Annotated in this window: 105 protein-coding genes and 7 pseudogenes (2 of these 112 running past the window's edge); 57 read left to right on the top strand and 55 right to left on the bottom strand. The window is 72.5% G+C overall.

Annotation, left to right across the window (positions count from 1 at the left end):
• On the top strand, positions 1-809 hold the 3' portion of the coding sequence (locus ACF1DX_RS25865; RefSeq protein WP_391793511.1) for a LacI family DNA-binding transcriptional regulator. 232 nt of this gene lie to the left of the window's left edge; 809 of the gene's 1,041 nt are visible here — the last part of the coding sequence; the start codon falls outside the window, past its left edge; it ends in the stop codon at positions 807-809.
• 10 nt (positions 810-819) lie between these two features.
• Here the strand turns inward: ACF1DX_RS25865 and ACF1DX_RS25860 are convergent, their stop codons facing one another.
• Both ACF1DX_RS25860 and ACF1DX_RS25855 read right to left on the bottom strand, forming a co-directional pair.
• Positions 820-2,064, bottom strand: a complete 1,245-nt coding sequence (locus tag ACF1DX_RS25860) for an MFS transporter (RefSeq protein WP_391793510.1) — start codon at positions 2,062-2,064, stop codon at positions 820-822.
• A gap of 241 nt (positions 2,065-2,305) precedes the next feature.
• Positions 2,306-3,223 (bottom strand): LysR family transcriptional regulator, encoded by a 918-nt coding sequence (locus ACF1DX_RS25855; protein WP_391793509.1) that lies wholly within the window; start codon positions 3,221-3,223, stop codon positions 2,306-2,308.
• A gap of 127 nt (positions 3,224-3,350) precedes the next feature.
• On the opposite strand from ACF1DX_RS25855, the gene ACF1DX_RS25850 reads away from it, so the two are divergent.
• The 11 genes and pseudogenes from ACF1DX_RS25850 to ACF1DX_RS25800 all read left to right on the top strand — a co-directional run bounded on the left by ACF1DX_RS25850 (position 3,351) and on the right by ACF1DX_RS25800 (position 11,625).
• On the top strand, positions 3,351-4,352 hold the full coding sequence (locus ACF1DX_RS25850; RefSeq protein ID WP_391793508.1) for a fumarylacetoacetate hydrolase family protein: 1,002 nt from the start codon (positions 3,351-3,353) through the stop codon (positions 4,350-4,352).
• Positions 4,349-5,311: a cyclase family protein gene (locus ACF1DX_RS25845; protein ID WP_391793507.1), complete on the top strand. Its 963-nt coding sequence runs from the start codon at positions 4,349-4,351 to the stop codon at positions 5,309-5,311. Before ACF1DX_RS25850 ends, ACF1DX_RS25845 begins: the two co-directional genes overlap by 4 nt.
• Before the next feature lie 24 nt (positions 5,312-5,335).
• Positions 5,336-6,466 carry an FAD-dependent oxidoreductase gene (locus ACF1DX_RS25840; protein ID WP_391793506.1) on the top strand — a complete coding sequence of 377 codons (1,131 nt, stop codon included), beginning with the start codon at positions 5,336-5,338 and terminating at the stop codon, positions 6,464-6,466.
• Complete coding sequence (locus ACF1DX_RS25835) at positions 6,463-7,461, top strand: amidohydrolase family protein (protein WP_391793505.1); 999 nt, start codon at positions 6,463-6,465, stop codon at positions 7,459-7,461. The genes ACF1DX_RS25840 and ACF1DX_RS25835 overlap by 4 nt, the downstream gene beginning before the upstream one ends.
• Positions 7,462-7,465: 4 nt before the next feature.
• Entirely contained in the window at positions 7,466-8,398 is a 933-nt protein-coding gene (locus tag ACF1DX_RS25830; RefSeq protein WP_391793504.1) for a VOC family protein, read from the top strand.
• A 226-nt stretch (positions 8,399-8,624) separates the two neighbouring features.
• A complete protein-coding gene (locus tag ACF1DX_RS25825) occupies positions 8,625-8,837 on the top strand; it encodes a hypothetical protein (RefSeq protein WP_391793503.1) in 213 nt (70 codons plus the stop codon).
• A 24-nt stretch (positions 8,838-8,861) separates the two neighbouring features.
• Positions 8,862-9,833 (top strand): fumarylacetoacetate hydrolase family protein, encoded by a 972-nt coding sequence (locus ACF1DX_RS25820; protein ID WP_391793502.1) that lies wholly within the window; start codon positions 8,862-8,864, stop codon positions 9,831-9,833.
• Positions 9,830-10,588: an SDR family NAD(P)-dependent oxidoreductase gene (locus tag ACF1DX_RS25815; RefSeq protein WP_391793501.1), complete on the top strand. Its 759-nt coding sequence runs from the start codon at positions 9,830-9,832 to the stop codon at positions 10,586-10,588. Before ACF1DX_RS25820 ends, ACF1DX_RS25815 begins: the two co-directional genes overlap by 4 nt.
• On the top strand, positions 10,585-11,211 hold the full coding sequence (locus ACF1DX_RS25810) for an SDR family NAD(P)-dependent oxidoreductase (RefSeq protein ID WP_391793500.1): 627 nt from the start codon (positions 10,585-10,587) through the stop codon (positions 11,209-11,211). Before ACF1DX_RS25815 ends, ACF1DX_RS25810 begins: the two co-directional genes overlap by 4 nt.
• Positions 11,157-11,321: pseudogene (locus tag ACF1DX_RS25805) on the top strand (IS256 family transposase); the annotation flags it as partial. The gene ACF1DX_RS25810 and the pseudogene ACF1DX_RS25805, both read left to right, overlap by 55 nt.
• A gap of 55 nt (positions 11,322-11,376) precedes the next feature.
• The gene (locus tag ACF1DX_RS25800; RefSeq protein ID WP_391793499.1) at positions 11,377-11,625 is read left to right on the top strand and encodes a hypothetical protein; all 249 of its coding nucleotides are present in this window, start codon (positions 11,377-11,379) and stop codon (positions 11,623-11,625) included.
• A gap of 93 nt (positions 11,626-11,718) precedes the next feature.
• On the opposite strand, the gene ACF1DX_RS25795 is transcribed toward ACF1DX_RS25800, so the two are convergent.
• The gene (locus tag ACF1DX_RS25795; RefSeq protein ID WP_391793498.1) at positions 11,719-12,573 is read right to left on the bottom strand and encodes an MBL fold metallo-hydrolase; all 855 of its coding nucleotides are present in this window, start codon (positions 12,571-12,573) and stop codon (positions 11,719-11,721) included.
• Positions 12,574-12,731: 158 nt separating this feature from the next.
• Between ACF1DX_RS25795 and ACF1DX_RS25790 the strand changes: the two genes are divergently transcribed.
• Positions 12,732-13,628, top strand: coding sequence for a helix-turn-helix domain-containing protein (locus ACF1DX_RS25790; protein WP_391793497.1), 897 nt, complete (start codon positions 12,732-12,734; stop codon positions 13,626-13,628).
• A 314-nt stretch (positions 13,629-13,942) separates the two neighbouring features.
• Here the strand turns inward: ACF1DX_RS25790 and ACF1DX_RS25785 are convergent, their stop codons facing one another.
• The gene (locus tag ACF1DX_RS25785) at positions 13,943-14,263 is read right to left on the bottom strand and encodes a hypothetical protein (protein WP_391793496.1); all 321 of its coding nucleotides are present in this window, start codon (positions 14,261-14,263) and stop codon (positions 13,943-13,945) included.
• On the opposite strand from ACF1DX_RS25785, the gene ACF1DX_RS25780 reads away from it, so the two are divergent.
• On the top strand, positions 14,262-15,095 hold the full coding sequence (locus ACF1DX_RS25780) for a hypothetical protein (protein ID WP_391793495.1): 834 nt from the start codon (positions 14,262-14,264) through the stop codon (positions 15,093-15,095). The two genes, ACF1DX_RS25785 and ACF1DX_RS25780, sit on opposite strands and share 2 nt — an antisense overlap.
• A gap of 63 nt (positions 15,096-15,158) precedes the next feature.
• Here ACF1DX_RS25780 and ACF1DX_RS25775 read toward each other — a convergent pair whose 3' ends face one another.
• Positions 15,159-17,162 carry a BTAD domain-containing putative transcriptional regulator gene (locus ACF1DX_RS25775; RefSeq protein WP_391793494.1) on the bottom strand — a complete coding sequence of 668 codons (2,004 nt, stop codon included), beginning with the start codon at positions 17,160-17,162 and terminating at the stop codon, positions 15,159-15,161.
• A 258-nt stretch (positions 17,163-17,420) separates the two neighbouring features.
• Here ACF1DX_RS25775 and ACF1DX_RS25770 point away from each other — a divergent pair, with 258 nt between their 5' ends.
• Positions 17,421-18,809 (top strand): dihydrolipoyl dehydrogenase family protein, encoded by a 1,389-nt coding sequence (locus ACF1DX_RS25770; RefSeq protein WP_391793493.1) that lies wholly within the window; start codon positions 17,421-17,423, stop codon positions 18,807-18,809.
• Positions 18,810-18,865: 56 nt separating this feature from the next.
• On the opposite strand, the gene ACF1DX_RS25765 is transcribed toward ACF1DX_RS25770, so the two are convergent.
• From ACF1DX_RS25765 to ACF1DX_RS25735, 7 genes are all read right to left on the bottom strand, one after another.
• Positions 18,866-19,486 carry a histidine phosphatase family protein gene (locus ACF1DX_RS25765; RefSeq protein ID WP_391793492.1) on the bottom strand — a complete coding sequence of 207 codons (621 nt, stop codon included), beginning with the start codon at positions 19,484-19,486 and terminating at the stop codon, positions 18,866-18,868.
• A 5-nt stretch (positions 19,487-19,491) separates the two neighbouring features.
• Positions 19,492-20,370, bottom strand: a complete 879-nt coding sequence (gene gnd / locus ACF1DX_RS25760) for a phosphogluconate dehydrogenase (NAD(+)-dependent, decarboxylating) (protein WP_391793491.1) — start codon at positions 20,368-20,370, stop codon at positions 19,492-19,494.
• A gap of 28 nt (positions 20,371-20,398) precedes the next feature.
• Positions 20,399-21,325 (bottom strand): glucose-6-phosphate dehydrogenase assembly protein OpcA, encoded by a 927-nt coding sequence (gene opcA, locus ACF1DX_RS25755; RefSeq protein ID WP_391793490.1) that lies wholly within the window; start codon positions 21,323-21,325, stop codon positions 20,399-20,401.
• Complete coding sequence (gene zwf, locus ACF1DX_RS25750) at positions 21,322-22,899, bottom strand: glucose-6-phosphate dehydrogenase (RefSeq protein ID WP_391793528.1); 1,578 nt, start codon at positions 22,897-22,899, stop codon at positions 21,322-21,324. The genes opcA and zwf overlap by 4 nt, the downstream gene beginning before the upstream one ends.
• Before the next feature lie 56 nt (positions 22,900-22,955).
• A complete protein-coding gene (locus ACF1DX_RS25745; RefSeq protein WP_391793489.1) occupies positions 22,956-23,192 on the bottom strand; it encodes a DUF2630 family protein in 237 nt (78 codons plus the stop codon).
• A gap of 41 nt (positions 23,193-23,233) precedes the next feature.
• Positions 23,234-23,707 carry a DNA starvation/stationary phase protection protein gene (locus ACF1DX_RS25740; RefSeq protein WP_391793488.1) on the bottom strand — a complete coding sequence of 158 codons (474 nt, stop codon included), beginning with the start codon at positions 23,705-23,707 and terminating at the stop codon, positions 23,234-23,236.
• A 444-nt stretch (positions 23,708-24,151) separates the two neighbouring features.
• Positions 24,152-24,940, bottom strand: a complete 789-nt coding sequence (locus tag ACF1DX_RS25735; RefSeq protein ID WP_391793487.1) for a glycine betaine ABC transporter substrate-binding protein — start codon at positions 24,938-24,940, stop codon at positions 24,152-24,154.
• A gap of 112 nt (positions 24,941-25,052) precedes the next feature.
• On the opposite strand from ACF1DX_RS25735, the gene ACF1DX_RS25730 reads away from it, so the two are divergent.
• Positions 25,053-25,982: a LysR substrate-binding domain-containing protein gene (locus ACF1DX_RS25730; RefSeq protein ID WP_391793486.1), complete on the top strand. Its 930-nt coding sequence runs from the start codon at positions 25,053-25,055 to the stop codon at positions 25,980-25,982.
• Between the two features lie 48 nt (positions 25,983-26,030).
• Here ACF1DX_RS25730 and ACF1DX_RS25725 read toward each other — a convergent pair whose 3' ends face one another.
• The 7 genes and pseudogenes from ACF1DX_RS25725 to ACF1DX_RS25695 all read right to left on the bottom strand — a co-directional run bounded on the left by ACF1DX_RS25725 (position 26,031) and on the right by ACF1DX_RS25695 (position 30,479).
• Entirely contained in the window at positions 26,031-26,558 is a 528-nt protein-coding gene (locus tag ACF1DX_RS25725; RefSeq protein WP_391793527.1) for a YbhB/YbcL family Raf kinase inhibitor-like protein, read from the bottom strand.
• Positions 26,559-26,714: 156 nt separating this feature from the next.
• Positions 26,715-26,933 (bottom strand): annotated as a pseudogene (locus ACF1DX_RS25720) (alcohol dehydrogenase catalytic domain-containing protein); the annotation flags it as partial.
• 480 nt (positions 26,934-27,413) lie between these two features.
• Positions 27,414-27,809, bottom strand: coding sequence for a heme-binding protein (locus tag ACF1DX_RS25715; RefSeq protein ID WP_391793485.1), 396 nt, complete (start codon positions 27,807-27,809; stop codon positions 27,414-27,416).
• Between the two features lie 154 nt (positions 27,810-27,963).
• Positions 27,964-28,626, bottom strand: coding sequence for an NAD(P)H-binding protein (locus ACF1DX_RS25710; protein WP_391793484.1), 663 nt, complete (start codon positions 28,624-28,626; stop codon positions 27,964-27,966).
• A gap of 44 nt (positions 28,627-28,670) precedes the next feature.
• Complete coding sequence (locus ACF1DX_RS25705) at positions 28,671-29,510, bottom strand: alpha/beta fold hydrolase (RefSeq protein ID WP_391793483.1); 840 nt, start codon at positions 29,508-29,510, stop codon at positions 28,671-28,673.
• A gap of 110 nt (positions 29,511-29,620) precedes the next feature.
• Positions 29,621-30,064, bottom strand: coding sequence for an SsgA family sporulation/cell division regulator (locus tag ACF1DX_RS25700; RefSeq protein ID WP_391793482.1), 444 nt, complete (start codon positions 30,062-30,064; stop codon positions 29,621-29,623).
• Positions 30,065-30,197: 133 nt separating this feature from the next.
• A complete protein-coding gene (locus ACF1DX_RS25695) occupies positions 30,198-30,479 on the bottom strand; it encodes a WhiB family transcriptional regulator (protein WP_391793481.1) in 282 nt (93 codons plus the stop codon).
• Positions 30,480-30,774: 295 nt separating this feature from the next.
• Between ACF1DX_RS25695 and ACF1DX_RS25690 the strand changes: the two genes are divergently transcribed.
• The 3 genes from ACF1DX_RS25690 to ACF1DX_RS25680 all read left to right on the top strand — a co-directional run bounded on the left by ACF1DX_RS25690 (position 30,775) and on the right by ACF1DX_RS25680 (position 39,159).
• Positions 30,775-33,498, top strand: a complete 2,724-nt coding sequence (locus tag ACF1DX_RS25690; RefSeq protein WP_391793480.1) for an AAA family ATPase — start codon at positions 30,775-30,777, stop codon at positions 33,496-33,498.
• 214 nt (positions 33,499-33,712) lie between these two features.
• Positions 33,713-36,553, top strand: a complete 2,841-nt coding sequence (locus tag ACF1DX_RS25685; RefSeq protein ID WP_391793479.1) for an AAA family ATPase — start codon at positions 33,713-33,715, stop codon at positions 36,551-36,553.
• Complete coding sequence (locus ACF1DX_RS25680; protein WP_391793478.1) at positions 36,550-39,159, top strand: AAA family ATPase; 2,610 nt, start codon at positions 36,550-36,552, stop codon at positions 39,157-39,159. Before ACF1DX_RS25685 ends, ACF1DX_RS25680 begins: the two co-directional genes overlap by 4 nt.
• A 210-nt stretch (positions 39,160-39,369) precedes the next feature.
• Here the strand turns inward: ACF1DX_RS25680 and ACF1DX_RS25675 are convergent, their stop codons facing one another.
• Entirely contained in the window at positions 39,370-40,179 is an 810-nt protein-coding gene (locus ACF1DX_RS25675) for a class I SAM-dependent methyltransferase (protein ID WP_391793477.1), read from the bottom strand.
• 345 nt (positions 40,180-40,524) lie between these two features.
• Entirely contained in the window at positions 40,525-41,199 is a 675-nt protein-coding gene (locus tag ACF1DX_RS25670) for a TetR family transcriptional regulator (protein WP_391793476.1), read from the bottom strand.
• 64 nt (positions 41,200-41,263) lie between these two features.
• On the opposite strand from ACF1DX_RS25670, the gene ACF1DX_RS25665 reads away from it, so the two are divergent.
• Positions 41,264-42,703, top strand: coding sequence for an aldehyde dehydrogenase (locus ACF1DX_RS25665; protein ID WP_391793475.1), 1,440 nt, complete (start codon positions 41,264-41,266; stop codon positions 42,701-42,703).
• A gap of 87 nt (positions 42,704-42,790) precedes the next feature.
• A complete protein-coding gene (locus tag ACF1DX_RS25660; RefSeq protein ID WP_391793474.1) occupies positions 42,791-43,804 on the top strand; it encodes an aldo/keto reductase in 1,014 nt (337 codons plus the stop codon).
• A 21-nt stretch (positions 43,805-43,825) separates the two neighbouring features.
• On the opposite strand, the gene ACF1DX_RS25655 is transcribed toward ACF1DX_RS25660, so the two are convergent.
• The 6 genes from ACF1DX_RS25655 to ACF1DX_RS25630 are packed head-to-tail and all read right to left on the bottom strand — an operon-like array spanning position 43,826 to position 47,526.
• Positions 43,826-44,914 (bottom strand): HoxN/HupN/NixA family nickel/cobalt transporter, encoded by a 1,089-nt coding sequence (locus ACF1DX_RS25655; protein ID WP_391793473.1) that lies wholly within the window; start codon positions 44,912-44,914, stop codon positions 43,826-43,828.
• Positions 44,901-45,326, bottom strand: coding sequence for a hypothetical protein (locus ACF1DX_RS25650; protein WP_391793472.1), 426 nt, complete (start codon positions 45,324-45,326; stop codon positions 44,901-44,903). The genes ACF1DX_RS25655 and ACF1DX_RS25650 overlap by 14 nt, the downstream gene beginning before the upstream one ends.
• Before the next feature lie 4 nt (positions 45,327-45,330).
• Positions 45,331-46,206, bottom strand: coding sequence for an aquaporin (locus ACF1DX_RS25645; protein ID WP_391793471.1), 876 nt, complete (start codon positions 46,204-46,206; stop codon positions 45,331-45,333).
• A complete protein-coding gene (nthA, locus tag ACF1DX_RS25640; RefSeq protein WP_391793470.1) occupies positions 46,203-46,877 on the bottom strand; it encodes a nitrile hydratase subunit alpha in 675 nt (224 codons plus the stop codon). Before nthA ends, ACF1DX_RS25645 begins: the two co-directional genes overlap by 4 nt.
• Positions 46,878-46,882: 5 nt before the next feature.
• Complete coding sequence (locus tag ACF1DX_RS25635) at positions 46,883-47,194, bottom strand: SH3-like domain-containing protein (RefSeq protein WP_391793469.1); 312 nt, start codon at positions 47,192-47,194, stop codon at positions 46,883-46,885.
• Entirely contained in the window at positions 47,191-47,526 is a 336-nt protein-coding gene (locus ACF1DX_RS25630; RefSeq protein ID WP_359338844.1) for a nitrile hydratase, read from the bottom strand. The genes ACF1DX_RS25635 and ACF1DX_RS25630 overlap by 4 nt, the downstream gene beginning before the upstream one ends.
• Before the next feature lie 469 nt (positions 47,527-47,995).
• Between ACF1DX_RS25630 and ACF1DX_RS25625 the strand changes: the two genes are divergently transcribed.
• A complete protein-coding gene (locus ACF1DX_RS25625; protein ID WP_391793468.1) occupies positions 47,996-49,015 on the top strand; it encodes an alcohol dehydrogenase catalytic domain-containing protein in 1,020 nt (339 codons plus the stop codon).
• 77 nt (positions 49,016-49,092) lie between these two features.
• On the opposite strand, the gene ACF1DX_RS25620 is transcribed toward ACF1DX_RS25625, so the two are convergent.
• The 4 genes from ACF1DX_RS25620 to ACF1DX_RS25605 form a co-directional block, all read right to left on the bottom strand.
• A complete protein-coding gene (locus ACF1DX_RS25620) occupies positions 49,093-50,286 on the bottom strand; it encodes an L-dopachrome tautomerase-related protein (RefSeq protein ID WP_391793467.1) in 1,194 nt (397 codons plus the stop codon).
• 165 nt (positions 50,287-50,451) lie between these two features.
• Positions 50,452-50,763: a putative quinol monooxygenase gene (locus ACF1DX_RS25615; protein WP_391793466.1), complete on the bottom strand. Its 312-nt coding sequence runs from the start codon at positions 50,761-50,763 to the stop codon at positions 50,452-50,454.
• Positions 50,764-50,807: 44 nt separating this feature from the next.
• Positions 50,808-51,557, bottom strand: a complete 750-nt coding sequence (locus ACF1DX_RS25610) for an SDR family oxidoreductase (RefSeq protein WP_391793465.1) — start codon at positions 51,555-51,557, stop codon at positions 50,808-50,810.
• 168 nt (positions 51,558-51,725) lie between these two features.
• Entirely contained in the window at positions 51,726-52,040 is a 315-nt protein-coding gene (locus ACF1DX_RS25605) for a hypothetical protein (RefSeq protein ID WP_391793464.1), read from the bottom strand.
• A gap of 287 nt (positions 52,041-52,327) precedes the next feature.
• On the opposite strand from ACF1DX_RS25605, the gene ACF1DX_RS25600 reads away from it, so the two are divergent.
• Positions 52,328-53,164, top strand: a complete 837-nt coding sequence (locus ACF1DX_RS25600) for an alpha/beta fold hydrolase (RefSeq protein WP_391793463.1) — start codon at positions 52,328-52,330, stop codon at positions 53,162-53,164.
• 227 nt (positions 53,165-53,391) lie between these two features.
• Here ACF1DX_RS25600 and ACF1DX_RS25595 read toward each other — a convergent pair.
• A pseudogene (locus ACF1DX_RS25595) lies at positions 53,392-53,661 on the bottom strand (Na+/H+ antiporter NhaA); the annotation flags it as partial.
• Positions 53,662-54,097: 436 nt separating this feature from the next.
• Here ACF1DX_RS25595 and ACF1DX_RS25590 point away from each other — a divergent pair.
• Positions 54,098-54,577 carry an SsgA family sporulation/cell division regulator gene (locus ACF1DX_RS25590; RefSeq protein ID WP_391793462.1) on the top strand — a complete coding sequence of 160 codons (480 nt, stop codon included), beginning with the start codon at positions 54,098-54,100 and terminating at the stop codon, positions 54,575-54,577.
• Here the strand turns inward: ACF1DX_RS25590 and ACF1DX_RS25585 are convergent.
• A complete protein-coding gene (locus ACF1DX_RS25585) occupies positions 54,574-54,945 on the bottom strand; it encodes a hypothetical protein (RefSeq protein WP_391793461.1) in 372 nt (123 codons plus the stop codon). The genes ACF1DX_RS25590 and ACF1DX_RS25585 overlap by 4 nt on opposite strands.
• Positions 54,946-55,213: 268 nt before the next feature.
• Between ACF1DX_RS25585 and ACF1DX_RS25580 the strand changes: the two genes are divergently transcribed.
• The 3 genes from ACF1DX_RS25580 to ACF1DX_RS25570 all read left to right on the top strand — a co-directional run bounded on the left by ACF1DX_RS25580 (position 55,214) and on the right by ACF1DX_RS25570 (position 57,952).
• Positions 55,214-55,492 carry a hypothetical protein gene (locus tag ACF1DX_RS25580; protein ID WP_391793460.1) on the top strand — a complete coding sequence of 93 codons (279 nt, stop codon included), beginning with the start codon at positions 55,214-55,216 and terminating at the stop codon, positions 55,490-55,492.
• A gap of 76 nt (positions 55,493-55,568) precedes the next feature.
• Positions 55,569-56,180: a cysteine hydrolase family protein gene (locus tag ACF1DX_RS25575; protein WP_391793459.1), complete on the top strand. Its 612-nt coding sequence runs from the start codon at positions 55,569-55,571 to the stop codon at positions 56,178-56,180.
• Between the two features lie 86 nt (positions 56,181-56,266).
• Positions 56,267-57,952: an FAD-dependent oxidoreductase gene (locus tag ACF1DX_RS25570; protein ID WP_391793458.1), complete on the top strand. Its 1,686-nt coding sequence runs from the start codon at positions 56,267-56,269 to the stop codon at positions 57,950-57,952.
• Positions 57,953-57,955: 3 nt separating this feature from the next.
• On the opposite strand, the gene ACF1DX_RS25565 is transcribed toward ACF1DX_RS25570, so the two are convergent.
• Positions 57,956-58,132, bottom strand: coding sequence for a hypothetical protein (locus ACF1DX_RS25565; RefSeq protein WP_391793457.1), 177 nt, complete (start codon positions 58,130-58,132; stop codon positions 57,956-57,958).
• Between the two features lie 216 nt (positions 58,133-58,348).
• On the opposite strand from ACF1DX_RS25565, the pseudogene ACF1DX_RS25560 reads away from it, so the two are divergent.
• Positions 58,349-59,087, top strand: a pseudogene (locus ACF1DX_RS25560) (MBL fold metallo-hydrolase).
• A gap of 168 nt (positions 59,088-59,255) precedes the next feature.
• A complete protein-coding gene (locus ACF1DX_RS25555) occupies positions 59,256-60,092 on the top strand; it encodes an alpha/beta fold hydrolase (RefSeq protein ID WP_391793456.1) in 837 nt (278 codons plus the stop codon).
• 26 nt (positions 60,093-60,118) lie between these two features.
• On the opposite strand, the gene ACF1DX_RS25550 is transcribed toward ACF1DX_RS25555, so the two are convergent.
• On the bottom strand, positions 60,119-60,475 hold the full coding sequence (locus tag ACF1DX_RS25550) for a winged helix-turn-helix transcriptional regulator (RefSeq protein ID WP_391793455.1): 357 nt from the start codon (positions 60,473-60,475) through the stop codon (positions 60,119-60,121).
• A gap of 140 nt (positions 60,476-60,615) precedes the next feature.
• On the opposite strand from ACF1DX_RS25550, the gene ACF1DX_RS25545 reads away from it, so the two are divergent.
• Positions 60,616-61,647: a zinc-binding alcohol dehydrogenase family protein gene (locus tag ACF1DX_RS25545; protein ID WP_391793454.1), complete on the top strand. Its 1,032-nt coding sequence runs from the start codon at positions 60,616-60,618 to the stop codon at positions 61,645-61,647.
• A gap of 218 nt (positions 61,648-61,865) precedes the next feature.
• Entirely contained in the window at positions 61,866-62,717 is an 852-nt protein-coding gene (locus ACF1DX_RS25540) for an MBL fold metallo-hydrolase (RefSeq protein WP_391793453.1), read from the top strand.
• A 14-nt stretch (positions 62,718-62,731) separates the two neighbouring features.
• Here the strand turns inward: ACF1DX_RS25540 and ACF1DX_RS25535 are convergent, their stop codons facing one another.
• From ACF1DX_RS25535 to ACF1DX_RS25525, 3 genes are all read right to left on the bottom strand, one after another.
• Positions 62,732-63,016, bottom strand: a complete 285-nt coding sequence (locus ACF1DX_RS25535) for a helix-turn-helix transcriptional regulator (protein ID WP_391793452.1) — start codon at positions 63,014-63,016, stop codon at positions 62,732-62,734.
• Entirely contained in the window at positions 63,013-64,779 is a 1,767-nt protein-coding gene (locus ACF1DX_RS25530) for a tetratricopeptide repeat protein (RefSeq protein ID WP_391793451.1), read from the bottom strand. Before ACF1DX_RS25530 ends, ACF1DX_RS25535 begins: the two co-directional genes overlap by 4 nt.
• Before the next feature lie 100 nt (positions 64,780-64,879).
• A complete protein-coding gene (locus ACF1DX_RS25525) occupies positions 64,880-66,301 on the bottom strand; it encodes a sugar porter family MFS transporter (RefSeq protein WP_391793450.1) in 1,422 nt (473 codons plus the stop codon).
• 284 nt (positions 66,302-66,585) lie between these two features.
• Between ACF1DX_RS25525 and ACF1DX_RS25520 the strand changes: the two genes are divergently transcribed.
• The 5 genes and pseudogenes from ACF1DX_RS25520 (at position 66,586) to ACF1DX_RS25500 (ending at position 69,264) form a co-directional block, all read left to right on the top strand.
• Positions 66,586-67,050 (top strand): SsgA family sporulation/cell division regulator, encoded by a 465-nt coding sequence (locus ACF1DX_RS25520; protein ID WP_391793449.1) that lies wholly within the window; start codon positions 66,586-66,588, stop codon positions 67,048-67,050.
• A gap of 259 nt (positions 67,051-67,309) precedes the next feature.
• Positions 67,310-67,729: a hypothetical protein gene (locus ACF1DX_RS25515; protein WP_391793448.1), complete on the top strand. Its 420-nt coding sequence runs from the start codon at positions 67,310-67,312 to the stop codon at positions 67,727-67,729.
• Between the two features lie 11 nt (positions 67,730-67,740).
• Positions 67,741-68,130 (top strand): helix-turn-helix transcriptional regulator, encoded by a 390-nt coding sequence (locus ACF1DX_RS25510; protein WP_391793526.1) that lies wholly within the window; start codon positions 67,741-67,743, stop codon positions 68,128-68,130.
• 64 nt (positions 68,131-68,194) lie between these two features.
• Positions 68,195-68,473: pseudogene (locus ACF1DX_RS25505) on the top strand (transposase); the annotation flags it as partial.
• A 149-nt stretch (positions 68,474-68,622) separates the two neighbouring features.
• The gene (locus ACF1DX_RS25500) at positions 68,623-69,264 is read left to right on the top strand and encodes a GNAT family N-acetyltransferase (protein WP_391793447.1); all 642 of its coding nucleotides are present in this window, start codon (positions 68,623-68,625) and stop codon (positions 69,262-69,264) included.
• A 21-nt stretch (positions 69,265-69,285) separates the two neighbouring features.
• Here ACF1DX_RS25500 and ACF1DX_RS25495 read toward each other — a convergent pair whose 3' ends face one another.
• Positions 69,286-70,233, bottom strand: a complete 948-nt coding sequence (locus ACF1DX_RS25495; RefSeq protein ID WP_391793446.1) for a helix-turn-helix domain-containing protein — start codon at positions 70,231-70,233, stop codon at positions 69,286-69,288.
• 169 nt (positions 70,234-70,402) lie between these two features.
• Between ACF1DX_RS25495 and ACF1DX_RS25490 the strand changes: the two genes are divergently transcribed.
• Complete coding sequence (locus tag ACF1DX_RS25490; RefSeq protein WP_391793445.1) at positions 70,403-71,272, top strand: oxidoreductase; 870 nt, start codon at positions 70,403-70,405, stop codon at positions 71,270-71,272.
• A gap of 232 nt (positions 71,273-71,504) precedes the next feature.
• Here ACF1DX_RS25490 and ACF1DX_RS25485 read toward each other — a convergent pair.
• Positions 71,505-72,397: pseudogene (locus tag ACF1DX_RS25485) on the bottom strand (transposase family protein); the annotation flags it as partial.
• A 9-nt stretch (positions 72,398-72,406) separates the two neighbouring features.
• On the opposite strand from ACF1DX_RS25485, the gene ACF1DX_RS25480 reads away from it, so the two are divergent.
• A complete protein-coding gene (locus ACF1DX_RS25480) occupies positions 72,407-72,820 on the top strand; it encodes a hypothetical protein (RefSeq protein ID WP_391793444.1) in 414 nt (137 codons plus the stop codon).
• Positions 72,821-73,007: 187 nt separating this feature from the next.
• On the opposite strand, the gene ACF1DX_RS25475 is transcribed toward ACF1DX_RS25480, so the two are convergent.
• Complete coding sequence (locus ACF1DX_RS25475; RefSeq protein WP_391793443.1) at positions 73,008-75,743, bottom strand: AAA family ATPase; 2,736 nt, start codon at positions 75,741-75,743, stop codon at positions 73,008-73,010.
• A gap of 107 nt (positions 75,744-75,850) precedes the next feature.
• A complete protein-coding gene (locus ACF1DX_RS25470) occupies positions 75,851-76,684 on the bottom strand; it encodes an alpha/beta fold hydrolase (protein WP_391793442.1) in 834 nt (277 codons plus the stop codon).
• A gap of 592 nt (positions 76,685-77,276) precedes the next feature.
• Here ACF1DX_RS25470 and ACF1DX_RS25465 point away from each other — a divergent pair.
• Positions 77,277-78,128 carry an alpha/beta fold hydrolase gene (locus ACF1DX_RS25465; RefSeq protein ID WP_391793441.1) on the top strand — a complete coding sequence of 284 codons (852 nt, stop codon included), beginning with the start codon at positions 77,277-77,279 and terminating at the stop codon, positions 78,126-78,128.
• A gap of 75 nt (positions 78,129-78,203) precedes the next feature.
• Here ACF1DX_RS25465 and ACF1DX_RS25460 read toward each other — a convergent pair whose 3' ends face one another.
• Positions 78,204-78,650 carry an acyl-CoA thioesterase gene (locus tag ACF1DX_RS25460; RefSeq protein WP_391793440.1) on the bottom strand — a complete coding sequence of 149 codons (447 nt, stop codon included), beginning with the start codon at positions 78,648-78,650 and terminating at the stop codon, positions 78,204-78,206.
• Positions 78,651-79,394: 744 nt separating this feature from the next.
• On the opposite strand from ACF1DX_RS25460, the gene ACF1DX_RS25455 reads away from it, so the two are divergent.
• From ACF1DX_RS25455 to ACF1DX_RS25435, 5 genes are all read left to right on the top strand, one after another.
• The gene (locus ACF1DX_RS25455) at positions 79,395-80,159 is read left to right on the top strand and encodes an MBL fold metallo-hydrolase (protein WP_391793439.1); all 765 of its coding nucleotides are present in this window, start codon (positions 79,395-79,397) and stop codon (positions 80,157-80,159) included.
• A 97-nt stretch (positions 80,160-80,256) separates the two neighbouring features.
• Positions 80,257-80,505, top strand: coding sequence for a DUF2630 family protein (locus tag ACF1DX_RS25450; protein ID WP_391793438.1), 249 nt, complete (start codon positions 80,257-80,259; stop codon positions 80,503-80,505).
• Between the two features lie 223 nt (positions 80,506-80,728).
• Entirely contained in the window at positions 80,729-81,748 is a 1,020-nt protein-coding gene (locus ACF1DX_RS25445; RefSeq protein WP_391793437.1) for an alcohol dehydrogenase catalytic domain-containing protein, read from the top strand.
• 521 nt (positions 81,749-82,269) lie between these two features.
• Entirely contained in the window at positions 82,270-82,725 is a 456-nt protein-coding gene (locus ACF1DX_RS25440; protein ID WP_391793436.1) for an alpha/beta fold hydrolase, read from the top strand.
• A gap of 131 nt (positions 82,726-82,856) precedes the next feature.
• Positions 82,857-83,855: a LysR family transcriptional regulator gene (locus ACF1DX_RS25435; RefSeq protein ID WP_391793435.1), complete on the top strand. Its 999-nt coding sequence runs from the start codon at positions 82,857-82,859 to the stop codon at positions 83,853-83,855.
• Positions 83,856-83,907: 52 nt separating this feature from the next.
• On the opposite strand, the gene ACF1DX_RS25430 is transcribed toward ACF1DX_RS25435, so the two are convergent.
• The 4 genes from ACF1DX_RS25430 to ACF1DX_RS25415 form a co-directional block, all read right to left on the bottom strand.
• Positions 83,908-85,416, bottom strand: a complete 1,509-nt coding sequence (locus ACF1DX_RS25430) for a GMC family oxidoreductase (protein ID WP_391793434.1) — start codon at positions 85,414-85,416, stop codon at positions 83,908-83,910.
• 196 nt (positions 85,417-85,612) lie between these two features.
• The gene (locus ACF1DX_RS25425) at positions 85,613-86,194 is read right to left on the bottom strand and encodes a TetR/AcrR family transcriptional regulator (protein WP_391793433.1); all 582 of its coding nucleotides are present in this window, start codon (positions 86,192-86,194) and stop codon (positions 85,613-85,615) included.
• A gap of 282 nt (positions 86,195-86,476) precedes the next feature.
• Positions 86,477-87,022, bottom strand: a complete 546-nt coding sequence (locus ACF1DX_RS25420) for a sigma-70 family RNA polymerase sigma factor (protein ID WP_391793432.1) — start codon at positions 87,020-87,022, stop codon at positions 86,477-86,479.
• Between the two features lie 469 nt (positions 87,023-87,491).
• Positions 87,492-87,668 (bottom strand): hypothetical protein, encoded by a 177-nt coding sequence (locus ACF1DX_RS25415; protein ID WP_391793431.1) that lies wholly within the window; start codon positions 87,666-87,668, stop codon positions 87,492-87,494.
• Positions 87,669-87,772: 104 nt separating this feature from the next.
• Between ACF1DX_RS25415 and ACF1DX_RS25410 the strand changes: the two genes are divergently transcribed.
• From ACF1DX_RS25410 to ACF1DX_RS25375, 8 genes are all read left to right on the top strand, one after another.
• Entirely contained in the window at positions 87,773-87,940 is a 168-nt protein-coding gene (locus ACF1DX_RS25410) for a hypothetical protein (RefSeq protein WP_391793430.1), read from the top strand.
• 146 nt (positions 87,941-88,086) lie between these two features.
• Positions 88,087-88,929, top strand: a complete 843-nt coding sequence (locus tag ACF1DX_RS25405; RefSeq protein ID WP_391793429.1) for an alpha/beta fold hydrolase — start codon at positions 88,087-88,089, stop codon at positions 88,927-88,929.
• A 60-nt stretch (positions 88,930-88,989) separates the two neighbouring features.
• Positions 88,990-89,709, top strand: coding sequence for a hypothetical protein (locus ACF1DX_RS25400; RefSeq protein ID WP_391793428.1), 720 nt, complete (start codon positions 88,990-88,992; stop codon positions 89,707-89,709).
• A gap of 96 nt (positions 89,710-89,805) precedes the next feature.
• Entirely contained in the window at positions 89,806-90,639 is an 834-nt protein-coding gene (locus tag ACF1DX_RS25395) for an alpha/beta fold hydrolase (protein WP_391793427.1), read from the top strand.
• A gap of 104 nt (positions 90,640-90,743) precedes the next feature.
• Positions 90,744-91,616 (top strand): aldo/keto reductase, encoded by an 873-nt coding sequence (locus ACF1DX_RS25390; RefSeq protein ID WP_391793426.1) that lies wholly within the window; start codon positions 90,744-90,746, stop codon positions 91,614-91,616.
• A 164-nt stretch (positions 91,617-91,780) separates the two neighbouring features.
• Complete coding sequence (locus tag ACF1DX_RS25385) at positions 91,781-92,392, top strand: flavodoxin family protein (protein ID WP_391793425.1); 612 nt, start codon at positions 91,781-91,783, stop codon at positions 92,390-92,392.
• A gap of 148 nt (positions 92,393-92,540) precedes the next feature.
• Complete coding sequence (locus tag ACF1DX_RS25380; RefSeq protein ID WP_391793424.1) at positions 92,541-93,821, top strand: MFS transporter; 1,281 nt, start codon at positions 92,541-92,543, stop codon at positions 93,819-93,821.
• A gap of 5 nt (positions 93,822-93,826) precedes the next feature.
• Positions 93,827-94,396 (top strand): TetR/AcrR family transcriptional regulator, encoded by a 570-nt coding sequence (locus ACF1DX_RS25375; protein WP_391793423.1) that lies wholly within the window; start codon positions 93,827-93,829, stop codon positions 94,394-94,396.
• 231 nt (positions 94,397-94,627) lie between these two features.
• Here ACF1DX_RS25375 and ACF1DX_RS25370 read toward each other — a convergent pair whose 3' ends face one another.
• Complete coding sequence (locus tag ACF1DX_RS25370) at positions 94,628-95,686, bottom strand: LysR family transcriptional regulator (RefSeq protein ID WP_391793422.1); 1,059 nt, start codon at positions 95,684-95,686, stop codon at positions 94,628-94,630.
• 440 nt (positions 95,687-96,126) lie between these two features.
• Positions 96,127-99,051, bottom strand: a complete 2,925-nt coding sequence (locus tag ACF1DX_RS25365) for a BTAD domain-containing putative transcriptional regulator (protein WP_391793421.1) — start codon at positions 99,049-99,051, stop codon at positions 96,127-96,129.
• Between the two features lie 569 nt (positions 99,052-99,620).
• Here ACF1DX_RS25365 and ACF1DX_RS25360 point away from each other — a divergent pair.
• Positions 99,621-99,854 (top strand): hypothetical protein, encoded by a 234-nt coding sequence (locus ACF1DX_RS25360; RefSeq protein ID WP_391793420.1) that lies wholly within the window; start codon positions 99,621-99,623, stop codon positions 99,852-99,854.
• Between the two features lie 664 nt (positions 99,855-100,518).
• Here ACF1DX_RS25360 and ACF1DX_RS25355 read toward each other — a convergent pair.
• From ACF1DX_RS25355 to ACF1DX_RS25340, 4 genes are all read right to left on the bottom strand, one after another.
• On the bottom strand, positions 100,519-100,749 hold the full coding sequence (locus ACF1DX_RS25355) for a DUF6009 family protein (protein ID WP_391793419.1): 231 nt from the start codon (positions 100,747-100,749) through the stop codon (positions 100,519-100,521).
• Between the two features lie 171 nt (positions 100,750-100,920).
• The gene (locus ACF1DX_RS25350) at positions 100,921-101,271 is read right to left on the bottom strand and encodes a bifunctional DNA primase/polymerase (RefSeq protein WP_391793418.1); all 351 of its coding nucleotides are present in this window, start codon (positions 101,269-101,271) and stop codon (positions 100,921-100,923) included.
• Between the two features lie 73 nt (positions 101,272-101,344).
• Positions 101,345-101,599 (bottom strand): bifunctional DNA primase/polymerase, encoded by a 255-nt coding sequence (locus ACF1DX_RS25345; RefSeq protein WP_391793417.1) that lies wholly within the window; start codon positions 101,597-101,599, stop codon positions 101,345-101,347.
• 630 nt (positions 101,600-102,229) lie between these two features.
• The gene (locus tag ACF1DX_RS25340) at positions 102,230-102,838 is read right to left on the bottom strand and encodes a hypothetical protein (protein WP_391793416.1); all 609 of its coding nucleotides are present in this window, start codon (positions 102,836-102,838) and stop codon (positions 102,230-102,232) included.
• A gap of 185 nt (positions 102,839-103,023) precedes the next feature.
• Here ACF1DX_RS25340 and ACF1DX_RS25335 point away from each other — a divergent pair, with 185 nt between their 5' ends.
• Positions 103,024-103,344 (top strand): hypothetical protein, encoded by a 321-nt coding sequence (locus tag ACF1DX_RS25335; protein WP_391793415.1) that lies wholly within the window; start codon positions 103,024-103,026, stop codon positions 103,342-103,344.
• Between the two features lie 22 nt (positions 103,345-103,366).
• Here ACF1DX_RS25335 and ACF1DX_RS25330 read toward each other — a convergent pair whose 3' ends face one another.
• Complete coding sequence (locus ACF1DX_RS25330; protein WP_391793414.1) at positions 103,367-103,789, bottom strand: glycine betaine ABC transporter substrate-binding protein; 423 nt, start codon at positions 103,787-103,789, stop codon at positions 103,367-103,369.
• A gap of 30 nt (positions 103,790-103,819) precedes the next feature.
• Here ACF1DX_RS25330 and ACF1DX_RS25325 point away from each other — a divergent pair.
• From ACF1DX_RS25325 to ACF1DX_RS25315, 3 genes and pseudogenes are all read left to right on the top strand, one after another.
• Positions 103,820-104,239 (top strand): annotated as a pseudogene (locus ACF1DX_RS25325) (LysR family transcriptional regulator substrate-binding protein); the annotation flags it as partial.
• Positions 104,240-104,414: 175 nt separating this feature from the next.
• A complete protein-coding gene (locus ACF1DX_RS25320) occupies positions 104,415-104,741 on the top strand; it encodes a hypothetical protein (RefSeq protein WP_391793531.1) in 327 nt (108 codons plus the stop codon).
• 261 nt (positions 104,742-105,002) lie between these two features.
• The gene (locus ACF1DX_RS25315; protein ID WP_391793413.1) at positions 105,003-105,986 is read left to right on the top strand and encodes a LysR family transcriptional regulator; all 984 of its coding nucleotides are present in this window, start codon (positions 105,003-105,005) and stop codon (positions 105,984-105,986) included.
• Positions 105,987-106,049: 63 nt separating this feature from the next.
• Here ACF1DX_RS25315 and ACF1DX_RS25310 read toward each other — a convergent pair whose 3' ends face one another.
• Positions 106,050-112,305, bottom strand: the 3' portion of a protein-coding gene (locus tag ACF1DX_RS25310; protein WP_391793412.1) for a hypothetical protein. It continues 55,751 nt past the right edge of the window; only the last 6,256 of its 62,007 coding nucleotides appear in the window; the start codon falls outside the window, past its right edge — the gene reads right to left on this strand; it ends in the stop codon at positions 106,050-106,052.

Below are 112,305 nucleotides of genomic sequence, written 5' to 3'. Positions count from 1 at the left end.
TGGCCAACCCGTTCTTCACCGCCCTGGCCACCGGCGTGGAACAGGCCGCGCGCGAAGCCGACCTCGGCGTGATGGTCTGCACCGGCGCCCGCGACCCCGCGGAAGCCGCACGCCACCTGGCGCTGATCACCTCCCATCAGGTCCGCGGCGCCGTGCTGACCTCGGGTGAGGGGGTCGGTCGCACCGTGGCCGCCTTCCGCCGCAACGCGGTCCCCTTCGTCGTGGCCGACCAGAACGCGTCCCAGCCCGGCGCCTGCTCCGTCGGGATCGACGACGTCGCGGGAGGCCACGCGGCGATCCGCCACCTGATCGAGCGAGGACACCGCTCCATCGCCCACGTCAGCGGCCCCGACCGTCTCCAGCAGGTACGGGACCGGCGCCGGGGTGCCTTCGTCGCCGTCGCTGCGGCCGGCCTTCCGGCGGCCTCGCTGCGGGACGTGCCGTGCCCGGCCCTCACCGTGAACGCCGGCAGGGACGCCGGACACCGCATCCTCGGCCTGCCCACCCGGCCGACCGCCGTCTTCTGCGCCAACGACCTGCTCGCCCTGGGGGTGATGCAGGCCCTGTACGAGGCCGGGCTGCGGGTGCCGGACGACATCGTGGTCGTCGGCTACGACGACATCGAGTTCGCGGCGTCCGCCGTCGTCCCGCTCACCTCGGTGCGGCGGCCCGCCGCCGCCATGGGCCGGCAGGCCGGCCGCCTGCTCGTTGAGGACACCGGCCGCGGCGCCGTTCACGAGCACGTCCACGTCGTGCTGCAACCGGAACTGGTCGTGCGCCGGTCGTCCATGGGGACGCCGGCGCGGTGACGCGAGCCGGTCAGAGCCGTTCGGGAACACGGTGGGGCAGGGCTCGCGAAGCGCGGCGGGTGAGGAGTACCAGCAGAGCCGAGACCAGCAGAGCGGCCAGGCCGAGCAGTCCGACGGCCGAGGCCAACGAGCCCAGGGCTCCCTTGCCGCCGAGCAGGACCAGCGGGCAGACGAACTCGCCGAGGAAGAAGGCCGCCATCCACAGGCCGGTACCGCGCCCCCGGTCGGCGAAGTCGAGGCGGGACATGGCCAGCGTCAGCAGCGACGGCAGAAGCAGCCCCGTGCCCACGCAGCTGACCACAGCCCCCGCGATCAGCAGGGGCAGGCTGTTGGCGACGCCCATGACGAGGAAGCCGACAGCACACAGCAGGAGGAGAGCCGGCAGTCGGCGGCGTGGCCGGTCGGTGAGCCGGGTGAAAAGAACGGAACCGAGCACGGTGGCGGCGCCGGCGGCCGCCGTGACCGCGCCGATCACACCGGTGGAGTCCACGCCCAGGTCGTCGAGGAGATACGACATCTCCACCGGCACGGTATAAAAGACGACCGCGCCGAACACGGTCAGCAGACAGATGCCGGCCATGCGCCGCACCGGGAAGGGCCCCCGTTCGCTTGCGGCGTCCTCCTCGCTCGCCGGGCGCCCGGCTGCGGGTACTGGGACCGGCAGAACCCGTGCCATGGCAGGGGCGAGCAGCAGACCCACCGCGTACAGCCAGAAGGGCGCACGCCAGTCGGCTGCCCCGAGGGCACCGCCGAGCATGAAGAAGACCGTGGCGGACACCGATGCGCACATCGTCTGCAGAGCGAGGTACCGGTCACGGAGCCTGCCGGTGTAGTAGTCACCGATCAGAGTGGTGCAACAGGTCATGATCGCCGCTTCGGCAACGCCCACCAGTACGCGACTCGCCAGGATGCCGTACAACGAGTCCAGCCACAGCGGCACCGTACCGAACAGCGCGTACAGGACCGTGGCCGCGACCAGCAGCCGCTTGCGGCCGAGCCGGTCGACGACGACACCCGCGAAGGGCGCGAGCAGGGCCAGTGACAGCGCCGGGACGGTCAGCACCAGGGGGACCAGCGCCACGTGACCGGGCACGGTCTCGAAATGCTCCTGCATGCGCGGCAGGACCGGAGCGAGCAGCACCGCGCCGAGGACGGGTAGACAGCTGCCGGCCATCAGCAGGACGGCGGGTAGACCGCCCCGCGCGGTGGGGGCCTCACCGCGGTCGAGGGAGGGCGAGACGGCGGAAACAGGCATGGCGGCACTCCGGGGCAGACGGTGGGAAGGCGGCACCTCGACGCGGACGGGTCCCGCTTTCAGGGAACTCGACGCAAGGGCGCGTGACGTGCCACGACTATGCGGGCCTGGCACCGACCTGCCCACCCCTGCGGCGATCCGCGTTTTGGATGACGCCGATCCAGGCTGTGGATAGCGGCGGTGACGACCTGCCGCGAGGCCGCCGAGTGGGCTCCCGGACACTGCGCCCGCCGGGCCGTAGTCACCTCCCGGGGGCCTCACCCAGTCGTCTGCCGACTCGGGCGGCCGTCTCCCGCAGCCAGATGTGGGCCGCGTCATGGGTGTGCACGGGGTGCCACCACAGCGCCTCCCGCAGTGGCACCGCCTCGTACGGCGGCTCCAGCACGCGCACGGCGGCGAGCGGTGCGAGGAGCCGGGCGAGGCGGGCCTGGACCAGGGCGATGCGCCGGGTGCCGGCCACCAGCAGCGGCATGATCTGGAAGCTGTCGACGGACACCTCGACCCGGGGTTCGATGCCGAGCATGCCCAGCTGGCGCACCGCCGGGGCGTCGTAGGTGCGCTGGTAGGTGATCCACGGCAGCCGGGCAAGGTCCTGACGGGTGAGGCGGTCGTCGACGCTGGGGTGGCCGTCGGCGACAAGGAAGACCCAGCGGTCGTCGTAGAGGTCGGTGGCGGGGAAGTCGCTGATGACGCCGTGCGGCATGAGCAGTCCGTCGGTGGTGCTCAGCAGCGTGTCCGTGGCGTCCACCACCGTGGTCGGAGTCTGTGCGAACCGCAGGCGGATGCCGGGGGCCTCCTCGTGGACGACGCGGGCGAGTTCGGCTCCGAAGACGGCCACAGCGTAATCGGAGGCAATCAGCTTGAACTCGCGGCTCTCCTTGGCGGGGTCGAAGGCGGCCTGACTGGCGAAGAGGCGTTCCAGCAGGTCGTAGGCGGTAGCGGTGCGGTCGAGGAGGACCTGGCCAAGAGCGGTGAGCTCGTAGTGGCCGCCGACGCGGGCGAGCAGTTCGTCGTCGAAGTGACGGCGGAGCCTGGCCAGGGCGGCACTCATGGCGGGCTGGCTGAGGCCGACGCGCTGCCCGGCGCGGGTGACGTTGCGCTCTTCCAGCAGCGCGCGCAGGGCGACGACGAGGTTGAGGTCGAGGCGGGCCAGATTCACGGGTCTTCCCTTTGCGGTACGGCGCTGACCAGTACTAATCGACGCCATGGATGACAGCCATCCATAGAAGCAATTTCCCTGATCTTGGGTGGCGGGTCCAGATTAGTCGCACCGCAATCAGGAGGACATGTCCGTGAAACCTGCACCCTCGTCCGCGCTGTTCGCAGGACCCTTCGCCCTTGGCACCCTGTCGGCCCCGGACGGGCCGGCCTTCCCTGCCCTCGTCACGCCTGACGCCCAGGTACTCGACCTGCGCGTCGCCTTCGGCGACGACCGGTTGACCACCCGGAGTCTCCTGGAGAGCTGGGAGTCGGCGCTGCCGCGGCTGTGGACGCTGGCCGCCGACGGCGGGCCGGGGCGCAGGCCGCTGGCGGAGTTCCGGGTGCACGCGCCGGTCGAGCCGCGTCAGGTGCTGCAGTCCGGCGCCAACTACCGGCAGCACGTGATCGATCTGCATGTCGCGCACCGGGCTCCGGGTGACGACCGCCCGGAGGAGGAGCGGCGGGCCGAGGCGGCGGAGATCATGGACCGGCGGGCGGCCGAGGACCTGCCGTACGTGTTCATCGGCCTGCCGAGCGCGATCACCGGTCCCTACGACGACGTCGTGCTGCCCGGCTGGGCCCAGAAGCCCGACTGGGAGCTGGAGCTGGCGGCCGTGATCGGCCGGCCCGCCCACCGGGTCTCCGTGGAGGAGGCGCTGGACTGCGTGGCGGGGTACACGATCGCCAACGACCTCACCGACCGCGCCACCGTCTTCCGCCGGGACATGCCGCCGATCGGCACCGACTGGCTGCGCAGCAAGAACGCCCCCGGTTTCACTCCGCTCGGCCCCTGGATCGTGCCCGCCGGGTCGATCGCGGACCCCGGCGACCTGCGCCTCACGCTGAAGCTGAACGGCGAGACCATGCAGGACGAGTCCACCAAGGACATGATCTTCGATGTGGCGCGGATGGTGTCCTACGCGTCGCAGACCGCCCGGCTCCTCCCCGGCGACCTGGTGCTCACCGGCTCCCCGGCCGGCAACGGCATGCACTGGGGACGGCTGCTGCGCGACGGCGACGTCATGGACGCCTCGATCACCGGACTCGGTGCCCAGCGCACCCGGTGCGTGGCGGAGGCGGCCCGGTGACCCTGGACCGCACCGACCCGGAGGGCGCTGTCGCCGAGGCCGCCGAGTCGTTTTCCAACTGGGGCCGTTGGGGCGAGGACGACCGGCTCGGCACCCTGAACTTCCTGGACGAGGCCAAGCGCCGTGAGGGCGCGGCGCTGGTGCGGCGGGGCGTCAGCTTCTCGCTGTCCCAGCGGTTCGACATGAACGGCCCGCAGAAGGGCTGGCGGCGGCGCACCAACCCGGTGCACACCATGCTGGACACCGGCACCGACGCGGCCCTCGGCCACCAGGGGTTCCCGCACGGGCTGGGCGGCGCCGACGACGTGATCGCGATGCCGCTGCAGTGCTCCACGCAGTGGGACGGGCTCGGGCACATCTTCGACCACGGCAAGGCGTGGAACGGCCGTCCCGCCGAGAGGGTCGTCACCTCCGACGGCGACCTGGTCACCGGCATCGAGCACATGGCCCCGCACGTCGCCGGGCGCGGGGTGCTGCTCGACGTCGGGCGGGTGGTCGGCGAGGACGGTGAGCTGCCCGACGGGTTCGCGATCACCGAGGACCACCTGACCGCCACCGCCGAGGCGCACGGGGTGGGTGTCGGGCGCGGGGACATCGTCGTCGTGCGGACCGGGCAGCTCGCCCGGGTCCGCCGCGACGGGTGGGGCGAGTACGCCGGTGGTCCGGCACCCGGGCTGTCGTTCACCACGGCCGGCTGGCTGCACCGTACGGAGATCGCCGCGATCGCCACCGACACCTGGGGCTTCGAGGTCCGGCCGAACGAGTTCGAGCACGCCTTCCAGCCGCTGCACCAGGTGGCCATTCCGAACATCGGCCTGCTGATCGGTGAGATGTGGGACCTGGAGGCGCTCGCCGAGGACTGCGCCGAGGACGGCGGGTACGACTTCTGGCTCACCGCCGCTCCCCTGCCCATCACCGGCGCGGTCGGCTCCCCCGTCAACCCGATCGCCGTCAAGTAACCAGCGGAACGAAGGAGTTCCCCTATGAGCACACCCCGTACGGTCCTCGTCGTCGGCGGCGGCGCGGCCGGCAACGCCGTCACCGTCCTGCTGCGCCGAGCCGGTCTGACCGTGGACCTGATCGAGGCCAAGACGGACTGGAACGCCACCGCCGGCTCGGGCATCACCCTCCAGGGCAACGCCCTGCGCGTCCTGCGCGAACTCGGCGTGTGGGAACAGGTGAAGGAATCCGGCTACGGCTTCGGCTCCGTCGGCATCACCGCCCCCGACGGCACCGTCCTGCACGCGCAGGACGACCTGCGCACCGGCGGCGACGACCTCCCCGCCACCGTGGGCATGCAGCGCCCACAACTTCAGCAGATCCTCATCGAGGCCGTGCGGGCCAGTGGCGCGTCGGTCCGCCTGGGCACCACCGCCGAGATCCTGGACCAGGACGGCGAGGGCGTCCCCGTCCGCCTCAGCGACGGCACCGAGGGCCGCTACGACCTGGTGATCGCCGCCGACGGCCTGGGCTCCACCACACGGGCGGCGATCGGCATCACGGCGAAGCCCGAGCCCACCGGCATGGCCATCTGGCGCGTCGCCGCACCGCGGCCCGCCGGCGTGACCCGCACGGACCTGGCCTACGGCGGCCCGGCCTACATCGCCGGCTACTGCCCGACCAGCGAGACCACCCTGTACGCGTACGTCGTCGAGGCGAACCGTGACCGCGCGTCGATCCCTCCGGAGTCGTACGCCGACGAGATGCGCCGGCTGGCCTCCTCCTACGGCGGCTTCTGGCCGGAGATCACCGAGCACATCACCGACCCGGCGAAGGTCAACTACACCTGGTTCGACCGGATGCTGGTCGAGGGCTCCTGGCACCGCGGCCGAGTCGTGCTCATCGGCGACGCCGCCCACTGCTGCCCACCCACCCTCGCGCAGGGCGCCGCTCTGTCGATGGAGGACGCCTGGGTGCTGGCGCAGATGCTGACCACCGCGGACGCCTGGGACGACGCGCTGCTCCAGGCCTACTACGAGCGGCGGATCGCCCGCGTCCGGCCGGTCGTGGAGGCGTCCGTGCGGATCGGGCAGTGGCAGCTCGACGGCGTCCGTGACGCCGACGTGCCCGGCCTGATGGGCCGCACCATGACCATGCTCAGGGAGCTGCCGTGACCACGCCCACCATCGACGTGCACGCCCACATCCTGCTCCCCGAGATCGAGGCGCTCGTGTCCGGCCTGCCGGGCCACGACGCGGCCAAGGAGCTGGACGCCCGGCGCAACGGCCCCGAAGCCCTCGCCGTCAACGGCCCCATGGTCCGCGAGCGCATCCTGAAGCTGACCGACGTCACCGTGCGCCTGGAGTCGATGGACGCGCAGGACGTGGACGTGCAGTTGGTCAGTCCCTCGCCCTCGCACTACCACTACTGGGCGGACGAGGAGACGGCCGAGAAGGTGTACCGGACCGCCAACGAGGCGACGGCGGCGCACTGTTCGGCCGCCCAGGACCGGCTGCGCGGGCTCGGCCTGGTGCCGCTCCAGCACCCGGACCTGGCGGTCCGTGCCCTGGACCACGCCTTGGAGCAGGGGCTGGCCGGGGCGGAGATCTCCAGCCACGCCCCCGGGCGCGAACTCTCCGACCCGGCCTACGAACCCCTGTGGAGCCGGGCCGAGGAGACCGGCGCGATCCTCTTCCTGCACCCCTTCGGCTGCACCCTGGACGGACGGCTGGACCGGTGGTACCTGTCCAACACGGCCGGCCAGCCGGTGGAGAACGCCGTCGCGCTGTCCCACCTGATCTTCTCCGGGGTCCTCGACCGGCATCCGGGGCTGAAGGTGATCGCCGCGCACGGCGGCGGTTACCTGCCCACCCACATCGGCCGCAGCGACCACGCCTGGTCGGCCCGCTCCGACGCGGGCGCGGGCTGCGCCCACCTGCCCAGCAGCTACCTGAAGCGCCTGTACTTCGACTCCCTCGTCCACGACCCGCACGTGCTGCGGGAGTTGGTCCGGGCCGCCGGGGCGGACCGCGTCCTGCTCGGCTCCGACTTCCCCTTCGACATGGGGACCGAGGACCCGGTCGCCGCTCTGCGCGCCGCACGACTGCCCGAGGCCGACTTCGACGCCGTCCGCGGCGCGAACGCCGCCGCACTCCTGAGGAAGGACTGACACCATGCGTCTGCTCACCCACCTGCGCCACGTCGACCTGGCCGTGCCCGACTACGACAAACAGCTCGACTTCTACTCCGGCGTCTGGGGCCTGACCAAGGTCGCCGAGGACTCCGGCATCTCCTTCCTGGCCGCCGAGGGCTCCCCGGAGCAGTACGTCGTACGGCTGCGCAAGGCCGGCGAGAAGCGACTCGACCTCGTCTCCTACGGGGCCGCGAGCGCGGCCGACGTCGACACCCTCGCCGAGCGGCTCCTCGCGGGCGGCGTGCAGCTGATCTCCCGGCCGGGCCAGGTCGACACCCCCGGCGGCGGCTACGGCTTCCGCTTCTTCGACGTCGACGGCCGCACCATCGAGGTCTCCGCCGACGTCGCGGTCAGGCAGCACCGCAAGATCGAGGAGAAGGAGTCCATCCCGGTCAAGCTCTCCCACGTCGTCCTCAACTCCCCCGACCTGAACCGCACCCGCGCGTGGTACGAGCGCCACCTCGGCTTCGCGCTCTCCGACACGCTCAGCTCGCCCCACATGGGCGAGGTCATGCACTTCATGCGGATCAGCAACCAGCACCACTCCATGGCGCTCGCGAAGGGACCGCACACCGCGCTGCACCACATCTCCTTCGAGATGCGCGGCCTCGACGAGTACATGCGCGGCTCCGGACGCGTCATCCGCGCGGGCTTCAAGAAGATCTGGGGTCCGGGACGGCACATGGCAGGCGACAACACCTTCACCTACTTCCTCGACCCCCACGGCAACACCGTCGAATACACCACCGAACTGGAGTGCCTGGACGAGGACACCTGGCACCCCCACGTCTACGACTTCTCCCAGCCCGAAGTCACCGACCAGTGGGGCACCGCCAACCCCATGAACGAACTCGTCGCCAAGGAGTCCTTCAACGACCCCGACCACGGCGTCTTCGTCGCCCCGCCCGTCTGAACCGTCCCCCTCGCATCGGGGCCGCGGCGGCGGTGCCCACGCCCTGACCCATACCGCCGCGTCCCCGGCCCCTCCCTCTCCCACGGCTCCGCATCAACGACGATCGAAGGAACCGTCCGATGCCCCTCGTACGACCCCGCTGTCCCGCCGCGGTCTGCTGGTCCACGAGGCCGTCGACGCCGCGTGGTTCGAGGAGCAGGGTCTGCCCACCGCCGCCGTCGAGCACATGGGCGAGGTCCACACCGACGTTGCCGAGGTGGGCGGGATCGCCGCCGCCGCGGGGGCGCGCCAGCTGGTCCTCAGCCACCTCGCGCCGGCCGATCCGCCCCAGTTCCCCGCACGTGAGTGGGCCGCGGCGGCCCGCGCCTCCGCCCGGGCGGCCGGCTACCGGGGCCGCGTCACCGTGGGGCACGACCTCATGCGCATTCCCCTCGACTGACCACCCTCCACCAGGAGCCGCACCATGCGTTTCGCCGCTTACGAACACCGACACCGCCACCGGGTGGCCGTCGTGGAGGACGACGGCACTCTCTTCCCGCTGCCGGGCGTCATCTCGCTCACCGCGCTGCTCGCCGAGACCGACGGCCTGCCCGGGCTGCTCGCCGCCGGCCGGGCGGCGCTCGACGTCCCGCCCGGTCCACGCGTCTCCGAGGTGCGGCTGCTGCCTCCGATCCGACCCGCGTCGGTACGGGATTTCGTCACCTTCGAGGAGCACGTCGAAGGAGTGCGCCGCTCCGTGGAGGGAACCGGCGGCGTACCGGAGCAGTGGTACGCGGCACCGACCTTCTACTTCACCAATCCGCACGCGGTCCACGGCCACGGGGACGACATCCCGGTGCCGCCCGGTTCGGATGTTCTGGACTTCGAGCTGGAGGTGGGTGCGGTGATCGGCCGTGAGGGCCGCGACCTCACTCCCGAGCAGGCCCGCGACCACATCGTCGGCTACACCGTGTTCAACGACTGGTCCGCGCGCGACCTGCAGGGCGCGGAGATGAAGGTCGGCCTCGGCCCCTGTAAGGGCAAGGACACCGCCACCACCCTCGGCCCCTACCTCGTCACCGCGGATGAGCTGGAGCCGTACCGGGATGACGAGGGTTTCCTGCGCTTGGCGCTGGCCGCCGAGGTCAACGGCGAGAAGGTCGGCGAGGACCTGCTGTCCAACATGAGCTGGACCTTCGAGGAGATGACCGCCTACGCCTCCCGCGGCACCCGTGTCGTCCCCGGAGATGTCCTCGGCTCGGGCACCTGCGGCAACGGCGGCTGCCTCGCCGAACTGTGGGGCCGACGCGGCGAGCAGACACCGCCCCCGCTGAAGTCCGGTGACACCGTCTCCCTCACGGTGGAGGGCATCGGCACCCTCACCAACACCGTCGTCCCCGGCGTCGAGCCCGTCCCCCTGCCGGCCGGCCGACGTCGCAGCCGGGAGCGGCCGTGAGCGACCTGCACCTCAAGAGGCTGCTCGGCAAGGTCGTCGTCGTGACCGGGGCGGCTCGTGGGCAGGGCGCCGCCGAGGCGGAAGCCCTCACCCGCGAGGGCGCCCGGGTCATCGCCACCGACGTGACCCCCGGCGGGGGTTGCCGCCGCCTCGACGTCAGCAGCCGCGCGGAGTGGGCGGAACTGGCCGCCGAGCTGCGGGAGTCGTACGGGCAGGTGCACGGCCTGGTCAACAACGCGGGCATCACCTGGCGCGCCCGGATCGGTGACGTGCGGGCCGAGGACTTCGAGCGGGTGCACTCGGTCAACGTGACCGGCCCGCTGCTCGGCATCCAGCACCTGAGCCCGCTCATGCCGCCGGGCTCCTCGATCGTGAACGTCGGGTCCTCGGCCGCGCTCACCGCCCACTACCCGGTGGCCTACACCGCGAGCAAGTGGGGCCTGCGGGGCCTGTCGAAGACCGCAGCGCTCGAACTCGGGCCCCGTGGTATCCGCGTGAACACCGTCCACCCCGGATACATCGAGACGGAGATGACGGCCTCCGCCGCGCCCGCGTTCCGTGCGGCCAACCTCCGGGAGACTCCGCTCGGGCACACCGGCACCGTCGACGAGGTGGCGCCACTGGTCGTCTTCCTGCTGTCGGACGAGTCCTCGTTCATCACCGGCGCGGAGATCCCCGTGGACGGCGGTCTGACCGCGCACGGCGGGGTCAAGTCGGTGTCCGACGCCCTGCTCGCCGCCGAGGCCGACGGATGAGGCGGCTCGACGGAAAGGTGGCCCTGATCTCCGGCACCGCCCGCGGCCAGGGCCGGGCGGCGGCCCTGCGCTTCGCCGCCGAGGGCGCGCTGGTCGTCGGCGGCGACCTGCTGCACGAGGAGGCCGTGGAGACCCAGCGGCTGATCGCTCGTGAGGGCGGCACCGCTCTGACTCCCGGCCCTCTCGACGTCACCGACGAGGAGTCCGTGCGCTCCTGGGTGGCGGAGGCCGTCGACGCCTTCAGTGGCGTCGACATCGTCTACGCCAACGCCGGTGCCGTCCGCTTCGGCGCGATCGGTTCCCAGACCTACGAGGACTTCGCCTTCACGGTGCGCGCCGAACTGGACTCGGTGTGGCTGACCGTCCGGGCGGCCTGGCCGCACCTGATCGCCAGTGGCGGCTGCGTACTGACCGTCGGCTCGACCGCCGGCCTGACCGGCTCCCTCACCAACCCGCGCACCGCGCACCCGGCGACCAAGGGCGCGGTGATCGCGCTGACCAGGCAGCTCGCCGCGGAAGGCGCCCCGTACGGTGTCCGCGCCAACTGCGTCAGCCCCGGGGGCCCGGGGGGCATTTCCCCACCGACCAGGCCGCCCTCAAGTGCGTCTACCTGGCCGTCATGAGCCTGGACCCGACCGGCACCGGACGCAAACGCTGGACCGTGCGCTGGAAGGCCGCGCTCCAAGCCTTCGACATCACCTTCGACGGCCGGCTCACCGCCGGACGCCGCTGAACAAAACCGACCGAGTTCCACCGTTCGCTACACAGACCCCACCGAGGTGCACAGTGTGGGTGCGGGCGCTCTGGCCCTGCTGCCCAGGGGCCTGGCCCATGGTTTCGTGGTCACCTCCCCGCAGGCACGGTTCCTGACGTTGCACACGCCCGGCGGTGGCTTCGACGAGTTCGTCGCCGAGATGGGTGTGCCCCTCACGGGGAGCGATCCGGCGCAAGCCGGTCCCGGTCCCGACCCCGAGGAGCTGACCCGGATCGCGGCCTCTCACGGCATCCGGATCGTGGGCCCCCCGCTGCTTCCCTGACCGCTTTCCCACAGGTTTGCCAGTCAGACGGCAGACGGTCACCCTTGCGGCCCGGTGGACAGCCGGGCCGCGAGGGCAACGCCGTGTCGACGGTCAGACGTCGGTCCAGGTCCGTCCCGCACCTTCCACACGGACGCGCTGGAAACCCCGGCCGGGGAAATGGGCCGTACCGACGGCGGCGTCGGTACGGCCTGCGATCCGGGTGAGGAGTTCCTGACGCGTTCTCATGGTGTGTTCGGGATCGACGTCGGTCAGGAAGGAGATGGCGGTGCTGTCGAGTTGGAGCGGGTGGTGCACGGCGTCTCCGGTCAGGTACACCTCCTGGTCCCCGCCGGTGATCCGCACGACGTAGTGTCCGGGGGTGTGGCCGGGAGTGTGATGGGCGACGACGCCGGGGGCGATCTCCACCACGGCGGCGTCGACCGGGCGCAGGACACCGGCCTTCCTGGCTCCCTCCATCACTATCCGCGCAGGATCCTCCGGCGGCGCGGTGGCGATCAGGGCGTCCCAGTCCGCGGCACCGTAGACGACCTCCGCATGGGGAAAGAACGGCTTCCCGCCAGGGGCGGCCCAGCCGACATGGTCGGCGTGCAGGTGAGTGAGGAAAACGGTGGTCACGTCCTGGGGTGCCACACCGACCGCTGCCAGGGCTTCCGGCAGCGCTCCTCCGGCCGCGATGAACTCCGGGGCCGGATCCAGACCGGCGGCGGCCGCCAGTTCGGCCGGGAAGGGTATGTTCTGCGGTCCGATGCCGGCGTCGACCAGAACGGTGAAGCCGTTGCCTTGGACCAGGAAACACCTGGCGGGGATGTGGTAGGTGTGGTCGGCCTCCAGCAGGCCGGGGTGGGCCTCGAAGTCCAGCCCCGGGTAGAACAACGGAGGCAAGTGACTCACTCCGTCGTCGAGCGCGGTGACGGTGATGTGCCCCATCCGTAGGGACGTCGCCATGGTGTACTCCTTCGACCGTTCGGGACGGCGCGGAGCGGAAGCCCCGCCGTTCTCCCAGACAACCACGCCCACCACGTCGGACACTCCCGCCAGAGGGGCACCAACGAACCCCCTCGGGCCACCGGCCGGTTCTGGGCCGCCGCTGTAAGCTCACACGTATGAACAGCGGAACACCCGGCGACCGGAGCGACAACCGCGAACTGCGGGACTTCCTGCGTGCGCGGCGCGCCCGGCTGTCCCCGCAGGACGCGGGCCTGCCACCGACCCCGGGCATCCGGCGGGTACCGGGCCTGCGTCGCGAGGAAGTCGCCCGGCTCGCCGGCATCAGCGCCGACTACTACATCCGCCTGGAACGCGGCCGTGACCTGAACGCCTCCGACAGTGTCCTGGATGCCGTCGCCCGCGCACTGCGTCTCACCCCCGCCGAACACACCCACCTGCGCACTCTCTCCAGGTCCCGGCCCTCCCGCCGCGGCACCGCGACAGCACCGCAACGGCTGCGTCCGTCGCTGCGGCTCATGCTGGACCGGCTCGGTGATGTCCCCGCCCTCGTCCTGGGCCGCCGCGCTGATGTCCTGGCCGTGAACCACCTGGCCCGCGTGCTGTTCACCGACTTCGAGGCCCTTCCGGCCCGCGAGCGCAACATGGCCCGCTACGTCTTCCTCGACCCTGAGGCCCGCACCCGGCTGTCCGACTGGGAGCAGGCCGCGCGCGACACCGTCGCCTCGCTGCACCTCTACAGCGGCCGTCACCGCAGCGATCCCGCCCTGCACACGCTCGTCGGCGAACTGTCCGTCCGGAGCGACGACTTCCGGCGCTGGTGGGGGCGGCACGAGGTGGCTGCCTGTGTCCACGGCACCACCCGGTTCCGGCACCCCCTCGTCGGCGACCTCACACTGAGCAACGAATCGTTCGTTCCCTCCGGCGACCCGGACCTTCGCCTGCACCTGCTCACTGCCGAGCCCGGCAGCCCTGATCAGCAGGCACTCGGCCTCTTGGCCAGCTGGACCGCTTCCGCGTCCGAGGAGCCTCCGCACGCCAAGACCCCGCGTTGAGGGCACCCGGCACCGGCCTGCGTCCGTACACAGGGCGCATCGGGTCGGCATGCCGACGACGCGGGTCTTCTTGACCTTCGGCAGGCGAGCTGCAGCCTCCCCTTGATCGCCTGGGCCTGACGGCGCACGCGGAGCGGGCCGGGCCCGGCGAGGTGGGAGACGAAGGAGAGGAGCACGACGCTCACGGCCGCTCCGGCCCCGAGGCCGGCGGTGGCCGGCATCACGATGTGACGCGACGGTGGCCCACCCATACGGGACGGGGCCCGCACAGCCGGTCGAACACCATCGCGGCCCGTCGGAGCGGGCCGCAGCCGTCAGTCCAGTGGCTTGATGGTGCCGTTGAGGGCCAGCGGGGTACCGTCCCGAAGGGTGATGCGCGAATGGACCTCGCCGCGCTCGGAGTCCTCCAGGTGTGTGATGCCGGCCTCGGATTCCTCCTCCCAGGAGGTGCGGAACACGTCGGGCCGGATCTCCACAGCCGTGGTGGCGACCATCGGTACGTAACCGTCCGGCATCATGCCCCCGCCGGTGACGACGGTGAAGGTCATCCGCTCGGCGGGCTCGTGATTCTCTTCCATGGTCAATCGGCCCAGGTCGACGAAGTAGCGGCTGTTGGTCAGTCGTTCCTGAGACATGGCATGCCTTCCGGAGGTTGGCTCATATGTGCTTCCTCAGGATCTCCGGGTCCGGTGCCCGGCCATCAATCATCCGACCTGCGACTACGTGCGGACGGATCACATGTGTGTCCGGCGTCCGATCGACCCGGTACCGGCAGCCGTCGGCACCCGGTCCGGGGACTGCGCCCTTCTGGGCACCGGCAAGGCGGGCGTCCCGGTGGCGCGGGGCGGGAGCGCCTCGCTGCGCGACTGCACGGCGACCGGCAGCGCCGGCTCGGGCGTCGCCGTGGACGACGGCGGTGACGTCTCCCTCGGTCCGGGTACGGGACGACGGCACCCGGGCGCACGGCGTGCTCATCTCAGCCGGCGGCAAGGGCTCGCTCACCGACTGCGTCCTCACCCGCGACACCGGTGCCGGGATATGCCTGGACGGGACCGCCCCCGTGTCCGTCACCGGCTGCACGGTCCACACCAACCAGGGCGCCGGACTGCGGTACACCCGGCCCGGCCCCGCCCTGACCGTGGACCGGCTGGAAAGCTCCGACAACAGCCCGCCGGACGACCGACGGACGCCGGAGCCGGCCGCCGGAGCCCCTCGCGTCCGGGCAGGGCGCACACTCCTCCGGGGCGGGACCGGCCGCCGCACGGGAACTGCACGACCGAGGAGCCGCTGGCCCTTGTCGGGGAACAGGCCCGCGCGGCCGGATACGTGTGCGCTCCCTCGGCCCGGGAGGCGCTGCGCCACCACCTGGACGCCCTGCCCCGGTCGCGGACCTCCGGCAACGCGCGGCCGGCCCGTCGGATCGTCGAGCAGACGATGACGCGGCGGTCGGGCCGACTGGGCGCGTGACCGACGCCGATGTGGAGGCGCTCACCCTGCTGCCGCAGGACCTTCCCTTCGCTGCCACGGCGGTCAGTGAAGCGCCGGCCTGCCCCGGGGCGGAACCCCCGCGCGGGTGGCTCGCGTTCGCCGTCCGGCCAGCGGGACGACGACGCGCCCCGCACCGGTCCGCGCGACCCTGGGGACACTCGTCCGCCGCCGTGCCTCGCGCGCCAGCTCCGCCGCGTACGCAAGCACCAGGGGATGTACGTCGTACAGGTCCGGCCGTACGGGTGTCAGCAGCCGGGCACGCACCAGTTCGACGACGGCTCCGGCGACCGTGCGGGCCGGCACCGGGGCGAGTCCGGCCAGTTCCGCGGTGCTCAGCTCGCCCCGCCCCCGCCGCGGCAGGGCCCGGAACAGACGTGCCGCGTCGGGGCCCAGGGTGCGGTAGGACCAGGAGAACACGGCGCGCACCGCGTTGCCCCGGTCGTCGTCGCTGAACGCCTCCAGGCCCTCCCCGGCCGCCGCCAGTTCGTCGGCCGTCCGCCGCAGCGGCACGTCCGGGAAGGCCGTCACCCGGGCGGCCACGATGCCCAGAGCGAGCGGCAGCCGCCCGCAGTGCTCGACGATGTCGGCGACCGCGGCGGCCTCCGTGTCGGGGCGTCCGGCGCCCACCCGCTGGACGAAGCACCGGGCCGCCTCCGCCGCGGAGGGGACGTCGAGCGACAGGAGCCGGGCCCCGTTCATGGTCGCGAGGTCGGTGAGCCGTCGCCGGCCGGTGATCAGTACCGTGCACCGGGACGAGCCCGGCAGCAACGGCCGTACCTGCGCGGCGTCGTGGGCGTTGTCCAGCACCACCAGAACCCGCCGCGTGGCCAGCACGCTGCGGAACAGCGCCGCTCTGGCGTCCGTCCGGGCGGGGACGCGGGCGGCGTCGATCCCCAGTGCGGCGAGGAAGCCGGCCAGTACCTCGCCGGCGTCGGCCGGGCCGCCCGCCGGGCTGAAACCGCCGAGGTCGGCGAAGAGCCGGCCGTCGGGGAAGCGGGCGGCGATCCGGTGGGCCACGTGGACGGCCAGGGCGGTCTTGCCGACGCCGGCGATGCCGTCCACCGCCAGCACGCGCAGCGTCCCGTCGCCGTCCGCCGCGAAGCGCGCCGCCTGTTCCAGGACGTCGGCGCGCCCCGTGAAGCAGGGCAGATCCGCGGGGAGCTGGGCCGGGACGAGGTGCGGTGCAGGCCCGTCCGGGGCCGGGCGTGCGGGGGCGGGTCCCGCCGGGCCCGGGCCGGATTCCCGGGGACCGCGCAGGATGCGGTCGTGGGCGGCGCGCAGTTCCTTGCCCGGTGACATACCCAGCGTGTCCTTCAGGTCCGCCCGGAAGCGGTGGTAGAGCGTGAGGGCCTCGGCCTGTTTGCCGTCCGCGGTGAGCAGCAGCATCGTCTGGGCCAGCAACCGCTCGTTGAACGGGTGCCGTTCCGCCGCCTGGCGTGCGGCCAGCAGGACCGCGCCGGGCCGGTCGCAGCGCAGCGCGGCGGTCGCGGCCGCCGACACGGCGGCGACGTACTCGTGGTCCACCGCGGCGAAGACCCGGGCGGCCGGGTCCTCGGATACCACGTCCGCCGCGCACCGCCCCTGCCACTGGTCCAGCGCGGCGACGAACCGGTCCACGGCCTCGTTCGCGTCCCGAGCCGCGCGGGCCTGCCGGACCAGCCGCCGGAAGACGAGCAGGTCGAGTTCGTCCGGGCCGACCCGCAGCAGATAGCCGCCGGGCCCGCGGACCAGCCACCGGCCCGGCGCACGGGCCGGAAGTCCCGGTTCCAGCAGGCGTCGCAGCCCTCCCACGTACCGGTGCACGGCGTTGGCCGCGCTGCGGGGCGGGTCCTGCTCCCACAGCAGGCCGACCAGTTCCTCGAGGGAGACGGGACGTCCGGCCCGTGCCAGCAGCGCCGCCAGGACGAGCCGCTGCTGCCGGGGTCCGGTGGGCAGTTCGGCACCGGCCGCCCACACGCGCACCGGGCCGAGGACGCGGAAGCGGACGCCGGTCGCCGTCTCCCGGTCCGGTCCGTCGGGGGTGGTGTCCCTCGGGTCCATGGTCATGACGGCCTCCGCTCATCGCTCCCGTGCCGCCCGCCGCACCGGGTCTCCGGCGGCCGGGTCCACCGTATGGCCGCCGTCGCGGGAGGCGCATCGGTCGGATGACTCACCGCCGCCGCTCCCCGCGCGCCGCGCGGAGACGAGTCATGTGACCGATGCGCGGTGACTCGGCCGGGACGACGCTGGACCCGACGGTGTCGGCCGGACCGCCGGGCGACCCATCACGTCCCCACTCGTAACACCTTGAGGAGTGCACGCCTGATGATCGGTTCCGAGGACGTCGTGGAGGACGTCGACCTGCTGGTGGTAGGTGGCGGCAAGGCCGGCAAGACCCTGGCCATGGACACCGCGCGGGCCGGCCGCAGGGTGGTCATGGTCGAACGCGGCATGATCGGCGGCACGTGCATCAACGTGGCGTGCATCCCGACCAAGGCCCTGGTCACCAGCGCCCGGCTGGCCCGCCGCGTGGCGACGGCGGAGTCGCTGGGGCTGAGCCTGGGCAAGCTGGAGGTCGACCTGCGGCTCCTGCGCTCGCACAAGGAGGGCGTGGTCTCGGAGATGGTCGATCTCAATCACCGCCAGTTCCTCGACAGCGGCATGGACCTCGTCCTGGGCGAAGCGCGCTTCGTCGCGGAGCGCACGGTCGAGATCCGCCTGAACGACGGCGGGCGCCGCGTCGTCCGAGGCGGCGACGTGGTGATCAATACCGGGACCGTGCCGCACCTGCCGGCGGTTCCCGGCCTCGCCGAGGCCGGGGCCCTGAGCAGCGAGACGATCCAGCAGCTCGACCGTATCCCGGAGCGCCTGGTGGTGCTCGGCGGTGGCTACGTCGGCCTGGAGTTCGCGCAGATGTTCGCCGCTTTCGGCAGCCGGGTGACCGTGCTCGACCGCAACCTCACGCTGCTGCCCCAGGAGGACCCGGACATCACCGAGGTCCTCGCCGAGTACCTGCGCGAGGACGGCGTGGAGATGCTCGGGGGGGTCTCGGTGAAAGAGGTCGTCCGTGAGACGGACGGGGTGCGGGTGTTCCTGGAGGACGGCCGTTCCCTGGTCGCCGACGACATCCTGGCCGCGACCGGCCGGGACCCGGTCACCGCCGGGCTGGGGCTGGACGCGGCGGGCGTGCGCACCGACGAGCGCGGCTTCATCCGGGTGGACGACCGGCTGGCCACCGACGCGCCGCACACCTGGGCGGTGGGCGACGTGGCGGGCAGCCCGCAGTTCACCCATGTCTCCCTCGACGACTACCGCGTCGTGAAGGAGAACATCGCGGGCGGCACCCGCAGCACCGCCGACCGGCTGGTCCCCTGGAACCTGTTCACCGACCCGGAGCTGGCCCGCGTGGGCCTCACGGAGGCGCAGGCCCGCGCCACCGGCCGGAACGTCCGCGTCGCCAAGCTCCCGGTCAAGGCCATTCCCCGGTCCCGTACGCTGCGGGACACCCGGGGCGTGTGGAAGGCGGTCGTGGACCGCGACACGGAGGAGATCCTGGGGGTGGCGCTGCTCGGTCCGGAGTCCTCCGAGGTCCTGACCGTGGTGCAGACGGCGATGTGGGCGGGTCTGCCCTTCACCGCGCTGCGCGACGGCCTCATCGCGCACCCGACCATGGCCGAGGGATTGAACGCCCTCTTCACCGCCTGGACGGACTGACCCTGGAGGGGTGGCCACGGGCCCCGTGGCCACCCCTCCGGTCCTGCTCCGGCCGGTCAGCCCACGGCTTCGAGTCCGGCCGCGCCCGTGGTGTTCCACGCCATGAGCGCGGCCCTGCCGTGTTCCCTGCCCAGCCGGGACAGTGAGCCGGTGCCCAGGACGAACAGCCCTCCCGCGGTGGCCGGAAGACCGAGGTAGCGGGCGGTGAGGACGCGCAGGACGTGGGCGTGGGCGACGAGCACCGTGTCCGCCGCGTCCGGGGCCGCCAGCCGTGTCTCCACCCGGGCGAGCACCCGGTCGGCCCGCGCGGCGACCAGGTCCGGGCTCTCCCCGTGGCGGCCGTCCGCGGACCTCGGCACACCGTCGGTCCACAGGTTCCAGTCGGGGCGAGTGCGGTATATCTCGGCGGTGGTGACGCCTTCGTAGCCGCCGTAGTCCCATTCCCGCAGGTCGTGCTCCTCCCGCAGCCCGGTGAGACCCGCCAGCGACGCGGTGCGCACGGCCCGCCGCGCCGGACTCACCAGCACTTCACCGATGCGGCGGCCGGCCAGCAGCGGCTTCAGCGCACGCGCCTGCGCCTCCCCGGCCGGGGTGAGGGGCACGTCGGTGAAACTGGTGTGTCTGCGCGAGCGGGTCCACTCCGTCTCGCCGTGCCTGATCAGCAGCAGCTCGCCCACCGTGCTCACCTCGCCCGTTCGACGGCGTGGCCGCCGAACTGGTTGCGCAGCGCGGCGATCATCTTCATCTGCGGGGGGTCGTCCTGCCGGGAGGAGAACCGTGCGAAGAGGGACGCGGTGATCGCGGGCAGCGGCACGGCGTTGTCGATGGCGGCCTCGACGGTCCAGCGGCCCTCGCCGGAGTCGGCGGCCCGGCCGCGCAGCTTCTCCAGGTGCGGGTCGTCGTCGAGGGCGTCGACGGCGAGGTCGAGCAGCCAGGACCGGATGACGGTGCCTTCCTGCCAGGAGCGGAAGACCTCGCGGACGTTGTCGACGGAGTCGACCTTCTCCAGCAGTTCCCAGCCCTCGGCGTAGGCCTGCATCATGGCGTACTCGATGCCGTTGTGGACCATCTTGGCGAAGTGCCCGGCGCCGACCTTGCCGGCGTGGACGTAGCCGTAGGGGCCCTCGGGCTTGAGCGCGTCGAAGATCGGCTGGAGGCGGTCGACGTACTCCTTCTCGCCGCCGACCATGAGGGCGTAGCCGTTCTTCAGGCCCCAGACGCCGCCGGAGACGCCGGCGTCGACGAAGCCGATGCCGCGCCCGGCGAGTTCCTCTGCGTGCTTCTCGTCGTCGGTCCAGCGGGAGTTGCCGCCGTCGACGACGATGTCGCGGGGCTTGAGGAGGGAGGCGAGCTGGTCGATGACGGCCTGGGTGGGGCCGCCGGCCGGGACCATCACCCAGACCGCGCGGGGTCCTTCGAGGCGGTCCACGAGGTCGACGAGGCTGTCCACGTCGGAGAGTTCGGGGTTGGTGTCGTAGCCGACGACGTCATGGCCGGCGTTGCGCAGACGCTCGCGCATGTTGCCGCCCATCTTGCCGAGACCGATGAGACCGATCCGCATGGTTGCTTCCTTTTTCCGAGGTCGTGTCTCAGTGGGTCCGGTGAGTGCCGTGGCCGCGCAGGGCGACGGCGTACATCTCGTCCGCGTCGAGGCGCCGCAGCTCCTCGGCGATGAGTTCCGCGGTGGACCGCACCTTCAGCGCCAGGGTGCGCGGCGGCTGGTCGGGCAGGGTCAGGGTGGCCACCGGGCCCTCGGGCCGGTCGATGACGATCTCACCGGCGGCGGTGTTCAGCCGGACGGTGGTGACGGCGGGGCCGTCGCTGACCCGGCGGTCGGCGCTGACGCCGAGGCGGGTCTCCAGCCAGCGGGCCAGCAGTTCGGCGGCCGGGTTGTCGGCCTCGGCCTCCACGACCGCCGAGGTGACCTTCATCCGGGCCTCGTCCAGGGCGGCGGCCAGCATGGAGCGCCACAGCGTCAGCCGGGTCCAGGCGAGGTCGGTGTCGCCGGGGGCGTAGCTGCGCACCCGCTTGCCCAGGGTCTCCATCGGGTTCTCGACCGCGTACAGGTCGGTGATCCGGCGCTGGGCGAGCGCGCCCAGCGGGTCCTTGGCGGGGTTGTCCGGGGTGTCCACCGGCCACCACACGACCACCGGCGCGTCGGGGAGCAGCAGCGGCAGCACCACCGAGTCGGCGTGCTGCGAGACCTCGCCGTACATACGCAGCACGACCGTCTCACCGGTGCCGGCCTCCGCCCCCAGGCGGACTTCCGCGTCCAGACGGGGACGTGGGTGGTCATGGGTCCCCCGGCCCTGCCGCCTGATGACCACCAGGGTCCGCGAGGGGTGTTCCCGCGAGGCGTCCTCGGCGGCCTTGATCGCGTCGTAGGCGTTCTCCTCGTCCGTGACGATGACCATCGTCAGGACCATGCCCACGGCCGGGGTGCCGATGGCCCGGCGACCCTGCACGAGGGCGCGTTCGACGGCGCCCGCCGTCGTGTCGGTCAGCTCGATCTTCATGGCCGGCGCCAGCTCCGTCCGTCTCGCTCCAGCATCTCGTCCGCCTCGACCGGGCCCCAGGTACCCGACGGGTACCGGGCCGGGGTGCCGTGGGTGTCCCAGTACTCCTCGATCGGGTCGAGGATCTTCCAGGACAGCTCGACCTCCTCCGTGCGCGGAAAGAGGTTGGAGTCGCCGAGCAGGACGTCCAGGATCAGCCGCTCGTACGCCTCCGGGCTGGACTCGGTGAAGGACTCGCCGTAGGCGAAGTCCATCGACACGTCCCGGATCTCCATCGACGTGCCCGGTACCTTGGAGCCGAAGCGGACGGTGACGCCCTCGTCGGGCTGGACTCGGATGACGATCGCGTTCGACCCGAGTTCCTCGGTGGCCGTGGAGTCGAAGGGGGAGTGCGGGGCGCGCTGGAAGACCACCGCGATCTCGGTGACCCGGCGGCCCAGGCGCTTGCCGGTGCGCAGGTAGAAGGGAACGCCCGCCCAGCGGCGGTTGTCGATCCCGACCTTGATCGCGGCATAGGTGTCGGTCTTCGACTTCGGGTCGATGCCGTCCTCTTCGAGGTAGCCGACCGCCGCCGCGCCGCCCTGCCAGCCCGCCGCGTACTGGGCGCGGACGGTGTCCCGGCCCAGGTCGGCGGGGAGGCGGACCGCGCCGAGGACCTTGGTCTTCTCCGCGGCCAGCGCGTCCGCGTCGAAGGAGGCCGGCTCCTCCATCGCGGTCAGCGCCAGCAGTTGGAGGAGGTGGTTCTGGATGACGTCACGGGCGGCGCCGATGCCGTCGTAGTAGCCGGCCCGGCCGCCGATGCCGATGTCCTCGGCCATCGTGATCTGTACGTGGTCGACATAGGACCGGTTCCATATCGGCTCGAACATCGTGTTGGCGAAGCGCAGCGCCAGGATGTTCTGGACCGTCTCCTTGCCCAGGTAGTGGTCGATGCGGAAGACCTGGTCCGGGGCGAAGACCTCGTGGACGATGGAGTTGAGTTCCTCGGCCGACCTCAGGTCGTGGCCGAAGGGCTTCTCGATGACCGCGCGCCGCCACGAGCCGCCCGACTGGTCGGCCAGCCCGTGTTTCTTGAGTTGCTGGATGACCACGGGGAAGGACTTCGGCGGCACGGACAGGTAGAAGGCGAAGTTGCCGCCGGTGCCCTGGGCCTTGTCCAGTTCCTCGATGATGCCGCGCAGCCGCTCGAACGCGTCGTCGTCGTCGAAGGTGCCCTGGACGAAGCGCATCCCCTGGATGAGCTGCTGCCAGACCTCCTCGCGGAACGGCGTACGGGCGTGTTCCTTGACGGCGTCGTGCACGACCTGGGCGAAGTCCTCGTGCTCCCAGTCACGGCGGGCGAAGCCGACGAGCGAGAAGCCCGGCGGCAGCAGCCCCCGGTTGGCGAGGTCGTACACGGCCGGCATCAGCTTCTTGCGGGACAGATCGCCGGTGACGCCGAAGATGACCAGACCCGACGGCCCCGCGATACGCGGGAGCCGTCGGTCTGCGGGGTCACGCAACGGGTTGCCGCTCGCGGGTGTGCGGGCCGCGGTGCGGCCGGTGGGTGAGGGGTGCCTGCCCCGGCGGGGCATGTTCACGGTGGCTCCTGGGTGGTGTCGGTCGGCCGGGACGCGGGTGTGCGCGGTGCTCAGGACTCGTAGCCCTCGACCATGGACTGGGGCCGGGTGTGGGCCTCTTCGGGGTCCTGTCCGAACTCCGACTTGGCCCTGCGCTGCCGCAGCAGGTCCCAGCACTGGTCCAGCTCGCGCTCCAGCTCGCCCAGCCGGCTCCGCTCGTCCGGCCCACCGGAGCCGCGGGAGTCGCGCAACCTGCGCTCCTCCTCGGCCATTTCGGTGATCCGGTGCAGGATCTCCGGGTTCTTCATGGTTCCTCTCCTCGGGTACTCGGGCAGCTCTCGCCGGCGGTTCAGCCCCGGTTCTCCGCCTGGAACATCCAGCTCTGCTTCTCGATCTCGGCCGTCAGCCCGATCAGCAGGTCCTGGCTGACGGGGTCCGCCGCCGCCGTGGCCTCGATGCGCGCGCGCAGGCGGTCGATGAGGACCGCGAAGGAACGGACCAGCGCCTCCACCGCGTCGTCGTCGGTGATCCACCCCTGCTGGAATCCCGGGAGTCCGCTGTCGGCCGCGACGGTCACGGCCCGCCCGTCCGGGCTGATGCCCAGGGCCGCGGCCCGCTCGGCCACCTGGTCCGCGTAATCGCGTGCGGTGGTGACGACCTCGTCCAGTTGCTGGTGGATGGTGCGGAAGCGCGGTCCGTAGAGGTTCCAGTGGGCCTGCTTGGCCACCAGGGAGAGGTCGAGCAGGTCGACCAGGGTGCCCTGGAGGGCCGTACCGGTCACTGCGCGTTCCGCGTCCGGCAGCGGACTGGAGATGATGCTCATGGTGGGCTCCTCGCGATGTGGGGTGCCTGGCCTCCGGTGGGCCGAAGCTTGCTCACCCATCCTTTCGGGGGGCCGTCCGGGGACGATCCGTCGATTGACTTACGGTCCGTGTAAGCAGTCACGGGGATGGTCCGGGAACATGGAACGGCGGCCCCCAGCGGTGGGTGAGGACCGCCGAAGGTCCTCTTCCTCGACCTACCCGGGTCTGTCGGCAGCGCCGTGCCGGAACCGGGTAGCCCGAGGCCGGTCCACCACTGGCTCCAGCCGTAGGACTGCTGCCCGAACCAGGCCCCGGTGGTCCTGCCTCGGGCGGACGCCGTGCCGCCGGCGGCGAACTCGCTCCGCGCCACCCCGCCGGTGTGGAAGACGTCGGAGTCGGTGATGACCAGGTTCGCGGCCGCCGCTCCCAGACAGTTGAGCCGTTTCCCGGATGCCGTGCTCCTGTCACCGCCGTGTGGCGAGGAAGCGGTCGGCCGCCTGCAGAGGGGTGAGGCCGTCCACGTTGATGAGGCTGTCGATCTCCTCCACGCCCTCGTTGCCCAGGCGCAGGGCGTCCAGCTCGGCGACGGCGGCGGGGTCGATCCGGTCCAGCGCCTCGTGCGTGACGACGGGGGCGGCGGCGTCGACCGTGCCGAGCAGCCCCTTCGGTTCGGTGAGGCTCCGCAGTCCGTGCAGCCGGTTCAGGTACTGGGGCCGCCACAGCGGGACGACGAACCACTCCCGGTCGGCGACCCCCCGGTCGACACGGGCGACGAACTCGCTCTCGCTGCCCGGCACGAACCCGTATCCCGCCCGGTCCAGCCCGTACTCGCGGACCATCCGGGCGGAGAAGCGGCTGATACCGGCTCCCGGGTTGATGCCCTGGACGGTGGTCGTCATCCGTTCCGCCACCTCGGGCCGGAGCAGGTCCGCGACCTCGCCGACCGCCTCCTCGGGCACGTACGGCGGTACCGCCCAGACACAGTACGGCTCGTAGTGCGGCGTCAGTACGCGAACGCGGTCGGCGTACCGGGAGAGGTAGATGTCATGGCTGGACGGCAGCCAGGCCGACACCAGGACGTCCACCGCGCCCTCTTCCTGGAGGTGGAACATGCGCTCGTGCGGTGCCTCGACACTGCGCACCTGATGGCCGTGTTTCTCCAGTATGCGGCGGGTGACCGCGGCGGCCGCCCGGTGGAAGGAGAGCGCGATGTTGCCCACGGTGACGGTGGCATCGTTTCGGTACTCGGACATGGCAACCCTTCGACGATCCGGTGAGCGCGGGTGTGCGCGGCACCCACGATCCTGTGCCGCCCCGAGTCATAAGTCCAAGACATGTTTTTGATGTGACCCATATGCTGAGCGCATGGCGACTTTGCGACAACTGGAGTATCTGGTGGCGATCGTGGACGCCGGCTCGTTCACGCGGGCCGCGGAGCGGCTGAACGTGACGCAGCCGGGGCTCTCCCACCAGTTCCAGGCCCTGGAGCGGGAGGTCGGCGGCCCCCTGCTGGAGCGTCTGCCCCGCGGGGTACGGCTGACGTCCGCCGGACGGTCCATGCTCCCGCACGCCCGCGCCGCCCTTGCCGAGGCCGGCCGGGCCACGCTCTCCGCGCGCCGCGCGGCGGGTGTGTCCACGGGTGAACTCCATTTGGCCACGCTGTACTCCGTCAGCGCCGGCGTGCTGCCCGCCGTCCTCGGCCTCTGGCGCAGGCGGCACCCGGGCGTCCGGGTCCGCCTGTTCGAGTACCGCAGCTCGGACGAGCTCGCCCAGGCCATGGTGGCCGGCGTCGCCGATCTCGCCGTGGGTCCGCTGCCCGACCGGTGGGAGGGCACCGCCCGGCATCTGGGCACCGAGGAATTCGTGGTGGTCACCGCAGCCTGCGACCCCCTGGCCGGTCCCGGGACCGCGGCGCGCGTGCGGCTGGCGGACCTCGCCGACCGGGCGTGGGTGCACTTCACCCCGGACAGCGGACTCGCGCGGTTCCTCGACGACGCCTGCGCGAGGGCGGGCTTCCGGCCCCGTGCCGCGGTCCGCACCGAGCAGGCGGCGGCGGCCGTCGGATACGCCGCCGCCGGTCTGGGGCCCACGCTGGTGCCGGCCAGCAGCGTCCCCCGGCACTTCCCGGAGGCGGTGCTGCGCCCGGACCCGCCGGTCACCCGGGTGCTGACCGGCTACACCCGCACCAGCCCGGACTCCGTCGCCGCCTCCTTCCTGGAGCTGCTGGAGGAACACGCCGCCCTGATGCCCCGCCACGTGGCCCGGCGGCTGGGCCTGCGGACCCGGACCTCCTGAGGACCGGCCGCCGGGCGCCGCCCGTGCGGGGGACGGCGCCCGCCGGACTCAGCTCGCGGAGAAGCGCGCGGTGATGACGGCGCGGGCCAGGGTGTGGCCCGAGAGGTTGAAGCCGAGGAAGGCCGGCGTGGCGCTCCGGTCCAGTCCGAGGGTCTCGACGTCCACGGCGTGCACGGCGATGTAGTAGACGTGCTCGCCGTGGCCGGCCGGCGGCGCGGCGCCCAGGTAGCGCTTGAGCCCGGCGTCGTTGGCGAGCTGCCACGCCTGCTCCGGCAGTCCCTCGGCCGGGTCGTCACCGGCACCGGCCGGCAGCTCGGTCACGGTCGCCGGGATGTCGGCGACGGCCCAGTGCCAGAAGCCGCTGCCCGTGGGGGCGGTGGGGTCGTAGACGGTGACGACGAAGCTCTTGGTCTCCGCCGGAAACCCGGACCAGGCGAGCTGCGGGGAGACGTCCTTGCCGCCGGCTCCGAAAATGCCGCTGGCCTGGGCGAGGGGAAGGACGTCGCCGTCGGCGAAGTCGGCGCTGGTGACGGTGAACGACGGGACCTTCGCGATGAGGTCGTAGGGAGTGGACATGACTGTTCCTTTCAGTGGCTTGCACCGGCCATCCTCGCGGCGGCACGGCTTCGGGTGATCTGTCGATCGACTGACGTCTGCCGCACGGTCATTCGGCCGTGAGCACGAGCTTCCAGGGGCAGCGTGGACGAGGCCGAGCCGGGCGGGCACCGGGGCCAGGTCCCGTACCGGGACCACCGCGTACTCGGCGTACGCCGCGACCTGTGCGGGGAAGCGTGACATCCCGAAGACCCGGTCGCCGACCCGCAGTCCGTCGGCGTCGGCTCCGAGGGAGACGACCTCGCCGGCCAGGTCCCAGCCGACGGTGAACGGCGGCGGGCCCAGCCGCGCGGCCACTCCCCCGCCCGCCCGGGTCTGCCAGTCGACCGGGTTCACCCCGGACGAGTGCCTCGGCGCGGCCCGGTTCGGGGACGGGACGCTCGACGAGGGTGAGCACCTGCGCCCCGCCGAGGGTGTGCTGCGTGATGGCGCGCACGGCTCGGATCCCTTCGTACTGGGCGGCGTACAGACCGGCGTTGCAACCGGTGAGGGTGACCGGCCCGGCGTCGGTGACCGTCACGTCGGCTGTCTGCGCGACCCGGGGGCGGCCGGGGCGGGGGTCGACCGGACGGCCGGGTGCTCCGGGCACGACCGCCCCGACCTCCAGCGGACGGCAGGGGTCGGTGACGTCGACCACCCGCTGGCCCGCGTTCCGGTGGGTGGCGAAGACACCGAGAGCCCGCCGGAGAAGAGGTGGCCGACGTGGACGTGGTCGCGGTGGTACTGCACCTGCATGGCGTCCGGTCGTCCGCCCTGGTCGGAGTGCCCGACCGGCACGAACCCCCGGCTGAGCGCCGGGGTGGGGGGCGGACGCGGTCACAGCACGGTCAGGGCGGCCGAGGCGACCTCGTGGTCCTCGTCCGGTGTGCCGCCGCCGACCCCGATGGCACCGATGACGACTCCGTCCTGGACCACCGGGACGCCGCCCGCGACGAAGGCGAGCGGGTCCCGGGTGCCCGCCTCGATGCCGAACAGCGGGGCTCCCGGCTGTACGTCGGGCGCCAGGTCCCGGGTGGCCCGGGCGAACAGCACCGCCGTACGGGCCTTGCTCCGGCTGGTCTCGACGGAGGCGAGGGCCGCGCCGTCCATCCGCGCGGCGGCGATCAGGTGGGCTCCGGCGTCGACGACGGTGACGGTGAACGGGACGCCCAGTTCGGCGGCCTTGTCCTTGCCGGCCTGGACGGCCCGTTCCGCGGCGGACAACGTGATCACTGGTGGCTCCTGGTCAGGTCGGGGGGCGGGACGCCGGTCGCCGTCCACGGCGCTGCTCCGTGGACGGCGACCGGCGCATGCAGTGTGACCCGGAGCCGTGGGCACACGTATCTGCCGGGTGCGCCTCGGTGACCATGGCGCCCGGAGGGCGCGGTCAGCCGTCCGCCGCGGTCCGTACGGCGGCTGTCACGGATGTGCCGCCCGCGATCAGGTCCAGCGTCCGGCCGGCGGTGCGCGGTTCGTCGAGCAGCGCCAGCAGGACGGCGGCCACGTCGTCCCGGGCCACGCTGCCCTCGGGGGTCGAGGGGCCCAGCGTCACGTGTCCGGTGCCCGGTTCGTCGGTGAGGCGTCCCGGCCGCAGGATCGTCCACCCCAGTGACGCGTGGGCGCGCACGTGGTCGTCGGCCTCCGCCTTGGCCCTCAGGTAGGCGGCGAACACCGGGTCGGTGCCGGCCGGGGGGCTGCTGTCCACGCCCTTCCCCGAGATCATCAGGAAGCGCCCGGTGCGGGCGGCCAGCGCCGCGTCGGCGACGAGCACGGCCGCCCCGCGGTCGACGGTGTCCTTGCGTTCCGCTCCGCTGCCCGGACCGGCGCCGGCGGCGAAGACCACCGCGTCGGCGTCCCGGAGATGGGCCGCGACCTCCGCCACCGACGCCGACTCCAGATCGCACAGCGCGGGGACCGCGCCGGCTTCCCGCACGTCGCCCGCCTGCTCAGGACGGCGTACCAGCCCCACCGCGGTGTCGCCGCGCTCCGCCAGGAGCCGCTCCAGCCGGAGGGCCACCTGCCCGTGCCCGCCCGCGATGACCACTCTCATGTCCTCTGTCCTTTCGTCGTCCGTCGTGCCGGTGTGCGCGCCGCTCAGCGCAGGAAGTCCAGTACGTCCCGCGCGAACTCCTCGTGGTGCTGGAAGAGGAACCCGTGGCCCGAGTCCGGGTAGACCTTGACCCGGGCCCGGGGCAGCAGCCCGCCCAGCAGGTGGGCCGTGCGCGACGGGATGACGCGGTCGTTGTCGCCGCCGGCCACGAACGTGGGGTGGGTGACCGCCGAGAGCCGCTCCAGGGCGGCGGGGTCGGGGACGCCCCACTCGACCACCGCCTCGTACTGTGCCGCCCGGGCCTCCGCCGGAACCGGCAGGTCCCGGTCCTCCTCGCGCTCGATGTACCGGCCGATGAAACCCAGGCCGCTGCGCTGGCTCGTCTCGGTGTGGTTGAAGAAGGTGTACAGGTAGTTCTGGATGCCGAGCCGGTCGACGTCGGTGTGGGCCACGATGTCCTCGGGGTACCCCTCGATGCCGGGGCCCCCGCGCGGCGCGGTGGCCGCGAGCACCAGCCGGCGGACGGCCGACGGGCGCAGCAGCGCCACCTCCTGCGCGGCGTAGCCCCCCATGGAGTAGCCAAGGACGTCCGCCTGCCGCACGCCGAGGGCGTCCATGAACGCCAGGGTGTCCCGGGCCAGGTCCCGCACCGTGCGGCAGACCTGACCGGTACTGAGCCCCACCCCGGCGTTGTCCAGGGTGATGACGTCGCGTTCGGCGGCCAGAGCGTCGATGAGCGCCGGGTCCCAGCCGTCGAGTGTGCCCCGGTAGTGCTGGAGCATAAGGAGCGGCGGGGACGGGAGACCGGCCGCGCCGGAGCGGCGATAGGTGTACCGCACACCGCTCGCGGCTTCGACCACCTGGTTCGGGGCGTCGACATACATCTCGGTTCCTCATCATGGGGGGCGCGACGGCTCCGAGTGTGCCGTGCCCGGCGGCGGCGGCCATAGGGCATTTGACCGTGGACCGTCCGCGGCGTGTCCCGGCGACCGCGTCAGCGGGGCGGCAGCAGGGCGCAGGCCAGGGCGTCCCAGTCGACCAGCCGGCTCTCGCCGCCCCTGGGTACGAGGTCGTACGTCCGCTCCAGCCACGCCCGGATCGGAGCCAGCTCGGTCATGAACGCGGCCGAGGCGTGGGTCCGCTCCAGGCGCAGGTAGAGGAACGGCGTGTCGTCGTGCCGCCGGGACGGCCATATCTTGACGTCGGCCTCGCCGCTGAGCCCTTCGGTCCCCTGCGTCAGGAGGTCACGCCCGATGACCCAGGAGATCCGCGGTGCCGAAGGTGTCATGAGGTCCAGCCGCACGGAGAAGGGGGCCGCGGGGTCGAAGGTGAACCGGCAGGGCACCGAGGCGTTCTCCGGCGGCGCGAACAGGTTGTGGAGGGTGACGTCGAGCGTCAGGGGGTCCTCATCGCTGCGTACCCACGGCTGCTGACTCATAGGTCTGTTCCTTTGCGCTGTTCATCGACGACCCCGTCTGCCGGCACACCCTGACCGGGGTGCCGCAACTCGGTGAGGCATCGGCCCACGAGAGTGTTCCGGATCGCAGTGGAAATTAAGTGGAAGCCCCGGGTCAGGCTCCGTGGGCGGACCGGCGGTATCTCCGGCGTGCGGCGGCGCGGCGCATGCCCCGGCGCTCCTGCTCGCTGAGGCCGCCCCAGACACCGCTCTCCTCGCCCTGGTCGAGTGCCCACTCCCGGCAGGCACGGGTCAGCGGGCACCGTCCGCAGATCCGCTTCGCCTCCGCGGTCTGGACGAGTGCGGGCCCCGCCTCCCCCACCGGGAAGAACAGCTCCGGGTCCGCGGTGCGGCACAGGGCCTCCCGCCAGGCCGGCCGCGTGAGCGCGCTCCTCATGACAGCCGCCCCGCGGGCCGTGCCGTGCTGGTCATCTTCCGTCCTCCTCGGACGCCGGGATCATTGGTGTGCGGGCCCACTGTGCGATGGCACGGCCGGGACGGGCATCGGTCGACCGACTGCCTCGTGACCTACGGTCCCGCGCGACGAGGGCTCGACGACCGACGGACGGTGGCACCCGTCCCCTCTGGTCAAACATGCGCAAAGAGGTAGGATGCGAGCTTGTCGGGAGCGGCAGTGCTGACGACTGGCGGCTGCGGACGATCTCACGTCCGGAGGTTCGAGAAGTAGGTACGTGTACGTGATTGGGCGCGAATCGCAGGTCGATCAGCTGTCCGCTCTCCTCGAGGCGGCACGCGAGGGACGCGGGTCCTCGGCGCTGGTGTACGGCGAGGCGGGGATAGGCAAGAGCAGTCTGGTCTCCTCGGCCGTCGACGCGGCATCCTCGTCGGGCTTCCAGGTGCTCTCCTGTCACGGCATACGCGGCACGGGCGCGGTCGGTTACGAGGGGTTGCACGAGCTGCTGCTGCCTCTCCTCCACCGCGTGGAGGCCCTGTCACCGCGCCAGCGCACAGCCCTGGAGGTGGCGTTCGGCGCCGAGGGGGAACCGGCCGACCGGCTCGTCACGGGGCTCGCCGCGTTCGGGCTGCTGGAGGAAGCGGCGGCGCACGGACCCCTCGTCGTACTGGTCGAGGACCTGCACTGGCTCGATGTGTCCACGGCGGACATCGTCACCTTCCTCGCGGCCCGGATGAGTGTCATGCCCGCCTTGCTGCTGGCCACCACTCGCGCCGATCGCATCTATCCCGATCGCAGTCCCCGCTTCAAGCACCACATACCCCTGGGCCCCCTCGGCCAGGAGGATGCCTTGCGGCTGGTCGCCCTGCACGCGCCCGCGCTGACGGTGCCGCAACGGCAGCGGCTGGTGGAGCGGGCCATGGGCAACCCGCTCGCGCTGACCGAGTGGTCGACCAGCACAGCGCACGTCGACGGCGCAGCGTCAGCCGAGCGCGGCCGGGTCCCGATGGGCAAACGCCTGGAGGACTCGTTCCTCGCCGAGGTCGCCCTGCTCCCGCCCGCGACGCGGCAGGCCCTCCTGGTCGTCGCCGCGGGGCAGGATTCCAGCAGCCACGAAGTGCTCACCGCGGCCCGCGGTCTGGGCTTGGAGCAGAGCGACTTCGCACCGGCCGAAACGTTTGGCCTGATCACGCTGGGCAACGACTCCTTCCGGTTCCGTCACCCGTTGGTGGGCTCCGCGGTGTACGACAACGCCGACTCCCACGTGCGGTCCCAGGTGCACACCAGCCTGGCGGCGGTCGTCGTCGACCCGGCACGTGCCGTCCGACACCGGGCCGCGGCGGTCACCGGCTGGGACGAGAACGTCGCCGCCGAACTGGAGCGGCTCGCCGTGGCGACCGGGCGGCGCGGTGCGCGGACCGAGGCGGCCGCCGCCTGGCGGCGTGCGGTCGCGCTGACGCCGGTGCCGAGGGAACGAGCCCGGCGCACGGTGATGGCGGCGGAAGCCGCGCGGCAGGCCGGTGCCACGGCCGACGCCGTCGCCCTGCTCGCCGAGGCGAAGCCGCCCTCCGAGGACGAGGCGTCGGTCATGCAGCTCGCCCGCACCGAGTGGATGCTCGCCAGCACCAGTACGACACACCCGGACCGGGGCGGTGACGAGCTGATCGCGTTGTCTCGGGCACTGAGCGACCCGGACGACCGGATCGAGGTCCTCACCTGGGCGGCGGTGCGCAGCTACACCCGGCAGGACCTCTCCGCCGCAGTCACGGCTGCGGTCGCCGAGGAGTTGCGACTCCCCGGCATCGCCGTCACCGAGCGGCAGCGACTGCTGCGGAGCATCGCGCTGGCCTTGATCGGTTCGGCCGACCGGCTGCCCTCCGTCGCGGAGGCGTTGTCGGTTCTCCGGCCGCAGGTGCGCGAGACGGACGCGACGCTGATGAACTGTCTGGCGTTCGCCTTCGAGGACACCCACGATCTGGAAGGCGCCGAACGCGTGTGGAGCGCCGAGGTCGACCTGTTCCACCGGTCGGCGCGGACGAGCGACGAGACGGTGGCCCTCGCCGGGCGCGGCACGGTACGCATGAAAGCCCACGCGATCGCCGCCGGCCTCGCCGACTGCGAGCAGGCCCTGCGGCTCAGTACCGACCTCGGTCTGTCGGTCGTCGGAGCGCTCTGCGCGGCGAGCATCGCCCTCGCGCGCGCGTGGCGCGGTGAGGAGGCGCTCGCGGCCACCGCTCTCACGACCTCCGCCGAGTTGTCCGGGCTGGCCCCCCTCGCCAGGGTCGCCGCCATCGTCTCCTGGGCATCGGCGGAGCTGGCGGCGAACGAGGGCCGCTTCGAGGAGGCGGTCGTCCACCTGCTGCGCAGCGTGGATCATCCGCCCATCGGCCTGTGGGCGGGCGGTGGCCTGGCCGACGCGGCCGTGCGGGCGGGGCGGCCGGAGGCCGTGGACGGCTGGCTCGGCATGGCGACGGCCGCTCTCGCGTCCAGCGGCTCCGCCCGCCTCGCGATGCTGGTCGAGCGGACCCGGGCGCTACTGTCGCCGGACGGCGGGGCGCGCGGCCACTTCGAGCGGGCCATAGCGCACGGTGAGCGCTCCGCCGCGGTCCTGGAGCTGGCGAAGACCCGGCTGTTCTTCGGTGAGTGGCTGCGGCGCGAGCGCCACATCACGGAAGCACGCGGTCACCTCACCGCGGCCCTGCACGTCTTCGAGTCGCACCACGCTACGCCGCTCATTCAGCGGACGGCGCGGGAACTGGGTGCCGCCGGCAGCGTCCGACCAACCCGGCCGACACGCGCCGTCGACGCCAATGCCGTGCTCACCGCCCAGGAACTGCACGTCGCCCGGCTGGCCGCCGAGGGGTACTCGAACAAACAGATTGCCGACCAGCTGTATCTCTCCCACCGCACCGTCGGGGCGCACCTGTACAGCACCTACGCCAAACTGAAGATCAACCGGCGGGCGCAGCTCACGTCCGCGCTCGCGGCCACCCACGACTGATCCGGCCCGCCCCTGACCGGGGAAGGCATCCGGCCGGCTCGGCGGGCAAGACGCATCACGGTCGAATTACCTAGGGATCTTTCCGGCCTCATTTCCTAGGTTGGGACACGCTCCGTCCCACCCGTCCGCCGGACACGACCGGCCGCACACGGCACGCGTGTGACCACGCGCACGGGATGGGGCGGACGATCGTCACGCTCTCGAGGAGGCTGGCATGAGGCCATTCGCGTTCACCGGCAACACGGTGCGACCCGCCCGGGAGGACCCCCCGCGGACGGCGGTACGGCCGCTCGGCCGGGACCGCGTGCTCACGGCGGTGCGCACGGCCCTGACCGAGACCGGTGACCGCCACGGCACCGCGCTGGCCCTCCACGGCGAGAGCGGCAGCGGCAAAAGCACGCTGCTGCGCTGGGCGGCCGACACCGCCGCCGACGCCGGCGGACAGGTGGTGCGGGTCGCTCCTCGCCCGGGCGGCGCGGCGTACTCCGCGCTCCGCTCGCTGACGGCCCCGCTGCTCGCCGTCCCCGGCGCCCGGTCGGCCGACGTCCGCGCGGCGCTGCCGGACGCGCTGCTCCGGCACGCCGCCGACGGCGACGAGACGGCCGTCTGCTCGACGCTGTGGCGGACGCTGGCCGCCATGGCGGAGCGGCGTCCGGTGCTCGTCTGCGTGGACGACTGGCAGCTACTCGACCCGGCCTCACGCGGGGCTCTGGCGTTCCTCGCCCGTCGGCTCGACGGGACCCGCGTCCTGTTGCTGGCCGCCTCGGACGGGCAGGGGGCGGTCTCCCCGGCCGAGGACGGTATGACCGTGCTGCCGCTGCCGGACCTCGCTGAAGAGGCGGCACGGGGCCTGCTGTCGGAGCGTCATCCGCGCCTGTCCGCCGAGGTCCTGACCGCCGTCCTCACCGTGGCGGAGGGCAATCCTCGTGCGTTGGTGGACCTTCCCACGGCACTCACCCCCGAACAGCGGGCCGGCCGGGCACCGCTGCCGGACCCCTTGCTGCCGGGGGCGGCCCTGGAGCGCTGCCTCGGCCGGCGGTTCCGCGCGCTGCCCGACAGCACCCGGGTCCTGCTGGCCGCGCTGGCCCTCCTGGAGGACGACGCCGAGCCGGGGGACGTCGCGTGGCTGGCCGGTGCGCTCGGGCACGATCTCGACGCCTTCGCCCCGGCCGAGGAGGCGGGGCTCGTCTCCTCGGACCGGACGCCCCGCTTCGTCCGCCGGGTACACCGGTGCCTGGCCCACGCCACCGCGCCGGCCGCCGTGCGGCGGCGGGCGAGCCGTGCCTGGGCCGAGCTGGCCCTGACCCGGCTCGGTGGCGGACCGTCCGGCACCGGCCCGGCCGGTCCCCGCCCCGACGGCCCGACCGGGCTCGACGAGGCGCCACCGGACGCCGGCGAGGCCGGCGCGCACCACGAGCACGCGGCCCGGCTGGAGGTGCTCGGTCACGCGGCCGCGGCGGGCCGGCGCTGGTCCACGGCGGTCAGGGCGTTCCGGCAGGCCGGTGACCTCAGCCCCACTTCCTGGGAGCGCTCCCGCCTGCACACGGCCGCGGCGTCCGCCGCCCTGTGCGGTGGCCGGCCGCGGCTGGCGCTGGCCCTGACCTGGGGGCCGGGCGTCCGCCCGGCCCCCACCACGGCGCACGCGGTGCGCGCCGTCCGGGCCGGCGCGCTGTTCGACGTCGACTTCCACGCGGAAGAGAGCTTCCGCGGCCTCTCCGCGGCGCTGGGCGCGGGACCGGTCGCCGGCGCCGACGCACGGGACTCGGCAGCGTTCCAACTGTCGGCCCTGACGTCCCTCACCCACGACCCCGCACCGGCCAAGGCGGCCCTGGACGCGCTGCCGGCCGACGCCGCCGATGCCCTGCGTATCGCCGTGACCGCCCGGCTGAACCCGGTGTCCCGGGCGAAGGAGATCCGGGAGCGGCTCGCCACCGCGGCCGAGCGGGCACTGCGGACACCCGGCGCCGGCCCCCGCGAACTGACCTGGCTCGCGGACGCCGCGTGGCAGGTCGACGACCTGGCGTCGAGCGGCCGACTGCTGGCCGCCGCCCTGCACCGGTCGGGCACGGAGCGCGGGCACCTCCCGCACTGCTGGGAGCTGCGGGCCGAACTCCTGACTGCCGCAGGGCGCTGGGAGGAACTGCGCGACCTGGTGGCGCGTCGGCTCACCGAGGGCGGTGCCGAAGCGCCCGAACGGCATGTCGTCGCCCTGAAGTCCCAGCTCCTGCTGGTCTGCGCGTACCAGGGCCGCCGGGAGGAGGCGCGGGAGCTGGCGCGGGAGGTCCGGCAGTGGGCCCGCGACCGCGGCTCGGCCCACCACTCGGGCCTGGCCCGGTACGCCGCGCTCCTGCTGGCCCAGACCGGTGACGCGGAGCCGGCGGGGGGTGCCGACTGGCCGGCCGATGCCGACCCGTGCCTGGACGCGGTCACCCGGCAGGCTCATGCCGTCCTCGTACGCGGCGCCCTGCTGCGGGGCGACCCCGCGGCGGCCCGCGCGCGCCAGACGCGCGCGCAGCGGGCCGGGCTGACGCGCTTCTCCGACGGAACGACCCTGCTGGTACGGCACGGCCGGGCACTGCTGGCCGCCTACACCGACGAGGCCGACACCGACGAGCTGTTCGGCCTGGCCGAGGACGCGGCCACGGCGCCGGCCCGTCCGTTCGACCGTGCGCTGCTGGCCCTGGACCACGGCAGGTGGCTGCGCCGCCGGCGGCACCCCGCGGCAGCACGTGCCCGCCTGCGCACCGCCTACGAGACGTTCGGCCGACTGGGGGCGGCGCCCTGGCAGGACCGGGCCCGCACCGAACTGCGGGCCATCGGGGCTCTCCCGCCGGGCACGGCGCGCACCACCACCGCGAGCCCCGCACTGTCCGCGCACGAGCGGCGCATCGTCCACCTGGCGGCCTCCGGTCTGTCCAACCGGGAGATCGCGGAGCGGCTGCTGGTGTCACCGCGGACGGTCGCCTCGCATCTGTACAAGGTGTTCCCCCGCCTGGGCATCAGCTCACGCCGGGAACTCCAGGACGCCCTGCTCGGCGGCGGTGAGGCCCTGTGACTCCGGACAGCGACGCGGCACCGCTCCCCCTGATCGGCCGCGTCACGGAACTCGCCGCGATCAGGGCGTTCCTGGAGCGGGCGCGTGGGTCGGGCGGCGTCATGACGGTCCACGGTGAGCTGGGCAGTGGCAAGTCCGCGCTGCTCCGGGAGGGCCGGCGTGCCGCCGAGGCTGCAGGCCACGCCGTCATACCGGTCCGGGGTCACCGGACCGAGGCTGGGCTGCCCGGCGCCGGTCTCACCCAGATCGTGCCGGCCCCGGTCGGCTGCCCGGACGTGCGGGGCGCGGCGGCCGAGGCGCTCGCCCGGCGCGCCCGTGCCGGGCGGCCTCCGCTGGTGGTCCTGGACGACGCACAGTGGTTCGACAGCCTCTCGCTGGACGCGCTGCTCACCGCCTGCCGCGAAGCCGGTGGCGTGCTTCTCCTCGCGAGCTGCCCAGTAGGACCCGAGGGCGCGCGGCCCACGTCCGAGCCCGCGCCGGACCTCGTCCTCGGTCCGCTCGCCGGGGTCGACGCCGAGCGGCTGCTGCGCCGGTACGGCCCGGACGTGCCTCCCCTGCTGGCGAGCCGTGTGCTCCGGGAAGCCGGGGGCAATCCGGCGGGACTGGTGTCCGTCACCGGACTGCTCGCCTCCTCGCCCCCGCCGGCCGAGGCGCTGCTCGCCCCACGGCTCCCGCTCGGCGAGGCCCTGCACACACGGGTGACCCGCCTCCTGGCCGGCGTGCCGGAACCCGTGCGGGACGTCCTGCTCCTGACCGCCGTGGCGGACACCGGCCGGCCGGACCTGCTGCGGGAGGCCGCCCGCGCCGTGGACCCGTCGGGCCAGGCCCTGGAGACGGCCGAGGCACGCGGTCTGCTCCTGCGGGAGGCCGGCACGGTCCGCTTCGGCCATCCGCTGCTGTGCTCGGCGGTGTACTGGGCGGCTTCCCGGACCCAGCGGCGGCGTGCGCACCTGGCGCTGGCCGAACGGGACGAGCCGGGCGCGTACCGGCGGGCGCTGCACCGGGCCCTCGCCTCCGCCGCCCCGGACGAGGCCACGGCACGTGAGCTGGAGGACAGTGTGCCCGGGGACCTTCCCGAGGCCGCCGCGGTGCACGAACTGGCCGCCGACCTGAGCCCGCGGCCCGTGGACCGGGCACGCGGACTGGTCCGGGCCGCGTGGGCGGCCCAGGTGCGCGACCAGACCGGGGAACTTCGGCGGCTCGTGGCCCGGATCACCACCCTCTCCGCCGGCCAGTGCCCCGAGACCGCCGCGGCCGTCGCCGCGCTCGGCCCACTGGGGGCCGCCGGTGAACCGGCCGTACCATGGCCGCCGTTCCCCCCGCCCGCCGCCGGACCCGCCCCATGCGGGCTGTCCGCCCCGCGCGTGTCGGGGGCCCGGCCGCCCGACGCGCGTCACGACCGGTCCCCCTCCCCGCCGTCCGCGCTCTGCTGGACCGACCGGACGGCCCACACCGATCGGGGCAGGGCCCTGCTGGGGACGGCCGGTGCCGCACTCGCGCGGGGGCGGTTCCCGGTGGAACCGCTCCATGACGCCGCGTTGGTCTCGGTGGCGACGGCGCTGGACGACCCGCTCGCCGCCGAACGCCTGGGCGGGGCCGTACTGGAATCGCTGACCGGCCACGGGTACTTCGGTACCGCCCGGGCGGTCCTGGCCCACCGCCAGCTCGCCCGCCTGCACCTCGGTGACCGGGAGGGCGTGCTGCGGGACGCCGACACCGGCGAGCGCTGGAGCCGGGCGGCGGACGATCCGCACGGCGCCGCCGTCTTCCGGTGCGGTGTGGCGCAAGTGCGGGCGTGGGAGGGCGCGGAGGAAGGGCACGCAGCGCTCACCGACGGCATCCTGGCCTTCGCGCTGCCCCGCGGTCTTCCCCTGCCGGCGTCCAGGGCCCGTTGGGCGAGGGGGCTGATGGCGCTCGCGCACGGCAGGCCGGAGGACGCCTACGAGGAGCTGCGGATGCTGTCGGACCCCGGCGGTGACGCGCGGCACCCGGTGGTGGCCGCCTGGGCGCTCGGTGATCTGGTCGCCGCCGCGGTCGCCGCCCGCAGGGGGGACGCCGTACGGGACCGGGTGCGGTGGGCGGCCGAGGTCAACCGGTCGCTGCGGTCGGCTCCGCTGGAGCACCTGCTGGCCCGGTCGCTGGCGCTGCTCGGCGAGGGTGACGCGCCCGAGGAGCACTTCGCCCGGGCGCTGGCCGTACCGGGAACCGGTGCGCTGCGGTACGAACGGGCCCGTACGCAACTGGCGTTCGGGGAGTGGCTGCGGCGACGGCGGCGGGTGCTGGAGGCACGGGACCAGTTGCAGCGGGCCCGTGACGGCTTCGTCTCGGCCGGGGCGCGGGTGTGGGCGCGGCGGGCCGGCTCCGAACTCCTGGCCGCCGGGGACGCGACGGCTGCGGACCCGCTCCGGGGCACGGCCGGGTTCGGGCTGACGCCGCGTGAGGCGGAGGTCGCCCGGCTGGCCGCGCGGGGGCTGAGCAACCAGGGCATCGGATGGCAGCTCGGGCTGACCCACCGGACGGTCGCCAGTCATCTCTCGCGCGTCTTCGCGAAGGCCGGGGTGACCTCCCGCAAGCAGCTTCCGGCGGTGCTGGGGATCGGGATCTGACCCGCTCTTGGCGCACACGCAGGCCGGCGGCGGACCGGGTCGGTCCGCCGCCGGCGGGTCACTGACCACCTGACGTGTCCCCGGCTCCTGGGCCGGGAGGTGTCCCGGCCAGGGCCGGGGTCAGGCCGTCGCGGTGACTCCTCCTTCCAGTCGGGGAGCATCATGGCGGTCACCTCCTTTCCGTGCCGACGTGCCTCCGGCGGGGGTCCGTCACGCGTCCGCGTGATCGGCCGGAGGAAGCGCACGGGCCAGTACGAAGTACTTGCGGTGCAGGTCCTGGTCGGCCTGTTCCATCAGCTCTCCGTCGTACAGGCCGTAGATGCGCTCCACGGCGAAACCGTGGGCGGTGAGGAGTTCCGTCACCCGCTGCGGCGCGAACCAGTGCAGCAGGGCCCGCTCCTGGACGCGGGACCACGTATCCGCCCGCCCGGTGGCCGTGAAGAGGTCCACGGTCAGCTCGGTCGTGTGCGCGGTGGGGTCGGCGGACCGACCTCGCGTGAGGACCACCATCCCGTCCGTCTCGTCGATGGTCTGCCGTGCCGCCGCCCGGTCCTGGAACCCTGCGGTCGGCAGGTCGAACAGGAACAGGCCACCGGCCCGCAGGGATCGCCGTACGCCCGGGAAGACCCGTGCCAGTTGTTCCTCACCGGGCAGGTAGGTCAGCGGTTCGCCCATGGTGACGACGGCGTCGAAGGTGCCGAGCGCGGGCAGCGAACGGGCGTCGGCCGTCACGAAGACCACCTGGTCGGCACCGTCCTTGTGCCGCGCGGCCTCGATCATCTCCGGCGACAGGCCGATCCCGGTGACGGTGAAGCCCAGCCGGGCGAGTTCGAGGGCGGACTTGCCCGTCCCGCACCCCACGTCGAGCAGCCGGTGGCCGGGCACGGCGTGTCTCTCCAGGAGGTCGCGGTAGAGCCGGGCCCACCTCGCGTAGTCCTGGACCCGGGTGATCGCTTCGTAGTGCGCGCCGAGTCCGCGGTAGAAGTCCTGGGCCGAGTCGTTGGAAGCGTCCGAGTGCACGGCGTCCCTCGCACATCTGCCGTTCGGTGGGTGTCCCGTCTCCGGGGCACTAGGGGGTGTCGTTTGGATCAGGTCGGCTCCAGTGAGCGGTGCCTCGCAGCCGAGCCGAGCGGGGTCTGGTGGTGGGGGCACCTCCCACGCCCTTCAGGCAGTGGGGGAGCATCGCAAGGCGGAGGAGGGCGCCAGGGCGGAGCCCTGGCAACCGACGACAACGCGGCGAGGTGCGGTGCCGGACCCCGCGACCCCGACAAGATCCAAACGACACCCCCTACTGTGCCCCGGCTCCGTGGAAGGTCCGTGGAACGTGTGTGGACGGACCCGGCGCGGGAGCGGACGCCGGTGGGTTCAGCCGAGGCCGGTGCGGGCGGCCAGGCCGGCGGCCATGGTGCGGGCGCTGTGCGTGAGGCGGGGCAGGAAGTCGATCACCGCGTGTGCGAGGCGCGGCTCCTCGGCGTACAGCCGGGCGAGGGCCGCCGGCGGGGTGGAGATCTGCCACAGCGAACCGGCGAGCAGGCTGACCGTGCTGACGAGGTCACGGGTCGCGGCCCGGTCCAGGACCGGCTGGAAGGCCGAGCCGGTGTCCGCCATGTCGTCCAGGGCGCCGAGTGCGGCCAGTTTGTAGGTCAGGACCGCGTCGGCCGAGACATGCCGTTCCAGATGCAGCGGGGCGTGGGCCAGGAGGTCGCACAGCAGGGGCTGTTCCACGACCGTACGGGCCAGGGTCGCGGCCAGTTCGTCGGGGGTGCCGTCCATGCGCCCGTCGAGCGCCTCCGCCAGCGCGGCGGCCCACCGGGTCCAGCACTCCGCGGTCAGGCGCAGGTAGATCTCCTCGCGGGTCTCGACGTAGCGCAGCACCGCGGACTTGTTGATGCCGGCCCGGGCCGCGATGTCGGTGAGCGTCACCTCCCGGACGCCCTTCTCCAGGGCCAGGGAGCGGGCCGCGTCGACGATCGAGGCGAGCCGCAGTTCCTTGTGCTCCGGCCTGCGGGCGCGTCGTACGTGAGGAGGCAGCCTGTCCATGCGGCCACTTTAACAGAACACCGTTCTCTTGACTTAGAGAACGGTGTTGCCTTAAGTTGTCGGTGTGATCAATTACGAGAAGCTGTACATCGGCGGCCGCTGGACCGAGCCCGCGAAGAAGGAACCGCTGGAGGTCCGCTCGCCGCACGACCGCTCCTTGGTCGGCCTGGCCGCCGAGGCCACCGAACCCGACGTGGACCTCGCCGTCGCCACCGCCCGCGAGGCGTTCGACCACGGCCCCTGGCCCCGGCTGGCCCCGGCCGCCCGGCAGGAGGTCATCGCCCGCTTCAACACCCTGTACGCCGAGCGCGCCGAGGAGATAGCCGACCTCACCACCGCGGAGAACGGCAGCGCCCGCTGGTTCACCGGCTGGACCGCCGCCGCACTGCCCGAGCAGACCGACGCCTATCTGCGGGCCGCCGCGGCCCTGCCGTGGGAGGAGGAGCTGCCGCGGACCGAGGGGAGCACGGCCCGCACCCTGGTCCACCGGGAACCGGTGGGCGTGGTCGCGGCCGTCATCCCCTGGAACGCCCCGCACCAGTCGGCGCTCACCAAGCTCGTCCCCGCGCTGCTGGCGGGCTGCACCGTCGTCCTGAAGTCCTCACCCGAGAACGCGCTGGTCACCCTGCTGCTGGGGGAGATCTTCAGCGCGGCGGGCGTCCCGGAGGGCGTGGTCAGCATCCTGCCGGCCGACCGCCGCACCAGTGAGTACCTCATCTCCCACCCCGGCATCGACAAGATCGCCTTCACCGGTTCGACCGGCGCCGGACGCACCATCGCGGCCATCGCCGGACGGCAGCTCAAGCGGGTGAGCCTCGAACTCGGCGGCAAGTCCGCCGCCATCGTCCTGGAGGACGCCGACCTCGACGCGATGGTGGAGGGACTGAAGTTCCTCTCCCTCGCGAACAACGGTGAGTCCTGTGTCGCGCACACCAGGATCCTGGTGCACCGCAGCCGTTACGACGAGGCGGTGACCAGGCTGAAGGAACTGGTCGAGTCGCTGACCGTCGGTGACCCTGCCGACCCGGACACCTTCATCGGACCCATGGTCCGCGCCGACCAGCAGGAGCGCGTCCGCTCCTACATCGCGACCGGCATCCGCGAGGGCGCCCGGCTGGTCACCGGCGGTCCCGAGGTCCCGGCCGGCCTGGAGGACGGCTACTACGTCACCCCCACCCTCTTCGCCGACGTCGACAACTCCATGCGCATCGCCCAGGAGGAGATCTTCGGCCCGGTCCTCGTGGTCATCCCGTTCGAGGACGACGAGGACGCCGTCCGCATCGCCAACGACTCCCCTTACGGCCTCGGCGGCGGGGTCTGGACGGCCGATGGGACACGGGCCCTGGCCATCGCCCGGCGCATCCGCACCGGCACGTTCTCCGTCAACGGGGCACCGCCCTCCCTCGACGGTCCCTTCGGCGGGTTCAAGGACAGCGGCATCGGCCGGGAGTTCGGCACGGCCGGGCTCACCCAGTACATCGAGTACAAGACGATCTCCGTCTGACCAGCCCCCCACACACAGCGCCGCGGCGGAGCAGGGCGTGCCCGATGGGGCACGCCCTGCTCCGCCGCGGCAGACGGGAGCATCACCGTGCACACCTCACACGTCACCCTCGGCGTCAGCGGCCTGCGCGTCGGCCCGATCGGGCTCGGCTGCATGGGCATGTCCCAGTTCTACGGGCCCGCCGACCGCGCGGGATCGATCGCCACCGTGCGGCTCGCCCTCGACCTGGGCGTGAACCTCCTCGACACCGCCGACGTCTACGGTGCCGTCGGGGCGGCGGCGGACACCAACGGGTTCGGTCACAACGAGACACTGCTCGGCGAGGCGGTCCGGGGCCGCCGGGACCGGGCCGTGATCGCCACCAAGTTCGGCGCCCGGCCCTCGGACGACGGCCGGGTCGTCTACGACGGCACCCCCGCGTACGTCCGCTCCGCGTGCGAGGCCAGCCTGCGCCGGCTCGGCACCGACCACATCGACCTGTACTACTGCCACCGGCTCGACCCCGGCGTCCCGGTCGAGGAGACCGTCGGCGCCATGGCCGAACTGGTCGTGGAGGGCAAGGTCACGGCGCTCGGGCTGAGCAACGCCGGCCCCGACGAGCTGCGCCGCGCGGCCCGTACCGCACCCGTCTCCGCCCTGCAGAGCGAGTACTCCCTGTGGGAGAGGGGGGTGGAGGACGAGATCCTGCCGCTCTGCCGGGAACTGGGCATCACACTGGTGCCGTACAGCCCGCTCGGCAGGGCCGCGCTGACCGGCCGGGTCGGCCCCGGCACCCGCCTGGACGGCGACGACTTCCGCAGCACCCTGCCGAAGTTCTCGCCCGGCAACCTGCCGCACAACCTGCGGCTGGTGGACGGACTGAAGCGGTTCGCCCGGGAGCGGGGGGCCACACCCGGCCAGGTCGCCCTGGCCTGGCTGCTGGCCCAGCCGTACGCCGTCGTGCCGGTCCCGGGGACGAAACGAGCGGAGTTCCTGCGGGAGAACGCCGCGGCGGCGGACCTCACCCTGGAGGCCGGCGAGGTCGCCGCGCTCGGCGCGCTGTTCGCACCGGAGCGTGTGCGCGGCGGCCAGTACGGCGAACTGCCCGTGGCCGGGCGGTAGGTCCACCGGGCGGGCGCCGGCTCACGCCTCCGGGTCCGGCGACGGGGCCAGGGCCCGTCCACCGACGGCCTTCCAGTGCAGGAAGGAGCTGAGCCAGGCCGTGAGGAAGAGGGCGCCGATCAGGTAGCCGACGGTGTTGAGGTCGATGCCGACCAGCCAGGGCAGGGCCCGGCCGAGGGCGGGGACGCCGTCGCCCAGCAGCGTCACCAGGTTCACGGCGGCGACCAGGAGGGCCGCGGCGGCCGAGAGGCCGGTGGTGGTGAGGTTGTAGTGGATGCGGCGCAGCGGGTGGACGAACGCCCACCGGTACGCGGCCGACATGAAGGCGCCGTCGAGGGTGTCGAAGAGCGTCATCCCGCAGGTGAACAGGAGCGGGAGGAGCATCAGCGCCCACCAGGGGACGCCGGAGGCGGCACCCGCGCCGGACAGGACCAGCAGGGACACCTCGGTGGCCGTGTCGAAGCCCAGACCGAAGAGCAGGCCGAGCGGGAACAGGTGCCAGGGGCGCGTGGTCGACGCGGTCAGCCGGCGCAGCAGACGCGAGAGCAGTCCCCGGTCGTCCAGTACCTCGTCCAGGCGCGCCTCGTCGTGGTCACCCCGGCGCGCGGACCGGTACAGGGCCGCGATGCGGCGCAGGGCCAGCAGGTTGAGGACACCCAGCAGCAGCAGGAAGGCCGTGGAGACGGACGTGCCGAGCACGCCCAGGACCTGGTGGGCGGTGGAGGAGGCGTCGGTCAGCCGGGAGGCCAGGCGGGCCCCCAGGGCGGTCAGCAGGCTGAGCAGCACGACCACCGAGGAGTGGCCCAGGGCGAACCAGAAGCCGAGGTGGGCCGAGGGCCGCCCTTCGGCCAGGAACCTGCGGGTGGTGTTGTCGATGGCCGCGATGTGGTCGGCGTCGAAGGCGTGCCGGACGCCGAGCATGTACGCCGTCAGGCCGAGGCCGGTGCCGAAGACCTGGGCGCCGACGGAGAAGCGGTGCCCGGAGACGGCGCCGGCCAGTGCGGCGAAGGCGGCGACGGTGACGGCGACGACCGCCGAGACCAGCAGGACCGTGCTCCGGTGGCTCGTGAGCGCCCGGGCGGATCGGGTGGCCGTCTCAGTCCGAGGCACGGGACCCCCAGGGCTGGACCTGGACCGAGTAGGAGGCGCCCAGCCGCTCGGCCCGGAAGCCCAGGGCCCGCACGGTGTCCAGCAGCGCGCACGTCATGAGGCCCTCGACGTGGGTGACGCGCGGGTCCAGCGGGGTGTACGCCGCCTCGTGCGGGGCCCAGCTGACGAGGAGGGACCCCGGCCCGTAGTGCTCGGGGCAGGAGCGGATCTCCACTCCCCCGGTCAGGGCACCTCCGGTCGGGGTGTCGGTCTGGATGCCGAAGCCCGCGCGCAGCAGGGCGTGGACGAGGTCGGGTGCCAGTTCCACGTCGTGGAGGTCGAGCGAGGTGACGATGCGGCGCGCCTGCCGGCACAGGATTTCGTCGGTGTGGTCGGGGACGGCCGTCGCGGGGCCGTTGTGGGTACGGAGCATGGGATCACCGGGAGGAAGTGGGAGCGCGGTGCCGCGAGCGCGGCGGGCGCGGGTGGTGACGGTGGATGTCCCGGGCACAGCAGACCCGGTGGGTCCAGGCCGGGCGGGCACCCAGGAGGGCCGGTACGGAGGCGGCCACCGCGGCTCCGGCCAGGGGCGCCAGCATGTAGGCCCAGAACAGGTGGTAGTCGCCCGAGACGACGTGCGGGCCGAAGTTGCGCGCCGGGTTGAAGCCGGCCCCGGTCCGGGAGCCGGTGGACGTGATCAGCGCCGCGACGACGGCGCCGAGCACCCATGGTGTGGAGCGCGGCCGGGGCCGGCTGGTCATGGCGGCCAGGACCCACAGCAGGACGGCGGTGCTGAGGAGTTCACCGAGGACCACCGCGACGGAGCCGTCCCAGCCGGTGCCGGGCTGGATCAGCCCGTAGTGCACCTCGGTGACCCGCTCTCCCCAAAGCGTCCGGGCGAGCAGCACCCCGAGGACGGAACCGGTCAGCTGGAAGACGCCGTAGGCGATCAGGTCGGCGACACCGAGGACACCGCGCAGGGCCATGAAGAGGCTGATCGCCGGGTTGAGGTGGGCGCCGGACTCCTTGCCGGGCGGGGTGAGGGCGAACACCGCCACCACGCCGCCCACCGAGACGCCGACAACGGCCAGGCGCGGCAGGAGCGGCCACGAGGAGAGGTAGGCGCCGTCGGCCCGCATGGTGAGGGAGACCGCGGTGAGCGCCGCCAGCACGAGCCAGGCCGAGCCCAGCGCCTCCGCGAGGTACGAGGACAGCGGCCGGCCCCGGACCGCCCACCGCGCGGCGGGCGCGGCGGGCGGGTCGTGGGTGTCCGCCGCCGTGGGGCCGTCCGGCCGCCGGCGGAACCCGGTCACGGCAGCCTGGGCGTGGTGACGCCGATCATCGTGTCCCGGGTGACGAGGGCGGCGAGTTCCTCCTCGCTCAGGCCTTCGGTCCCGGCGGGGCGCATCGGCAGGACCAGGTAGCGCATGTTGGCGTTGCTGTCGTGGACGCGGATGGTCACGTCCTGCGGCACCTCCGTTCCGAACTCACGCAACAGCGCGCGCGGTTCGCGGACGGCGCGGGCCCGGTAGGGACGGCTCTTGTACCAGTCCGGGGGCAGGCCCAGCACGGGACGCGGGTAGCACGAGCAGAGGGTGCACACCACGAGGTTGTGCACCTCGGGTGTCTGTTCCAGCACGATCAGCCTGGTGCCGTCGTAGTTGTCGATGCCGAACTCCTCGATGGCGGCGGTGCCGTCGGCGAGCAGGCGTTCCTTGAAGTCCGTGTCCGTCCAGGCCCGGGCGACCAGGGCGGAGCCGAGCGTTGGCCGGTGCGCGTCGAGCGTCTCGACCATGGCGCGTACCTCGTCCGCGGTGATCAGGCCCTTGTCGACGAGGAGTTCGCGGATGGCCTGGTGCAGGACGTCGAAGTAGTCGGGTTCCTCGGCGACCGTCTCGATGGGGGCGTGCGGGTCCGGGGCACCCGGGGCGCCGTGCGTGTGGTCACCGTGGTCGACGATGCCGGTCTCGCGGGCGTTCGTCATCGACGTCATCGTCCTTCCGCGCCGGAGCGGTCGTCGACCTGCTCCAGCCAGTGCTCGTAGATCTCCAGTTCCAGGACGTCGTCCGCCGGCCCGTCGTAGTCGGGCCAGAGCGCCGACTGCTCGATGCGGACCCGGTACAGACGGACCTCGCCGCCCTCGTTGACGCCGTACGCCTCCCGCTCGGGGTTGAGGAAGCGGGGCAGGACGCGCTCGATCCGGCCCTCCTTGCCGCGGACGTAGACCGGGGTGCGCACATGGCCCGGAGCGTTGCGGTCGGCGATGCGGACCCACTGGTTCGGCATGAAGCGGGTACTCATGCGGCGGCCTCCGTGAGCCGGTCCCTGATCTCGTTCATCCTGGCGCCCAGTTCCTCCGAGGTGATGACGCCCTTCTCGATCAGCACCTTGGACGCGGAGACGGCCCACCGCTCGTAGTAGGTGAGTTCGCCGATGATCTCGGCTCCGAGGTCCTCCACCCCGCGACGCTTCTCCTCGGTGTTGACGAGCTTGTGCGCGGCGAGGACGTTGAGCAGCGCGTGGCAGCTCTTCTCGAAGGGCGTCATCTCGTGATCGGACGGGACGACCGGTCCGGCCGGCAGTCCGCCCAGATCGTGCGCGGGGCGCACGATCATGTCGCGTTTGGTGGCCACTGCTCCTCCTTGGCTGGGTGGCTTCTGTCGCGTATGCCGGGAATAGCTTGCGGAGGACGAGTGGTGCGGGGCATCCGTCAAACGACTACCGGTCCCAGGCGAGACGCATATGAGCGGGACAGGTGTGCCGTTGCGGGGTTCCCGGACTGACCGCCGCCGCCTGTCCGGTCGTGCCCGGGCCGGGAGGGGGACACCGGCCTGCGAGGCCGTACGTCGGATGACGGATGGTCCCGCCGCTGGGCCGCGTGATCCTGGCGAGGACCCGTGGAAATTCGTCCCGGGTGTTCCCGGCCCGGTCGCCACCGTCACGCGCCTGGAGGACTTCGAAGGCGGCCCGGGTCCACTCACGCGTCACCCTGCCGGGCGGCCCCCCTCCCCCCGCTCGCCCTGCTGACCGGAACCATCGAGGTCCTGGGCTGAAGGCCGTACCGCAGTTTCCCCCGCCATCGATCAGCAGGAGGTTCCTGTCATGTCATCTGTCCGCGCGGTCCTGGTGGACCAGCCGGCCGGTGCCCTGCGCACCGGCCGGCGCGACGTCCCCGACCCCGGCCCCTTCGAAGTGCGCGTCACCGTCGAGGCGTGCGGGGTGTGCCACACCGATTCGCTGATGGTCGAGGGGCTGGTGCCGGGCCTGGCCCACCCGGTGACCCCGGGACACGAGATCGCCGGCCGGATCGACGCCGTCGGCGCTTACACGACCGACTGGCAGGTCGGTGACCGGGTCGCCGTCGGCTGGTTCGGCGGCCACTGCGGCCACTGCGTGCCCTGCCGCCGGGGTGACTTCATCCACTGCACCGAACTCAAGGTGCCCGGCTGGGCCTACCCGGGCGGCTACGGCGAAGCTCTGAACGTCCCCGCCAACGCCCTGGCCCGGATCCCGGACGGGATCAGCGCGGTGGACGCGGCGCCCCTGGCCTGCGCGGGGGTGACCACCTTCAACGCCCTGCGCCGCTCGGGCGCGGGGCCGGGCGACCTGGTGGCGGTCCTCGGACTGGGCGGACTGGGGCACCTGGGCGTGCAGTTCGCTGTCCGGATGGGCTTCGAGACGGTCGTCATCGCGCGGGGCGCGGAGAAGCGGGCGCTCGCCGAGGAACTGGGCGCGCACCACTACATCGACTCCACGGCCGAGGAGATGAGCCCTGCCCTGCAGGCCCTCGGCGGAGCGCGCGCGGTGCTCGCCACGGCGGGCGACTCGGAGACGATGTCGGCGGCCGTCGACGGTCTGGGGCCGGACGGTGAACTGGTCGTCCTGGGTGTCGACCCGGAGCCGATGCGGATCAGCCCGTTGCAGCTGATCGACCTGTCGAAGAGGATCTCCGGGCTGCCCAGCGGCACCGCGGCCGACATCGAGGACACCCTGCGGTTCGCCGCGCTGACCGGGGTCCGGCCGCACGTCGAGGAGATGCCGCTGGAACGGGCGGCCGATGCGTACGCGCGCATGATGGACAACCGGGCCCGCTTCCGCATGGTGCTCACCACCGGCGCCTGAGCACGGGGCACACGCGACCGGCGGCCGTACCGGGCACCTGGGGTGCCGGTACGGCCGCCGGTCCTCGTGCCGCCGGGTCAGCGGCGGGCGGGTCCGCTGCCGATGGGGAAGCGGTACAGCGCGTACGGCTTGACCCGCAGGTCCACGCCGCCGTTGTAGGCGGCCTGGCGGTTGAGCTGGTTGGCGACGACGTACAGGTTCCGGTCATGGCCGACGGACAGGGTGTCGGGCCACACCAGGCGCTCGTCGCGGATCAGGGTGCGGTAGGTGCCGTCGAGTTCACGACGGACGATGGCGTTGTTCTCCAGGTCACCGCCGTAGACGCGGCCGGCCCGGTCGGTCTCCAGGCCGTCGGACATGCCCTTGGCGCCCAGATCGCGCACGGGTATGGCGGACACGCCGCGGTCCGACCGCGCGCGGACCAGGTCCCTGGTGCGCACCGCGTACAGGCGGCGGCTGGAGAGCGGGCAGTAGTACAGCCACTCACCGTCGGGGCTGAGCGCGATGCCGTCCGCGCCGATGTTGACGGGCGTGGCGGGCGTGGTGGCGTCCGGGCTGTTCGTCAGCGGGCGGCCCTCGACGACGGGGACGAACCCGGGAACGGGGCGGGTGGACGGCGCGTCGTCCAGGCAGCGCCAGGAGGTGCCGCTCGCCAGGTGGACGACGATCAGTCCGTTGGGGCCGTCCGGGGTGGCGTCGGTGAGGTAGGCGTAGCCGTGGCTCAGGTCGAAGCGGACGTCGTTGATGAAGCTGCGCGGCCCGGCGACGGAGCGGGGCAGCAGGATGGTGCGGACCACCCGGTCGGTGGCCAGGTCGATGGCGACCAGCTTCGGTCCGCCGTAGGGCGCGTCGGCCCACTCGACGCGGCCGGTGTCCACGACCCACAGCCGTTCGGCGGCGTCGACGACCACGCTCTGCACGCCGAGGAGGTGCCGCTCGGGGCGCGAGGTGTCCGGCCGGTTGAGGGCCCGGTCGGGGTAGGCGACGGCCTTGCCGTCCCGGATCTCGGCCACCGAGAACGGGACGTCGTCGCCCCAGCGCGGGAAGTTGACGAAGATCCGGCCCGAGCGGGACACCGTGACCCCGGTGGGCATCGCGCCGTCGAAGGTCGCGACCGTCTCCAGCCGGGGCTGGTGGTGGCCGCCGCCCGTACCGGGGCGGGCCGCGGCCGGCGCGGCGCCGGCCGCCAGGGCCCCTCCGACCACGAGGGACAGGCCGAGGACCGTCCTGCGGCCCGGGCCGGTGTGCGAGGTGGGGGCGGGTATGGACATGGGTGACTCCAGTGTTTCTCGTCGCCCTCGTGACCGCGGAGGTCGTGAGGTGCCGGTCGGTACCGGTCCAGTGGACCGCGGACGGCCCCGGCACGCTTCCGTCGAATGACTGAGTGCCAGGGCCCGTTGACCACCGTGACGCCCGCGGCCCCCGAACGGGACGGTCTAGAGCTCGATCTCGGCCAGCCGCTCGATCTCGATGCCGTTCACCGTCAGGGTCGCCGCCCGTTCGGCGAAGGCCCGCAGGTGGGCACTGGCGGAATGGGCCCGCAGGTGCTCCTCGCTCTGCCACACCTCGTGCATGACGAGCAGGCCGGGGTCGTCCAGCCCCTCGTGCGGCACGTAGGTGAGGCAGCCGTCCTCCTGGCGGGTGGCGGACACCAGAGCGGGCAGCGCGTCCCACAGTTCCTGTTCCTTGCCGGGGCGCGCCTTCATGCGGGCGACGAGGACGATGGGCCCGGTGTGGCGGTCGGACATGCGCTTCTCCTTGGTGGGGTTGTGTGCAGGGGTGGGCCGGTGGGTCAGGCCAGGCGTCCGCCGCCGTCCACGTGCAGGACGGTGCCGGTGACGTACGGGTTGTCGATGGCGAACAGCACCGCGGCGACGAGGTCGTCGGGGGTGCCGACCCGGCGGGCCGGGTTGCTCGCGGCCACCGACTCCAGGAACGCCCGCTTGTCCGCGCCGAGCTTGTCCCAGGCGCCGCTGTCGACGATACCCGGGGACACGGCGTTGACCCGGAGCGGTGCGATCTCCACGGCGAGGGCCTGGACCAGGAAGGCGAGGGCGCCGTTGGTGGTGGCCATCACGGTCCGCTCGGGGGCGGGACGCCAGGCCGCCACGCCGGAGAAGAAGGTGAGGGAGCCGCCTTCCCGGGCCTGTCCGGCGAGGTGCTTGGCGAGGAACAGGGGGCCGATCACCTTGGCCGCGAAGGCGCGCTGGACGTCCTCGGGGACGAGTTCGGACAGCGGCCCGTTGGCCGGCACGGCCGCCGTGGACACGAAGTGGTCGAAGGCGCCGACCTCCTCGGCCAGGTGCGCTATCGACGCCTCGTCGGTGATGTCGAAGCGGACGGTACGGGCCGTGCCCGGCAGTTCGGCGGCCGTCTCCTCCAGCTTGGTGAGGTCCGGGCCCGCGAGGACCAGGTCGGCTCCCTCGGCGGAGGCGGTCCGGGCGAGGCGGCGTCCGGTGGCCGAGCCGGCCCCGACGACGACGAGACGCTGGCCGGCACGCTTGAGGGTGGCGCCGGTGGGGGTGGGGGACGTGCTGCTCACGGGATTCTCCTTGGTCGGGACCGGCACCGGGCCGGTGTGCGGGGCTGGATCAACTCTCGCCCTCGTGCGGCGATGAGGCCAATGCTTGTTCTTGCGGATATCCATAAGGTGCGTGCATGGCAGGCGGTACGGGTGAGCCGGACGGCAGGTGTGGGCGCGGCCCGGCGGTCAGCCGGCGGCGACCGTGTTCGGCGTGCACACCGCGCCCGGTGCACAGCAGGCCCTCGGCGGCAGCAGGCCCAGATGCGGTATCAGGTGATCGTGGCCGGAGCTGAGGACCTGCAGCACCTGCAGACGCCTGGCCCGGGAGACCATCGTGACCAGCGGCTCGTAGCCGCCCGCCCCGGGGAAACCGGTGAGGAAGCGGACCTCCTCCGGAGGTGTGGGACAGGTGTCCGTGCCGTCCCAGTAATGGCGGTCGAGTCCGTCGGACAGCCCCGGCAGGTCCTTGGGCTCGTACGGGATCCAGACCACCGGTTTCATCGGGAGACTCCTCGACAGGTCGTCGCACCCGGCTCCTGGGCATCGGCGTGCGCCGGGCTCCGTTCCTGAGAGCCCGAGATACATGTTCTACAGGGTTCGCCGGAGTTAAACACATGTGCCCGGTCGGGTGTGTGCCTGGCTCCACGAGGGCCTGACCGTCTCCCCTTTGAGTCACGCCGCCCCAACCCGTAAGTCGTTAGACGGATCCCCGCGCCGCCGTGCGCCGTGATGCTGGACCCGTACTCGGCGCCGCACCGGCGGCCCGACCACCGTGGAGGTAGAGCACCATGCCGTTCATCACCGTCGGCCAGGAGAACACCACCGACATCGAGCTGTACTACGAGGACCACGGCACCGGCCGTCCGGTCGTCCTGATCCACGGCTACCCGCTGGACGGACACTCCTGGGAGAAGCAGACCGCCGCGCTCCTGGACGCCGGTTACCGGGTCATCACCTACGACCGTCGCGGTTTCGGCCGCTCCTCGCAGCCCACCACCGGCTACGACTACGACACCTTCGCCGCCGACCTCAACACCGTCCTGGAAACCCTCGACCTCCAGGGCGTCACCCTCGTCGGCTTCTCCATGGGCACCGGCGAGGTCGGCCGCTACCTCGGCACCTACGGCTCCGCCCGCGTCGCCAAGGCGGCCTTCCTCGCCTCCCTGGAGCCCTTCCTGCTGAAGACCGACGACAACCCCGACGGCGCCGCCGACCAGTCCTTCTTCCAGGACATCTCCGACACGGTCAAGAACGACCGCTACGCCTACTACACCGCCTTCTACCGGGACTTCTACAACCTGGACGACAACCTCGGCACCCGCATCGGCGATGAGGCCGTCCGCAACAGCTGGAACACCGCCGCCGCCGGTGGCTCCCACGCCGCCTCCGCCGCTCCCCTGACCTGGCCGACCGACTTCCGCGCCGACATCCCCAAGATCGACGTGCCCGCTCTGATCCTGCACGGCACCGCCGACAACATCCTGCCCATCGACTCGACCGCCCGTCCCTTCCACAAGGCCCTTCCGCACGCCGACTACGTCGAGATCGACGGCGCCCCGCACGGTCTGCTGTGGACCCACGCCGCCGAGGTCAACGAGGCGCTCCTCGCCTTCCTCGCCAAGTGATCCGGCGCCGGTGGCGTCCCCCGGGAGGAGAACGCCACCGGCCGCACACCGCGAGAGCCCCCCGGGACACCTGCCCGGGGGGCTCTCGCGGTGTGCGCCCGCGCCCGTGTCACACGGCGTCCAGGGCGGCGCGGGCGCGGACGGCGCGCACGGCGGCCGACAGCGCGGCGATGTCGTAGGCGCTGTCGTGCCTGCGTCCGTCGACGAAGAAGGTGGGGGTGCCGGCCGAAGAAGACAGTCATCAGGCCGCTGTTCACCCACTCCCGCAGGTGCAGCAGCACACCGTGGCCGCCGACCGTCACGGACAGGTCCGTCCGCCAGAACGACTCGTACCCGCCCGGCGCGACGTTCGCCCGGGCCAGGGCGGCGACCACCGCGACGGCCAGGACGGCGGCGCTGCCGGTCTCGGTGCGCAGGAAGTCGCGCAGCGGGAACCGGGAGGAGTTCCCGCCCTGCGTCCGCCCGGTGAGGGAGGACGGGTGGGTGGGCGTGCCCATACGGTTCTCCGGCGGCCGGGCGCCTGCCCGCGGACGCTGTTCACCTGGACCCCTGACGTCGGGTCGCGCGCGGGGCCCGGTCCGGACCGGGCCCCCGTCGCGCCGGTGCGGACCGGGTCTGACCGTCCGGGTGCCGGCCCACCGCCGCCGCGGTGGGCGGACCGGGACCCGGGAGCCGGACCGGCGGTCGCCTCCGCCGCCGTCACGGTGGGCGGGGCGACAGGCCGGGGCGTCACAAACGCCGCCAATGGCCGGGATTAGCCCTTTGCGCACCGGCGAGGACCGGCCCCCGCGTGAGTCACGGGGACGGTGTTCACCCCGTTTCATCCGCAGTCATTCTACCGATGCGCACCCGGACGGGGGTTGCCCAGGATGGGGGACGTCAGCGCGCGTACCTGACCGAAAAGCGTGCCCCCGACGGGAGAGAGAGCACCCGATGAACGACCGAAGCGCCTTCGCCGGCCCCGGGACCCGGGACGACCGTGTTCCCCCGGTTCTCGTCACGACGGTCCGGCGGCTGTTCGTCCCCGCGGGTCCCGACACGTTGCGCTGCCGCCTGCGCTACACCCTGGACGATCCCTACGCCGTCACCCTGGACCTCTTCGTGGACCCGGTGGCCGATCTACGCGTGACCTGGGTCGTGTCCCGGGAACTGCTGGACCGGGGAACCCGCGGCGCCAGCGGGGAGGGTGACTTCCGGGTCCGGCCGGTCGGCGACCGGTACGGGGCGGCCGGTGCCCTCCGTTTCACCCTCCTGCGTCCCGAGGGCCGGGTGTGTCTGGAGACCGGGCTGAGCGGAGTGCGGCGGTGGCTGGACGCCACGTACGCGCTGGTGCCGGCCGGCGACGAGAGCCGCCTGCTCGACTGGGACGCCCTGGAGGCCGCCCTGCTGGGGCGAGGCGGACGCCGGTCCTAATCGTTGTGGACCACTCGGTAACTGACCACGGGCAGCGCGAACTCCGCGCTGTGCAGGCTGCCGACGATGAAGTACGAGTCGCCGCTCTGCCCCGGCAGGCCCGTACGGCAGTCCGGGTTGTAGTAGGCGTACAGGTTCGAGTCCGACACGTCCACGGCGGACAGGGCGGGCTCGGAGAGGTTGTGGCACGAGGTGTCGTCGAGATCCACGACGGTCTGTGTGCCCGTCAGGCCGGAGCCCGTGTAGAGGGAGATGCCCCAGGGGAAAGCGGTCGCCGAGGCCGGCTGGCCGGTCACGGTGAGACCGGCCAGGGTGGCCGCGCCGAGGACGACCGTCGTGAGGACGTGGCGGGTACGGCGTCGCGTCATGGGGCCACCTTGCTCGCGGGCTGCGGGGGAAAGGCGGCCTGGGCGTTCCGTGGGCGTGTGCCCAGGCCGTGTCCATTGTCACTGACTCACACGTGTGTGCATAGAGGGGGATGAGACATGTGCCCGTGCCGAGGGAGATGGCCCGGCCCGGAACGTCGGTCGATCGACCGAAGCGTGGCGGTTCGTCCACGCGGTTCACTCGGTCCCCGACCACCGACGCGTCCGCCCCCCCGTTACGGGGCGGCCTACAGCCAGACGGGAACCTTCCGTGCCCGCCCCCTCCGTCTCCTCCGCGCTGCCGCCCGACGGTTCCGGACGCCGTGCCGTCCCCCGTCGCTTCTCCACCGCCCTGCGGCAACTCGCCGCCATGGGCGGCATCACCCTGCTCACGGTCCTCGCGGCCGCGGTCAACGCCACGGCCCCGGCCGCCTCGACGGCTCCCCCGGCACCGCACCGGGCCCGCTTCCAGGTGCCGCGCGGATCGGAAACGTACGGCGTGGGCCCGGTCGGCAGTCAAACAACCGATGGCGCTCCCGTCACCCGCTGACACGCTGACAGCGAAAGCCCCCCCGGGCCCGCCCGTCCGCACCGCCGCGGTGCGGCAGAACGAAAGGAACGTCCGCATGACCAGTACATCCGCCCCGATCGGTCTCGTCCTGATCGACACCGTCAACGAGGTCTTCGCCGAAGGCGGCAAGGGCTACCCGGGCTTCAAGGCGGAGTTCGAGCGCATAGGCACCCTGGACAACCTCAGGCGGCTGCTGGCCGGTTTCCGGCACAAGGGCTACCCGGCCTTCTTCTCGCCGATGTCCTACACCGACGAGGAGTACGACGACTGGAAGCACCGTTCCGGCATCCACCGCATGATGTTCGACAACCGCATGTTCGAGGCGGGCAGCTGGGGCGCCGAGTTCCACCCCGATCTCCGGCCCGGCCCCGGTGACGTGACGATCGCCCCACACAAGAACCTCGACGTCTTCGCCACCACCGACCTTGACATCCAGCTCAAGCGCCGCGGCATCGAGCACATCGCCGTGGCGGGCATGATCGGGACGATGTGCGTGGAGTCCACCGCCCGCAGCGCCATGGAGCGGGGCTACCGAGTGACCCTCGTCAAGGACGCCACCGCGCCCGACGGCGACGCCGGCTCCTACGAGCAGATGGTGAACCGCTACGCGCTCATCGCCCACGACGTGCTCACCACCGAGGAACTGCTGTCCCGCGCCGACTTCTGAGGCACGGACGCGTCCGTCCCCCGACCGGCTCCACCTCCCCGACAGCACGAGCAAGGCGCGCGACGCGCGTCGAAGGGATCACCTCCATGGCGACCTCCTTTCCCGAGATCGGCGACCGACCCGAGGACCTCGTCGGCCTGGCCTCGGTCCGGCTGACCGAGGAGCAGCTGACCCGGGCGGTCCGGTACGCGGAGCCGGAGGAGGTCACCGACGGGCAGGTGCTGTTCGACGTCGGGGACGACTGCGGTGACCTCCTCCTGTGCGGCAGCGCCCGGCTGGAGGCGGTGCGGCCGTCCCCGGCTCCGGGCCGGGACGAGGTCCTGCTGCGGTACGGACCCGGCCAGTTCGTCGGTGAACTCGGGCTGCTCACCGGTCAGCGCCGGCACCTGCGGGTACGGGTGCGCAGACCGGGCACCGTGCACCGGGTGGACGCCGGGTCGTTCCGGCTGCTGATGGCGCGGGAGACCGAGCTGTCGGACCTGCTCCTGCGCTCCTTCCTGGCCCGGCGCCGGCTGCTGCGGCAGGCGACCGCCCAGACGCTGCGGATGGTGGGCGACCCGGACTCGGCCGCGGGCCTGCGGCTGCGTACCTTCCTCGCCCGCCAAGGGGTCGCCCACTCCTGGGTGCCGGACGGCTCGGCGGAGGGAGCGGCCCTGCTCGGGGCCGCCGGGCTGACCGCGGCCGACCTGCCGGTCGCCTCGATAGGGGCCGAGGTGCTGACGGGCGTCACCCCCGGCGCGCTCAGCGAGCGGCTGAACCTGTCCTTCCGTGACACCGGCAGCGGTACCGCCGACCTGACCGTGGTGGGCGCAGGACCCGCCGGGCTGGCGGCCGCCGTGCACGGGGCCTCCGAGGGGCTGGAAACGGTGCTGCTCGACGCGGTCGCCACCGGCGGCCAGGCCGCCACCAGCGCGCGCATCGAGAACTACCTCGGCTTCCCGTTCGGGCTGAGCGGCGCGGACCTCACCGCGCGCGCCGCCGTGCAGGCTCTGAAGTTCGGCGCCAGGATCGCCAGTCCGTGCACCGTCGTCGCGCTGGAACCCGGCGCGCGGGGGCATGTGGTCACCCTCTCCGACGGGGCGCGGATCCGGACCCGGGCCGTGGTCCTCGCCACCGGTGCCGCCTACCGCACCCTCCCGGTCGACCGGTGGAGCGAGCTCACCGGGCGCGGCATCCACTACTCGGCCACGGACATGGAGGCGCAGACGGTGGCCGGCGCACCGGTCGCCGTCGTCGGCGGGGCGAACTCGGCGGGGCAGGCGGCGCTGCACCTCGCGCGCCACGCGCGGGCGGTGACCCTGGTGGTCCGCGGTGGGGACCTGGGCACCCGCATGTCCGCGTACCTGGTGGACCGCGTCCTCGGGGACCCGCGCATCACGGTGCTGACGGGCACGCAGGTGTCGGCGCTGCACGGCGCCGAGCGGCTGGAGGCGGTGACACTGACGCGGCACGGTGGCCCGGTGCGCCGGATCGCCTGCGCCGGTCTGTTCTGCTTCATCGGTGCCGAGCCGGCCACCGACTGGCTGACGGGGGTGGCGCTGGACGACAACGGGTTCGTCCGCACCGACCTCGCGCTGTCGGACGCCGACCTGGGGCCGCGCTGGCGGGACGCGGGGCGTGCGCCGCTGCCCTATGAGACGAGCGTGCCGGGTGTGTTCGCCGCGGGTGACGTGCGGACCGCGTCGCTGAAGCGGGTGGCCGCCGCTGCCGGCGACGGTGCGAGCGCCGTCCGGTCGGTGCACCAGTACCTGGCCCTGCCCACCCGTGCCTGACGGTCACCGTCGCGCCGCCGCGGAACCGCGGCGCGCCTCGCGCAGCAGGTTGTTGTGCGCGCGGCGCAGGAACTTCGCGGCCGGACACTCCCGCCCGTCCGCCCGGCACTGACGGCAGTCGCGCAGATGCGACGCGTATGCGTCGGCCGCCTGGTCGAGGCGGTCCTCGGAGGAAGGCATGGTGCTCCCGGTGAGAGTCGTACTGTCATGGGTGGGCAGTGAGATACGTGTTTCACTTTGATCTTGTTACCGGAAGTATGGCAAGCTCCCGGCCTTTGATACATGTGCGCCCGACGCAGTGCGATGTCCCGCGGACCGCGTGCCCGCCGGCCGTGGTCGCGCGGTGTGCGTGCGGTGCGCCGTCAGGAGGAGGGGTCATGCCCGGCGTTCCCGCTCATGGAGAGCATCGCCCCCGCCGACGACCGGGTGTTCCTGGTCTCGGGAAGCAACACCGACTGGGTGATTCTCAAGGAGGGCGACGCAGCCTTTCTCATCGACACCGGTTACCCCGGTGACCACGACCGGGTCGTCGCTCCGCTCGGTGCCGTGGGGGTCCGACCGAGCGACGTCACGGCGCCCCTCGTCACCCACGCGCGCAAACGACCACATCGGCGCGGCCGAGCGGCTGCGCACCGAGCACGGCATTCCCGTCCTCGTGCACGCGGGTGAAGTGCCGCACGCTCGGCGCGAGTTCCTGCACCAAGTGTCGGTCGGATCGGTGCCGGCCAACGCCTGGCGTCCCGGCGTGGTGCCGTGGGCGGTGCACGCCGTCCGCTCGGAAGGGCTCGGCGCGCGTGCCCGTGATCGAGCCGCGGGCGTTCGGCACGACGGGCGCCCTCGACCTGCCCGGTGCCCGTGCACACACCGGGGCACACCGGCGGCCACTGCGCGTACCACCTGCCCTCCCTGGGCATCGTGGTCAGCCGGGACGCGTTGGTCACGGCCCACCCGACGCCTCGCAGGTCAGGTCCGCAACTGCTGCCCGACATGTTCCACACCGACGTATCGGCCGCCCTCGGCGCCCTGTCCCGCTGGAGTCGCTGGACGCCGGCACCGTCCTGCCCGGCCACGGGCCCCGCACCGCGGTTCCCTCCGGGACGCGGTCGCACTCGCCCGTGAACAGGCCGCGCGGTAGCCCGGGTGCGACCGGGGTCGCCCGGCCTCAAGACGCGGCCCACTAAATGTCCACAAGACCGGTTCATGCTGGTGGTACGGCCGCCGGGAGGCTGCTTCCCTCCCCGGTCCGGCCCGTCGGCGCCTCGCGTCCACCGCGCCGGACACCAGCCACACGACAGGAGATTCCATGCCCGCCTACCTGGCCGACCAGGCCGAGACCCAGTACGTGACGGGGCCGCACGGCGAGCGCTTCGCCTACCGCCGCTTCGGACGGGCCGGCACCCGGCCGCTGGTCCTGCACATGCGTCTGCGCGGAACGATCGACCACTGGGACCCGGCGCTGCTGGACCTGCTCGCGGCCGAGCGGGAGGTCGTCGTATTCGACAACCGCGGCACCAACTTCTCCACCGGTGAGCCGCCGACCACCATGGAAGGCCTGGTCGACGGCTCCCTGGCCTTCATCGGCGCCCTGGGGCTCGAGGACGTCGACGTCCTGGGCTGGTCGATGGGCGGCATCGTCGCCCAGGGCGTGGCCCTGACCGCGCCCGGTCTGGTGAACCGGCTGGTGGTGGCCGGCAGTTCGCCCGGCGGCGTGCCCGACCTGCCTCCGCCTCCGGCGCGCGTCGCGCAGATCACCGGCAAGGGAGCCAACGACGACGAGGACTTCCTCTACCTGTTCTACCCGGAGACGGAGAGGGCACGGGCGGCCGGACTGGCCTCCCTGCGCCGCCTGGACCGGCGACTGAGGGAGTCGAAGGCCGTGGTGGGTCCCGAGGCGTTCCGCGGCCAGATCGCGGCCATCAGCGGTTTCCGGGGGTACTGGGACCGGCAGGCGGAACTCACCCTGCCGGTGCTGGCCGCCAACGGCGCCCGCGACGTGATGATCCACGCCTACGCCACGTACGCGATGTCCCAGCGGCTGCCGGACGCCAAGGTCGTCCTCTACAGCGACGCCGGGCACGGATTCCTCTTCCAGCACCCGGAGGACTTCGCCCGCGAGGTCAACGAGTTCCTGGGCCGGTGACCGGGGCCGGGGCGCGCGAGCGCCCGTCAGGCGATCTCGTCCATGTGGTCCTCCACCCAGCCGCGCAGCTGCGCCAGGGGCTGGGCCACACTGCGGCCGAGCGCGGTCAGTTCGTACTCGACGTGCAGGGGCACCGCGGGGTAGACGGTCCGCTCCACGAAGCCCCGGTCCTCCAGACGGCGCAGCGTGGCGGTGAGCACCTTGGGACTCACCCCTTCGAGCCGCTTCTGCAGGGCCCCGAAGCGCTGCGGCCCCTCCTCCATGGCGCCGATGGCCAGCGCCGACCACTTGTTGGCCAGGAGATCGAGCACCTCACGGCACGGGCACTGGGCGGCGTACACGTCGTGATGGTCGTGCCGCTGGGACTCGCAGAGTGTCACCATGGGGTCTCCCTTTCCTGGGCTGCCTCTCCCACCAGTTCACTTCCCTTAGGGAAGTAGTATCCCTTGCAGGTTACTACCTCCTCGAAGATACGTTACGGGCACAGCGGAAGTCCGCTGTGAGATCCCCAGGAGGAACAGTCATGAGCCAGATCCCCGAGACCATGCCGGCCGTCGCCTACCGCAAGAGCCTGCCGGTGGACGACGCGGAGAGCCTCGTCGACACGACCCTGCCGGTGCCGCAGCCAGGGCCGCGCGACCTGCTCGTACGGGTCGAGGCCATCGCGGTCAACCCGGTCGACTACAAGATCCGGCAGAGCAACGACCCGGGCGGCGAGCCCAAGGTCCTCGGCTGGGACGCGGCGGGCACGGTCGTCGCCGTCGGCGCCGAGGTCGAGTCGTTCCAGGTGGGCGACGAGGTGTTCTACGCCGGGGCCCTCGACCGGCCCGGTGCCAACTCCCTCTTCCACACGGTGGACGAGCGCATCGTCGGCCACAAGCCCGCCTCGCTCTCCTTCGCGGAGGCGGCGGCCCTGCCGCTGACCTCGCTGACCGCCTGGGAGGGCCTGTTCGAGCACCTCGGGCTGCACACCGACGCCCTGAAGCAGTCGGGCGCCCTGCTGGTCACCGCCGCCGCGGGCGGCGTCGGCGCGATGGTCTCCCAGCTGGCCCGCGCCCTGACCAGCCTGACGGTGATCGGCACGGCCTCCCGTCCCGAGACCGTCGAGTTCGCCCGGCGGATGGGCGCCGCGCACATCGTCGACCACCGCCGGCCCCTCGTCCCGCAGGTGCGCGAAGTCGCCCCGCAGGGCGTGGACTTCGTCTTCGGCACCACCGGTACGGAGCAGAACCTGGCCGCCTACGCCGACCTCATCAAGCCCTTCGGTCGGATCGTGGCCATCGACGACTTCGGCTCGGTCGAGATCGGTCTGCTGAAGTCGAAGAGCATCTCCTTCCACTGGGAGTTCATGTTCACCCGGTCGCTGCACCGGACCGCCGACCAGGCCGAGCAGGGCCGCATCCTGGACCAGATCGCCCGGTTGGTGGACGCCGGGATCCTCACCACCACGGCCACCACCGACCTCGGGAAGATCAACGCGGAGCACCTGCGGGAGGCGCACCGTGTCCTGGAGTCCGGCAAGGCCATCGGCAAGATCACGATGACCGGCTTCTGACCGTCCCCCGGCCGCCCCGGGCACCACGGGAAGAGCGGGGACTCCACAGTCCTTCCACTTCCCGTGCCTAGGGTGGCCGAGGCGGCGCACCCGCGCCGTACCTCCCCGACCACCGCCCCGCGTGCGGCCGTCGGGGACGGCCGGGTCACCGCACCGTCCGCCGTCGGCGGACCGGCACGAACGGCGACGCCGGTCCGCCGACGAACGGAGCTCACCCCATGCTGACGATCGACGTCTTCACCAGTGACTACAAGCCCATCACCGCCACGGCGCCGGGCTGGGACAGCGGGGTGGGCGCGACCTGGCCGGCCAGCACGGCGACGCTCGTCCACGGGCGGCGGGAGGCCGTGCTCGTCGACGCGCTCATCACCGTCGCCGAGGCACACCGCCTCACCGACTTCGTCCGCGCCACCGGCAAGGTCCTCACGACCGTCTACGTCACCCATGGGCACGCCGACCACTTCCTCGGCCTGCCGGTGGTGCTGGAGGCCTTCCCGGAGGCCGAGGCGGTGGCGCTGCCCGAGGTCGTGCCGCACGCCGAGGAGCAGCTGACCGGGCCGGTCCTGGCGTACTGGGAGTCGTTGTTCCCGGGGGCCCTGCCGGCCCGGCCCGTGGCGCCGCGGGCGCTGACGGGGGACGTCATCGAACTCGAAGGACATCAGCTGAGGCCGGTGCGGGTCGGGCAGAGCGACACCGATCCGTCGAGCGTCCTGCACGTGCCGGACCTCGACGCCGTCGTGGGCGGCGACGTCGCCTACAACGGCATCCACATGTGGCTGGCGCAGACCGACACCCGGGCGCGCGAGCGCTGGCTCGGCGCCCTGGACATGCTGGAGGCGCTCCGGCCGGCCCGGCTGGTCGCCGGCCACCAGCCCCCCGGCGCCGACGACCGGGACGCCGCCGCGGTCATCGCCGCCTCCCGCCGCTACCTGACCGACTTCGAGGCGGCGGTGGAGGCCGGCACCAGTGCCCGTGACGTGGTCCGGGCGATGACCCGGGCGCACGGGGACCGCGGCAACCCCTACACCCTGTACGCCTCCGCGGCCGCCCAGTTCCCGTCGCAAGGCTGACCTTTCGCGGCGCCTCAGGGCGCCCTCGTGTCACCGAGCGCGTCGCGCAACTGCGCCCGGTCGGTGATGCCCAGTTTCGGATACGCCTGGTAGAGGTGGAAGCCGATGGTGCGGGCGGAGAGCAGCAGCCGCTCCCCTGTCTGCCGGTTGGTGAGCCCCGTGGCCGCCAGCCGGGCGATCTGCAGCTGCTGGGGCGTGAGCCGTTCGATCCCCCGTGAGGCACCGTCGCCCCCGCGGACGGTGACACCGCAGGCCCGCAGCTCGGCGGAGGTCCGCTCCTCCCACGGCCGCGCGTTCAACTGTTCGAAGACGGTGAGTGCCCGGGACAGCTCCGTACGAGCCTCTCCCGTACGCCGTCTGCGCCGCAGCCACTGCCCGTACTCGAGCTGGACGACCGCCCGCTCGAAGGGCCACTGCTCCGCCGCGGAGTCGCCGAGCGCGGCCTCGAACAGCTCCGCCCCCCGCTCGTCGTCGGTGAGGACGGCCTCGGCACGGCGGGTGAGCAGCAGCAGCCGGGGGACATCCGGCCGTCCAGCCGCCGCGCCGCGGCGAGCACCTCCGCCGCGTCCTGCCGCTTGCCGACCCGCACGGCCGCCGCGGCGAGATCACCGAGCGCGTGGTAGTGCACGGGGCTCGGCTCGGGTCCCACGGTGAACAGTCCGCGCAGCAGTTCGTACTCCAGCGGGTGGTTGCCCTCCACTCCGGCCACGAGCGCGCGGACCCAGCGTGCGCGGACCCAGAGGGCGCGGCCCTGGGCCGGGTCCACCCCGGCCACGGCCCGGTCGATCACCTCCCTGGCCTCGTCGGCCTGGCCGCGCAGCGCCAGCAGGGCCGAGGTGACGTACATCGCGGCGCGGCCCGCCATGTCGAGGCCGTTCTCGGCGGCGACCCGCCGGGCGTCCTCGGCGCAGGACCAGGCGGCCTCCCAGGCGCCGGCCTCGAACTGGGCCAGTGCCAGCGCTTGCCCGAGGGTGGCGTTGGAACCGGCCGTGGTCACGGCGTTGAGCTGTTCCATCGCCTCGTCGAGCAGCCGGACCGCGACGGTGGTGTCGTCCAGGATCCACGCGCCGGCGCCCAGCACGGTCAGTCGCTCGGCGTCCCGCTCGGATCGCGCCAGACAGTCCCGGAGGAACGCGAGCAACCCCTCGCGGTCCCCGTGGGGGTCGCAGCAGGCGCGGGTCCACAGCCGTTCGTGGTCGTTTCCCACGTCGACGGGGATGCGCGCCAGGAGCCGGAGCATGTGCTGCCGGTAGGTCTCGTCGCCGGTGTTGTAGGCGATGATGGCGGCGTGTCCGAGGGCGACCAGTGCCGACTCGGGCGCCCGGTCCGCCGTCTCGTCCGCCAGTGGCAGCAGGTGGGACAGCGCGGCCTTCTGCCGGGTGGTGGCGGCGAGCGCCCAGCCCGTCCACAGGGTGGCCGACCTGAGCATCGCCTCGTCGTCGGTCGCCGCCGCGACCCCGCCCGCCAGCTTCTCCACCCACAGGGGTTCACCCGCGTTCATCGCCAGGTCGCAGGCGTCCAGCAGCCGCCGGGCCCGTGCCTGACCGTCCGGGCTCAGTGCCGCGGCCCGTTCCAGGGCCGCAACGGCCACCCGGTGACCGCCGCGTCGCCGTGCGCGTCCCGCCGTCCGCGCCAGTGCCGCCGCGATGTCCTCGTCGGGGACCAGGGTGGCGGCGGCCCGGTGCCAGGCCTGCCGGTCGGGGTCGTCGCTCAGCAGGTCGGCGAGTGCCAGGTGCGCCTGCCGGAGTTCGCCGAAGGAGGCCGGGCCATAGACGGCCGACCGCACCAGCGGGTGTCGGAAGACGACGCGCCCGCTCTCCACCCGCACCAGGCCGGCCCGCTCCGCCATCGACCACGCGTCCGGCCCTCCGGAGGCGGAAGCGGCCAGGAGGGCGGCCGGCATGTCCGGGGCGTCTGCGGCGGCCACGTACAACAGGAACCGGCGGGTCTGCGACGACAGCCCTGCCAGCCGCTCGGCGAACACGCTCTCCAGGTGCTCGGCGGCAGCGTGGCACGAGGTGCTGGAGCTGACGTACGGTCCGGACTCGCCGGTCTCCGCCATGGCCCGGGACGGCCGGCCCGGACGCCCTGCTGACAGAGACCGGGGCCCACCGCGGGCCGGTCCGCACTCGTGGCGGAGCACGGACCGGCCGGGGCTCGCCTCAGCCGCCGCCCAGCCTGGTGCCCTTGGTCTCGGTGACCGCGAAGGCGACGAAGAAGGCCGAGACCAGGGCGAAGGCAGCGTAGATCACGTAGCCGGCCGACAGATTCCACTCGGAGAGCGCCGGGAACGACTCGCTCACCGCCCAGTTGGCGATCCAGTTGAAGGCCGTGGCCACCGAGATCGCCGCCGCGCGGATGCGCAGCGGGAACATCTCGCCCACCATGACCCACAGCACCACGCCCCAGGACGCCGCGAAGAAGAACACGAAGGCGTGCGCGGCGACGAGCGCGACGCCTGCCTGAAGGTCCGGAAGGCCGATGTCGTCGCCGCTGCCGGTCGTGCCGGAGAAGGCCCACGCCGCGAGCGCGAGGGAGACGGCCATGCCCAGGGAGCCGGCCAGGGCCAGCGGTCGGCGGCCCACCCGGTCGATGAGCAGCATGGCGACGACCGTGCCCACGATGTTGATGATGGACGTGGAGAGGCTGATCAGCAGTGACCCGGACTGGTCGATGCCGACGGACTGCCACAGCACGGACGAGTAGTAGAAGATCACGTTGATGCCGACCAACTGCTGGAAGACCGCGAGGCCGATGCCGGCCCACACCACCGGCAGCAGTCCGGCGCGTCCGCCGAACAGGTCGCGGACACGGGGCTTGTGGGTGTCGCGCAGCGAGCGGGTGATCTCGGCCAGCCGGGCGTCCGCGTCGGTGTCCGGGCCCTCGATGTCCCGTACCGCCCGTCCGGCCTCCGCGAGCCGACCCCGGGCCACGAGGTGGTGCGGGGACTCGGGGATGCGGGTGGACAGGACGAAGTACAGGACCGCGGGGACGAAAGCCGCGAGCAGCATCCACTGCCAGGCGCCGAGGGGGCCGAGCGCGCCCTCGCTGCGCCCGTCGGTGCCCTGGGCGATGGCCCAGTTGACGAGCTGGGAGGCCGTGATGCCGAGAACGATGGCGGCCTGCTGGAAGGAGGCGAGGCGGCCCCGGTACTCCGGTGGCGCGACCTCCGCGATGTAGGTGGGCCCGATCAGGGAGGCCAGGCCGATGGCGATGCCTCCCACGAAACGCCAGGCGCCGAGGTCCCAGGCGGAGAACGGCAGGGCGGAGCCGACGGCCGAGACGGCGAAGAGGACGGCGGCCATCCGCATAACCCGGAGGCGTCCGACGCGCTCGGCCAGCCGGCCCGCGGCAGCCGCGCCCAGCGCCGAGCCGAGGAGGGCCACGGCGACGATGGTGCCGGTCCGTCCGGCGCCCACGCCGAAGTGGTGCTGGATGCCGGTGACCGCACCGTTGATGACGGCACTGTCGTAACCGAACAGGAAGCCGCCGAGGGCGGCCACGGCGGCGATGAACGTGACGCGGCCCAGTCGCGGGGCGGGCGGTGCCGCGGCCGTGACCGGCGGCGGAGGAGAGAAGACCATGAGTGAAGAGCCTTTCGCTCAGGAAGTGGGGAGCCGGCGTCGGCGGTGGCACGCGGACGGCGTCCGGGCTCCCAGCCTGAGCGACCCGCGATTCGTCGGAATCCGTCACATGACTGCGAAGCGGCCACCGCGCCCTGCCGGGGCACACGGCCGGGACGCACCCCCCTGGGGCGCCGCGTCGCACGTGCGCCGGCCACGGACGGGCAGTCGTCCAACCGATGCGCCCCCGGCCTCCTCACCGGAGGATGACGTCTGTCGTCAGCACACCGAAGGGCGGAGTTCGCATGGGCACACAGGAGTCGGGAGACGGACACGGGAGGACCGTCGGCGGCTTCCGTCCCGTCCACCGTATGCGGATACGCCGCCTGTTCACGGAGACCGGACCGGTCTGGCAGACCTGTTCCCTCCGCTACGACCCGGACGCCCCGTACTCCGTGCTGGTCGCCCTGCACCAGCGGTGGCGGACACCGGTCCGGTGGGAACTCTCCCGAGACCTGCTGGCGCAGGCCGCTCACGGTCCCAGGGGGGCGGGGACCTACCGGATCTGGCCGTCGCGCCGCTCCTTCGCGCCCTCGCGGCCCAAGCTGTACTTCAGTTTCGGGACGCCCGAGGAGCACATCACCTTCGAGGCGGACCGGGCTGAGGTCCTGAACTGGCTGGACGGAACGTTCGCACGGGTCCGCAGGGGCACCGAGTCGGACCGACTGGACTGGGACACACTGGAAGAGAAGCTGCTGGGCCGGCCGTGAGCGCGACGGCCCGCCGGACTCACACATGTGGGTTTCTCGGGAACATGCCACGTATCATCGGGGTGTTACGTCGTATGGCAGGCTCGCATCGGTCACCTAAGGTGCGATCGTCCGGAGACGGCACCGACACTGGCGTCCCCGGTCACGCGATCACTCGGCCATGTCAACAACGCGGTGATGGGCAGAGGAACACGAACTTCGCGCGCCCTGGGCGCCGGCGCACCCACGACCTGGCGACGCGTCGCCGCTGACACTCACCTTGACGGCCGATGACACCGACGCCGCGGAGGACGCCGCGGCGTTCCTCTCGACGGTCAAGGGTGTGCGGCTGGTGGCTTGGGCGGACCGGGGTGACGCGCGCGTCGCCGTCGTGTTCGCCGACGCGGCCGGAGACCAGGCCCTGCGCCTCGTCGGCGAGGCCGCCGACAACCCGGGCCGACCGGTCCTGCTGGTGGTGGGCTCCATCGACGAGGACACGCTCTGGCGTGCGGTCTCCCTCGGCGTCACCGGAGTGCTGCTGCGGGACCGACTCCACCCTGCCCAACTGGTGCAGGCCGTGTGGAGCGCGCTGCGCGGCGAGCCGCCGATGTCCCCCTCTCTCGTGTACACGCTGCTGGAGCGCATGCGGGCGGTCCAGGCACAGTGCGCGCGGGCCGCCGGGCTGTCCCCTGTGAGGTGAGCGTGTTGCGCATGCTGGCGGAGGGCATGACCACGTCGGAGGTGGCCAGGCGGCTCAACCACTCCGAACGGACCATCAAAAGCGTGCCGCACGATGTCATCACGCGACTCGGCCTGCGTAACCGCACGCAGGCCGTGGCGTACGCGATCCGCAGGCGGTGTGGTCTGACCCGGTGGGCCGCTCACCGGCGCACACCGCCTCCTGCAGCGGTGGGGGCCGGGTGCCGTCCCCGTCATCTTCTCCCCGGTACCGCAAGAGGGCCGCCGGCCTCCGGGTCCGGCATGACCGTGCCCCTGTCGATGGGATGCCCGGGAGGTGCCGTCGGAGACGTTGATGAGAGGTCCGGCCACCGTCCGGTCCGGTGCAACGCCGGGCGGCTCTCGGAGGGCAGGTCCGCATGACGTGAATGCGCGAGTACGGCACCGAGGCCGAGGCCGGCACGTTCAGTGCCCCGGGAAGAGCGCGATGTTCGACACCGGAGACGTGGGCACGTTCCTCGGCCTGGGCGTCGGCAAAAGCACCCATCACGGCCACGGGCACATCCCGGCCGGGAAGAAGGTCTTCGACAAGCAGCTGCCCGACAGCGAGCCGGAGCTGCGGGCCGTTTTCGACAAGCCGACCGCGAAGTTCGGCACCGTGCTGGCGTGAGTGGGCCAGCCCGCCTCGATCGGCGCCCTCCCGCTGACCGTGGCCCCGGACGCGGGCTGCCAAGTCGCGTACCCGCCCGGACCGGCCATGCGGAGGAGGCCCCCCGAGCCGGACCCCCCTCCCGGCCGGGCCGGCGTGGCCGGGGAGCCCTCGCCGCGCGACGGTCCCTCAACACCATGCCGAACCGGGAACGCCACGAGCCATGCCGACCAGGAATACCCCGATCGAAGATCCGCATAATGCCCATGCGCCTCACCGTCACACCGGAACGGCGCGGCATACTTCAACGGGTGCGATGCCCGAGAATACCGGGAAAGCCGCTCACCCCTCGATCGGCGGAGAAGATGACAATGCCTTTACATACGCCCGTGCGTCCGCTCAGGCTCCGGCGCGAGAATCATTCGATCGCCCTTCCGGACGGAATCGAGATACTGACCGAGCGGGCGACCGTGGATGATTTCCTATCCGTGAATTCACTCCATCACAGAACGTCCCTGGATTCCCTCTACAGTCGCTATCAGAGTGCTCGGCGGGAGCTGACGGAAGCGGACTGGCGGCATTTCACGGAAGCGCACCGCGGTCTGACCTGGGTCACCCGCCCGGCAACGGACGCGAGTACCGTCATAGCGGTCACCCAGGTCATGTTCGCCGAGGACCAGGGAACCGGAGAACTGAGCATACTGGTGGACGACACCTGGCAGAGCCGCGGCCTGGGGACGGAACTCGCTCGCCACGCCCTTTCCCAGGCCCGTCTGCTCGGCCTTCGCGCGGTCACGGTCATGACCGGCCGGGACAACAACCGTATGATCCGGATCTGCCGTTTTTTCGGTGGCCGCGTCACGGGAGAAAATTCACATGTGGTGGATTTCTCCCTGCCGGTGGACTGAACACGCCGGGCGTCCGGGGTGCTATGCCCGTGGGGCCGTCTGATCGTCGGAGGGTCCGGTGCCGGGTCCTGGTTCGAGTCCGGGCCCGGGTCCTGGTCCAGCCTCGGGCGACGATGTCGCCCCCCGGGCGTCGGTGCGGCGGTCGGTGGCCGTCGCAGTGGCGGCCAGCGAGCCGAGCAGGCCGAGCGAGCGTGCCGACGGCGATCCCGGCTCGGCGTGGTAGATGACGAGGAGTTGATCGTCGGTGCCGGTGACGGCGAGTTTCTCGCGGTAGAGGTCGAGGTCGCCCACGTCGGGGTGGTGCAGACGGCTGACCGTCTCCTCCCGCCGGCGCACATCGTGGCGCGCCCAGAGCTGGCTGAAGTACTCGCTCTTCAGGGAGAGTTCCCCGACGAGCGCGGCCAGGCGGGGGTCGTCCGTGTCGGCGCCGGTGGCGGCACGCAGTTGGGCGACCACCGCGGCGGTCGCCTGGGGCCAGTCCCGGTAGAGCCGCTGTTCCCTGGCGTCGAGGAAGGCCGCGCGCAGCCTGTTGACTCCCGCCACGAGATTGGGCGACAGCGCCCCGGCCATGACGTTCGCGGCGAGCACGTCGAGATACTTGCCCTGCACGAACGCGGGCATCTGCAGTTCGCCGAGGAGGTGCAGGATGCCGACCGGAACCTTCTCCGCCACCGGGCGCGGGCTCCGGTTGGGTCGGGTGTGGCCCAGGCCGAGCAGGTGGGCGGTGGCGTCGGCGTCGAGTCGCAGGACCCGGGCCAGCGCCTCAAGGACCTGTACCGACGGGTTGCGGTCGCGGCCCTGCTCCAGGCGCAGGTAGTAGTCCGAGCTGATGCCCGCCAGCATGGCGACCTCCTCCCGGCGCAGACCCGGCACCCGACGCAGGCCGCGCGGGTTGATACCGACGTCCTCGGGCCTGACCCGTTGCCGGCGTGCGCGCAGGAAATCGCCGAGCGCGTTGGTGTTCTTCATACCTTCGACGGTAACCGCCACGACTGGGGGTGTGACTGGTCCTGTCATCCCCAGGAACAGTGGGGTACTGGCCCCCGTGCCACCGGCGCCGCAGTATCTCCAGTGTCAGGCCACCACGGCACACCCCGCCGGCCGGCCTGGCGGCAACGACGGCAAGGAAAGGCGTGACATGACAACCTCTGTTCTCCCCGGCGGTGCTCTGCCGCTCGCGGACGGCCTCACCCTCAGCCGCATGGGATACGGCGCCATGCAGTTGGCCGGTCCCGGCGTCTTCGGCCCTCCCAAGGACCGGGACCAGGCCCTCGCCGTCCTGCGCGAGGCGGTCGAGCTGGGCATCACCCACATCGACACCAGCGACTTCTACGGCCCCGCGGTCGTCAACGAGCTGATCAAGGAGGCTCTGCACCCCTACGCGGCCGATCTGCACATCGTCACCAAGGTCGGGGCCCGCCGCGGCGACGACGGCTCGTGGATACCCTCCCTGGACCCCGAGGACCTCAAGGCCCAGGTCCGCGAGAACCTCCAGCACCTCGGCCTGGAGACGCTGGACGTCGTCAATCTGCGTCTCGGCTCCGTCGAGGGCACCAGTGACGAGTCCATCGCCGACCAGTTCGGGGCGCTGGCCGAACTGCGCCAGCAGGGTCTGATCCGGCACCTCGGTCTCAGTGGCGTCTCGGACGCCCAGCTCACCGAGGCGCAGACCATCGCGCCGGTCGTCACCGTGCAGAACCTGTACAACCTCGCCAACCGCACGGACGACGCCCTGGTCGAGCGGTGCGCGGCCGAGAACATCGCCTACGCCTCGTTCTTCCCGCTGGGCGGCTTCAGCCCACTGCAGTCCGAGACCCTCACCAAGGTCGCCGCCCGCCTGGGCGCCTCGGCGCAGCAGGTCGCCCTGAGCTGGCTGCTCCAGCGTTCCGCGACCACCGTGCTGATCCCCGGTACGTCCTCCGTCGCCCACCTGCGCGAGAACGTCGCCGCGGCCGATCTGGTCCTGCCCGCCGACGCGGTCGCCGAGCTGGACACCATCGGCGAGTAGCCGGGCAACGCCGGACGCCCCCGCCGCCTTCGAGGGCACCGCCGGCCACCCCGTTGGCCGGCGTCCCCGGTGGTTGGCGCCGGACGGCGGTCGCCGGTGTACCGGGGACACCGGACACCGGCACGCCGCCGGGTGGGCCGCCCTCCGCAGAATCATCTGGCCCCGGGTCTCCGCCCCCCGGCCGCCGCACCGGTCCGGCCCCTGCGACGGCCGGAACCCCGTCCCCCTCGCCATCGAATACGAGGTTGGCGATGGTGCGGTAGGTGTCGGGCAGGCGGTCGCGGCGGTGTGTCCAGCGGATCAGTTGCTTCCAGCGTTTGTGATCAGACAGGGCGTGCTCGACGGTGATGCGGTCGGATGAGTGCCCGTGGCGGTCGCGTTCCCACCGTTCGGCTCTGCCGGATATGCTCCTGGGCGCGGTTTCCCGGGTGGGGGTGATCGCCTGCCCGCGGTGGTCGCGGCTCAAGCCCAGACAGCCGTCGTCCAGGAGGACCTCGACGTCGGGGAAGCGCCGGAAGCAGGTGGCGACGCCTTCGTTGCGGGCGGGCGTGGCGTCGTGCATCGGTCCGGGCCGCAGGGCATCGGTCCATGACGTGCGGCCTTGCCGGTCGGCGATCACCGGGGCTCTCATCGTGTTCTGTTTCTCCTCGCCGGAGACGAACGCGCGTCGGCCGCCACCTCCGACCGGTGGCCGGCGGACTTGGATCTCGACAGCGTCCAGCCACGACTCGATGCCTTCGGGCCGGGAGTAGGCGAACGCATCCGTCAGCCTCCGAAGCCGCAGGCCGGAATGGTTGGGGACCGCGCACCCGCGCTCGGCCAGGAGCGTGCGTACTTCTGCGATCGCACGGAGGATGGTGATGCGGTCGAGGCCGAACAGCAGGTCCAGCACCGAGTGTGGCAGGTCGTGGCGTAGATGAATCAGCGTGGACACCAGCCGGTCGACGAACACCAGCTGGTGGCGGGCGCCGGCACCCGCGGCCCGTTTCCTGGCCCCACCTCGCACAGCATGACGGCGACCTTCGAGGCCGGCCTGCCACGGCACCGCCAACTCCTCGACCAGACGCCCGAGACACCCGTGAACACCCTATGCGCCAACACCGCCCGATTGATCGTGATCGCCACAGCCGGATCATGCCACCTGCCAGGCACGACGCCTCACCCGCTGTCACGCACCCATTCGTAAGCCTCTGGCCGGCGAAGAGATCTTGCTCCGAGGGCGGGGACGGCACCACAGGAGACGGCATCGACCACGACACCCTCCCCCACCCGAGCGAAGTCGTCGGACAGGACGACGAACTCTCCCGTCCCCGCGGCATCCTCACCCCCACGGACCGGCAGGGCTCGCTGCTCCTGGCCCTCGACGACCCAGGCTCCGGGAAAAGCACACTGCTGGCAGCGGCCGCCGATGAGGCCGCCCGTCGCGAGCTGCTCGTGCTGTGCTGCGCGGGACACGAGGGCGAGACGGAACTCGTCTTCGCGGCTGCTGAAGCCTCACCGCGTGCGCGGGGTCGCACCGCCGTCAGACGCCGAGTCGCGGTCGTCTGACGTCCGCAGTCACGGGGCTGCGGCGGCCTGTCCACGTATGCCGCGCATACGGCATCGATACACGTCGGCACCTGTCAAGACCTGTCAGCACCCGTCGGCGCACAGATGTCACCTGGCGTCTGAGCGCTTCCACAGTCGGGAGATGCCCCCGGAACGAGGAAGGCTCCGGGACCGGGGCGGGCGCACCTCACTTCGTGTTCGGGCCGCTCAGCGTGTCCAGCGCGTCCCGCAGCGCGGCGCGGGCGGTGACGCCCAGTTTGGGGAAGACCCGGTACAGGTGCGCGCCGACCGTCCGGGGCGAGATGTTCATCTGCCGGCCGATCTCCTTGTTGGACAGTCCGCTCGCCGCGAGTTCGGCGATCCGGTACTCCTGCGCGCTGAGCTGCGCGGCGCCGCCGTCGCCCGGCACCCGGGTGACGACGCCGGCCGCCCGCAGCTCGTTGCGGGCCCGCTGCGCCCAGAGCGGGGCCTTCATCCGCTCGAATGCCTCCTGTGCCGCACTCAGATGGGTACGGGCGGCCTTGTGCTCCCTCCGGCGGCGGAGCCACTCGCCGTAGAGCAGGTGGATGCGCGCGTACTCGAAGGCCCACAGGGCGGCGTCGGGTACGGCGAGGGCGGCCCGGTAGAGCTTGTCGGCCCGGTCCTCCGGCGCGGCGACGGCGGCCGCCGCGGCGAGGATCACCTCGTGATGGGGAGAGATCAGGTCGAGCCGGGCACGCTGCCCGGCCTCCACATGGGCCCGCGCCTCTTCGACGCGCCCGGTGCGCACCGCGGCCTCGACGAGGTCGAGGAACACCCGCTGCACGTGCGGGAAGTGCGCGGGCAGTTCTCCCGGCGGGGTGAGCAGCGCCGCCTGCCGGTACGCCTCCTCGAAGTCGCCGCGGCCGATCGCGATCCGGGCGCGGGTCTCACGCAGGGAGGTCACCATCAGCATGAACCGGCGCGGCACCGCCCACGCGGCGATCTCGTCGCTCAGCTCGTTCAGTGCCTCCTCGTCACCGCGCCCGGCCGCGACCGACGCCATGCCGTACTTGAACAGGATGTGGGTGAAGTTGTAGCCGTGTTCCGCGGCGTCGCTGGTCCCCTCGGCCGCGATGGCGAGCTGGGTGTCCCACTCCCCGCGCATATAGGCGTCGTGGGCACGCGCCAGGAGCACGAACCGGTGCCCGTCGTAGGCCGCCTGGCCCACGAAGTCCCGCCACACCGCGTCGTAGTAGCTGAAGCAGTCCAGGTAGAGCGCGGTGTAGATGAGCCAGTTGACGCGCCAGAACGGGGTGTGGGGCGGCAGCTCGGCCGTGGCCACGTCCAGCCGGGCCCGCACGTCGTGCGCGGTGCGTGCCGGGTCGGCGACACAGTCGAAACACATGCGCGCGGTCTCGGACACGCGGTCCAGCACCTGGTACACCGAGGGCCACAGGTCGGAGCGGCCCGCCCAGACCGCGCAGTTCAGCAGGACGTAGAAGGCGTCGTCGTACGCCGCCACGTCCTCGGGCGAGGCGCTCATCGGCGCCGACTCCATCACCGGGATGAGGGTCCGGAAGACCCCGTCGCTGTCCCCGTCGCGGTGGAAGAGGACGTAGGCCGCGGCCGCGGCGCCGCGCAGGGATTCCGCCGCCCCGGACCCGGCCAGCTCGTGGGCCGTCTCCAGCAGCCCGCCCTTGCTCGCCGCGAAGGCTGCCTCGTCCAGGCGGCGGGCGCGATCGGCCTGGTCCGGGCTCAGCTCCGCGGCCCGCCGGAAGGCGGCGGCCGCCTCGGCGGCGCCGCCTCGTGCGAGGGCCAGCTCGGCCGCTCCGGTGAGTTCCGCTGCGACGGCCTCGTCGGGGTCCTCCGCCGCGTGGGCCAGGTGCCAGGCACGGCGTTCGGGCTCCCTCTCCAACGTCGCCGCGAGCGCCTCGTGCGCGGACCTGCGGTGTCGGCCCGGCGACATGTGCACCAGGCAGGAACGGGCGAGCGGATGGCGGAAGGTGACGTGGTCCGCAAGGTGGTCGACGCGCACCAGCCCGGTGTGTTCGCTCGCCTCCAGCAGGCCGTCGTCCCACTCCAGGCCGGCCCGTTCCGCCGCCGTGCGGACCTCGCGCAGGTTGCCGGGGCGCTGGCCGTCCAGCGCGACAAGGAGCAGGGCGAACCGCGTCGACGCGTCGAGGAGCCGGATGCGGTCGGCGAAGACGCTCTCCAGTCGGCTGCTCAGCGGCAGGTTCGTGGGCAGGGCCTCGTCGCCGTCGCGTTGGGCCGGCGTGAGCTGCCCCGGCAGCTCGACCAGCGCCAGCGGGTTGCCCCCGGCCTCGTCCAGCAGCCGGCGCCGGGTCGGGTCGGAGAGCCCCGGGTGGCTGGTGTCCAGGAGGAGCTGGGCGTCCTGCGCCGCCAGCGGTCCCACCGTGAGGACCGGCAGTCCCGCCGGGTCCAGGAAGCCGTTCCAGCCGCTGCGGGCGGCCAGGACGAACGAGGCCCGGCAGCCGTTCAACCGCCGTGTCAGAAAGGTCAGTACCTCCGCACTGGACCGGTCGATCCAGTGCACGTCGTCCACCACGACGAACAGGGGCCGACGGTCGGCCGCGCGTTGGAGGAGGGACAGTGCCGCCGCGGAGATCGCGAAACGGCCGGGTGCCGAACCCTCGCGGATGGACAGCACCTGCTCCAGGGTGACGCCCTGGTACTCGGGCAGCTCCGGAAGGTGGCCGAGAAGCGGGTACAGCAGTTGGTGCAGCGCCGAGAAGGCCAACTCCCGCTCGGTCTCGACCCCCACCACCCGCAGTACCCGCGCCCCCGCGCTCCGGGCACGCGCGGCGACGGCGTCCAGCAGCACGGTCTTGCCGGCCCCCGGATCGCCTTGGAGCAGGAGAGCCGTCCCTGTCTCACCGGCCTCGGCCAGGACAGCCTCCAGGCGCTCCAGCTCGGACGCGCGTCCCACCAACGTCAGCGACAAGGTTCCTCCCCATGGTGAGCGGACGCCCTCCCGGGCGTCCGTGGATGAAGCAACGGGCTGGAACCGGGCGCGTCCGCCGGTGTGGTGGACGGAGCGGGACCGGCCGCTCAGTCCAGGAACTCCAGAACCTCTGCGGCGAAGTCCTTGTGGTGCTGGAAGAGAAACCCGTGCCCGGAATCAGGATAGATGTGTACGTGGGCATTCGGGAGCATACCTGTGAGCACGTGTGAGAGGTGAGGGGGTGTTACCAGATCGCTGTCACCGCCGGTCACCAGCACCGGCCGGTGGATCGCCCGCAGCCGCTGCAGCGCGTCGGGATCGGGAATGCCCCACTCGACCACGGCTTCGTACTGTGCTTCCCGGGCCTCCCTGCTGACGGGCAGGTCCCGGTCACGGGTACGCTCGATGTAGCGGCCGAAGAACTCCAGGCCACTGCGCTGGCTGGTCTCGGTGTGGTTGAAGAAGGTGTACAGGTAGCCCTGGGCGCCGAGGTGGTCGGAGTGGACGTGGGCGACGATGTCGTCGCTCCAGCCGTGGGCGCCCGCGGCACCGCGCGGGGCGGTGGCGGCGAGCACCAGCCGGCGCAGGACACCGGGGCGGATCAGGGCGATTTCCTGGGCCACGAAGCCGCCCATCGAGTGCCCCAGCAGGTCCACCCGCTCCAGCCCGAGCGCGGTCAGAAAGCTGAGGGCGTCGACGGCCATCTCCCGGACGGTTCTGGGGGTGCGGCCGGTGCTCAGGCCGATGCCCGTGTTGTCGAAAGTGATGACGTCGCGCCGGGCGGCCAGGAGATCGACGAGCGCGGGGTCCCAGCTCTCCAAGGTGCCGCGGAAGTGCTGGAGCAGCACGAGGGGAGGCCGGTTGGAGGGGCCGTACCGCCGGTAGGCGTAGCTGACGTCATTGGCGGCGTGTACTACTCGGTTCGGCACATCGATGTACATCTCGGTTCCTTCGGCAGGCGTGCGGGCGGAGTTCTCCGTCACGCGGACGCGTCGAGTGTGACCGGCGGATCCACCCCGGCCATCAGCCATTTGACCGTACGTCGGCCCGGGTTCAAGGCGTCGGGGAACACGGTGCGCACTCTCCTCGGCCGTTGACACGTATCGTCCGACGGATGTGTGTTCCAGTGGATGCGGTCCCCGGCTCCGGACAGGAGAGCCGGGTCTCGGCCAGCAACCGTCCCCTGCCCGGCAGCCGGCAGGGAGCAGGAGCTCCAGGACGCGCTGACCCCCTGGTGGCGACCACCCACAAGGAACATGGCCGCGTCACCTACGAGCCGCACCTGGGCCACGACGACCCGGTACTTCTCGCTCGGAACGGACGATCGAGAGTGGGCTGCACGATGGGGTCGCCCGGCTGAAGCTGCGCGCCCGCTCGCAAGCGGTCGCCTACGCCATCCGCAGCGGCATTCTCTGACACCGCCGCCACCGGTCGGCGAAGATATTCCGGCTGAGACAGCCAAGCCGGCGCCCCGGCCGACCAACGTTTCTCGGGAACTATGCTGCTGATGTGTTCGATGATTCCCCTGTCACAGTGTCCCGTCACACCTCGCCGACCGTCCTGCGGACCACCCTGCGGACCCCACGGGGTGACTTCGCCGCGCTGGAGAGCGCCCCCGCGGCGGAAGTGCGCGGCACCGCAATGCTGTTGCCCGGATACACCAAGGGCAAGGACGACTTCCTCGCCCTGCTGCCGTACCTGCGGGACGCCGGTTACCGCGCCATCGCGGTCGACGGCCGCGGCCAGGACGAGACCGCCGGTCCCGCCGACGAGGCGGCCTACCGGTACGACGCGCTCGCCGCGGATGTCCTGTCCCAGGCGGAGGCTATCGGCACACGTGTGCACCTGGTGGGGCACTCCATGGGCGGGCAGATCGCCCGGGCGGCGGTCCTGAGGAACGCTCGGCCCTTCCTGTCCCTGACGCTGCTGTCCTCCGGGCCGGGACACGTCGGTGAGGGGCGGCGGCTCCAGGTCGAGCTGCTCACCGGGGCGCTCGCCACCATGACGATGGAACAGGTCTGGGAGGCGATGCGGAAGCTGCGTCCGTCGACGGCGTCGGAGCCGGAGTTGGAGGTCCAGCGCGAGCGCTGGCTGCGCACCAACCCCATCCACCTGCAGGTCACCGGAAGGGAGTTGCTCGGCGAGCCGGACCGGACCGCACGGCTCGCGGCACTGACGGAGCTGCCCAAACACATGCTGTACGGCGACCAGGACGACACCTGGGCGCCGGACCTGCTGGCGGACACGGCCCACCGGCTGGGCGCCCGGCACACCGTGATGACGGACACCCGGCACTCTCCGCACGTGGAACGGGCCACCCGCACGGCGGCCGAGCTGACGCGGTTCTGGGACGGCCTCCGGCCGACGTCCGTCTCGGTCCGGTAGGGCCTGTCGTGCGGATCCCGCCGCGGACGCGGGGCCGGCCCGGGCGGCGCCCCGTCCCACCGCCGGTGGACAGGGTCAGGCCACGCCGCCGATGACCTCGCAGTCCTCCGCCCGGGCTTCCTCGAAGACAGCCCGCAGCGCGGCCGGGGGCGGGGTGATCCTGCGCTCGCGGACGTCGAGCCACGCGCCCAGGCAGTACACGACGGCGGCCCTGCCTCCGTTCTCGCGGGTCACGGTGTGCCGGGTGCGCCAGCGTGCACCGTCCTCGCTGAGTCCGATGACCTCGCACGAGACGGTGACGCGCTCGGCCAGGAAGACCTCGTTCAGATAGGCCGCCTCCTCGCCGAGGAGGACCGCGGCAATGCCTTCCTTCTGCAGGGCACGGGCGTCCCAGCCGAGTTCCATGAGGAAATGGAGACGGGTATTGCTCGCGTACTCCAGGTACCGCGTATTCCGCAGATGACCGTTGAAGTCCGCATCGTCCCATCGGACCTCGTAGGACTTGTGGTATGTCTTCGACATCAGAGTTGACCCGCCTCCTGCGGATTGAACGACACCGCACACCTTTACCGGTTGCGGCCAGGAATCCACTCCGCAGACTGACCGGCGGTAATGTCGCCATGGTGGCACACGGATAGGCCAGACCGAATGCGGAGGATATAAGGAGAGAACTGACGTGCAGCCGACGGCAGTCGCCGCGCGCCGAGGCGTCGGCTGCGGAGCGCTGCGAACCTTACCACGCTCCCGAGCCGCCCCTCAGGACGGCTTTGCGCCTCCCCCGGTCCTCGTCCGACGTATTCCCGGCCCAGATACGGCTCCCTTCTCCCCGCCCGAAACAGACGACCACCCCGAGGAACTCGGCGCCGTCGCGGTGTAAACGACTCGACGGCGACCAATTCGCCCTGGCCGCAGGCTATTCGACCCGCGAGGAGGTCTCTGCGGGTAAGGACTTTTTCGGAATTCTCGGACCTCTTCCTCCGCGGCAACCGATCAGACGCTGCGGATCAGCGGCGCGGACCTGACGGAGTACTCCTGTGCCCGCTGAACGGGGAGCATGCGGGTGCCGTAGGGGCTTTTCCGAACCGTACGGTCCCGCGTGTAAGGGCATCGCAGACACACCGAACAGCGCACGTAGACACACATGTGTCCCGGTTACCGTTACCGTTGACGTACGGCTCTCCCAGGGAGGTTGTCGGCCTGTCCCCCGCTCAGCGGCCGGGAGAACCCCACTGACGTGCGGTGCTTCGCACCGAGAGGAAAACACATATGCGAGACGCTCTACGCGACGACGACATCGTCCGCCTCCACGACGACGTGTATCTGGTCTCGGGGAGCAACACCAACTGGGTCATCGTCAAGGACGGTGCCGACGTGACCCTGATCGACACCGGTTACCCGGGCGACCACGGCCGGTTGCTCGCCTCGCTGGCAGCCGTCGGTGTGGAACCGGGCGGTGTGCGCGCCGTCCTGATCACCCACGCCCACAACGACCACCTGGGGGCGGCCGAGCGCCTGCGGTCCGCCCACGGGACACCCGTGCTGATGCACGAGGAGGAAGTGCCGCACGCCCGGCGCGAGTTCCTGCACCAGGTGTCCGTCGGCCAGGTACTCGCGCGGGCGTGGCGCCCCGGAGTGCTGCCCTGGGCCGTGCACGCCATCAGGGCGGGCGGAACCGCGCACGTTCCGGTCACCGACCCCCGGCCCTTCCCCGCTCCGGGGCCGCTGGACCTGCCGGGCGCCCCGGTACCGGTCCACACGCCGGGCCACACCCTCGGGCACAGCGCCTACCACCTGCCCGGCAGCGGCATACTGGTCAGCGGTGACGCGCTGGTCACCGCCCACCCCACGGCTCGGGGCGCGGGCCCCCAGCTGCTGCCCGGCATGTTCCACACCGACCGTGACCGGGCCCTCGAATCCCTGTCCGTGCTCGAAGGGGTCGACGCTGACGTCGTCCTGCCGGGGCACGGCCCCGTGCACCACGGCTCGGTGCAGGAGGCCGTCACCCAGGCGCGCGAGCGGGCCGGCGGGTGACGTCCGCGGGGCCGCCCCCGCTCCGGATCGCCTCCGGGACGACACTCCCGGACAGGCACACATCCAGTCGAAGTATCTAACAGCCGAGGACACACCCATGGAGCACGAACAGCAGATCCTGAGCAGGATCTCGGAGATGGTCGCCGCCGAACACCGACTGCGGGAGTCCCTGCGGGCCGGCGGGATCGACATGACCGAGGAGCACCAGCGGCTCGGCACCCTCGAGCGCGAACTCGACCAGTGCTGGGACCTGTTGCGGCAGCGCCGGGCCAAGGCGGAGTTCGGTCAGGACCCGGACGAGGCGCGAGTCCGGCCGGTGTCCCAGGTGGAGGGCTACCAGTCCTGAAGATGCCACCGGTTCCGGCCCTCCCGCGCCGGGGGGTCAAGAACGAGGCCACAAACATTCCACAACGGCCCGCGATGCTGGTGACGTGCGGCCGGCCATGAGTCTGCGGTCCGCTCGGCGTACCACACCGTCCGTTCCGGACGGCGCCCACCGCGGGCCCTCCCGGTGTGTCACCCACCGCCCGGTCGCCGACGAAGAGTTTCTGGAACCACGGAGTTCAGCCATGGCCACGTACCGCGCCGTCGAGGTCGCCCCGGACGGCGGCCTCCGCCCCACCGAACGTGAACTGGTCCCACCGGCACCGGGGCGGGTCCGTATCCGAGTCGAGGCCTGCGGCATCTGCCACAGCGATTCGGTGGCCGTCCATCCGCACGGCTCCGACCAGCCGGGCCGGGTGCCCGGCCACGAGGCGGTCGGTCGCATCGACGCCCTGGGGGACGGGGTCACCGGGTGGGAGATCGGGGACCGGGTCGGGGTCGGCTTCCTCGGCGGGCACTGCGGGATGTGCGGCCCCTGCCGGGCAGGCGACTTCGTCGGCTGCGCCGACCAGCCGTACACCGGCGTCCATGTCGACGGCGGTTACGCAGAGGCCATGTACGTCCGCCAGACGGGCCTGGTGTCGGTGCCCGAGACCATGAGTGCCCTGCGGGTCGCCCCGCTGCTGTGCGCCGGCTTCACCGTCTACAACGCCCTGACGGAGAACGTGCTGACGCCCGGCGGAGCACTCCCCGGCGATCTCGTCGCCGTCCAGGGGATCGGTGGCCTGGGGCATCTCGCGGTGCAGTACGCCCGCAGCCTCGCCCTGCGGGTGGTGGCCGTCGCACGCGGAGCCGGCAAGGAGGACCTGGCTCTCCGGCTCGGCGCGCACCACTACGTGGACAGCACGAACGGCGACACCGCGGCACAGCTGACCCAGCTGGGCGGTGCCCGGCTGGCACTGGCCACCGCGGCGGCCGGCGACATGAGCCCGCTGCTCGACGGGCTCGCGCACGGAGGCAGGCTGGTGGTCGTGGGCGTCTCCGAGGAACCGATCTCGGTGACCCCGTACCAGCTGGTCTTCAAGGGCGTCCAGGTACTCGGTTCCCTCACGGGCACCCCGGCCGCCAACGAGCGGAACCTGGCCTTCGCGCAGGCACACGACGTGGCGCCCATGGTCGAGCAGGCACCGCTCCTCGACGCCGCGTCGGCGTACGACCGGATGATGCGTGGTGATGCCCGCTTCCGCATGGTCCTCACCACCTGACCCCGTCGCGACGCCCTCCCCGGGGTACGGCATTCCTCCCTCACCCCCCCCGGCACGGCACCACCACACCAGAACCGGCCTCTCCGGGCCGTCCGTTGTCCAGCGGACGGCCGCCCGGACGAACCAGGAGTCGCCCATGTCCGCATCCCCCTACCTCGCCGACTCGGCCGAGACCCGTTATGTCGACGGACCGGGGGGCGAGCGCTTCGCGTACCGCCGCTTCGGCCGCGCCGGGACCACCCCTCTCGTCATGCGCCTGCGGCTGCGGGGCACCACGGACCACTGGGACCCCAAGCTGCTGGACCTGCCGACCGCCGAGCGTGAGGACATTGTCTTCGACAACTGCGGCCTCAACGCCTCGACCGGCACCCCGGCCGGCACCGTCGAGGAAATGGTCGAGGGGTCACTAACCTTCATCCGCTCCCTCGAGCTGACCGAACTCGACGTGCTGGGCTGGCCGCTGGGCGGCATCGTCGCCCAGGGCGTCGCGCTCGCCGCCCCCCGGCCGGGTGCGCCGGCTCGTGGTCGCCGGCAGCTCCGCCGGCGGAGTGCCCCACCTTCCGGCGCCCCCGGCCCGCACCCAGCAGACCGTGGGCAAGCCGGTCAACGACTACGAGGACTTCCCCTGCCTCTTCTTCCCCGAGGCGGAGGAGGCGCGGGCCGCCGGCCTGGCATCGCTCCGCCGGCTCGACCATCGGCTGAAGACGTCCGGCGCCGTGGCCGGGCCCGACGCGGCGCGCGGCCAGTTGCAGGCGATCGGCATCTTCAAGGGGTTCTGGGAGCGCCAGGAGGAGCTCACCCTGCCCGTCCTTGTCGCCAACGGCGCCCACGACGTCATGATCCACTCTTACGCGACCTGCGCGATGTCCCAGCGGCTGCCCAACGCGAAGGTGATCCTCTACGGCGACGCGGGACACGGCTTCCTCTTCCAGCACCCGGGGGGCTTCGCCCACGAGGTCAACCGCTTCCTGTCCTGATCCCGGCCGCCGCGCGCGGGCCTGTTCTCCCCTCCCCGCGCGGCATTCCGACGTCCACCGGCCGCGGCGGCGGTCCGTTCGCGTTCGGCACTCCGCCCGCCGCTGCCCCCGCCCGCCCACGCCACTCCACCATGTACGAGGTTCTCATGGCCACGGCCGAACAAAAGCTTCACGCGGATCTGGACCCCCGATGGCTGCGTGCCTTCCTGGCCGTGGCCCGCGAGCGTCACTTCGGGCGCGCCGCGGCCCGGCTGTCGATCGGCCAGCCCTCGCTGAGCCGTCATGTGCAGCAGCTCGAACGCGCCCTGGGCGTCCAGTTGTTCCACCGCACGCCGCACGGCGTGATGCTGACCGAGGTCGGGCGTGTGATCCGGCCGGAGGCGGAGGGCGTACTGGCCCTCAGCTCCCACCTGCTGCGCACCGCCCGGACGTACACGGGCCGGTCCCGTTCCACCCTGACCGTCGCGGCTCCGCTGCCGAGCCCCGCGGGGGGCCTGCTCTCCGAAGCCATCCGCCGGTTCCGCGGTGACCGCGGCGGCCCCGAACAGCCGCAGATCGCGGTGATCGACCTCGTCGACGAGGAGCAGACGGGCGCCCTGGCCCAGCGCCGGGTGGACGCCGTACTCACCTGGGGCCGACCGGGCCACGCCGCCTTCGCGGGTGAGGCGCTGGTGGAAGAGCCCGTGGACGCGCTCTTCGCCGCGCGCCACTCCCTGGCCGCGACCCCGCAGGTGACCGTGTCCGCCCTGGCCGACGAGCCGCTGCTGTTTCCCGTGCGCGAGCGACGCCACTGCTGGACCCTGCTCCGGGACGCGGCGGAGGCCGCCCGCACGGAACTCGACCCGGTGCCCACCTCGCCCGCGGCCGTCCTCGACCTGGTGGCCAGCGGACTGGGCTGCTCGGTGGTTCCGCGTTCCCTGAGGCTGAGCGCCTCTCCGGAGCTGGCGTTCGTACCCCTGCGGGGGCTGTCCGCCCGTATGAGCGTGGTGTGGCGTCAGGCGGACCACTCCCCCGCGGTCACCGCGTTCGTCGCCGCCTGCCGGGCCGCCGCGGTGGCCCTGACCGGCGCACGTCCCGACATCTGGTCGGCGCCCCGTTCCCTGCCGGCGCACGCGCACCGGAGCGCGTAGCACCAGGTCACGGTCCGGTATCCGGCACGCGCCGGACGGGGCGGCGCCGCGCTCAGCCGTGCTGGGTTCGGATCATCTCCGCCGCCCGTTCCGCGACGGCCAGGACGGTGGGGTTGGGGTTGGCGGCGGGGATCGAGGGCATGACGGAGGCGTCCACCACGCGCAGCCCCTCCACCCCGTGGACCCGCAGCCGGGTGTCGGTCACCGCCGTCTCGGTGCTGCCCATCCTGCAGGTGCCCACCGGGTGGAAGTAGGTGGTGGCTCCCCGCTCCCTGAGGAAGGTCCGCAGCCGGCCGGGGTCGTCCAGCGAGGAGCCGGGGATCGCCTCCTGCCCGCGCCAGGGGTCCATCGGTGCGGCGCTGTTGATGTCCCGCGCCATGAGGAAGGCGGTGAGCATCGTCTCCAGGTCGCGTTCGTCGGACAGCAGACCGGGATCGATCGCCGGGGCGACGGACGGGTCGGCCGAGAGCAGCGTGACGGAGCCGCGGCTGTGGGGGGCCGTCGCGCTGAACCCGAGGGCGTAACCCCGGCCTCCCTGCAGCGCCAGTGCGACATCCATGAAGAACAGCTGCACGTCGGGGTAGGCGAGCGAGGGGTCGGTGCGGGTGACGCCGACGACCTCGATGTGGTTGTTCTGACCGGTGGGCATGTCACGGCCGGCCGAGAAGAAGGCGAGCCCGAGCGGGTGGTCGGACAGGTTGGCCCCGACGCCGGGCAGATCGGCCACCACGTCGATGCCGTGCCCGCGCAGGTGCGCGGCGGGGCCCAGCCCGGACAGCATCATCAGGTGGGGGCTTCCGACCGCGCCGGCGCTGAGGATGACCTCGACATCGGCCCGTGCGATGAGCGGGACGCCGTCGCGCAGATAGCGCACACCGGTACAGCGGTTGCCGGAGAGGACGAGGTTCTGGGCCACCGCCTCGGTGACCACCGTCAGGTTGCCGCGGTCGAGGAACGGCCGCAGGTAGGCGTCCGCGGCCGACTGACGCGCTCCGTCGACCACGGTCAGTTCCGTCCAGGTGACCCCTTCCGCCTCGGGGGCGTTGAGGTCGTCCGCGACCGGGAAGCCACGCGTGCGGAAGGCTTCGAAGCAGGCCCGGGCGGCCGGGTGCGGCGGGGCCGCCGGCCGTGGGCGCATCGGCCCGTCGGTCCCCCGGACGGCGGTGTCGCGGCCCTCGGTGTGCTCGGTGCGGCGGTAATACGGGAGCAGGTCGTCGAAGCCCCAGCCCTCGGCGCCCTCCTTCTCCCAGAGGTCGATGGCGGCACGGTGTCCGCGCAGGTGCATCATGGCGTTGATGCCGCTGCTTCCGCCCAGCAGCCTTCCGCGCGGGTAGGCGATGGTCCGCCCGTTCAGGCCGGTCTGCGGGACCGTGGAGTGGCCCCAGTCCGCGTCGGTGCCGACCAGGGATCTCCAGGCGGCCGGTACGGTCGTCCGCTCCGAGCCGTGGGCGGGGCCCGCCTCGATGAGGAGGACGGTCGCGTCGGGGTGCTCGGACAGGCGTGACGCGAGGACCGACCCGGCGCTCCCCCCGCCGACGACCACGAAGTCGTAAGTGTTCATAGGCGCAGGCTAACCACGTCACCGAGGGTGCGTCGGACGACGAGCGCCTGGTCAGGGCCTTGGTACGGCGCTGACACGGGGTTATGCCAACGTGATGTCCCTCGATGTACGGCGCGCATGACGCGGTGGAACGCGGAATGCGGGACGTGGCTCCGGGTGGCCCGGCGCGGGGCGGGCTCGCCGGAGACCGGGTGCGTCAGGGCAGCAGGGCGCCCAGTGCGATGTCCAGGGACTTCATCGACGCCGTGGGGTCACCGGTGGCCTTGCCTCGCAGGGCGCCGCCCTCGAAGGCGTCGATGAGGAAGGCGGCCAGGTCGCGGGCGGGCCGGTCCGACGTGATCTCACCGGCCCGCTGTCCCTGTTCGATCACCGTGTGGAGCAGAGTCGTCCAGTCGTCGATGCTGTCGCGGACGGCGGAACGGACCTCGTCACCGGCGGTGGGCGTGTCACTGGCCATGGTGACCAGCAGGCATCCGTACTCGGTGCCGGTGGCGCGGGTCCGGTTCGCCTGCGCCGCGAAGTGCGCCCGCAGGCGCTCGGGGGCCGTGCCGGCGGTGTGGGTGTCGGTGGTGAGCATGCTGAAGTCCGTCGCGCCGCTGTAGCGGCGCACGATCTCGGCGGCGAGTTCCTGCTTGCTCTTGAAGTGGTTGTAGAAGGACCCCTTGGGGACGCCCGCGGCACTCGTGATGTCCTGCACACTGGCGCCGTTGAAGCCCTGCCGCCGGAACACCGTCTCCGCGTATTCGACCAGCTTTCCCTTCACACTCACCTGAGGCATACACCCAATATGGCCGGTCTCCTTGGCAAAGTCAAAGGACCGCCGGGGCTTCCGTCGAACCGTTGGGCGCCCGCTCTCGTGTAAGGAAGATCCAGGTCATCGCGGCCGAGCGCCAATACGGCGGGAGAATCGGGAAGGGCAGGGTGAGCAGCCCGGCGGACGGCGCGCCGGCATCCGCTGCGGGGGCGTGCCCCGCGACGCCCGGGCGGCGCGGACCGGGACGCGTCACGGGGCTGGTGGACGGGACGGGGCGGAGGGGGCGCGGGGCCGGGCGGGGACCTTCTAGGATGCCGGGTCGTCGGAGGGCGGGACACCGGCCCGTCCGCGCAGGGCGTGCAGCGCGTAGTGCTGACGGGACTTCACGGTCCCGGCCGGCACGCCGAGCAGCTGGGCGGTCTCCCGCACGGTGTACCCGTACAGATAGGTGTGGACGAGCACCTCACGGTGTTCCGGAGACAGGCTGCGAAGCAGGGCGTCGGCCTGGACGCGGGCCAGTACCGCGTCGGCGTGGTCGTGCTGGGCGACTTCCCCGATGTCGTCCACCGTGGTCTCGTGACGGACACGGGCGCTGCGGGTGTGGTCGATGACCAGGTTGCGCGTCACCTTCAGCAGCCAGCCACGTGCCGACCCCTCACCCGAGCGGAGCTTGTCGGTGTGGAACCAGGCGCGGATCAGCGCCTCCTGGGCGATGTCCTCGGCCAGGTGCCGGTCGGTGAGCAGTCTCTCGGCATAGGAGACGAGTGCGGAACGGTGCTGCGTGACCAGGGTGTGCAGATACTGGTGTCGGCGGGGCGGCTGCGAGAGGTCTCGGCCCGAGGTTGTCGTCATATGTGTGATCTCTACGTCGGGGGACCTGTCCCGGCCCTTCGCCGCGGCCGCGCGGAAGCCGCAAGGGGCACGGGGTGGTCCGGGATGGACAGGGCGCGAAAGACGCCGGGCAGGGGCCGGAGCCGGGTGCCGGGGGCGACGATCGGCGGCGGGGTCCGGGCTCCTCGGTGGCCCGGACACTGATCTCATCTCACCAGGGGAGGTTCACCGCCGTCCAAGACCGTTTTCGAATCGGGCGATGCGGGCGGCGCATACGGCGGGCGGCGCGGGTGTTCCCGCGTCACGTCACCGCTCGTCCGGCCGGACACGTCCGGTGAACCGAGGTGTTCGAGGTGCTTGGGGCGCTCGGGGCGTGGGGTGCCGGCCGCGATCGGCACGGATGACGCGGTACGGGCGGTCCGTGCAGAGACAGGCCGGTGGGCCTGGCGTACCGCCCGTGGTCAGGTGGCCGTGCGCAGCCTCCGGGCACCTACGACGGGAAGTCCGGGGCACGCCCGTGCCGCGGCGCGGAGACGAAGTGGCCGGGCGTCACCCTGGGGACGTGGCCGTCGTCCACGCACACCACGCCCCGGAATCGCACGAGCGGCCGGGCGGCACCGCGCGGCGCGGGACTCGGGGCCGTGCCGGCCTGTGCGGTGCGGGTCACCGGAACTCCTGCCGGATTCCGGAGGAAGACGCGGGCACACGGGGGAGAAACATGGAGCCGCGGTCGTCGACTGCTGGTGTCATTGCATCCGCGGACCGAGCAACGTGTCCAACGAGGTTTTTCTGCCAGTCATCGAAGTCCCTCATGGCGACTCGGTCGAGCACGTGCAGCGCGAGGCCGACGTGTCCGGTGTGCTCGTGTGTCCGGCGGCCGGGCAAGTCAAGAAGAACACCACAAAGATTCCACTTCCCCCCGTGATGCTGGTCCCGTGAGGACGAAAGCGGACCGGTACGCCGGACCGCCGACGGCCTCCCGCGCGTGCCCTCCTTCCAGACAGGGCTACCGCGGGCGGCTGCTCCAGTCACCTGCCACCGGTCCTTCGCACAGCGCCGCCCAAGGCCACCTTTCGGGAGAGACGATGTCCCCAGCCACACACCAGACGGCCCCCACGCAGTTCGTCGAGGCCCACGGCGTCCGCTACGCCTACCGCCGCCTGGGAGCGGGGGGCGAGGTCCCGCTGCTGATGCTCCAGCACTTCACCGGGAACCTCGACAACTGGGACCCCGCGCTCGTCGACGCCCTGGCCGCGCACCGCGAGGTCATCCTGGTCGACTACCCGGGCGTGTCCTCCTCGACGGGCGCCCACGCCACCACCGTCGCGGAGCTGGCCCGCCAGATCATCACGTTCACCATCGCGCTGGACCTGAAGCGGATCGACCTGCTCGGCTTCTCCCTCGGCGGCTTCGCCGCTCAGGACATCGCCCTGGTCCGGCCTGACCTGGTCCGCCGCCTGATCCTGGCCGGCACCGGCCCGAAGGGCGCACCGGGCATGCACGGCTGGCGCAGCGACATCGCGGAGCACGCGCGCGCCGAGAACCCCAGCGGTGAGGACCTGCTGTACATCTTCTTCGCCCACACCGAGACCAGCCAGGCCAAGGGCATGGAGTTCCTCGGGCGCTTGTTCCAGCGTGCCGAGGACCGGGACGTGCCCAGCAGCATCGAGTCCCGTGACGCCCAGTACGACGCCGTACTGGAGTGGGGCATCCCCGACCACTCCGCGCTCCAGCGGCTCACCGGCATCCAGAGCCCGACCCTGATCATCCAGGGCGACAACGACCTGATGATCCCCACCAAGGGCAGTCACCTGATGGCGGGACTGATCCCGGACGCGCGCATCCGCATCTACCCCGACGCCGCGCACGCCTCCCTCTTCCAGTACCCGACCGAAGTGGCCGAGGAGATCAAAGAGTTCCTCGGCTGACGCCCGCCCCCTCCGGCCTCAGGCCGATCCCCGATCCCTCCGATTCCTGGGAGAACCACCATGTCCGACCTGCTCGCAACCGTCCTCGACGCCTACGGTGGCCGCGCCCGCTGGGAAGAGGCCGACCGGATCACCGCCCGCCAGTTCTTCGGCGGCGCCCTGTGGAGCCTGAAGGGCCACCCCGGAGCGCTCGACGACGTGGAAGTCATCGTCGACCTGAAGCGGGAGTTCGTGTCGCAGAAGCCCTTCTTCGACGCCGACCACCACACCTCCTTCACCGCCGACCGGGTCGCGGTCGAGACGTCCGAGGGTGACGTGGTCGAGGAGCTGACCGACCCGCGCGCCTCGTTCGCCGGCCACGACCTGACGACCCCGTGGACCAGACTCCAGCTGGCCTACTTCTCCGGCAGCGCCATGTGGACGTATCTCGCCGAGCCGATCTCCCTGACCTTCCCGGGGGTGCGGACCGAGGAGATCGATCCCTTCACCGAGGACGGCGAGAAGTACCGCCGGCTGCGCGTGGTCTTCCCGGACGACATCGCCACGCTCAGCACCGAGCAGGTGCTGTACGTCGACGGCGACGGGCTGATCCGCCGACGCGACTACAACGTGGAGATCGCCGGCAACACCCCGGGCGCCCACTTCATCTCCGGCCACCAGGAGGTGGACGGACTCGTCATCCCCACCACCCGCGAGATCTACAGCCGCGACGAGAACGGCAACAAGGTCCCCGAGCCGCTCGTGGTGTCCGTGCGGCTCGAGGACATCCGCGTCTCCTGACCCTCCTCCGGCCGATGATGTCCCACGTCCGCCGGTGCCGGGCGTCCGGCGGGTGCGCCCGCTCGGCCGCGCCCGCGTCAAGAGCGAAGGAACGTCATGTCCCCCTACCTGTCGGATTCGGTGGAGACCCGGTACGTCTACGGCCCCCTGGGGGAGCGGTTCGCCTACCGCCGCTTCGGCCGGGCCGTCGACGTACCGCTGGTGCTGCTGACCCGGCTGCGCGCCACGATGGACCACTGGGACCCCGACCTCCTCGACCGGCTCGCCACCCGGCGCGAGATCGTCGTCTTCGACAACCGCGGCACCGGCGCGTCCACCGGAATCCCGCCGGCCAGCATCGACGGGCTGGTGGAGGGCGCCCTCTCCTTCACCCGTTCGCTGGGCCTTGACGAGGTCGACCTGCTCGGCTGGGCGATGGGCGGCATGGTCGCCCAGGGAATGGCACTGGCCGAGCCCTTCCTGGTCCGGCGGCTCGTGCTGGCGGGCAGCTCACCCGGTGGCATCCCCCGCCTGCCCGCGCAGGTGACGAAGGTCCGGCAGACCCTCAGCAAACCGGTCAACGACGAGGAGGACTTCCTCTACCTGTTCTTCCCGCAGACCGATCCGGCCCGCGCCGTGGGACTCGCCTCGCTGGGGCGCCTGCAAAGAAGGCTCCGGGCGTCGCGAACGGTCGTGGGACCTGAGGCGGTGCGCGCCCAACTGGTCGCCGTCGGCACGTTCGAGGGTTTCTGGGAGCGGCAGAGCGAACTGGACCTCCCGGTCCTGCTCGCCCACGGCGTGCGCGACGTGGTGGTCCACCCCTACGCCAGTTACGCCATGGCGCAACGGCTGCCCGACGCCAAGGTGATCTTCTACAACGACGCGGGGCACGGCTTCCTGTTCCAGCACCCCGACGACTTCGCCGTCGAGGTCGACCGCTTCCTCTCCTGACCGTACGCACCCCCTCGTCCCCTGGGACGAGCGGACATCCCCGCGCGCCCCGGGCCCGACGACCGTCGGGCGCCCGACGGCGCGGACCAGAAAGGCAGTGAACGATGAGCAGCACGACCGCCGCGTCCTCCGGCACGTTCGCCATCGGCGGCGAACTGACGGTGAACCGCCTCGGCTACGGCACCATGCAACTCACCGGCCCCGGCGTCTGGGGCCCCTTCCCGGACCAGGACGCCGGCGTGCGCGTCCTGCGCAGGGCCGTCGAGCTGGGCGTGACTCTGTTCGACACCGCGGATTCCTACGGTCCGGACACGGCGGAGCAACTCCTTCGCAAGGCCCTGCACCCCTACCGGGACGGGGTGGTGATCGCCACCAAGGCCGGGCTGACCCGCCCGGGGCCGGGCAGGTGGGGGGCCAACGGCCGCCCCGAGTACCTGCGCCGGCAGGCCGAGTCGAGCCTGCGGAACCTGGGGCTGGAGCGCATCCCCCTCTTCCAGCTGCACCGCATCGATCCCTCCGTCCCCTTCGCCGACCAGATCGGCACGCTCAAGCAGCTCCGCGACGAGGGCAAGATCGGCCATGTCGGCCTGTCCGAGGTCAACGTCGCCGAGCTGGAGGCGGCGCGGGACATCGTGCCCATCGCCTCGGTGCAGAACCTCTACAACCTCGCCCAGCGGGACTCGGAGGACGTCCTGGAGTACGCCGAGGCCAACGGCATCGCGTTCCTGCCCTGGTTCCCACTGGCCACCGGACAGCTCGCCCGGCCCGGCGGCCCGCTCGACCACATCGCCCGCGCCGTGGGTGCCACGCCGTCGCAGGCCGCCCTGGCCTGGCTGCTGCGCCGCTCGCCCGTGCTGCTGCCGATCCCCGGCACCTCGTCCGTCGCGCACCTGGAGGACAACGTGGCAGCCGCCGCCCTCGACCTGCCGCAGGAGCACTTCGAGGAGCTGAGCCGCCCGTTCGGCTCGCGGGGCTGAGACCGGGCCGCCCCGGCCGTGCAGCGGCCGACGGGCGGATCGCCGGCGCCACGCGCACCGGCGGCCGAGCGCACTTGACAGACCTAAGACGACCGGCCATATTCACCATGCCGGGTTCACCACCGCACCACCCGAAGCAAGCGAAACCAGCACAGGAGCAGACCATGTCCGATCCCGTTTCCCCGCGCCCCTCCGTCGCCATCGCCTACCACTCCGGCTACGGTCACACCGCGGTCCTCGCCGAGGCCGTACGCCGCGGAGCGGCCGAAGCCGGCGCCGACGTCACCTTCGTCGCGGTCGACACCATCACCGACGAGCAGTGGCAGCGGCTGGACGACGCGGACGCCATCATCTTCGGCTCGCCCACCTACATGGGCGGCGCGTCGGCCGGGTTCCACGTCTTCGCCGAAGCCACCAGCAGCCGCTTCGTCGAGGGGCGCTGGCAGGACAAGCTGGCCGCGGGCTTCACGAACTCCGCCTCCAAGAGCGGAGACAAGTCGAACACCCTGGCCTTCTTCGCCGCCTTCTCCGCCCAGCACCGCATGCTGTGGGTCAGCCTCGGCCTGAAGCCCGGGTGGAACTCCAGCACCGCCACGGAGCATGACCTCAACCGCCTCGGCTACTGGGGCGGCGCCGCCGCCCAGACCCCCATGGACGGCGGCACCGACACCGTGCACGCCGCCGACATCGCCACCGCCGAGCACCTCGGGGCGCGCGTCACCCGGCAGGCCGCGCTCGTGGCGGCCGGCCGCGCCGCCCTGGCGGCCACCGTCTGACCGACCCTCAGGACGGACGCCGCCCACCGCCCCGGTCCACCGGGGCGGTGGGCGGGCCGCTCCCCGGCACGCCCCTGGCACCAGTTTCCCCCTTGACAGTCATCCATTCGATTCAACTAAGATGACTGGACATTTTCAGGAGGCATCGATGAAGCTCCTCGGACTCGAACCCCCCGGCACACCACTACCCCCCACCGGCCAGGACCCCGCCTCGGAGGGCCAGGACGCCTCTCCGACGCGACTGTCCACCCTCGGAGTGGTGATCGCATCCGTCGCCGTCGCGTTCGGCGCCGGGGCGGGAAGTCCGCTGTTCGTGCTGTACCAGCGCGAATGGGGTTTCCCCGACTGGCAGTTGACCACGGCGTTCACCGTCTACGCGATCACACTCCTGGCGACCCTGCTCGTCGCGGGATCGGTCTCCGACCACATCGGGCGCCGCCCGGTCCTCGTCGGGGCGCTGGTCCTGCTGCTGCTGACCAGCGCCCTGTTCCTGCTCGCCGATGGCATCGGCTGGGTCATCGCGGCACGCGCCGTCCAGGGCATGGCCACCGGAGCCGCCACCAGCACCTTCACCGCCGCGATCATCGAACTGTCCAGTCCGCGCCGTCGGCCGATGATGACGGTGCTGACCAGCGCGGCCCCTGTGGGCGGACTCGCTCTCGGGGCCCTCTTCGCCGGGGCGGCGGTTCAGTTCACCTCGCACCCCACCGCGGTCGTCTTCATCGGCCTGGCGGTGGTCCTGGTCTACGGCATCGTCTCGGTGCTGGCCGCCCCGGAGACGGCCGTCCGCCGGCCCGGGGTCCTCGCTTCCCTGCGGCCCCGGCTCACCGTGATGCCCGCCGCGCGCGCCTGGTTCTGGTCGCTCGCCCCGCTGGTCGCCGCCGGCTGGATGTTCTCCGGCCTCTTCCTCGGCCTGGCGCCCTCCTTCGACAGCTCCGTGTTCGGCATCCACAGTGGGGCCGCGAACGGAGCGGTCGTCGCCCTCCAGCCCCTCTCCGCGGCCGTCGCCGGCATGGCGTTCGGCCGTCTGGAGGCCGAACGGGCCACCCGATTGGGCGCCGCGCTGGTCCTCACCGGCGCGGTGCTCGCGGTGAGCGGCGTCGCGGCGGCGAACCTCCCCCTCGTCATCGTCGGAGCGCTCGCCGGCGGCGCCGGGCAGGGCGCGGCCTTCGGGTCGTCCCTGCGCATCCTGGGCCCGCTGGCCGACAACGCCCGCCGCGGCGGTCTCTTCGCCGCCGTGTACCTCATCGCGTACACCGCCTACGGCGTTCCGGTCCTCGCGGCCGGCATCGCGAGCGACGCCGTCGGCCTGTCCGCCACGGTCGTCGCCTACGGCGTCCTCGTCGCCGCCCTGGCCGCCGTGGCGGGCATGTCCCTGACCTTGCGGGCCCGCAAGGGGTCGCGTATCACTGAGACCTCCGGGAAGTGAGATCCGTGCCGCAGCCGAGCAACAGGAACAGACTGCTCGAGCACGCCGAGGCGGTCTTCCGCCAGAAGGGGTTCAACGGCGCGAGCGTCCAGGACATCACCCGGGCCGCCGACGTGCCGAAGGGGTCCTTCTACAACCACTTCGAGAGCAAGCAGGATCTCGCCGTGGAGATCGTCCACCGTTACGCGGGTGGCACCGATCTGTCGCCCCTCGAGGAGGGCGACTCCCCCGTGGCGCGCCTGCGCGCGTATCTGCTGGGTGAACTCGAACGGACCAAGATCACCGGCGTGGAGTTCGGGTGCCTGCTCGGCACCTTCGCGAGTGACAGCGCCACCGCCGGTGACCGGGTGCGCGAGGCCGTCGGCGAGGCTCTCGCGAGCCGGTCCGACAGCCTGGCCCGCACGATCGAGGAAGGTCAGGCCACCGGGGACATCACCGCGCGGCGTCCGGCCGGGGTGCTCGCCACGTTCCTGGTCGACGCGCTGGAGGGGGCGATCCTGCGCGCCAAGACCGCCGTCGGTCCGTCGACCGCGGCGGAGGAGATCGACATCGCGCTGGACGCGCTGCGCCCGTGACATGACCGTGGTCCACGGCCGGTGTCGTGCTCGCGCACGCCTTCCCGGAACCGAGGAAGGGTGCTCTCCTCCTCGGTTCCGGGAAGGCGTGCGCGGTTCGGAAGCGGGCGCCGACCGGCGCCCTACGGCCGGACGCGGCACCCGGGCCCCGTGTCCGACCGGGCGGGGCTCCCCGTGGCCGGCAGCCCGATCACACCGCGGCGCCGGTCCGGGAAAAGTCCGGGAACGGGCTCAGGAGGTCGCCCACAGCTCGGACCGGTTCGGCGGCACGCCGAGCGTCCGGACGTTGTTCCGCCCCGCGTCCGCGGACCGCCGGACATCCCGCGGCAGGCGCCAGACATCGGCGTGCGCCGCCGCGAGGCCGTGGGCCGCGACCCGGCACGCGGCCACGAAGCCCGCCACCTCGGCCGACGCGTCGTCAGCGCGCCACACCACGCTCATCCGGCCGGTCAGCCCCGTGATGGGCACGAAAGCCACCCCCGGATAGCGGGAGAAGCGGAAGGAGTCCGGCACCGCGGAGACGCCCAGTCCGGCCGCCACCAGATCGGGCACCGCGGAGGGCGCTGTCGGCACCGATGTCAGACCTACGCCGGCGGCGGTGGCGGCGGCGCTCAACTGCTCCCAGCAGTGGCTGCGTTCGCGCAGCGGGAAGAGAATCTGCTCCTCGGCCAGCAGGGCCAGCGACATCGTCGCCTCGTCGGCCCACGGGTGTCCCTGCGTGAGAAGCGCGCTGGTGCGCTCCTCCACCAGCACCTCGGCCGCCAGCTCCGCCCGCTTGGGCCGGTCCCAGGTCAGGATGGCGTCGACTCGGCCGTCGATGAGCGCGGCCGTCTGTTCCCCGTCGTCGAGCCCGATCACGGAGACACCCACGTCGTCCACGCTCCCGTGAAAGCGCCGGACCGCCTCGGAGAGCAGCCCGCCCGGCGGGCCGGGAAGCGGCGCGGAGACCGTCAGTACCCGCGCCCGGCCCGTCGCCGCGGAGCGTGCGGTGCGCACGATGCGCCGGTTGTGGGCCAGGGCCCGCTCCGCCTCGGGGACGATCAGCCGTCCGGCGGGGGTGAGTTCGGCGCCGCGGGAGGTGCGGGCGAACAACTCGACGCCGAGCAGCCGTTCCAGTTGCTGCACCTGCCTGCTCAGCGCCGGCTGGGCCACTCTCAGGCGGGAGGCCGCGTGCCCGAAGTGGCCCTCCTGCGCCACAGCGAGGAAGGCTCGCAGGAGTCTCGGCTCGATGTCCGGCTCGGGGCGCGCCCCTGGTGCGCCCGCCTCGGATGCCGCCTCAGATATGTGCACGGTGTGGGACTACCTTCCGACGAGGGGCCGCAGGACGCTGCTGACGGTGCTCCGTCTCGCGGTTCCGACCAGCCACAGGGCATGCGTTTCCGACATTGCGTGATGACGAATCGGCCTTGGACAGAATGCGCCCTTCTCTGTTCGAATACGTATCGGAGTTGTTCCGGAAAGAGCAAGCCCGTGACACGTCGATCCGGTGCCGTCACGGCGCCCGTCCTCGCGGACGGCATACGGGCCGCCGGCCCGTCTGCTCCGCCCTGAACCTCCCCCCGACCGGCCCACCTCGGGCCGGGTTCCGGGGCGGCTCGCACCCGGCGTCACCCCCGGACGCCATCGGCTCCCGTCACCCGCGCGGTCGAGCCGAAGGGTGCGAGCCGTCCCCGGACGCCGTCGAACATGCCGGTTCGGCGGTGGCCCGGCCCGACGCGACGATGTCACGCTCACAGCGCCGATGCCCGCAGCCGGGCCTTCGCTTGTGTCACGAGCGGCAGTACGGGGTCGTCGACGCAGTTCACGGCATCGGTCCAGGCCCGTCGAGCACCGCTCACGTCACCGGCGTCGAAGTGGATGTCGCCGAGCGCCACGAGTGCTTCCATCACGTTGGCGCGGCTGCCGGCCCGCCGCATCAGGTCGATCCCCTGTTCGTAGAAGGCGATCGAACGGCTGTGGTCGCGCTGGATGTGGTGAAGCCTGCCCAGCAGGGTCATGCACGACCCCACGCCATTGAGGTCGTTCACCTCGCGGAAGATCGTCGCGGCGGTGTCGGCCAGCAGGGCCGTCTCCGTCACGTCGCCCAGTTCCAGCCGGCTGTAGCCCGCCAGCAGCGTGGTGGTGGCCTCCAGCGCGCGCTGTCCGGTGGCCCGCAGCAGACGCATCGCCTGCTCCTGATGCTGGACGGCGACGGCGTAGTCGCCCAGCGCGAAACGTACGCTGCCGAGGTTCTTGAGCACATGGGCCAGGTCGTCGACCAGTCCCAGCTCCTCGAAGTTCTCCTGGGCCGACTTCAGGTACCGGAGGGACTCCTCGCAGTCGCCGAGGAAGTGATGGGCGCCCGCGAGGCCGTGCTGGGTGCGCGCCATGCCTTCGGTGTCCTCGGCCCGCCGGGCGGTCTCCAGGGCGAGGCGCATGGTCGCGGCCCAGTCGTGCCAGCAACCGTGACGCTGCTGGTACAGCTGCATCTTCAGGGCCAGTTCCCAGGTCGCCCTCGACTCTCCGCGCGTCGCGGTGTTCTCGACCACGGCGCGCAGCACGGAGTGCTCGTTCGTGAACCAGTCCATCGCGGCCGCGCTGTCGGCCATCGTCTCGGGAGTGACGCCGGGCAGCGGTGGCGGCGGCGCGACCGGTCTCGTCGGCGGCCGCAGCATCAGATGGGCGGCGTGCGCGGTCTGCCGGTAGTGGTCGTGCAGGCGGGCCAGCGCGGCCGCGCGCTCCGATCTCGTCTCGCCGTCCAGTTCGGCGGCGTAGGCGAGCACCAGGTCGTGGGACCAGTACCGGTCGCGGCGCTGGACGGTGAGGAGGCGGGTGCGGACGAGTTCACCCACCGCTGCGGAGGCCGCGCGCGGCGCGACACCGGCGAGACTCGCCATCGCGGCGACGGTGAGGTCGGGTCCCGGGTGCAGCGGCAGCAGCCGGAAGAGCCGTGCGGCCTGGTCGCTGAGTGTGCGGTAGGACCAGGAGAAGACACTCCTGACGTCGTTGTCGAGGTTGTCGTCGCTGAAGCCGTCCAGCGTGATCCGGCTGTTGACCAGCTCGGCCGCCACCTGCGGCAGGGGGTGGCCGGGGTGGCTGGCCGCCCGCGCGGCCACGATGGCCACGGCCAGCGGCAGTCGGCCGCACCCCTCGACGATCCGCTCGACCAGGTCCATGTCGATGTCCTCGCCGGGGCGGGAGGCCCTGATCCGTTCCAGGAAGCCGGCGGTCGCCTCCTGCCGGGTGGGCACGTCGAGGGTGAGCAGGTGCGCCCCGTGTCCGGCGGCGAGACCGGTCAGGCGGCTGCGGCTGGTCACGATCACCCTGCACTCGGACGTCCCGGGCAGCAGCGGCCGCACCTGCTCGATGTCGCGGGCGTTGTCCAGGACGACGAGCACCCGCAGCCCGGCCAGCACGCTGCGGTACAGGGCGGCCCGCGCGTCCACTTGGGCCGGGATGTTCTGCTGGCCCACGCCGAGCGCGCTCAGGAAGCCCTGCAGTACCTCATGCGGATCTCTGGGGCTGCCTTCGGCGACGAACCCGCGCAGGTCGGCGTAGAGCTGCCCGTCGGGGAAGTCGCCGGCCACGCGGTGTGCCAGACGAACGGCCAGGGCCGTCTTGCCGATACCGGGAATGCCGTCGATCGCCAGGACTCGCGGGGCGCTCCCCCCGGTGGCGCGGGTCAGGGCCGTGGCGTGCGCCAGGGCGTCCTCGCGTCCGACAAAGCACGGCAGGTCGGAGGGGAGCTGGACCGGCTTGACCGGGGGCGCCTCGCGCGGGACGGTCACCCCGGCGGGCGCGGGGGCACCGTGGTCGTCCGCCGGATCGGCGGGCGGGTTCTCGGCGGTCGCGGCGGTCCCAGTGTTCTCACCTGTCCCAGCCGTCCCGCCCGTCTCTTGGCGCAGGACCCTGTCGTACGCGGCGCTCAGCTCGGTGCCGGGGTCCACGCCCAGTTCGTCCGCCAGACGCAGCCGTGTCTCCTGGTACAGGGCCATCGCCTCGGCCTGCTTGCCGTCGGCGGCGAGCACCAGCAGGAGGTGGGACAGCAGTGCCTCGTCCAGGGGATTGCGCTCGACGGCGTGGCGCAGGGGCAGCAGTACCGCTCCGGCGCGGTCGCAACGCAGGGAGGCCGCCGCGGCCTCGCACACCACGGAGACGTACTCGTGCTCGATCATGACGAAAGCCGGGTGGGTGCCGACGAAAGGTTTCAGGTCGGCCGCGCACCGCCCCTGCCACAGTCCGAGCGCGGTGGTGAAGAGTCCCACGGCCCGCGCCCAGTCACCGGAGCCGACCGCGTGGCGGGCCTGCTCCACCAAGGTGCGGAAGTTCAGGAGATCGAGGCAGTCCTCGTCGACGCGGAGCAGGTAGCCGCCGGCCTGCCGTACGAGCCATCGCCCGGGGGAACGGGCGGGCAGCCCGGGTTCGAGGAGCCGGCGGAGGACTCCGACGTACCGGTGCACTGCGTTCGCGGCGCTGGCCGGGGGGAAGCCGTCCCAGAGCAGTTCGACGAACTCCCCCAGGGGGACCGGTCTTCCCGCCCGGGCGAGCAGGACGCCCAGGATGAGCCGCTGCTGTTTGGGGCCGAGGCGCAGTTCCTTCCCCGCCCGCCAGGCCCGCACCGGCCCGAGTACGGAGAACTGGATGGTCTCGTCCACGAGATCACGTTGCCGTGTCATCGGTGATCCCCCTCTTTCCTGGCCCGCGGGTGGAGGCTCGCGGTGCTGTCGCTCGGTGTGGTTGCCGGGTCCGGGTGTCGGGCGCCCGGACCGGTCCGGGACGCCGGGACGGGCACGCGGGGTGGGTCGCCGCGGACCGCGGCCGTGGCGGGGGGGCACGGTGGCGGAGGTTCCGGCCGTCGCGGGATCCCGCCTCATCCGTTGCCGGGGTGCCATGTCCAGTTCCGCCGCTCGTACAGGACCTCGAAGCCGATGCGGAGCATGTCGTGCAGGGACGAGTCGTGGGCCCCGGTCGTTCCACGCCCGTCTCCGCGACGAGCCAGCGACAGCCCGCGGTGTCGGCCTGCCGGGCGCGAGCCGCCAGCAGCACGCTCTGGGCGCCGCGGCCGCGCGCGTGCGGGAGCGTGGCCCCGCCGAAGAACCGGGCGTTCTCACCGCGTGTGTACCTGGTTCCGACGGCGACGAGGTCGGTGCCGTCCCAGGCGCCGAAGGGATGCCGGCCGTCCCGTCCGACGGAGGCGGCCGTCATGTCGCCCAGGTGCTCCTCGGGCGTCTCGAAGGCACGCATCATGGCTGCTCCCCAGGCAACGGCGTCCTCGGGCGAGACGGCGGCCACGTTCAGCCCGGCCGGCCGCAGGTTCCACCCCGCCGTCCGGCGGAGCGCCTCGTCCGTGGCGCACACCGGCTTCACCCAGGACGAACCGGCGGACAGCCCGTACTTCGCGCAGATTTCGTCCCAGTCTTCCGGCAGGGCCGTCGGCGCCAGTTGGAGGACGGCCTGGGGCGTCCCCTCGATCCGGTAGAAGGCACACACCTCTGTGACGAGGTCCGCGGTGACCGGGGTGGTGAAGCCGAATCCCAGGGCCTTGCTCCAGAATCCGGTCGGGTCGTGACGGACGGAGAGCGCGACGCCGCCACCCAGGCGGACGGCGCGCATTCCCAGGGCCTCTCGGGTGGCCGCGGGCGCTCCCGTCTCGGAGTCGAAGAGTGCCTCGGCCTCGGACGGTTCGGCTGCGGACGGAAGCACGGGAGTGGTCATCGGGATCTCCACTTGGTCACGTGCGGCACGGTGGTCGCTCCCTGCTCTGGCCACTTTTTCAATATGGCCAGTCGTATTGAGCGGTGTCAAATCCGTCTCCGTCCGGCGGGACACGCCGATCAGGTGAGGGCGCGACCTCGACGTCCGCCCTGCTCCGCGTCAGGGTTCACGGTCCGAGATCTCTCCCGTCGTCCCACCTGTGCGGGACTCCGGTCACGGACGGGTCGGCCCCTTCCACCCAGTGGCAACCTTAGGCACACGTGTCCGGGCAAGCATCAGTCGGATGACTAACATCGGTAGGTCATGGACCGCGGCGCACCCCGCGGAGCCTGCCGAAACACCGGGCCCGGCCCTCGCGAGCGGTTCGGCACCGACGGGGCTGCCGGCGGTGAAAGCAGATGCGGGAGCCAGCCCGCGGCGGCTACGGACTACGAGGCCGGTGTCGTGAGGGCGGGGCCGTGCGGGGAGCGAGGGGTCTTGGCGCCCGGTTCTCTCGGGGTGACGGTGCGCGGGTCGACGGCCTCGCCGGGGGCACCCTCGCGGTACAGCACCCCGGGGTAACTGTCCCGGTCGTGCGGCAGGAGGAAGAACACCCGCTGCCTGCAGCCGACTGTCCGGATCGGGAGCGGCGCCCTCCCCCGGAACGCGTATCCCACCATCCGCGGTGCAGGCGGCGCGGTTGAGCTTCTCCGTGAACGCGGTTCCCTCGGCGGCGGAGGCGCACCGCGCGACCTGCGCGATCAGCGGGTCGAGGACCCGATGGGCGGAGCCGCTCCCGCGAAGGCGCGGCGGGGGCGGCACGGCGGCGGGTAGGGCCCGGGCGGAGGTCATCAGGTGACCGGTACGCAGGAGTTCGTCCCGCGGCCACACGGGGAGGGGGCAGGTGTCCGGACCGGGTCCTCGGCCCGGTGGACGCCCTGAGCGATACGGGTGCCTGGCGCGACGATGTACCCGCCGTCGGCACGGACGTCGACCTGCCAGGCGGGCGTGGTCCTCCCGCCGGAACCGGTGGAACAGCGGAACCGGAGGCCCGGCCAGGTGTTGCGGTACCAGACGTGCAGGCCGCCCGAGGGCGTACGGACCCGCAGGGTGCCGGCGTCACCCACGGGATCGGGCCGGCCGCGGAAGGCCGCCGGCAGGGCCAGGGTGCCGAAGCCGGAGGCAAGTCCGTCGAGGTTCACCTGCTCGGGGTGAGGATGCCCGGCAGCAGGCGGTCCCGGGCGGCGACCGGGGCCGCGTGGGCGTCGACGTCGATCACATGAGGTCGGACGGGTCGCAGGTGACACCCACTCCCGCCGTGGGAGTGGCGTCCCACCAGGTGTCGATGCGGTGCTGGTCCGTCGTCGCCGCGTGGAAGCCGTGGCAGGGCCGGCCCGCCGGCAGACACGCGCAGCTCCGCCTGCAGTGCCGTCGGTCCCACCGGTCGGGACGGTTGGCGGCCGGGGTCTTGCGGCCCGGAGCCAGCGGATGGACCGGCCATCCCCGGGCGGCACACCAGTGGGCGACCACGCATGGGGGGGCGGTCCTGTCCTCGACGGCGGGTTCGCGGGGCTCATCAGGGCCGGCACGCGGACAGTCCTCGTCACGTCTCGTAGTCCGGTCACTTCACAGGAACCTGGCTCGGTGTGATGTGGTGTCGGGGACCGAAGGGATTGTGGTGCGGGCAGAGTCCGGGCTCTCGCACCCCGGCGGCCGCCTCCGCCCTGGTCCTATCAGTTTTCTCGGTGCCTTGAGTCCCTGGGTTCCCCGCCGGGGACATGTGCCGGCCCTCCCCCGACCCGCGGCGGAAACCTGCGGGAGAAAACATTCCGGATTCGTTGAACCTTTCGGTGCCCCGGTCTCGTGTATGCCATGTGACCAGCGAAAGGTCGACGAACGGCCCGTGGCAGGCCCGGCAAAAAACGGAGGTGTGGGCGGTGAACAGCCGGTGGTGTGCGCCGTCGATCCCGGCATAGCCGGAAAACGGCAGCGCCCTCGCGGAAGCGGTGGCCGGAGTCGTCGACCGGGAGGCCGGGAAGCCGGCTCACGTGACCCGCACGGCGCGCGGGGACACGCCGGAGCTGGGCGTTGCCCCGCACACGCCGCTGCTGCCCGGTCGGCCACGGTCGTGGGCGCCGCGGCAGTGGTACTCGTCGGCGATCACTCGGTTTCGGTCGCCGCGCGGGCCGCCACCTCACTCGCGCTGCCGTCATCCGGTTCGGCCACGGTGTACATGACCGACCTCTGCTGCTTGTGCCGCACGATACGGCCCTTGGCGACCAGCGCCTCCAGGGTGTTGCGCACGACCTGGGGTGTGGGATTGCGTTCCGGGCGCGTCTGCAGCAGTTCGTCGCGCAACTCCTTCGCCAGGCGTGGCTCGTCGTGTGCCTTCAACAGGTCCAGGAGCAGTTCGCCCAGGAGGGGCTGCCGTCCGGGTTTCCGGCCCGAGGGCGCCGTGCCGGATGTCCGCCTCGCGGCCTCGGGCGGCGTCCTGCCGTCGGTGGACGCCGGGGCCGGCGCCGCGGTGCCGCCCGGCGGACCCTGGGACGGGGGGGCGGAAGAGCCGCCCGCCTGCTGCGGTACGTGGTCGGGCTGCGGGGTGGAACGCCCCGCGAGACTCAGGATGTCCAGCAGGAGAGCCTCCTCCTGACGCAGCACCTCCAGGCGGCCGGTGAGTTCACGTTGCTGGCGGCGGTTCTCCTCCAGGTCCGCCGTGGCCTGTTCGGCGTACCGTGACTGAACCGTGGCGGGGTCCGATTTGATGAGCAAAGCCGTTGGCTCCCTTGTGTGTGGCTGACGCTGCGCATCGTACTCAGGCCATACCCACACCACGCAGGGCCGGGCCGTCATGGCGCCGTCGCGCCGGGCGGCCAGGGCATCCTAAGTCGGATGACGGATGCCTCTGTGACAGGTGTGAAGGATCGTGTCTCCCACCACACAAGGGAAGGCATGACATGTCGCAGAAGCAGATCATCGGCCATCGTTTCCTCGCGGACCTGGGAGTTCTGACCCTGGAGATCCACTTCGAATCCGAGGAACGGATGACCTTCACCGTCATCAAGGGAGGAGAGCTGGTGCCGGACGGCCACACCGAGACCGTGGCCATCACGACGGCGGAGATCCGCCCGGATGTGTACCTGACGTCCTGGAAAGAGGTGTCCGGAGCCACGATCACTCATCTGGAGGACTTCGAGCGGGGCCTGCTGTACTCCCGGATCACGCTGCCCGACGGTACGCCGCTCGCGCTGACCGGCACCATCGGCCCGCTGGACTGACGGCGGTCGAGCGGTCGCGGGCTCACTTCCCGCCGGAGACCGCCCCGCGCGAGGTGGGCGACCTCTCGCACCGCTTGGGCCGGCACGTGCGGCGGGACCGCCCACACGTAGTACGGCCGGTAGTGGGGGTCAGCACACGTACCTGGTCCCGGTAGTGCGAGAGGTAGGTGTCGTGGCTGGAGGGCAGCCACGCGGAGAACAGGACGTCGACGTCCCCGTCCTCCTGCAGCCGGAACATCTGCTCGTGCGGCGCCTCCACACTGTTCACCCGGTGGCCGTGGGCCTCCAGGATGCGGCGGGTGACGGCGGCGGCCCGGTGGAAGGACAGGGCGATGTTGCCCACGGTGACGGCATACCTCCCCACGTCCGCGCCGCACTGGTCGAGGGCGGCCGTGCCACCGTCTCCGCGCGCCGGACCGCCGGCGTCGCCACGGGCGAACCGCACCTGGCCACGCTCAGCTCGATCAGCTCCGGTGTGCTGCCCACGGTGCCGGCTCTGTGGCGGCAGCGGCGTCCAGGGGTGCGGGTCCGGTTGTTCGAACACCGTCGGTCCGCGAAGCCGGCCCAGGCTATGACCGCCGGCCAGGCCGACGCCGCCGTCGGCCCCCTGCCCGACGCCTGGGAGGGCGCCGCCCGTCACATTGGCACAGAGAAGTTCCTGGCGGTCAGCCGCGTCGACGATCCGGTGGCCGCGTCACCGCGGGCGCCCGGCGTCCGCCTGGCCGACCTCGCCGAGCGGGAATGGGTGCACTCCACCCCGGACAGCGGCCTCGCCGACCTCCTCGAACGGGCCTGCGTCGACGCGGGATTCCGGCCCAAGGCCGCGGTGGGCACGGAACAGGCACCGTCCGCCATCGGGTACGCCGCCGGACTGGGACCCACGCTCGTCCCCGCGAACACGATCCCGCCACACTTCAACGACGCGTTCCTCCGCCCCGAGCCGCCGGTGCGACGGCAGTTGACCGGATGCTCCCGCATCAGCCCCGGCCCGGTCACCGCCTCCTTCCCGGGGACGCTCGGCACGCACGCGCCGCTGCTGCCCCCGCACGTCGACCGCCGGCTGCGGTTCAGTGACCGCCCGGCACGGCGGCCGTCGCCCGAGCCGCGCCGAACCCGGCGGGCGGAGCGCCGCTCACGGCTTCCGCCCGCGTCACCACGGACGACGGCATGCCCCCACCCTCGCCCGCCCCGGCCAACGCTCCGTCGTCCTGTCCTCGCGGGGGTCCGCCCGCTACGAACGGGTCACGCCGCACGACGTCGGCCTCGAAGTCCCGCACGCCGTCCTCGAACCCGGCGTCACCACCAGCGACCGGCTCCGGAGCCACCCCGCTGTGGAGTGCGCCTACGTCATCGCCGGCCGGCCGCCACGAGCGGCCGTTCCCGGCGAGTCCTGGTGAACCGGAGACGGCTCCACGTCGTGTAACCCATGTTCCGATGCCGACGGCCGCGGCCTGCCGTGCGCCGCACCGGCGGCGGCTCGGCGCACGGCACCCCGTCCGCGACACGTCGGCGGGGAAGAGCCGAGGTGTTCTCCCGAGGGCGGCACACACATGCGCGGGAGAGGGCCGCGCGAGGGCGGCAACGCCCGCAGCACCCGCCCACCGGAGAGACGACGGCACTTCCCGGCACGACGAGCACCCCCGACCGCGAAGGTTTCCATGGACCCAGTCGACCGACAGTCCGCCGACGATCCCGACCCCCGGCTGCTGCGGGCCTTCCTGGCTCTGGCCGCCGAGGGGCACTTCGGCCACGCCGCCGCTCGGCTGTCGATCGCCCAGCCCTCGCTGAGCCGTCAGGTGCGGCAACTGGAGCGCGCGCTCGGCGTCCCGCTGTTCCACCGCACACCGCACGGTGCCTCGCTGACCGAAGCGGGACGCCTGCTCCGCCCGGAGGCGGAGCGCGTACTGGCCCAGAACGCCCGGCTGGTGCGGATCGCACGGGACTACGCGAGGCCGTCCCCCTCCGTCCTGAGCATCGCGGCCCCCCTGCCCAGCCCGGCCGGGAGCCTGCTCTCCGAGGCCATCCACCGGTTCCGCCACGGGCGCGAGCAGGCTCGGATCGCCGTGCTCGACCTCTCCGACGAGGAACAGGCAAGCGCGCTGGCCGGGCATCGGATCGACGCCGCCCTCACCTGGGGAGGTCCCCACCTGCCCGGCCTGGTCTCCGAAGAGCTGGTACGCGAACCTGTGCACGGGCTGGTCGCCTCCGGGCATCCGCTGGAGGGGGCGGAGCGGATGCCGCTGTCCGCCCTGTCCGACGGACCCCTGCTGTTCCCGGTCAGGGAACGGCGGCACTGCTGGACCGGGCTGCGCGACGCCGCGTCGGCCGCCCGCGTCCGGCTGGAGCCGGTCCCCACCGCTCCCGCGGCCGTGCTCGACATGGTGGCCGACGGTCTGGGCTGTTCGGCGGTGCCCGCGTCGCTGCGCCTCAGTTCGTCCCCGGGCCTGGCGTTCGTGCCCCTGCCCGGGCTCTCCGTCCTCATGAGCGTCATGTGGCGCCGGACGGACGACTCCCCTGCCGTCGCCGCGTTCGTCGCCGCCTGCCGGTCCGCCGCGACAGCCCTGATCGGCAGGCGCCCCGACATCTGGTCGGACCCGCGGCAGGCAGCGGGGGAAGACACCAGGGACGGGGGACCCGCGTAGGGCACGCCGAGACCGGGGCCGGCCGCTCCGCCCCGGCCGGTCTCGACGGATGAGGCCCCCGTCCTACCGGGTGCCTGCGCTGTCCTCCGCGGTGGGCAGCGGCCCACCCAGTCGGCGATGGACGGTCTCCAGCAGGTGCTGGATCGGACCGTCGTAGCGCGTTCCGAAGACGAGGCTGGTGGCGTACTCGGCGATGGCCTCGAACGGGCCGCCCTCGGCGGCGTACTCGCTGACCAATGCGAGGGCCTGCTTCTCGGAGCGCTGGGTGAACCGCGTTCTGTGCTGGTCGATGTAGCCGACGGGATCGTTCAGGAAGTGCAGGACATGGAAGGTCTCGTGGACCGCCAGACCGACGACACGGTTCGGAACCCGGTCGTACACGGCGTACACCTCATCGGTCGCCGGATCGAACCGCGGATCGGGGGAGATGATCACGTGGTTCGGTTCGAAAGCCTCCGCTTCGGTGTCGAAAAGCAACTCGGTCTCCTTGACGCGCAACTCGCCGTTTGACCGCAGGCCGATGTCGAGACGCCGGCGGTAGCGCGGAAGGTGGAAGTTCATTTCGGGCAGCGCGTATCCGGCCGCACGGATCGTGTCCATCGCGGTGAGGACGTCGGCGATCCGCTGTGCGGCGTGGGGGTCGTTCCGCTCGTGGTGGAAGGTGACGACCGCGGAACCACTGAGCTGAGAACGGGTGATCACGTCCTCCCGGTTGTTGCGATCCCAGAGCACCTGCCTGTTCACCCGCTGGAGATAGCGGGTGAGCTCCGGATACTCCTGGTAGTGCCCATCGGTCAGCCGCTCGGCGAGTTCCTGGTCCGACAGGCCCTTCAGGAAGACGCCCGCCGTGTCGTGGAGTTCGTCGATCACCTTCCGGAACACCGCACTCCTGTGGTCCACGAAATCCTGGACGGCTGAGCCGGTGAGACGGCCGTCGCGGCCGCGCGGCCCCATCAGCAGCCGGGCGATCCGGTCGTCGCTGTCCAGAGAGTTCCTCGGACGCTTCCTCTCCAGATGCTGCGCCGGGCCGGGCGCGAGGTTCATGTAGCTCTCGTCGAAGATCGACTCCTGGTCCTCGTCCGTGGAGTCGGATGCCTCGGTGTCGTCCGCGCCGCTCACCCCCTGGCCGCTCGGCCCCACGGCGGAGAACGACTCCCCGGGCATCCACTGCGTGAAGCCGTCACTCCGCGCTCCTCCGGGTACCTGCCCGGGGTTCACGTGCCTGGTGCCGAAGTGCCGCCTGGCCGCCTCGGAGAGTCGCCGGGCGCTGTCCTCGGAGCCCTCGTGCAGTTCCAGTGCCACCGCGGTGCGGATGTCTGCCAGCAGCGCGTCACGCGCGGATTCGTCCGTCATGGACGGCAGCTCGTGTCGGCCGGCCATGATGCCGCTCGCCTCGGTGAGGAGGTGCTGGGCACGCTCCTCGGTGAGTTTTCCGAGGCGCCTGTGGGCACTGGCGAAAGCGCGCTGCCAGTCGACCGCCCCGGAGGCGCCGGAGCCCTCAGAGTGCGCGGTGTTCGCGGTGGCCGCGGTGGCCGCGTCTCCCGCTTCGGGAGAGCCGGGCAGCGGTGGCTCCGTGCCCCGCGCCGTCGGCGGCGCCTCCAGTGCGCGCAGCACGATGGTGCCCGTCGCCCATCGGGTGGCGCCGCCCGGCCCGGTGATCCGCGCCACGGCGATCGCCTCGACCAGGTCGCTGCGCGCGCCTCGCGCCTCCCCCGCCTTCGGGGTGCCGAAGCGCAGCATCTCGCGGCGCGGGGCCATGGACGTGTGGGTCTGCCCGGCGCCGGCGCGGTCCCCCAGCAGCGGCACCGTGGGGCCGAGGCGGTCGGCGCTGTCGAGCGGGCCGCTGTGGCCGAGGAGCAGGGAGGGGGACGTCGTCTGGTCCGTCTGGGAGGAGGAGCCGTCCGTAGCGATCTCGACCCGGTCGATGGCGGTGTCGACGCTGTGCGTCAGGGTGCGCGGGGCGTACAGCGACACCTGGATCGACACCTCCGCGGTGCCCGGCTGTCCCAGGAACGGCGCGGTGGCGGCCGGGGTCAGCCTGGTGGGCCTGCCGGTCGAGACCGGCCCGGTGAGCCGGACGAGCATGCCCTCCACCGAGGCCGGGGCGGGCAGTTCGGGCCGGTCGCCCAGCGCCGGGTCGACGGCCCGCAGCGCCTCGTCGATCCGGGACAGTCCGTCGAAGCCGTACACCGCGACGGGCAGACCGGGGAGCCAGGGCCCGTCGGCGAGGAGTGCGCGCAGCGCGGTGGGGACCTCCATGTCGATGACGGTCTCACCGGGACGCGCGACGAGCGGGCGGGCGGGGTCATCGGTGTAGAGGGCCGGAGTGATCCGGGCCTGCTCCACGGCCTGCCCCGCCGGTACGGTCAGCCCGGCCGGCGCCGTCGCTGCCGCCAGGGTCTCCGAGCCGTTGAAGCGCAGGACCACATGGGCGTCGATGCCGTCGGACACCTGCTGGAAGGGGCGGGGCAGCGGTCCGGTCAGGTTCTCCAGGGGGCCGATGAGCCGTCCGTACGCCGAGGCAGCCAGGCCGGTCAGGCCGGTGAGCCGGCCCAGCGAGGCCGTCAGACGCCATGCCATGCCGGGCAGCCATGCCTCGTCCAGCATCCGGGAGGTGACCGTCGCTTCGTAGCGGTAGCGGAGGTCGGCCTCCGTGACGCTCAGCATGCTGCGCTCCCAGGCCCGCCGTTCGCGCGTCGACGTGGCCGTCCCGGTGGTGCCGGTCTGCCGCGCGGCCGCCAGGGTGGCCCGCACACTGTGGCCCTCGTCGTGGACCAGCGGCGAGAACTCCAGCGTGTCGGCGGCCGCGGTGGTGTGCGTCCGGCGGGTGGTGCCGGGGACGGGCAGCGCGCCGCCGTCGCCGCTGGTGTGGCCGAGGATGTTGTCCAGGCCGGGTTTGCCGACGGCGAGCCGGCCACGGGCGGACGCCAGGTCCTCGGCGGGCCGGGCGCGCAGCGCGACCTCCACCAGCACCGGGCCCAGCCAGGAGCCGTACACGAAGTGGAAGGCCGTGTGCCCGTCGGGGCCCGTGCCGACGAGGGTCCGCAGGCCGAGCGAGGTCCCGTGCTCGTTGATGCGGGCCAGGACGCCGGGCACGTAACCGGTGGTGCCGGGGACGGTCGCCCCCGGGGCGACCCGCTCGACCAGACCGCGGACGGTGCTCTCGAACGCGGACCGCCCGCCCACGGGGTGCACCTCGGTGACGGCCCCGAAGCCGATCTGTCCGCCGCTTCGGACGAACCAGGAGGGCAGCGGCCGGTCCGACGGGCCGGGCGCGGGCGGCACGGGCACGTCGCCGAGCCTGAACTCCGGGTGGTTGACCAGGTCGTTGTCGGAGAGCAGGAACTCCACTCCGTCGGGCACCTCGACGATGCGGGTGTCCTCGTACCGGGGTCCGCCGGCCAACGTCGCGGCGGCCAGGTTGTTCCGGCCCGCCCGTACGGTGATCCGGTAGGTCGCCGTGGCGGCGAAGCGGTGGGCGGGGACGTCGTTCTCGCTGGTCACCCGGAAGATCCCGGAGTTGTCGTTCACCGTGGAGCCGTCGGTGACGGTGTGCCGGCGTGTGTAGCGGCCGCTCGGAGTGGTCCGCCCGTACGCGCCCTCCACGGCGAGGCCGTAGGTGTTGCCCCGGGCGGAGTTCTCGGTGTGCGCGGCGCCGTCGACCGACTGGATCCACCGCTCGTAGTCGATCTCCCCGGGGCGCGGCAGCGGCCGCACGTCGCTCAGACGGCCCTCTACCTCGATCACGACGTGGGTGCCGGAGACGGCGCCGGAGGTACCGACTCCGTGGAGTTCCACCACGTAGGAGTCGTTGAAGATCCGGTGGGCGTGGCCGGTCAGGTGGTGCGGGGACAGGCCCGCGTCCACGGCCTCCTGGGCGATGCCGTGGGCGTCGAGGACGCGCTCCCCGGTGGTGAGCCGCCCGGCTTCCCGCCCGGCGCGCCGCGAGGCGTCGGCGGCCTGGGCCGCGGCACGGGCCGCGGCACGGGCGGCGGTCCGAGCGGCCGACGACAGCAGCGCCGTCGCGGGCCGGTGCCCCGGCATGCGCGGCGTCCCGGCCTCCTCGTCGGTCACCGCCACCGAGGGAGCGGGCGCTGCCCCGGCCGGTCCGCTCCCCCCGTCGTCCCCCGCCGCGAGCAGGGCGTGGTCGAGCGCGGCGAACTGCTGCCGCACCGCCTCGCGCACCGCGCCACTGCCCGCGACCCGGGCCACCCAGGCCGTCCCGGGAAGCCGCACCACGCCGGCCGGTCCGTCGGTGTCCGCGGCGGTGAGCGGGCGCGGCCTCGGCAGAGGCGGCGGCTGTGCGGGGGCCGGCCGGTCGAGGGTCCGGAAGGTGGGCAGCGCCAGGGTCACGTGTCCGTCTGCCGTGCTCTGCGCCGGGGCCGTTCCGTCGCTGTAGGACGACCACGTCCGGTAGGTGACGGGGATCCGGTACACCTGCGTGCCAGGGGCCATGGCGTAGTACTCGTGGCCGCTTCCCGTGCTGGAGCCGGTCACGGTCGAGGTCTGGCGGCTGTGGGTGTACTCGGGGACGACGCCCCGCAGCACCGTGTCGCCGGGCCGGTCGAGCGGGTTGTCCAGCGAGACCCGCGCGGTGCCGATGTAGGCCACGGGGACGCGAGTGACCTGCTCGTCGCCGGGAACGGTCGAGCCGCTGTAGTTGAGCAGCTGGATGTCGGTCAGGTCACGCTCGTGGGTGACCCCGCCGTCGGGCTCGTCCGTCGGGTAACGGCGTTCCGCGGTGATCCGGAAGGCGAGGCGACGGGGACCCGAGACGCCGGGCACCTCGAAGTGGACCGTCTGACCGCCGTCGGCCATCTCGTCGAGGGCGGCGCGCAGTTCCAGGTCGGAGCGGAGCTGTTCCACCTTGCGTACGTTGTTCAGCCGCGCCAGGTGCAGGGCGTTCTCCGCCGGCGTCCGCAGCCAGGAGGCGGTCCGTTCCTGCCGCGGCGGCAGGAAGCCGTGCTCCTCCAGCCAACCCTCGAGGTCGTCGACGAGCGGCCGGGTCCCCTCGACGTTCAGCGGGGTGGACAACACCCCCGGCGAGCGCAGGTGCAGGACCTCCGGCGGCAGATGGCGTACGGCCTCGCGGGCCTCCGCCGGGACGCCCGTGACGGTGGCCTCGGACGGCACCCGCAGGATCAGCGGGTACGCGGAGGCCTCGGCGAGCCGGGTCCCCGCGGCCGGGCCGCGCTCCGGGCCGTCGGGGCGCACCAGGGTGACGTGGTGGACGGCGTCCGCCCGCACCAGCAGCAGCGGCTTGCCGGTCCGCAGCGAGTGTGACGTCTTGGCGCTGCCGCCCGAGCCGAGGGTGTGGGTGATCTGCCGCTGAACGCCGACCTGACCGGTCAGGGTGAACCCGATCCGCCCGGCGCCGGTGACCGGGTCGGCCGGGCCCGCCGCGAAGCCGAGGCCGATGCCGAAGCCGGCGCCGGTCGCGTTGGTGGCGGCCGCGCTGCCGGCCAGCCGCACCGAGCGCAGCACGTGCGACTCCAGCACGGAGTTGCGGGTGGGCGGCCCGGCGAGGGCGTCGGGGCCGGTGCGCTGCGTCAGCTCGCTGCTCAGGCGCAGCATGCCGATGACGGAGCCGTCACGGGCGAACAGGGTGGGCGAGGTGTGCCGGCCGCCGTACATGAGGGGCAGGTTGCCGCGCAGGTTGCCCTCGCCGAGGAAGTGGCGCAGCTCGTCCAGGGAGGACTCGGAGATGTCCGCCAGCTCGCGCGCGAAGGCGTGCAGTACGTCGGCGAGGAACCGGTCGGCGTGCGGCACGCTCTCCACCGCGAACAGCGGCACGTGCTCCAGCAGGGTCTCCATCGGCGCGGGGCGCTTGGCGGCGTCCGTACCGGTCAGAGTGGCGGGGTCGGCCTCGTCCTCGACGAGGTGGCGGGGGAACCACGCGGTCAGTGCGCCGGGCGCGGGGGTGCCGGGCGTGTGCCACGGGTCGTCGGTCCCGGCGGTGCCGGGCCGGTCGGCGGCCGGGAGGGTGGTGAGCGCCTCCCAGGCCGTGCGGGTGACCCGTAGCTGCGCGTGGATGTCGTACGCGAACCGCTCATGGGGTTCGCGGTTGCGCAGCAGGAGCATCGGCTGGTCGGTGACGCCGGTCGTGAGCGACGCGGTCCGCTGGTTGACGGTGACGCTGAGGCTCGGGCTGACCGTCACCTGCCTCAGCCGGCCGGCGTCCGGGATCCGCCAGGTGTGGCCGTGGGCCAGGCTTCCCGCGCGCAGGTTGCCGGTGCTGCCCGTGCTCCCGGTCTCGCTGACGCCGAACGCCCACCGCTGTACGGCGACCGGCGGGCCCTCCGGCATCCGCTCGATGCCC

The organism is Streptomyces sp. NPDC014676, assembly GCF_043084105.1.
Classification (GTDB): Bacteria; Actinomycetota; Actinomycetes; order Streptomycetales; family Streptomycetaceae; genus Streptomyces.
This window is presented reverse-complemented; position numbering and strand designations above follow the sequence as displayed.

Bases quoted from the DNA above. Each gene is read 5' to 3' on its own strand.
- ACF1DX_RS25775 (WP_391793494.1), bottom strand. From the start codon at position 17,162: ATGACCATGGACCCGAGGGACACCACCCCCGACGGACCGGACCGGGAG.
- ACF1DX_RS25795 (WP_391793498.1), bottom strand. From the start codon at position 12,573: ATGGCGACGTCCCTACGGATGGGGCACATCACCGTCACCGCGCTCGAC.
- ACF1DX_RS25850 (WP_391793508.1), top strand. From the start codon at position 3,351: ATGTCCGTGAAACCTGCACCCTCGTCCGCGCTGTTCGCAGGACCCTTC.
- ACF1DX_RS25490 (WP_391793445.1), top strand. From the start codon at position 70,403: ATGACAACCTCTGTTCTCCCCGGCGGTGCTCTGCCGCTCGCGGACGGC.
- ACF1DX_RS25405 (WP_391793429.1), top strand. From the start codon at position 88,087: ATGTCCCCAGCCACACACCAGACGGCCCCCACGCAGTTCGTCGAGGCC.
- ACF1DX_RS25650 (WP_391793472.1), bottom strand. From the start codon at position 45,326: ATGCTCCGTACCCACAACGGCCCCGCGACGGCCGTCCCCGACCACACC.
- ACF1DX_RS25400 (WP_391793428.1), top strand. From the start codon at position 88,990: ATGTCCGACCTGCTCGCAACCGTCCTCGACGCCTACGGTGGCCGCGCC.
- ACF1DX_RS25525 (WP_391793450.1), bottom strand. From the start codon at position 66,301: ATGGTCTTCTCTCCTCCGCCGCCGGTCACGGCCGCGGCACCGCCCGCC.
- ACF1DX_RS25725 (WP_391793527.1), bottom strand. From the start codon at position 26,558: ATGTCCACTCCCTACGACCTCATCGCGAAGGTCCCGTCGTTCACCGTC.
- ACF1DX_RS25385 (WP_391793425.1), top strand. From the start codon at position 91,781: ATGTCCGATCCCGTTTCCCCGCGCCCCTCCGTCGCCATCGCCTACCAC.
- ACF1DX_RS25705 (WP_391793483.1), bottom strand. From the start codon at position 29,510: ATGTATGTCGACGCCCCGAACCAGGTGGTCGAAGCCGCGAGCGGTGTG.
- ACF1DX_RS25420 (WP_391793432.1), bottom strand. From the start codon at position 87,022: ATGACGACAACCTCGGGCCGAGACCTCTCGCAGCCGCCCCGCCGACAC.
- ACF1DX_RS25555 (WP_391793456.1), top strand. From the start codon at position 59,256: ATGCCCGCCTACCTGGCCGACCAGGCCGAGACCCAGTACGTGACGGGG.
- ACF1DX_RS25735 (WP_391793487.1), bottom strand. From the start codon at position 24,940: ATGTCCGAGTACCGAAACGATGCCACCGTCACCGTGGGCAACATCGCG.
- ACF1DX_RS25470 (WP_391793442.1), bottom strand. From the start codon at position 76,684: ATGTACATCGATGTGCCGAACCGAGTAGTACACGCCGCCAATGACGTC.
- ACF1DX_RS25390 (WP_391793426.1), top strand. From the start codon at position 90,744: ATGAGCAGCACGACCGCCGCGTCCTCCGGCACGTTCGCCATCGGCGGC.
- ACF1DX_RS25565 (WP_391793457.1), bottom strand. From the start codon at position 58,132: ATGCCTTCCTCCGAGGACCGCCTCGACCAGGCGGCCGACGCATACGCG.
- ACF1DX_RS25495 (WP_391793446.1), bottom strand. From the start codon at position 70,233: ATGAAGAACACCAACGCGCTCGGCGATTTCCTGCGCGCACGCCGGCAA.
- ACF1DX_RS25820 (WP_391793502.1), top strand. From the start codon at position 8,862: ATGCGTTTCGCCGCTTACGAACACCGACACCGCCACCGGGTGGCCGTC.
- ACF1DX_RS25585 (WP_391793461.1), bottom strand. From the start codon at position 54,945: ATGACGCGACGCCGTACCCGCCACGTCCTCACGACGGTCGTCCTCGGC.
- ACF1DX_RS25740 (WP_391793488.1), bottom strand. From the start codon at position 23,707: ATGAGCATCATCTCCAGTCCGCTGCCGGACGCGGAACGCGCAGTGACC.
- ACF1DX_RS25430 (WP_391793434.1), bottom strand. From the start codon at position 85,416: ATGAACACTTACGACTTCGTGGTCGTCGGCGGGGGGAGCGCCGGGTCG.
- ACF1DX_RS25790 (WP_391793497.1), top strand. From the start codon at position 12,732: ATGAACAGCGGAACACCCGGCGACCGGAGCGACAACCGCGAACTGCGG.
- ACF1DX_RS25685 (WP_391793479.1), top strand. From the start codon at position 33,713: ATGAGGCCATTCGCGTTCACCGGCAACACGGTGCGACCCGCCCGGGAG.
- opcA (WP_391793490.1), bottom strand. From the start codon at position 21,325: ATGAAGATCGAGCTGACCGACACGACGGCGGGCGCCGTCGAACGCGCC.
- ACF1DX_RS25590 (WP_391793462.1), top strand. From the start codon at position 54,098: ATGAACGACCGAAGCGCCTTCGCCGGCCCCGGGACCCGGGACGACCGT.
- ACF1DX_RS25670 (WP_391793476.1), bottom strand. From the start codon at position 41,199: ATGGACAGGCTGCCTCCTCACGTACGACGCGCCCGCAGGCCGGAGCAC.
- ACF1DX_RS25445 (WP_391793437.1), top strand. From the start codon at position 80,729: ATGGCCACGTACCGCGCCGTCGAGGTCGCCCCGGACGGCGGCCTCCGC.
- ACF1DX_RS25380 (WP_391793424.1), top strand. From the start codon at position 92,541: ATGAAGCTCCTCGGACTCGAACCCCCCGGCACACCACTACCCCCCACC.
- ACF1DX_RS25545 (WP_391793454.1), top strand. From the start codon at position 60,616: ATGAGCCAGATCCCCGAGACCATGCCGGCCGTCGCCTACCGCAAGAGC.
- ACF1DX_RS25425 (WP_391793433.1), bottom strand. From the start codon at position 86,194: ATGCCTCAGGTGAGTGTGAAGGGAAAGCTGGTCGAATACGCGGAGACG.
- ACF1DX_RS25770 (WP_391793493.1), top strand. From the start codon at position 17,421: ATGATCGGTTCCGAGGACGTCGTGGAGGACGTCGACCTGCTGGTGGTA.
- ACF1DX_RS25825 (WP_391793503.1), top strand. From the start codon at position 8,625: ATGGGCGAGGTCCACACCGACGTTGCCGAGGTGGGCGGGATCGCCGCC.
- ACF1DX_RS25635 (WP_391793469.1), bottom strand. From the start codon at position 47,194: ATGAGTACCCGCTTCATGCCGAACCAGTGGGTCCGCATCGCCGACCGC.
- ACF1DX_RS25700 (WP_391793482.1), bottom strand. From the start codon at position 30,064: ATGAGTCAGCAGCCGTGGGTACGCAGCGATGAGGACCCCCTGACGCTC.
- ACF1DX_RS25780 (WP_391793495.1), top strand. From the start codon at position 14,262: ATGGCATGCCTTCCGGAGGTTGGCTCATATGTGCTTCCTCAGGATCTC.
- ACF1DX_RS25500 (WP_391793447.1), top strand. From the start codon at position 68,623: ATGCGCCTCACCGTCACACCGGAACGGCGCGGCATACTTCAACGGGTG.
- zwf (WP_391793528.1), bottom strand. From the start codon at position 22,899: ATGCCCCGCCGGGGCAGGCACCCCTCACCCACCGGCCGCACCGCGGCC.
- ACF1DX_RS25695 (WP_391793481.1), bottom strand. From the start codon at position 30,479: ATGAGGAGCGCGCTCACGCGGCCGGCCTGGCGGGAGGCCCTGTGCCGC.
- ACF1DX_RS25355 (WP_391793419.1), bottom strand. From the start codon at position 100,749: ATGGTGGGATACGCGTTCCGGGGGAGGGCGCCGCTCCCGATCCGGACA.
- ACF1DX_RS25785 (WP_391793496.1), bottom strand. From the start codon at position 14,263: ATGTCTCAGGAACGACTGACCAACAGCCGCTACTTCGTCGACCTGGGC.
- ACF1DX_RS25710 (WP_391793484.1), bottom strand. From the start codon at position 28,626: ATGAGAGTGGTCATCGCGGGCGGGCACGGGCAGGTGGCCCTCCGGCTG.
- ACF1DX_RS25745 (WP_391793489.1), bottom strand. From the start codon at position 23,192: ATGAAGAACCCGGAGATCCTGCACCGGATCACCGAAATGGCCGAGGAG.
- ACF1DX_RS25360 (WP_391793420.1), top strand. From the start codon at position 99,621: ATGGCTGCTCCCCAGGCAACGGCGTCCTCGGGCGAGACGGCGGCCACG.
- ACF1DX_RS25600 (WP_391793463.1), top strand. From the start codon at position 52,328: ATGCCGTTCATCACCGTCGGCCAGGAGAACACCACCGACATCGAGCTG.
- ACF1DX_RS25570 (WP_391793458.1), top strand. From the start codon at position 56,267: ATGGCGACCTCCTTTCCCGAGATCGGCGACCGACCCGAGGACCTCGTC.
- ACF1DX_RS25315 (WP_391793413.1), top strand. From the start codon at position 105,003: ATGGACCCAGTCGACCGACAGTCCGCCGACGATCCCGACCCCCGGCTG.
- ACF1DX_RS25830 (WP_391793504.1), top strand. From the start codon at position 7,466: ATGCGTCTGCTCACCCACCTGCGCCACGTCGACCTGGCCGTGCCCGAC.
- ACF1DX_RS25480 (WP_391793444.1), top strand. From the start codon at position 72,407: ATGCCACCTGCCAGGCACGACGCCTCACCCGCTGTCACGCACCCATTC.
- ACF1DX_RS25615 (WP_391793466.1), bottom strand. From the start codon at position 50,763: ATGTCCGACCGCCACACCGGGCCCATCGTCCTCGTCGCCCGCATGAAG.
- ACF1DX_RS25840 (WP_391793506.1), top strand. From the start codon at position 5,336: ATGAGCACACCCCGTACGGTCCTCGTCGTCGGCGGCGGCGCGGCCGGC.
- ACF1DX_RS25730 (WP_391793486.1), top strand. From the start codon at position 25,053: ATGGCGACTTTGCGACAACTGGAGTATCTGGTGGCGATCGTGGACGCC.
- nthA (WP_391793470.1), bottom strand. From the start codon at position 46,877: ATGACGAACGCCCGCGAGACCGGCATCGTCGACCACGGTGACCACACG.
- ACF1DX_RS25530 (WP_391793451.1), bottom strand. From the start codon at position 64,779: ATGGCGGAGACCGGCGAGTCCGGACCGTACGTCAGCTCCAGCACCTCG.
- ACF1DX_RS25625 (WP_391793468.1), top strand. From the start codon at position 47,996: ATGTCATCTGTCCGCGCGGTCCTGGTGGACCAGCCGGCCGGTGCCCTG.
- ACF1DX_RS25810 (WP_391793500.1), top strand. From the start codon at position 10,585: ATGAGGCGGCTCGACGGAAAGGTGGCCCTGATCTCCGGCACCGCCCGC.
- ACF1DX_RS25335 (WP_391793415.1), top strand. From the start codon at position 103,024: ATGTCGCAGAAGCAGATCATCGGCCATCGTTTCCTCGCGGACCTGGGA.
- ACF1DX_RS25550 (WP_391793455.1), bottom strand. From the start codon at position 60,475: ATGGTGACACTCTGCGAGTCCCAGCGGCACGACCATCACGACGTGTAC.
- ACF1DX_RS25450 (WP_391793438.1), top strand. From the start codon at position 80,257: ATGGAGCACGAACAGCAGATCCTGAGCAGGATCTCGGAGATGGTCGCC.
- ACF1DX_RS25365 (WP_391793421.1), bottom strand. From the start codon at position 99,051: ATGACACGGCAACGTGATCTCGTGGACGAGACCATCCAGTTCTCCGTA.
- ACF1DX_RS25620 (WP_391793467.1), bottom strand. From the start codon at position 50,286: ATGTCCATACCCGCCCCCACCTCGCACACCGGCCCGGGCCGCAGGACG.
- ACF1DX_RS25575 (WP_391793459.1), top strand. From the start codon at position 55,569: ATGACCAGTACATCCGCCCCGATCGGTCTCGTCCTGATCGACACCGTC.
- ACF1DX_RS25540 (WP_391793453.1), top strand. From the start codon at position 61,866: ATGCTGACGATCGACGTCTTCACCAGTGACTACAAGCCCATCACCGCC.
- ACF1DX_RS25435 (WP_391793435.1), top strand. From the start codon at position 82,857: ATGTACGAGGTTCTCATGGCCACGGCCGAACAAAAGCTTCACGCGGAT.
- ACF1DX_RS25510 (WP_391793526.1), top strand. From the start codon at position 67,741: ATGCTGGCGGAGGGCATGACCACGTCGGAGGTGGCCAGGCGGCTCAAC.
- ACF1DX_RS25605 (WP_391793464.1), bottom strand. From the start codon at position 52,040: ATGAAACCGGTGGTCTGGATCCCGTACGAGCCCAAGGACCTGCCGGGG.
- ACF1DX_RS25520 (WP_391793449.1), top strand. From the start codon at position 66,586: ATGGGCACACAGGAGTCGGGAGACGGACACGGGAGGACCGTCGGCGGC.
- ACF1DX_RS25860 (WP_391793510.1), bottom strand. From the start codon at position 2,064: ATGCCTGTTTCCGCCGTCTCGCCCTCCCTCGACCGCGGTGAGGCCCCC.
- ACF1DX_RS25395 (WP_391793427.1), top strand. From the start codon at position 89,806: ATGTCCCCCTACCTGTCGGATTCGGTGGAGACCCGGTACGTCTACGGC.
- ACF1DX_RS25460 (WP_391793440.1), bottom strand. From the start codon at position 78,650: ATGTCGAAGACATACCACAAGTCCTACGAGGTCCGATGGGACGATGCG.
- gnd (WP_391793491.1), bottom strand. From the start codon at position 20,370: ATGCGGATCGGTCTCATCGGTCTCGGCAAGATGGGCGGCAACATGCGC.
- ACF1DX_RS25455 (WP_391793439.1), top strand. From the start codon at position 79,395: ATGCGAGACGCTCTACGCGACGACGACATCGTCCGCCTCCACGACGAC.